Below are 113,323 nucleotides of genomic sequence, written 5' to 3' on the forward strand. Positions count from 1 at the left end.
GAACTGAGTGGAGTAGTAGATCGAGCCGAAGGTGCCGAAGAAGAAGAACAGCACTGCCATCATCGAGCCGCCGAAGGGGCGCTCGGTGAACTTGCGCACGTCCAGCATGGGGTTGGGGTGCTTCAACTCCCAGGCGACGAAGGCCAGCAGGCCTACCCCGGCGACGATGGCCGCGGTGATCGGGCCGGTGCCCCAGCCGAAGTGCGGGCCCTCGATGGTCGCGTAGACCAGGGAGCCGACCGACACGATCGACAGCAGACCGCCGACGTAGTCGATCCGGCCCATGCCCTCCGCCTTCGACGGCGGGACCAGCAGCAGCGCGCCGACGACGCCGAGGACGGCGACGGGGACGTTCATCAGGAAGGTCGAGCCCCAGGCGTGGTTCTCCAGCAGCCAGCCGGCGGCGAGCGGGCCGGCGGCGATGGCGAGGCCGGAGGTCGCGGACCAGGCGGTGATTGCCTTGGCGCGCTCGGCGCGCGGGAAGATCGCGACCAGCAGCGAGAGCGTGGCCGGCATGACGACGGCGGCACCGACGCCCATGATCGCGCGGGCTGTGATGACGAGGTTCGTCTCATCGACCAGGCCGCCCGTCACCGAACCGCCGGCGAAGATCAGCAGGCCGAGGACGAGGGCGCCGCGGCGGCTGTACTTGTCGCCGATCGCGCCGAGCACGAGCATCAGGGCGGCGTAGGGGACGGTGTAGCCGTCGATGACCCACTGCAGGTCACTGCTGGACAGCCCCAGGTCCTTGGTCATGTCGGGGGCGGCCACAACCAACGACGTGTTCGCCATGACCACGATCAGCAGGCTCAGGCACAGGACCAGCAGCGCCCACCAGCGCCGATGGTAGGGCTCCGTCATCTTCTCGACGGGCGTGTTCGGAAAGAGCGGCATTGTCAGGCTCCTCAGCAGGAGGCGAAGCGCGCGCTTCGGGGGTGCGGAATCGATAGATCGGTGCACGCGGGGCCAAGAGGGGGGCCCGGCATCAGGGGCAGCTAATTGCCCGTTGATGTGCAGACTAGTTTGTTGCCCATGGATGTGCAACTATCGAGTCGCCCTCCCCGCCTACCGGAGGTTCGACATGATCCACGCACACTTGACAGCCGCCCCGGAACGCAGCCGAACCCTGCTCACGCGCGCCCGCATCCTTGAGGCGGCCAGGCAGGAACTCGGACGCGACCCCGACAGCAGCCTCGGTGACATCGCCGAGGCGGCAGGGGTGGTGCGCCGTACGGTCTATGGCCATTTCAACGGCCGGGCCGCACTGATGGAGGGGCTGGTGGAGGAGGCCACGTGGGCCTTGCGGCAGGCGCTCGCGGTCCCGCGTGCGCCGGTGGCGGATGCCGTCACGGAGCTGGCGCGCTTCGTCCTCGCGGTGTGGCCGGTCGGAGATCGCTACCGCATCCTGCTCCGCCTCGCTCCCCAGGACCTCGGGGCCGATCGGCTCGCTGAAGTCCTGGCCCCCGCTCGGGACATGGCGGAGGCGATCATCGGCCGTGGGCAACGGCAGGGCGCCTTCCAGACCGGCATCCCCCCGGTCGTCCTGACCCGGGCGCTGGAGGGACACCTGCTAGGGCTTCTCGACTGCGTGAACAGCGGGGTCTGGAGCGACGACGGCACCGGCACCGCGACCGCCGCCCTGATCGCGATGGGCGTGGCAGGAGACAGCGCTGCGGCGTGCGTCCGCGGGCTTGTCCGGCCCGAGGGCGACGCCGCGTAGGCGCGCACTTCCCAAGCACCACTCGAAGAGGAGAACCGTGTATCAGTCCCACAGCGACGAGGAGTACGTCGGCGAGGCCTACTACGGCGACGGCTCCGTGTACGTGAGCCCTCCGACCCGGCGGCGGATGATCATCGCCGCGGCGTCCCTGGTGGCCCTGCTGGTCGGCGGAGTCGCGGTCGACCGGATCGCCGCTGTTCGCGCGGAGAGCCGTACGGCCAAGGCGTTCCAGGACGGCATGGGAACCGCCGATCGGCCGTCGGTGCACGTCAGGGGCTTTCCCGTACTGACCCAACTGGCTGCGGGCAGCCTGGACCATGTCGACCTGACCGCCCACGACATTCCGGCCGACGGCAGCACCCGGCCGCTCCCGGTGACGAAGCTGACGGTCGGGATGGACGGGCTGAAGACCTCGGGGAGCGCCGACGAGGCTCACGCGGACAGCGTCACAGCGACCGCGTTCCTGTCGTACGCGGACGTGTCGAGCGCGCTCGGCGTGCAGGTGTCACAAGGGGACGAGCCCGGCCGGGTCGACGCGACCGCGAGTCTGCCGCTCGTCGGCGACGTGACCGTGAGCGCGGCCGTCTCGGCGGCCGGCGGCAACCGCATCGCCTTCACGGACGTACGCGCGGAGCAGGGTGAACTGCTCCCGCCGCTGAAATCACTGCTCGACAAGGCTCTGGACGAGCCCATTCCGCTGCAGAACGTGCCCGAAGGGCTCCGGCTGCGGTCAGTCACCACCGGCGAGGACGGAATCGACGCCCGCTTCACAGGCCGCTCGGTCACGTTCCACCCGGACTCGTCGTCCGCGTGAGGTCAGACAGCGTCAGGCAAGGGGCGTCGGGCGACCTCGTGCGCTTCGTCCGCGGGCAGGCCCAGCATCCGCAGGACCATCTCGGCGAGGTTGACCGCGGCCTCGTCGCCGTCCACCTCGGGGCGGGCGAACCGCAGTTCCACCAGCGACAGCAGGGTGCCGCCCAGTGCGGACAGGGCGACCACGGGGTCGGCGGACGTGAAGCGGCCGGAGGCGATGCCGACCTGGAGATCACGCAGGGCGCGTCGGGCCAGTCCCTTGCCCGAGTGGATGTGCGCGAGGCCACGGCGGCGCAGGACCTGCATCAGCTCCGGGTGGGAGTCGGCCATGCGGGCACTGAGCCGAAAGCCGCCCGCGACCCGCTCCGCCGGGTCGTCGACCCCCGTCAGACGCCCGTCGAATTCCTGCCCGAACTCCTCGAGGGCGTCGACCACCGCCGTCTCGAACAACTCCGCCTTGGAGTCGAAGTGGTTGTAGAAGGAGCCGAAGCCCACGTCCGCGCGCTCGGCGATCGCCTGGATGCTCGCGCTGGTGTCGCCGCTTTCGGCGAGTATCTGCCGGGCCGCTCGCACGAGAGCTCCACGGGTCTCTGCGCGACGTCGCTCGAACCGGTTGCTGGGCGGGGCTGACGTAGACATGCGCAGAGTCTAACGGTCGCGCGATGGCGATCGCAGTGCTGATGAATTCATCATTCCCTGCGGCGAACGCCTTGACGGCGGAACTGTCACAGTTGATGATTTCCTCATTACGGCAATGTTGCTCGGAGGGCACCATGTCTGAAACACGCGTCAACGGGGACGTCGTCACGGCCCACCAGGACCTCCACAGTGAGCAGGGCGCCCTGCGCGGCGAACATCCCGGCCGCTCCCGGAACCCCGTGATCAAGGTCGCGGACCTGGCCTGGCTGGAGTTCGAGAAGCCCGACCTGGACCGGGCGGAGGTCTTCGCCCGCGACTTCGGCTTCGGCGTCGCCGCCCGCACCGCGAGCGAGCTGTGGCTACGGGGCAGCTTCTCGGGCTCGCCCTGCATGGTGATCCGGCGTGGTCGTACGTCCCGTTTCATCGGTCCGGCGTTCCGCGCCGCCGAGCGGGGTGACCTGGACCGGCTGGCCCGCGCGACGGGCAGGGACGTGCGGGACGCCGACGTTCCCGGGGGCGGCAAGGGCGTCGACCTGCTCGACCCCTCCGGCTTCCCCGTGCGGGTCGTGCACTGCGGCGAACAGCTCCCCGCCCTGCCGGAACAGCAGCCGCTGCTGCTCAACTTCGGTACGGATCACCGGCGTACCAACGCCGCCCAGCGGCCGCCGCGCGAGCCGTCCCGCATCCAGCGGCTCGGCCACGTGGTGCTGGAGACGCGGGTGTTCGGCCGGGCCCTGGACTGGTACCTGGACACCCTCGGGATGATCGTGTCCGACTTCCTGTTCCTGGACGGGCAGCGCGACCGCGGCCCGACGATGGCGTTCATCCGCTGCGACCTGGGCGGTGTGCCGGCCGACCACCACACCCTCGCGATGCATCTCGGGCCGGGCACGGGGTACGTCCACTCCGCCTACCAGGTCACCGACCTCGACTCCATAGCCGCCGGCGGCGAGTACCTCAAGGGGCGCGGATACAAGCGCAGTTGGGGCATCGGCCGGCACATCCAGGGCAGCCAGCTCTTCGACTACTGGCGCGACCCCGACCACTTCATGCTGGAGCACTTCGCCGACGGTGACCTGTTCTCCTGCGACGTCGAGCCGGGCTGGGCTCCGATGTCGACCAGCGGTCTCGCCCAGTGGGGCCCGCCCGCGACTCGTGACTTCCTCGGCGCCAGTCCCTCCCCGCAGCGGGTCCGCGATGTCATCGAGGCCCTGCGCGGCGACAACGAGATGGACCCGGCACGACTGTTCGGCCTGCTCAAGGCCGCCAACTCCTGAACCTCCGCCCGCCAATCCCCTGACAAAGGCACTGACATGAGCACCAATGTCCTGCGTACCGCCGACGGCTGGTGGGTCGTCCGCGGTGACCGGGCCGTCCCGGTCGACACCAAGGCCGTCACCACCGCCGAGCTGCTGACCGACCGTGAAGCCGTCCGTGAGGCCGCCGTCTCCGGCGAGCCGGGCACTCCGATCGCCGACCTGGTGGCGCTCTCGCCGGTCACCACGCCCTGCCGGGTGGTCGCCCAGATGGTCAACTACCGCAGCCACGCCCGCGATTCGGGCTTCACCGGCGACATCCCTCCCGCCTTCTTCCGCAAGGCGTCCGGCTCAGTCAGCGGCCCCGGCGACGCCGTCGTCCGCCCCTCCCACGTGAAGTTCCTCGACTACGAGATCGAGCTCGGCCTCGTCATGGGCGCGCCGCTGCCCGTCGGCACCGTCGTCGAGGAGCGGGACCTGCCGTCGTACGTCGCCGGACTGGTGATCACCAACGATGTCAGCGCCCGTGAGGTGCAGCTGACCAAGACGCAGTTCTACGAGAGCAAGTCGTACCCGACCTTCACGCCGACCGGTCCCTACCTGTCGTTGCTGGAGCCGGAGGACTTCGCTCATCTCCTGGACCTGCGGCTGAAGTTGAGTGTCAACGGCGAGCTGCGCCAGGACCGCACCCTGGCCGACATGATCGTCCGCCCGGCGCGGGCGCTGACCCTGCTGGCCCGCTTCCAGACCCTGGACGCCGGCGACCTGCTGCTCACCGGTACTCCCGGCGGCACGGCCCTGAAGGCCCCGCCGAAGGCCGTCGAGAAGATCGGCGCGCTGCTGCCGCCGGCTGTGAAGTGGAAGGCGTTCTTCAAGAGCCAGGCCAAGAACCCGCACTACCTGAACCCGGGCGACGTGATCACGGCGACGATCGCGACCCCCGACGGCCGCATCTGCCTCGGCGAGCAGCGCACGCCCGTCGCGGCCGCGAACTAATACCCGAGGTGAGCCGCACATGACCGTCGATGAAGCCGCACGTGTGCCCGTCGTGATCGTCGGGGCCGGACCGGTGGGCGTGACCGCCGCCCTTCTGCTGGCCCGGCGCGGAGTCCGCAGTGTCGTCCTCGAACGCCACCGGGATGTCTATCCGCTCCCGCGCGCCGTCGCCAATGACGACGAGATCCACCGGATCCTCCAGGCCGCCGGAGTCGGCGAGGAGTTCACCGCGATCTCCCGCCCGGCGAACGGACTACGGCTGCTGGATGCCCGGCACCGGGTGATGGCCGAGTTCCGGCGCTCCCCGCAAGGGCACCACGGGTATCCGCAGTCCAGCATGTTCGACCAGCCCGAGCTGGAACGCGTGCTGCGCGACGCCCTGGCCCGGCGCCCGGAGTGCGAACTGCGCGGCGGCGTGGAGGTCACCGGCGTCGGCCCGGACTCCACCGGCCCCGTACGCGTCACCTACCGCGACGACACCGGCGATCACGAGCTGTGGGCCGACGCGGTCCTCGGCTGCGACGGCGCCAACAGCCTCACCCGCGAAGCCATCGGCGGCGCCTGGGAGGACCTGCACTTCGAGGAGAAGTGGACCGTCATCGACGCCGAGACCACGGGCCCCGTCCGTTGTTGGGAGGGCGTCGACCAGGTCTGCGACCCGGACCAGCCGGGGACCTTCATGCGGGTGAACGAGACCCGCTACCGCTGGGAGTTCCGGCTCCGTGAAGGAGAAGGGCAGGAGACGGTCCGCGAACTGATCGCCCCGTGGCTGCCGCCCTCGTACGACGGGGACTTCGAGGTGGTCCGCGAGACGCAGTACACCTTCCGGGCCCGCGTCGCCGACCGCTGGCGCAGCGGACGGGTCTTTCTGCTCGGCGACGCCGCCCACCTCACCCCGCCGTTCATCGGACAGGGCCTGTGCTCGGGACTGCGAGACGCCTACAACCTCACCTGGAAACTCGCCCGCGTCCTCCAGCAGGGCAGCGACGAACGGCTGTTGGACACCTACGAGAGCGAACGCAAGCCGCACGCACGGCGTGTGGTCCGCCTCGCGGTCGCCATGGGCTGGGCCATGACCGGTGGCCAGGACGGTGCCGCCGCGCTCCGCCGCCGAGCGCTGGCCGCCGCCTGCCGCATACCCGGCCTGACCGAGCTGGCCGGCCGCGACCTCAGCCCACCCCTGACCACCGGACCGCTCGTGCGGCGCAGTGTCCGCCGAAGGCTGGCGGGCACACACTGCCCCCAACCATGGGTGAGCGTCGCCGGACGGCCCACCCGGCTCGACGAGGCGCTCGGCGACTCCTTCGCCGTACTGACCGCCACCGAGCCCGGCCCTTCCCTGACCGCGCTCGCCCACAGTCTCGGCGTTCACGCCGTCCCGGTGACAGACCTCGGCGACGACTGCACCCTCGCAGCCTGGCTGCGCGCCGGACACGCAGATGCGGTCCTGCTGCGGCCCGACCGGGTCGTCATGGACATCGTCCCGGCAGGCGGCCGCGACTTCACCTCGACCGCCGCCTGGGCCTCCCTGCTGCACACCACCCAAAGCCCTGTCCCTTCCGAACGGACGGCCCAGAAAAGCCTGTTGAGGAGTACGACGCGATGAGCACGCCCTTCTTCACACCCGATCCGGAGACTGCGGCCGCCAGTCGCATCGCGGACTTCGCCCGGCTCCAGGGCATGGACCCGGAGGACTATGCCACCCTGCATCAGTGGTCTGTCACCGACCTGGAGGGCTTCTGGGGCGCGGTGTGGGAGTACTTCGACATCAACGCCGACACCCCCTACGAGCAGGTGCTGGCCGAGGAGCGGATGCCGGGCGCCCGCTGGTTCCCCGGCGCCACCCTCAACTACGCCCACCATGCCCTGCGCAACCTGGCCGACGACGACGTGGCGATCATTGCCCTCGACGAGACCGGTGCCGGATACGAGGTGACCGGCGCCCGGTTGCGTGCCCTGGTCGCGTCGGTGGCCGCCACCCTGCGCGACCTCGGCGTCGGCAAGGGCGACCGGGTCGTCGGCTATCTGCCCAACACCCCGCACGCCATCGTCACGTTCCTCGCCGCCGCGAGCCTGGGCGCCGTGTGGTCGGTGTGCGGTCAGGACTACGCCCCCAAGGCCGCCGCCGACCGCTTCGCCCAGCTCGAACCCACCGTGCTGATCGCCGCCGACGGCTACCTGTTCAACGGCACCACCCACGACCGCCGCGAAGCCGTCCTCGAACTCGCCCACGCCCTCCCCACGTTGAAGGCGACCCTGCTGGTGGACCACGTGGGCCTGCCCTGGCCGTCGCAGGCGTACCCGTCGCTGGTGGTCCCCTGGGAGGATGCCTCCACGCGCACCGAGGAACTCGCCTGTTCACCGGTCCCGTTCGACCACCCGCTGTGGATCGTGTTCTCCTCCGGCACCACCGGCCTGCCCAAGGGCATCGTCCACGGCCACGGCGGCGTGCTCCTGGAGCATCTCAAAACCCTGGGGCTGCACTCGGACTTGAGGCCCGGCGACCGTCTCCTCTGGTACACCACCACCCACTGGATGATGTGGAACCTGGTCGTCTCCACACTGCTGACGGGTGCCACGACGTGTACGTACGACGGCAGTCCGGCCCCCTTCGCCAAACTCGACCGCCTATGGGATCTGGCCGCCCGCCACCGGGTCACCGTCTTCGGCACCAGCCCCCAATACCTGCTGGGCATGGCCAAGTTCGGCATCGACCCGTCCGCGCACGACCTGTCCTCGATCCGCGTCGTCGGCTGCACCGGCTCCGCCCTGCCCGCCTCCGCCTACCCCTGGGTCCGCGAGCACGTCGGCGAGCACGTTCTGCTGGCCTCCATCAGCGGCGGCACCGACATCGTCTCCGGCTTCGCCGGCAGCGCCCCCAACACCCCGGTCTGGGCAGGCGAGTTGTCCGCACCGCACCTGGGCGTGGCGCTCGCCGCGTACGACGCCGAGGGCTTCCCCGTCATCGATCAGGTCGGCGAGCTGGTCGTCACGCGCCCCATGCCCTCGATGCCGCTGTACTTCTGGAACGACCCCGAGGGCACCCGCTACCGCGACGCCTACTTCTCGGCGTACCCCGGGGTGTGGCGACACGGCGACTGGATCACGGTCACGGGGCACGGCTCGGTGATCATCCACGGCCGCTCCGACTCGACGCTCAACCGCAACGGTGTACGGCTCGGCAGCGCCGACATCCATGATGTCGTCGAACGTCTCCCCGAGATCGCCGAGGCCCTGGTCATCGGCGCGGAGGAGCCGGACGGCGGCTACTGGATGCCGCTGTTCGTGGTCCCGGCGGCCGGGGTGACCCTGGACGACACCCTGCGCGAGAAGATCCGCGACGCCGTCCGCACCGGCGCCTCACCCCGCCACGTCCCCGACGAGATCCTCGAAGTGCCGGGCATCCCGCACACCCGCACCGGCAAGAAGCTGGAGGTCCCGATCAAACGACTGCTCCAGGGCGCCCCGGTCGAGCAGGTCGTCAACCCCGCCACCGTGGACGGCCCCGACCTCATCGACCACTACGTCCGGCTGGGCGCCGAGCGCCGCAAGGGCAGGTCCGCCTCATGACCACCGTGCTCGCCGTCACCCTGTCCCTGGTCTTCCTCCCGCTAGGGCTGGCGAAGCTGGCCTCGGCGCCGTTCATGCGCCAGACGGCGGCCCATCTCGGCATGTCGGTACGGCTCTACCGCGTCGTCGGCGCGATGGAGGTGGCCGGGGTCGCCGGTCTGCTGACGGGGCTGACCTGGACGCCGCTGGGCGTGGCAGCCGCGACAGGCCTCGCCCTGCTGATGGCCGCCGCGGCGGTGATCCACCTGCGCCACGGCGACCCGCCGGTCCGGGCCGTCCCGGCCGCCGTACTGGCCCTGATCTCCTTGACATACGCGGCAACGGCGATGACCGCTGGCTGACGCTTCCTGTACGGCCGGGCACGGGCGGCCCCCTGTGAGGGTGGCGGCCGCCCCTTCCGGCTCCGCGCGGGCTGCCATCGCACACCGGCCTCCCCCCGTTACCTTCTAGACGGCCCCGATCTTGGGGCTCCCGGCCTTCTGGCCCGGCATGACTTTTGCCCCCTGTCGACCATGACCCGGGGGGTGGTGTCACCGGGTCGGGAGGCGCCGGTAGATCGCTAATAGGGGCAGGAGCGCCGGCCCGCCGGCAACGCTCTTCGTAACGTGGTTGCCGGATGTCGGCGCCGTGCCTTGGCCGGGAAGACAAGACCCTCCCAGGAGGAGTGAAGTGATCGACATCCGCGACGTGGCCGTCTTCCTCGGCCTCGACGTCGGCAAGGGCGAACACCACGCCACGGGTCTCATGCCGGACGGTAGGAGCGTCGTCGACAAGCCGCTGCCGAACAGCGAGCCGAAGATACGGGCCATGCTCGACAAGCTCACGGCCAAGTACGGCCGGGTCCTGGTCGTCGTGGACCAGCCCGCCTCGATCGGTGCTCTGCCACTGGCCATCGCCCGCGACGCGGGCTGCGAGGTGGCGTATCTGCCGGGCCTGACGATGCGGCGGATCGCGGACCTCTATCCCGGTGAGGGCAAGACCGACGCCCGCGACGCGGCGATCATCGCGGACGCCGCCCGCACCATGCCCCACACGCTCCGATCGATCGAGCTCACGGACGAAACCATCGCCGAACTCCACATGATCGTCGGGTTCGACGACGACCTCGCGGGCGAGGTCACCCGGGTCGCGAACCGGCTCCGCGGCCTGCTCACCCAGATCCACCCGCACCTCGAACGGGTCCTGGGGCCACGCATCCAGCACCCGGCCGTGCTCACGCTGCTGGAACAGTTCGGCTCGCCCAAGGCGATCCGCAAGGCCGGAGGACGGCGCCTGATCACGCTGCTGCGGCCGAAGGCGCCCAGGATGGCCCAGCGGCTGGTCGAGGACATCTTCACCGCACTCGACGAGCAGACCGTCGTCGTCACGGGCACCGACGCGGCCGCGGTGATCGTGCCTAAGCTCGCGAAGAACCTGGCCGGCCTGCTCGACCAGCGCAAGGAACTGGCCTCGGACATCGAGGAGTTGCTCAAATCGCACCCTCTTTCCGAGCTCCTGACGTCGATGCCGGGGATAGGCGTCAGGACCGGAGCCAGGATCCTCATCGATGTCGGTGACGGCACCGCCTTCCCGACCGCGGGCCACCTCGCCGCCTATGCCGGGCTCGCTCCGGTGACCAGGCGGTCGGGGTCCTCGATCCGTGGCGAGAGCCCGTCCCGCAGAGGCAACAAGCACCTGAAACGGGCCTTCTTCCTCGCCGCGTTCGCCTCGCTGTCCGACCCGTCCTCCCGGGCCTACTACGAGCGGAAGAAGGCCGAGGGCAAGCGGCACAAGCAGGCCCTGATGTGTCTCGCACGCCGTCGCGTCGACGTGCTCTTCGCAATGCTCCGCGACGGCACGTTCTTCGAACCTCAAGCCACCCCCCAAGCCGCCTGAAACATCACCAATCAACCGACGCGCCCCTTGACGAAAGAGATAGGGGCACCCCCCGAGACCGGGGTGGCCCGCACCGACGTCCGGGGCCTGCGAGACGCTGGGCTCGACAGGCCTCGGACGTGCTTAAAGTGTGTTGCAGAAGGCCGTGAACAGGGCATCTACGTTGTATGGCTGGGGTGTTGAGGGCCGAGCGGGTGTGGGTGGAAGCGTCCAGGGGGCTGCGGATCGATCAGTTCGGGCGGTTGCTGAGGGCGGTGCGTGCGCGTGGTGGGGATGGCTGTGGATGGGGGCGGCCGTGGCGGCTGCCGCTGGCCGAGCGGGTGCTGCTGGTGGCGGTCTACTACCGCACGAACCTGACCATGCGGCAGCTGGCCCCGCTGTTCGGCGTCTCGCCGGCCACCGTCTGCCGGGTGATCCAGCGCCTTGGCCCCCTGCTCGCGCTTGAGCCCGTCCGCGCTCCGCAGGATGCCATCGAGCGGTTGTGGATCGTGGACGGCACCCTCATTCCGGTCCGCGACGGCACGGTGGGCACGTCCTCACGTAACTACCGCTTCTCGGCGAATGTGCAGGTCATCGTGGACGCGGACACGCGCCTGGTGGTGGCTGCCGCCCGGCTGGTGCCGGGCACGACCGCGGATGCGAAAGCCTGGCGGGATTCGCGTCTGGCCGAGCAGTGCCAGGGCGTCACCGTGCTCGGCGACGGCGCCTGCATCAACATCGGCCTGATCGTCCCGCACCGCAAACGGCCCGGCCGGCCGCTGCTCAAGGGCGAGAAGGAGGACAACGCCGCGCACCGCAAGGTCCGCGCCCGCGTAGAGCACGTGATCGGCCGGATGAAGAACTACAAGATCCTTCGTGACTGCCGGCAACGCGGCGACGGCCTCCATCACGCCGTCCAGGCCGGCGCCTGCATGCACAACCTCGCCCTCGCCGCATGACCGGATGCGTCAACAGTCCAGATCAGGCTGCCTGTTCACGGCCTTCTGCAACACGCTTTGAGAGGGGAGAGCCGGCGTGACATATCCCGAACGGCGCGCGAATTCGCTCAGCCCCAGCCGTTCCCGCTTCCCGAGGGAGAAGGCGAGGGTCCGGGTGAAGAAGTCCTGCAGCATCGGGGCGGTGAAGGGCTCCCAGACGGCCACCCGGTCGGCAAGCTCGCGGGACTCACTGCGCGCGAGGCCGCGCGCGGCCAGCAGACTGCGGTGCACCATGCCGACGATGTCCGGCCGCCGCGCCGCTGTCTCCTTCCGTACCGCCCACACGGCCAGTACGAAAGGCAGCCCTGACCAGCGTCTCCACAGCTCACCCAGGTCGTACGCCCGAACGCCGGGAGAGACGGGCCGGTTCATCGTCGCCGCCAGGGCGGCGTCCCCGGTCAGAACGGCGGCATCGGCAGAATCCAGCATGACCTCAAGATCAGGCGGCCGCGTTACATACCTCGGAGTGACCCCGTAGTGCTGCTCCAACAGCAGCCGGGACATCTGTGCGGAGGTGGGACTGGTCGTGGCGAGTGCGACCGTGCGGCAATCCAACGCGCTCAGCGGCACTTTCGTGACGATCGCACAGGACTGGATCGGCCCGTCACTTCCGACGGCGATGTCGGGCAGCATCACGAGGTCATCGCTGTGCCGCAGATACTCGACCAATGAGATCGAGCTGAGGTCCAGGTCGCCGGAGAGCAACCGTCCCGTCAGCCGGTCCGGTGTGTCCTGGACAAGGTCGATGTCCAACAGGGCGGTGCTCCGCGCCAAGCCCCAGTACAGGGGGGTGCATGCCAGGAATGCACTGCGCCCGACCCGCGGTCGCCTCGTCGGTTCACGGATCTGGCTGGAGGACGTCATGCAGATCATCTTAAGTCCCGCTCCGAACGCCCGGCGGCCGTCTTCCTGCACCCCGGCTGCTAGTGCCCCGCACGTGCTGGACCGGTGTGTGGCCGAGGGCCGCAGCGCCGCGAGGGCCAGCAGCGCCGCGAGGGCCAGCAGCGCCGCGAGGGCCAGCAGCGCCGCGGGCAGGGCGACGCCCGCCGTCAGCGCGATCACAACCGTCGACTTCTTCGTTCGTGGTGGCGGTCACAAGAACGCTGGCCGACGCCGCTCTTCGCTGCGGCGTACACACCGGGTTGAGCGAAGGCATCCGTCCGACGCCCACGTGACCGCCACCACGAACAGAGGATCGTCTGCCGCTCTACGAGAAGGCATCACGTGCCCGGGTGGGCGCAGGCATGACGAACCTGCCGTTCGAACAGTCCCGGGCCTCCTTCATCCGACTCTGACTGTGTGCGGCAATCGGCCCGAGCAGCTCGGCAGCCACGGGTCCTGGGCATGCCCCGCGGGACGGCGGCGGTCGCCGGCCGTCACGCCGCGGAACGCGTGTCTAGGAACGCAGGGTCCCGGCGGTCTCGATGAACAGTTCTGCGATGGCCTTGGCTGACGGTGTCGGTGGATTGTCGCGCAGCCGGGTGAGCAGGATGCGGCGAACGGGGGCCGAGGGGCCCAGGTCGATGGTGGTGACGTCGTCCCGCAGGCTGGCCAGGGCGAACCTGGGGGCGAGCGTGATGCCCAGGCCGACCGCCGCCATGGCCTGGGCTTCCTGGTAGTCGTGTGCCCGGTAGGCGATCTTCGGCTCGAAGCCGGCGGCACGGCAGCTACGGGTGAGCAGCTCGGCGACCGGGTGATCGCCCCGGACGATCCAGTTCTCCTCGGCCAGCTCCTCAAAACCGGCGGAGTGCCGGGCGGTGAGCGGGTGGCTGGTGGCGACGACCAGGCAGGTGTGGTCGTCCAGCAGATGGGTGACATCGAGGTTGGTCTCGTCCAGGCGCCGCCACGGGTAGTCCCACAGCAAGGAAAGCTCGATCTCCCGGCTCTCGAGGAGGTCCATCAGGCCGGCGTTGCGGTCGCTGTGCACGGCCAGCTCAACCTGCGGGTACCGGGTGCGAAAGGCGCGCACGACGCGGGGCAGCAGGGATGCGGCGATGGTGGGGAAGGTACCGATGTGCAAGGTCCCGCTGTGCAGGCCCGCGATGTCATCGAGGGATCGGCGTGCGGCTCGCAACTGGCGATCGATCCGTGCGGCATGCTCGGCCAGAGTGCGGCCGGCCTCGGTGAGCGTGACGCCCCGGGGGTGCCGCGCGATCAGCGGCTGCCCGGCCTCCGCTTCCAGCCTGCTGATCTGCTGGGACACCGCCGAGGGCGTATAGCTCAGGGCGATCGAGGCCGCCGTGATGGAGCCCCGGCGAGCCACCTCGGCCAGCACCAGCATGCGGCGTACATCGAGGCTCATCGCGACCGCCTTAAGCATTTGTGAAAGCAGCTTCAATTTCTTTCGATTGTACTGATGGCGCTGCTGGCGCATCGTCGTACTGCCCGGCGGGCGGGCCGCGCAGCCGTCAACCCGCCCGCCGGGCCCTGGTGAAAGAGATTCAAGCTGCGGTCGCGTACGCACACAGTCCCTGATCCGTACGCCCCAGCCCCGAAAGGATCTCCGATCCGGGCATCTGCTGTCCGAACCCATGGGAGTACACATGACCGAGCAGTGGGACGTCGTCGTGGTCGGCGGCGGGAACGCCGGCTTCAGCGCGGCTCAGTCCGCCCGACAGCAGGGAGCACGGGTGCTGCTGCTGGAGAAGGCCCCCCGCCAGTGGGCCGGAGGCAACTCCTACTTCACTGCCGGGGCGATGCGCACCAGCCACGGCGGGCTCACCGACCTCACCTCGCTGGTCGAGCCACTTCCCGGGGACCGTGCAGGACGCGTCGACCTCGCCCCCTACACCGAGGACGACTTTCTCGCCGACCTGACCCAGGTAACCCAGGGAAGGACCGACCCCGAACTCGCCCGGATCCTGGTCGGTGAATCCCGCGAGACGATGACCTGGCTGCGCAGCCTCGGCCTGCGATTCGAGCTCATGTTCCACCGGCAGGCTTACGAGGTGGACGGGCGCTACCGGTTCTGGGGCGGACTGGCCGTCGGCGTGGTCGGCGGGGGCAAAGGAATGATCGACCAGCACCTTGCCGCCGCCGATCGCAGCGGCATCGAAGTCCGCTTCGACAGCCCCGTCACCGGCCTGGCCACCGCAGCCGACGGCTCCGTTGGCGGCGTGATGCTCGCCGACGGGCAGCGCATCGAGGCCGACGGCGTGGTACTCACCAGCGGCGGCTTCGAGGCCAACCCGCAGATGCGGGCCGGCTACCTGGGCGCGGGCTGGGACCTGGCCCTGGTGCGCGGAACCCCGTACAACACCGGCGAGGGCATCCGCATGGCCCTGGCGGCCGGCGCGCAACCCTACGGCCACTGGAGCGGCTGCCACGCGGTGGCCTGGGACAGCCAAGCCCGAGCGACCGGCGACCGGGAGCTGACCAACCAACTCACTCGCGGCGGCTACCCGTTCGGCATCGTAGTCAACGCCGAGGGCCGCCGGTTCGTCGACGAGGGAGCGGACTTCCGCAACTACACCTACGCCAAGTACGGTGCCGAGATCCTCAAGCAACCGGCAGGCGTCGCCTACCAGCTCTTCGACGCGACGTCCGCGCCGCTGCTGCGCCCCGAGGAGTACGCCTCTGCGGGCATCACCAGGGTGGAGTCCGAGACCGTGGAGGGCCTGGCCAAGGAACTCGGCATAGACGAGGGCCGGCTGGCGGAGACGGTTGAGCGGTTCAACGCCGCCGTTGTCTCCGGTCGCTTCGACCCGACGGTCAAGGACGGCTGCCGGACCGAGGGCATCACCCCTCCCAAGTCCAACTGGGCCCAGCCGCTGACCACTCCTCCGTACGTCGCCTTCCCGGTGACCTGCGGCATCACCTTCACCTTCGGCGGGCTGCGGATCGACGCCGACGCGCGCGTGCTGGACCTGAGCGGCCGCCCCGTCCCTGGTCTGTACGCGGCCGGCGAACTCGTCGGCGGGCTCTTCTGGTTCAACTACCCTGGTGGCTCCGGCCTCACCGCCGGTTCGGTGCTCGGCAGGCGCGCCGGGCGCTCAGCAGCCGCCGCCAGGCGTTGACGGCGACGCCGCAACGGGTTGAATCACACGGTGTGTGGTAGATGCCGTGACCGCCTGCTTCGTCGATGAATTCGGCCCGCGCGCCTCAGCGGTTGCTGACGCACGGCTGTGGTGATGACGCACGAAGCCTTCCGAGGGGCCTGGATTCGTCCTTGAAAGCGCCTCTGAGCTGCATGTTTCCCGGGTGGGGTCAGACTGCATACCTTCCCGATGGCGCGTCACCCGGAGTGCGTGGCGATCCATGAGTCGACCGCCAAGGCCCCTGACCTGCGGTTTGGGGAATTGTCCCTCGGTTCGACGACCTACTTCGGGAGTTGCAACGGGTGGACGTGGAGGGCATGCCTGAGCTGCGGTTTCCGGAGCTTCGGCAGCGGTCCGCGCCGGCGTCGCCGGGCCATGGCGATTTCTTGACGCACGAATGACGCATGTTCCGAGTGGACGTTAAGTCCGATTCTGGTAGGGCCTCGTCCGGGCTCGGTGGGGAAGCCTTGACGAAGGAGGCGTCCGAGGCGAGCGCGGGTGACGTTGACCGATGCCTCGTCGATGGGCATGCCGAGGAGTTCGTACAGCTCACGGACCTGGCGGCCACCCGGCAAGTCATCGCCGAACTCGCACCGTCCCAAGAAGACTCCGATCGAGCACGGCCTGCTGCCGCTCGTTGAGGCCCCTGCGCATACGGTGCTCGCGTGGTTCCCTGGGCGTGCTGCCCCGGACACAATGCCCGTCGCTTTCGCAGGAATTCCGGGTGTCACGAGAGTACCTACGTTCGGATGAGGCGTCTGTGCGGCCCATTTACAGGTAGAACAGCTCCTCCTGGTGGTTCTCGACGATGTCGCGCCGCAGGATAGAAGAGACTGAGCAGCATGAACGTCCTGGGTCGTTTGGCGAGGCTGCCGACGAAGCAGTGAACGACGTGGTCCGGTGCGAGCATCCGGGTGAACCAGCGCTCGCGCAGCTCGCTTTCAGCACGTCGACGACAAGGCCGGCGGTGGTGGTCGGCCATCGAGTAGCGATGATCCATCGGGTAGCAGACCCCTGCTCATCTCAACCGTGCTGGATTCGTGCGGGGAAGGACGAGAGCGCCCGTGCTGGGGCTTGCACTGTCCAGAGTTCCGCGGCGGCAGGAAGCGCGCCGGCGAACGGCCTCCGCACCCCTTTCGTGACCGTGAGGTCGAAGTGGATCAGTCGGCACCGGGCGTTTTCGGGTCCCCTGGCCTCATGCCTCCTCGGCGCCGCGGGCCGGCATTGAGCCGTAGTGGCTGCGCAGGCGGGCCTTGAGGATCTTGCCGGTGGCGTTGCGGGGCAGGGCGTCGACGAGGACGACCGACTTGGGGAGCTTGTACTTGGCGAGTCGGCCGGACAGGGAGTTCATGATGTCGTCGGGCGACACCTCGGCGCCCGTGCGGGGCACGACCAGCGCTCTGCCGACCTCGCCCCATCGTTCGTCAGGTACGCCGATCACCGCGCATTCGGCGACCGCGGGATGCTGGTGGAGGAGTTGCTCGACCTCGGCCGGATAGACGTTCTCCCCGCCGGAGATGTACATGTCCTTGATCCGGTCGACGATCGTGACGTACCCCTCCTCGTCGACGGTGGCCGCATCCCCGGAGCGGAACCAACTTCCTTCCACGAAGGCGTCCTTGGTCGCTTCGGGCCACTGCCAGTAGCCCTTCATCACGTTGGGGCCCTCGATGATCACCTCGCCGACCTCGCCCGGTGCGACATCGGTGAGGTCGGGCCGCACCACGCGTACGTCGGTGAAGAAGCAGGGCGTGCCGGCCGAGCCGGCCTTGCGGATGCTGTCACGCGCGCGCAGGCCCAGCGCGGCGGGGGCGGTCTCGGTCAGGCCGTATGCCTGGAGGAAGGTCAGGCCACGGTCCTGGTAGGTGTGGATGAGGGCCTTGGGGACGGGTGCCGCCGCGCACTGCAGGATCCGGATAGACGACAGGTCGGCTGTCGCCCACCGCGACGACCGGGCCATGGCCTGGTACATCGTGGGTACGCCGAACATCCTGCTCACGCGCTGCTCGGCGATGACGTCGAGCACCCGGTCCGGGTCGAAGCCGCGCATCAGCACCGACGTCCCCCCTTTGAGGAAGCCCGGCAGGAAGACGGTGTTGAGGGCGGCGGTGTGGAACATCGGTGCCACCACCAGAGCGACGTCGTCGGAGGCGATGTCCCCGTCCAGCAGCATGTTGAAGCAGTTCCAGGCGATGTTGGCGTGGGTGAGCATGACGCCCTTGGGACGGCCGCTGGTGCCGGAGGTGTACTGGATCATGCACACCTCGTCGAGGCCGACCGTCTCGTCCAGGGGGTCGTCGGGTGTGTTCGCCAGCAGCTCCTCGTACGCGCTGCCCACCTCGACGTAGTGCTTCACCTCCGCGTCGTCCCTCAACGCGTCCACGACATCGGTGAGTTCGGCGCCGTACAGCAGTACCGCCGCCCCCGCGTCCCCCAGGATGAAGGCCAACTCAGGTGCCGCGAGGCGGGTGTTGAGCGGTACGAAGACGGCGCCCAGCGCGTTCGCGGCGAACAGGGTCTCCGCCAGGGCCGGATGGTTCGCGCCCAGGTAGGCCACCCGGTCGCCGTGGCCGACCCCCAGGGCACGCAGGGCGTGAGCGAGCCGCGTCACGCGGGCGGCCAGCTCTGCGTAGGACAGGGATCCACCGTCGTGCACGACGGCGGTGGCCTCCGGTGCCATGCGGGCGCGCCGCGTGGGCCACGAGCCGAGCCCTTGATTGCGCATGGTGCGTCTTTCCTCTCTCGGATCTCTCAGAGCCAGTCGGGCCAGGTGTAGTCGGCCGAGTCGTCGTGGTCCCGGCGGGGCTGCAGCGGGGCGAGCCGCCCCCGGGAGAAGACCAGCGGCGAGACGCCGGTCTTCTCCACCCCGAGTTTCCGTACGCGGCCGAGGACGAAGTAGTGGTCGCCGAGGGGCCACACGTCGGCGATGTCGCAGTCGATCCAGGCGGCGACGCCCGCCAGGACGGGGCTGCCCGAGGGCGCGCCGCGCCACGGGTGGCGGTCGAAGACGTCGGGTGCCTTGGCGCTGACGTCCCGGCACAGGCTCTCCTGGCCGGCGGCCAGCACGTTCACGCAGAAGGCGCCGCCCGCCATGATCCTCGGCCAGGTGGTGGAGGAGCGGCCGGGGAAGAACGCGACGAGCGGGGGGTCGAGGGACACCGAGGTGAACGAGCCGATCACCATGCCGGCCGGGGTGCCGTCGGGTTCCTTCGCGGTGACCACCGTGACACCCGTCGGGTAGTGGCCGAGCACGTGCCGGAACCGGCCGGGGTCGTCCGCCGGGCCGCCGCCGGGCGTCGTCGAGGCGGACGTCGGCCGGTTCACGCCGGGTTCTCCACGCCGAGCAGAGAGCGGGCGTATCCCGTGGCCCACCAGCTGTGCTGGGCGTTGATGTGCGTCTTGTACGTGGCGACGTCGCGCAGGTACCGCTGCATGCGCTGGCCGTTCGCCAGCGCGCTGGAGCCACTGGCCGAGGCCAGCATCTCGACGGCCTGGCAGGCGAGTTGGCCGGACTGCCGGGCCGTGACGGAGAGGGCCTGGTCGTCCAGTTCGGAGAAGGGCTCGCCCCCTGCCAGGCCCCGGGCCGCGTAGGCGGTGTAGTCGTCGGCGACCGACAGGATGATCCGCTGCGAGCTGTCGGCCAGGGCCGTGGCCAGGCCGAGGTTGCGCTGGTGTTCCGGATCGTGGCTGCGCGGCTTGAAGGGCGGCAGCGGGCTGTTCTTGGTGGTGATGATCCGCTGGTACTCGTCGACCGCGGCCCAGGCGGTGCCCGCCACGACCGAACACAGCTGGATGTTGAAGAACGTCATCAGCCGGCCCGCGTACATCGGGTTGCCGTGCAGTTCCACACCCGGCCCGTCGGTGGCGTCGTTCGCCGCGGCGTGGGTCCTGGACACGTACTCGTACGGTACGAGGACGTCCTCGGCCACGACGCTGTTGGAGCCGCTGCCGCGGAAGCCCAGGATCTCGCCCCAGTTGTCGAGCATCCGCCAGCCGGAGGGCACGAGCACCAGGCCCGGCGTGGGCGTGCCGCCCTCCTCGTCGATGATGAGCACGCCACCCAGAAAGTGCGTGGAGACGTTGACTCCGGAGGAGTAGTCCCAGCGGCCGTTGACCCGGTACCCGTCGGGGGTCCTCGTCGCGGTGGCGCTCGGGGCCATCGGCAGCGGGGCCCGGAAGTCGCCGTCCGGCCCGAACACCTCGCGCTGGGTGCTCTCGGGGAAGCGGCCGGCCACCACCAGGCTGTGGGAGGCGGCCAGACACAGGTTCCAGCCGCTGGACGGGCAGCCGCGGGCCACCTCGGTGACCATCCGGGAGTAGGTCCGCAGGTCGAACTCGTAGCCGCCGAAGCGGCGTGGCTGCAGCGACCGGTAGAACCCCGCCTCCAGGAACGCCTTGTGCGTGTCCTCGGAGATACCGGTCCGCTGTTCGGTCTCGTCCTGATGATCACGCAGCCAGGACCTCATGCCGGCGGCCCGGCGCACCAGTTCCTCCGGTGTCAGGTCCGGCTCCGGCTGCGGAATCTCGATGATTTTCTCGGCTGCCTCGGTTGTCTCGGACAATTCGCACCCCATCCGCTGTTGTTCTGGGTCGGCCTGAAGGGAGTGTTGGCGGCGCGGCGAAGGACCGTCCAATGCCGGTAGCTGTGGGCTTGATGAGTGCCGTGCATCACAGCAGGTCGAAGGGGGTGGCGGGAATGCCGCACATTTCTGCCTGGTGACGTGCGGGGAAGCGCGCTGTAACCTGGCGCGGACCACGACGCCGTGGACCTCGCCTTTCTGGAGGGCTGAGTGGAACTCCGGAGCCTGCGCCATTTCTCGGCGCTCGCCGAGACCTTGAATTACCGGGTTGCCGCCCAGCGTCTGCACCTCACCCAGCCTGCGCTGACGCGATCGATCGCCGCCCTCGAGCGTGAGCTGGGCGTCCAGCTGTTCGAGCGCGACAAACGGCATGTGGCGCTCACCGCCGACGGCGCGGAACTGCTCGAACGGGCGGGCGAGGTGCTGGCCGATGCCGACCGGCTCGCCGCCGCCGCAGACGCCATCAGGGCCAGGCGACGGGACGAGGTGCGGGTCGCGCTCTACGGGGTGGCTCTCGCGGAGCTGACGCATCCGGTCATCGAGGCGTTCTGCGAGCGGTATCCCAAAGCCACGATCCAGGTGCACGAAGCGGACTTCCACCAGGGGCACGCCCCGCTGCTGGCCGACGAGTACGACGTGGCGCTGATGTGTCTGAGCGTGGACATGCCGGGCCTGACACGCGTACCGATCTTCACCGAGCCCGTTTCCCTCGCGCTGTGGAAGGGGCATCCGCTGGCCTCGGCCGCCGCGGTGGACTTGACCGAGGTCTACGACCAGCCCTGGGTCACCCCCCACCCGGGCGACGACTGGTGGGTGGGGGGACGCCACGGGGACGACGACGCCCCGACAGTCGGCTCCCACGCCCGCTCGGTCCTGGACATGTCCTCGAAGATCGCCTACCAGCACATGGTGGGACTGATGCCCTTGTCGGGCGCCCGGATGTTCCCGCCACACCCGGGAGTGGAGGCCGTCGCTCCAAAAGAGCCCCTCGGCGCGGTGGCCGCGGTCGCCTATCCGGAGACGGGCCACTCGCCCGCCGCCCCGGCGTTCGCCGAGGTCGCACGCCGGGTGGCCCGACGCGCGACCGGCGTTCCGTACGCCGAACTCGCCCGGTAGAAGCGGTCAGCCGCCGTACGGCGGCTCGCCCGCCCAGGCCGCGTGCAGGACGGCGCGCAGATCGTCGGCGGAGGCCGGGCGGGGATTCGCGTACGGCGCCCCGAGAGCGACGTCGACCGCACGGTCCACGTCGGCGGCGGTCAGGCCCAGGTCGGCGAGCGATCGCGGGATGCCCAGCCGCTCGCCCAGCTCGTGCAACTCCCGTACCGGATCCGGGACATCGAGCGCCCGGCGCAGCGCCGCCAGTGCCTCGGGAACCGCCGGCGCGTTGAACGCCAGCACATGGGGCAGGACGACGGCGTGTGTCTCGGCGTGCGGCAGGTCGAAGGTGCCGCCGAGCACATGGCAGAGCTTGTGGTGCAGCCCCATGGTGGTCGCGCCGAGACAGGCACCGCACAGCCACGCCCCGTACAGCGCGCGGCTGCGCGCGTCATGCCCCGAGGGGTCGGCGACGATCTCGGGAAGGGCCGCGGCCAGCGCCCGCACACCCTCCTGCGCCATGAGGGAGACGATCGGAGTGGAGTCCGGGGCGTACAGAGCCTCGACGGCGTGCGCGATCGCGTTCATGCCGCTCGTCGCGGACCCCACGGGCGGCATGGTGAGCGTGAGCAGCGGGTCGTACACGACGCTGCGCGGCAACACCTTCGGGTCGCGCCCGGTGCGTTTGACCGCGCCCTCGGTCAGGCCCCAGACGGGTGTCATCTCCGATCCGGCGTACGTCGTCGGGACGGCGACGATCGGCAGGCCGGTCCTGAGCGCGACGGCCTTGGCCAGGCCGGTCACGGAACCGCCGCCGACCGCCACGCAGCTGTCGGCCCGGGCTTCGCGAGCCGCCTCGACGGCCAGGTCGGCGACCTCCACCGGGACGTGCGTCACCGCCCCTGCGTGCAGCCCGGCGCAGGCGTCGCCGAGAGATGCGGCGACGGCACGGGCCGTGTCCAGGCCATGGTCGTCGCACAGCACGAGGACGCGGCGCAGGCCGAGAAGCGCGACCTCGTCGGGCACCGCGTCCGGGACGGCACCCGACCGGAAGAGGACGCGCATCGGCTGGGCCTGATAGGTGAAGTCCAGGGCGCGTTCCCTCACGCGATCACCGGTTGCAGCACGATGTCGAAGCGTGCCCGGCGGAAGGGGTTGGCCAGGCCCAACTCCGCGGCCTCCGCGGGGGAGTCCACCTCGACGAACTCCTCGACCAGGCTCTCGTTCACGGCGAAGACGGCGTCCGACTCCAGATAGTCGCTGCCCGCCACGAAGATGTGCGTCGTCACCGGGCTGTACCCCTCGGCGCCCACGATGAAGTGGACATGGGCCGGACGGTAGGGGTGACGGCCGGTCGCCTCCAGCAGCGAGCCGACCGGGCCGTCCGTCGGAATGGGATACGGGCTCGGAACGCACGAGCGGAACCAGAACCGCCCCTCCGCGTCCGCTGTGAACAGCCCGCGCCCATTGCCCGGCGGCTGCTTCTCCGGCTGCTGGACGTCGTAGAAGCCCTGGTCGTCGGCCTGCCACACGTCCAGCGTCGCACCGGGCAGCGGGGTGCCGTCGACGGAGACGACCCGTCCGCTGATCACACACGGCTCGCCGCCGCCGACCAGATCGATGTTCGCCCCGAGTTCACGGACCGGGGACTCGGTCATGTGGAAGGGGCCGAGCACCGTCGAGTCGGTCGCGGCGGCCGCCTTGTGGTCGTTGATCGTCTCGACGAGCATCGACACACCCAGGACGTCCGACAGCAGGATGAACTCCTGCCGGGTGTCGTCGCACATGTGCCCGGTTGCGGTGAGGAAGTCGATCGCCCGCTCCCACTCGGCCTGGGTCGGCTCGATGTCCCGTACGAAATCGTGCAGGTGACGCGTCAGGGAGGCCAGCACCTCGCGCAGTCGGGGATCGGAGGTGTGGGCGAAGCTTTCCAGCACCGCCGTCGTCGTCGCGGTCTCCGCGGGCTTCGCGGTCTTCGCCGTGAGGTCCATGGCCGCTCAGCCCCGCCCGAGGATCTGCCGCAGCGCGTCCCGCAGTGCGGCCGTGACGTCACCGGTGGCGTCCTGGCGGCGGAAGGCCACGTGGTTGTCCGGCCGCACCAGCAGCGCGCCCGAGTCGCCGATCTCCCGCAGCCGGGCCCAGTCCCCGTACGGGTCCTCGTGCTCCTGGCCGGGTCCGATGACCGCCGTGGCGATCTCCAGGCCGAACTCCTTGCCGAGGATGCGGGCGGCCTCCGTCCAGGGCTCGCCGCCGATGCCGGTGATCAGGGTGAACCGGCCGTTCCCGCCCAGGTCCAGGGTGGACAGATTGCGGGTGCCCGCGGAGAGCCAGGCGTGCGGGAGCTTGGCGCCGGGGCGGGTGCTCGGCTGGAAGTGCAGCTCGGGGTCGCGTGCGAAGCCGGGGTCCTCGGTGCCGTCCGGGACGATCGCGGCGGAGGCGTAGCGCTGGTTGAGGTCCACGCCGTGGGCGTTGAACTCGTATGCCTTGAAGGCGATCGCCTCCCGCAGCCGCGCCCGCTGCTCCTCGGCCTCCGTAGTGGCGTCCTTGCGGGCGGCGATGTTCCGCCACAGCTGCTCGGGGGTCTGCGGCGCCAGGCCGCCGAGCGCCTCGAAGACGGGTGCCGTCTCACCGATGGACTGGTTGGCCCGGGTGACGACCTGCTTGCCGACCGGTGCCCGCTCGTCACTGTAGGTGTCCAGCAGGGACGGGGACGCGGTGCCGTCCAGGACGAGCTTCAGCTTCCACGCCAGGTTGTAGGAGTCCTGGATGGAGGTGTTGGAGCCCAGCCCGTTGGACGGTGGGTGTCGGTGGCAGGCGTCGCCCGCGCAGAACACCCGGCCGTTGGAGTACGTCTCGGCGTACATCTCGTTGACCGTCCACGCGGAGGACGACTTGATGGTCACCGGGATCTCGTCGTCGCCGATCAGCTGGCGGACGACGGACAGGGCGTACTCCTCGGTGAGGTCCGGCGGCCCGGCGTCGACGTCGTAGCCCCACACGATCAGCCACTCGTTCCACGTCCGTACGCAGCGCACCAGGCCGGCGCCGATGCCGCCCACGGTCGCGCCGGGCGCCAGCACCCAGTAGAGGGTGGCGGGTCGGTGCGCCACGTATTTGCTGAGGTCCGCGTCGAAGACAATGTTGATGCTGCCGGCCACGCCCATCTGGCCGCCCATCGGCAGCCCGGCGTCCTCGGCCACCTTGCTGCGTCCGCCGTCCGCGCCGATCAGGTACTTGGCGCGGATGGTGTACGTGTCGCCGCGCAGCCGGTCGCGGACCGTGGCGGTCACGCCGTCGGCGTCCTGCTCGTGCGACAGGTACTCGGTGCCGAACCGCAGTTGGCTTCCGCGCGCTATGGCCGCGTTCACGAGCACCGGCTCCATGAGGTGCTGCGGCATGTCGCACATGCGGGTGGGACTCGCCAGCTCGTGCGCGGCCTGCACGAGCGGTTCGTTGCCCCAGGACCTCAGCCGGCCGAGCTCCTCGCCCGCGATGGCGGTGCAGAAGACGGTGTTGCCCATCAGGTGCTGCGGGGTGGCCTGGGCGATCACATCCTCTTCGACACCGAGGTCACGCAGCACTTCCATGGTGCGCTGGTTGGTGATGTGCGCCCGGGGCGTGTCTGCGAGGCGTGAGTAGCGGGTGACCATGACGTTCGGCACGCCATAGGTGCTCAGGGCCAGTGCGGCGCTCGCTCCCGCGGGCCCGCTTCCCACGATGAGCACATCGGTCTCGACGGTCGGCACGGTCGGCGCGGTTGTCATCGGGACGTTTCCTCCACATCGGCCAGTCGCTTGTTCAGCCAGGTCATCAGTGCCTCGGCCACGTCGTCGGAGTTCTTCTCGCCCATGGGCAGGTGACCGTTGCCCGTGAGCCCCAGGTCCGCCAGGCGCAGCAACTCGGCATCCGCACCGGCCTGGGCGAGGTAGTCGGCGACACCGTGCTGGAACGGCGCGAACGGCGAGGTGTCGGCCGCGACCACGGCGATCGGGAAGCCCTGGAGCCCTGGCAGGGATCGCACGGGGCCGGCCTGTTCGTCCTGGACGAGGCAGTCCTGCAGCCCGTCGCCTCCGGCCTCGCGCAGCCGGAGGCGCAGTTCCTCCGGGGTCCGCGCCGGCGGCTCGTAAGTGATCGGGGCCGCGGTGAGCCCCCACTCCAGCTTTCCGAGGCCGGGCAGTTCGATGAACGGCGGCCCGATCGGCTCGATGGAGACGACGGCCTTCACCAGTCCGGGCCGGGCATCGGCGACCAGCCAGCCGAACGGCGCCCCCATGGAGTGGGTGATCACCACGGCCGGTCCGATCCGGTCCAGCAACTCGGCCCCGCAGCGCCGCATCTGCTCCTCGTTCTCGGCGAAGGTGGGCAGCGTCGGGCCCTGGCTCGCCATCAACTGGTCCAGCGCGGAGTCGTCGCCGATCTCGCCGCTGCCGGGCCACTGGCTGCCAGGTCGTTCCGCCCCGTCGCAGAACAGCCAGCGGATGAACTCGTACGTCGGCGCCGCGCCCTCGATGGGCCCGAGGACATCGGGGTGGTACGGGGAGCGCCCGTGACCTGGACGGTCGACCACGTACACGGCGTAACCGGCCTGGAGGAACCGGGTGGCCCAGCCGGGGCGCCCGTCCGGCGTCGACAGGTAGTCCGTGCCCTGGCCGCCGCCCCCGTGGACCATCACCACGGGCAGCGGATGCCGGAGATCGGCCGGGATCTGGTACTGGACGTACATCGCGGCCTCGGCGGCGGTCCCGGCCTCGGTCGGCTTGCGCCCGACACCGACCCAGAACGCGCCTTGCTCGCTGATCGTCAACGGCGAGGCGGCACGGGCCGGCTCGGCGGTTCCGGGTGGTGGGGAGCTGGTCATCGGCGAACCTCCGTCACGGCGTCTGCGCCCATGCCCAGCACTATTGGTGACCGGCTCCGGGCCGGTCCAATGCCGGTTGGGGACGCCGTGATGCATGGCGCTCATCAGCGTCCCCGAGGGCGGCTGCTTCACCGGGAAGGTGCGCGTGGCGGCGAGGGTGACCAGGGCGTCGGTGTAGAGCGCGGCCTCCAGCTGCTCGACGACCGGCAGTTTGCGCTGCGGGTCGCGGTCGGAGAGGCCCGTCAGGTGGAAGCTGCCGATGCCGACCCCATCGCTTGGCGCGCACAACGTCGAAGGACGACTCCACGAACTCGGCGAGGACGGGCGGCTCACCGGGTAGTACTTGAAGCTGAGGCCCGGCAGTCAAGTGATCGGACGGCCGCGCGGGCTGTGGCCGCGGCCTGCACCCCGCGGGCCGTGAGGCCGTAGTACTCGCGGAGATGCGGCTGAAGTGGGAGGAGTTGGTGAAGCCGTGTGCGAAGGCGATCTCGGTGACGGTGCGGCCGTCGGCGCGTTGCATGTCGGTGTGGCAGTGGCCCAGGCGGAGGGTCCGGATGAGTTCGCTGATGGTTTCGCCGCGCCGGGCGTAGACGTCCCATGATCGCCAGCCTGTGGTGCTCTTCGTCGAAGGTCAGGAACGAGAGCACGTCGTTCTCGTAGACGATGTGCGCGTCGAGGACGTCGCGATATCAGTCGCGAAGTTCTTCGCGCCGCGTTGTCTGTAACACCACGTGAGCCAGGCGCGTGTTACTCATGGCAGGTTCCTTTAATCGAGCTGTACGGGCTTGAGTTGAACAGGGCGGGGCTAATCGACCAGGTCCAGTGCGGCCCCGACGATGCTTTCGGTGTCAAGGTGGTGGTACCGGTAGACCTCGTCCAAGGAGCCGGACTGCCCGAAGCGGGTGACGCCAAGTGCTGTGGTCGGGACCTGGTTGATCGTGGCGAGGAAGGCCAGCGAGTGCGGGTGACCGTCCAGGATCGTGACCAGGGGTGTCGCCCTGTCGGCGGGAAACACCTCGTCAAGGATCCAGTGGTCGGCCGGGTCCTGGCCCTGGCGGGCACGCACGGCGCGGTAGAGGAGGTCGGGGCTGGTGATGCAGATGACGTCAGCGCGGATGCCGCTCTGGTCAAGGCGGTCGGCGGCCGCGAGGGCCTCCGGCACGAGGGCGCCCATGACGGCGAGGGCCACCGCCGGGTCGTCTGTGCGCCGCAGAGCGTAGGCCCCGCCTACGACCTGCCGTCGGCGGGGCGTTGTCACGTTGTTGGCTGTGTGACTGCCTGACGGTGCGTCGGGGCAGGGTGAGCTTGGGAGCCGGGCCTGTGCTCAGGCCGCGGTGGCGAGGCCGGCGACGCCGGTGATCTGGTCCCAGATGGCGAAGCGGATGGTCATCTCGGCTCGGTAGTCGTGGGCGGGCATCAGATGGCGGCGTGGCCGGAAGTGGGGCGAGATACCGCTGAACGCGGACAGGAACCGCTGGGCCCCGCCGATGCTGTGGAAGCCCTTCATTGCGCGTTCACGCTGCCTCGTGGGCTGGTGGCTGTTCTCCGCCCGGTTGTTCAGGCCCTTGTGCGAGCGGTGTTCCACCGAGGACATGACCTCGCGGTGGGCGGCGCCGTAGGAGCGGAGCTTGTCGGTGACGATCACCCGCGGCACCGCACCCGTCCTCTTCAACAGGCGGCGGAAGAAACGCCTGGCCGCGGCCTTGTCCCGGCGGTTCTGCACCAGAATGTCCAGCACCATCCCGTCCTGGTCGACGGCCCGCCACAGGTACTTCTGCTCACCGTTGATCTTGATGAAGACCTCGTCCAGGTGCCACTTGCCCCCAGGCCGAGGCTGCCGGCGGCGCAGCGCGTTGGCGTAGGCCGGCCCGAACTTGGCGCACCAGCGGCGCACCGTCTCGTAGGAAACGGTCACGCCGCGCTCGATCATCAACTCCTCGACCTCGCGGTAGGACAGCGGGAAGCGGTGATACAGCCACACACAGCGGGAGATGACCTCGACCAGGTACCGGTGCCCCTTGTACGACAGCGACACGGACCCCACAGACAACCCCCTCCAGCACGATCAACCAGAAGATCATCCCACCGGTCAGCCAACGTGACAGTGCCGTCCAGCTCAACAGCGATCGTCGGCACCCGCAGTCCCGATCAACTCAGCTCGATCATCCGGGCCCTTATCACCGCATCACGGGGAGCCTTTCGCGCCCGCGACAATCGGCGAACGACGGCCCGTTCGTCCTCGTCACGCCCCGGTCGTGCCCACAACACCATCGTCCAGCACCCGCCCCCGAGCACCGCCAACTACCCCGCCACCAGGACATATACCCAGCGAAAGAGGAACCCAGCACTAGTCGATCCGCGCGGTGGCCGTTCCGCGCCCACGGCGTCGTCGGCGTCCTCGGTTGCGGCGACGGGTCGTGCGCAGCCGTCCTGCACGCAGCCGGGCCGCGGCCTCCGGGGCCTTCTCGGACAGTTCCACGAGAGCTGGATGCGGGGCGGGCGGGACGTAGGGTTCGGAGGCCGCGACGCGGTGGCTGTCCGCGCCGGGCCTGCCGCCGTAGCGCCCCAGGAAGCCGAACTGGGCCAGCGCGGCGAGGCCGGTGGCCGCGGTCGCGGCCCACTGCGCGGGCCCCTGGGGCAGGCGGTCGACCAGCGCCGCGCCCACGAATGCGAGCTCCCCGGTGAGAAGCAGCACCCCGGTGGCCGCCAGACAACTCCGGGTGGTGCGCGCCCGGCGGGCGCGCACCACCCCGTGGAACTCGGCGTGGGCGGCGCGGAAGACGGGGTCGTGGAAGGCGATGATGCCGAGCGTCGTGGAGGCGGAACGTCGGCGCAGTGCAGCGAGCAGGGCGTCCGGCAGGGGGTGCCCGGCGGTACGCGCTACGTCCGCGCCGGTCTCGGTCAGTGCCAGATTGCCGCGATGGTTGATGGTGACCAGGCCGTCCAGCAGGAGCTGGGCGGCGGCCGCCTGGATGTCGTCCTCGGTCAACCAGCGACCGGCGGCCGCACGGTAGGGGTCGACGGGTGCGGCAGGGAGCCGCGCGCGCAGGCAGTCGCGCACGACGGGCGCCCCGTACAGCAGGACCGTGACGGAGACGACGGCACAGGCGAGCGCGACGGGATCCACGCGCCGAGCCTAGGCCGTGTTCGCCCTGTCAGGACAGCCGCCCGCCAGGCCCACCACGACTGATCGTGTTGGCACTGACGGTCAGCAGTGCCACCCAGAGGCCACCGGGCCCGCAGACACCGCCCTGAGCACCACTCTCCCACCGCCGCTGACGCCGGTCAGCCGTATCACCGATCGGTGTCACCTCTCCACCCCGGGAGAGGCCGCTTCATCCGAGAGCAGACCGCGGACGTCGATAGCCCCCGGCCTTCGAAGGGGGAAGACCAGGGGCCACCCGCCATGCCAGGACGGCCATCGTGAACATGACCACCGCGGTTCCCAACCTCACGCCAGCGAGAACTGGGACCGCGCGACCTTCCGATGCACGCGTGTCACCTGGCCCACCACGCAGAATCCAGCGCGGTCACGCGTCGTCAACCCACCCTCAGCAAGGCGATTCAGGCCGTCTCCCAGCCCCCGAGGTTCAGTCAGATATCCGTCACAGCGGATCAAGCCCACCGCCAACATCGCCCCCGGCCCGACCGAGACGAGTGACTGTAGCCCGTCTGATCGACGGCCACCGGCAGCGCCTGACTCGATACCGTGCTCCTGGCCCGCGCCGCGTACGCGGTGTACGAATCCCTCGGACTGCAACGCGCCCGGGTACGCACCCTCGCGCTGCGCGCTGACGCCCTGCAGCCCGCGGCCAACGCCACCCGGCAGCTCACCCTCGACAACGCGGACGACAAGCCCCTCGCGATCGAAGCCGTCGCCGACCGCGCCCGCGCCCGCTTCGGTCACGGCGTGCTCTACCCGGCATCCCTCGCGACCACAGCACGCACACCCCCGAGCGTGGGCGAAGATCCGGGCATCCACGGGCCGCAGCAGACAGGAGGCGGCAGGTGACATACCGCGTCAGGGTTCAGTTCACGCATGACGGCCCGGCGGTGACCGGGGAGTGGAGCATCTCCGATCCCCCGACCAGTCACGCAAGAGCCAACGAACCAGTGGGCGGCATGGGTACGGTCAGCACCTGCGATGCCACCACGCCAATTCCGGGTCTGCCATCGGCTCGTGATGCGTTCGCCTGAGGAGCACCACGTGGACTCCGCACAAGCCGTTACGTCGGTCGCCTCTCGAGCAGCTCGTTGAGGACCGACATCTTGTCGGGCCGTGCCTCCAGCAGGATGAGGCCGAGCACGGCAACCGGGTCGAGCGCGGGATCGCTGCGGGTGACGTATGTGTGGACAGTGCGGTCGGGCCGGGACGTCTCCCTGACATCAAGGATGGTTCGTTCTTCGGATGTTACGGAGAAGTGCAGCTTTCTGCGGAATCGAGCACGGCGGATGCGGTACTCCGCTTCCCACAGCAGCACGGTGTTCCCATGACGCTCTCCCACCGGCTGTCCATGTGCCGACAGCAGGGGCTGCCCCTCATTGAAGTCGACGAGCAGACGCGGGTCGTCGCCGACTCGGTCCGTGCTGCCCAGCACATGCTGACGACCAGGGCCGGCCTGCGCCGCGAACGCTCCGACGGGTTCACCGTCCAGTTGGAAGAACGAACTGAACGTCCACATCATCGACTGGCCCGGTCGAAGCCCACCGCTCGTCGTCACCGGCGCCTCACCCAGTTCCCGAAAAAGCACATCGTCGTTTCGCACATGGTCGCTGAGCCCCCATCGGCTGCTGGGACATGACATTCACCAACGGAGACGTGAGCATTCCCGACGCGGTTCTTCATGTTGCTGCTGTGCCTCCCGCGGAGCAGGGCGGGGGTGCTGGCCGAGCAACTCGCGTCGTCTACTGCGGTGGCCCTAGACATCGTCAGCCGAGTGAACGCCAGCGTTCCTCTCAGAACAAACGGCGCGGGTCTGCGTCCATGACCTGTCCTCCGGCGCCCTCTGCGGTCACTTCAGCCAGTGCCTGCCCGACCATGCCGAGTGGAACTTGGCCGACAGCGCCAGGAATTGTCTACTCCCTTGACCTGGGTTGATCAACAACTCCTGGGTCCGAAGAGTGGGCCGTGGCGCAGGAGACACGCCTGACCTCCTGCGCAAAAAGGATCACCCTGCGGCGCTCGTGTCCGTGGTTCGCGGCTCGAACGCCCGCCCTCCCTTCAGAGGCAGGAGAAACAAGATGACATCCCGTAGTGCGATCAAGCGGGTCGGTATCGCCGATGCGCTGGGCCTGGCTTCGGTGCTGACGTGCGTCTCGCCCGCGAGCGCCGCAACCGACATCATGAAGGCCGAGCCGTTCAACGCCAACAAGCTGATGTTGTCGATCTGCAATAGCCGCACAACTACCTCGTACTGGCGGCTCAACGTCCAGACCGGTGAGCTCGTGAAGCTCACGCCGGCGCGGTGGAGCCTCCTGTTCAACGTCGGCTCCACCACGTTGAAGCAGCCCTGGGAGGCTTTCCAGGGCCACTGCTCCTACCCCCAGTCGTCCAGCTGGACCTGGAACGGCCCTGAGAAGCAGATCAGCGACACTCTGGTGAACTGCAGCTACAGAAGCACACTGAGCCTCTTCAGCCTGACCCTACAGTCAGCGCGGGTAGGCATCGCCGCCGGTGGAGGTCCGACGTTCCTGTGATCTCGGCGGCGACCGCGGGGGTGTCGGCCCGGCCGAAGTCCGGGCGCAGGTCGCAGGTGGCGTGCCGGTCGCCGGTCGGCACGACGGGCCGGGTGATGGCTGCGGTCCTCGTCTGCATCCTCTTGACGAACTCTGCTTTATGCTCGGGCGATGGCCGATGTCTCGAGGATGAAGACCTTTTTTGCCGGCTGCATGGACAACGCGGCGAAGGTCGGCTTCAGCCTTGTCGACGGTCGCGAGTTTCTCGGCTGGATCGCTGAGGTCGCGGACGATCGGGTATCGGTCGCTTGGGCACCCAGCACGATCTTCATGCAAGCCACGGGCGGCGAGAAGTGGAATCCGGACGATGAGTGGATACCGTTCAGCGCGATACTGGCCGGGACACTCGCGTGGTACGACACGTCTGCCAGGCGGTGGGTGACGTACCCGCATTGAGCTTCTTCAGCGTTGCCGCCATGTCCCTGGCCCAGACCACCGAGCACGAAGATGGGGCCTGGCGGACGCTCTTAGCCTCGATTCTTCGGTGGGGTTTGGTCGTTGAGCGGCTTGGTGGTTCGCCCGTAATGTCCCTCGCCGTGTGAGGGCGGGCCGTCGCGTGTCGCTGCGGGGTGCGCCGGGTTCCACGGGCCCGGAGGCTGCTGGCCTTCCTCCTCTCGGGAATCGTCATGGGCGCGGGCGCAATGGGCGGCATCCCTGGAGCCCTCGCCTGGCAGCCCCCTAACGACGTTGGGGTCCCGGCTGGGTGATGCTCGACGCGCTCGCCCTCAACCCTCTCGCCCAGATTCCCCTGGTCCTCGGCGGCCTCGGGCTCGGCGGGCAGATCGCCTTCGGCGCTGGCATGGTCCTCCAAACCGGCGCCGCGGTTTGCCATGGCGGGCTCCAACGCGCCGTCCGCCAGGAACTGGCACCTGACCACCTCCAAGGACGTGCCCAGGCGACCGGAGCCTGGCTCGCCTTCAGCCTTCAGCCTTCGCCCGTTCGCCGCCCTCGCCGCAGGCGGGCTGAGCACCCTGCTCGGGCTGAGGCCCCATCCTCGCGCTCGCCGCCGCGGCCCTGGTGATCCCGTTTCTCGCGCTGTGAAACTCGTCCGGCCGCGCGCTCGGTGCCGCCGTCCCGATCCCACTGACCCCGACCGAGGCGAGTGTGACATCAGGACTGTCGAGGGTCACGTATTCCCGAGGGCAAACGTCACGCACTTCCCTAGGCACCCGTCTGTCTCCTGTGGGCGGGCGGACTAACGCTGCCACCGAGGCCTGAATTGGATAGTTCATCCGAATGCGTGCTATCGTCCGAGGGTAAGTGGATGTTCTATCCGTTTTGTTGCCCGGGGTGGAGGAGCGCATGAAGAAGACAGCAGTGGTCACGGCCGGAACAGGGGGCATCGGCCTGGAGACGGTGCTGGGGCTGGCCGGCGCCGGGTTCGCGGTCACAGTGATCGGGCGCGACGCCGAACGGGGAGCCAAGGCCGTCGAGCGGATCAACGCGACAGGTCCGGTGCACCCGGCCCGCTTCCTGTCCGCGGACCTCGCCTCGCTCGACCAGGTGCGTGCGCTGGCCCGTAGGATCGCGGCCGACCACGCCGCCTCAGGGGAACCGCTGACGGTGCTGGTCAACAACGTCGGGGCGATGTTCGCCGAGCGCCAGACCCGGGGCGGTGTCGAGGCGTCGTTCGTCGTCAACCATCTCTCGCCCTACCTGCTGACCGAACTGCTGCTGCCCACGCTCACGGCCGGTGCGCCGAGCAGGATCGTGAACGTGACGTCGGGCGCGGTCGCCGTGGCCAAGCGGGCGTTCGACGCCATCGAGCCGCCGGGCGGCTACTACGGCTTCCACTGGTACGGTCGCGCCAAGCTCGCCAACCTGGCCTACACGTTGGACCTGGCAGCCCGGCTGGACGGCACCGGCGTCTCGGTGTTCGCCGCCGATCCCGGAGGGGCCGCGACCGACATGACCAACGGCACCATGACCGACCCGAAGATCGTCTCGCCCGCCCTGCGGCTGCTGTGGCCTCTGGTGCGCCGCACATTCGAACGCTCGACCTCGGGTCCGGCATCCGAGGCAGCCAGGCCCTCCATCGCGGCCGCCACCGACGAGACGCTGACGGGCCGAACCGGCCTCGTCATCGGCGCCCAGGCACGCCCGGTCGCCCCGCACCGCGCGGCGGCCGACTCCCATGTCGCCGAAGCCGTACGCCGACTCAGCGAACGGCACGCACCGCTCGCCCCCGCCTGAGCGTCGTACGCGCGGCGCGGCGGCCACCGGGCGGCGACGGAACTATCCGGATGAACCATCCAATTAGCATGGCCTCATGACGACGCCTCTACGCAAGGACGCGGCCCGCAACTGGCAGCGGATCGTCTCGGTCGCCCGCGACCTGGTCGACGAGGGCACACCGCTGCAGCTCAACGACGTCGCACGCCGGGCAGGACTCGGGGTCGGCACCGTCTACCGGCACTTCGCCACGCCCGAGGCGCTGCTGGAGACCGTCGCCGCCCCATGTCTGGAGGCCCTGGCCGCCCACGGCCAGCAGGCGCTGACCGATGCCGACCCCTGGCGCAGCCTGACGGGCTTCCTCTGCTGCACCGTCGAGGCGCAGGTCACCGACGCCGCCCTGCCCCCCGTCGCCGCCGCGGCCACGAACGCCGTGCCGCGCACCACGGAACTCAAGAAGTCACTCGCGTCGACGGGCGCCACCCTCCTTGCCCGGGCCCGCGATGCCGGAGTGGTCCGCCCCGACCTCGCCGCCGCCGACCTCGTCCCGCTCATGTGCGGCATCGCCCACGCCGTGAGCGTCCACGGCGGCACTCCCGCCGACCGGATCGACACCGCACACCGCTACCTCGCCGCCCTCCTCGAAGGCTTGCGCACGACACCACCGAGCGCGTAAGCGACCCGCCCCACGGTGTACCGGCGGTCTCCTTTCTGATCTTGGTGAGTTGCTTCTTCTTCGCGTACTCCTGCGGGCACTGTCACGTTGGCTGACCGGTGGGATGATCTTCTGGTTGATCGTGCTGGAGGGGGTTGTCTGTGGGGTCCGTGTCGCTGTCGTACAAGGGGCACCGGTACCTGGTCGAGGTCATCTCCCGCTGTGTGTGGCTGTATCACCGCTTCCCGCTGTCCTACCGCGAGGTCGAGGAGTTGATGATCGAGCGCGGCGTGACCGTTTCCTACGAGACGGTGCGCCGCTGGTGCGCCAAGTTCGGGCCGGCCTACGCCAACGCGCTGCGCCGCCGGCAGCCTCGGCCTGGGGGCAAGTGGCACCTGGACGAGGTCTTCATCAAGATCAACGGTGAGCAGAAGTACCTGTGGCGGGCCGTCGACCAGGACGGGATGGTGCTGGACATTCTGGTGCAGAACCGCCGGGACAAGGCCGCGGCCAGGCGTTTCTTCCGCCGCCTGTTGAAGAGGACGGGTGCGGTGCCGCGGGTGATCGTCACCGACAAGCTCCGCTCCTACGGCGCCGCCCACCGCGAGGTCATGTCCTCGGTGGAACACCGCTCGCACAAGGGCCTGAACAACCGGGCGGAGAACAGCCACCAGCCCACGAGGCAGCGTGAACGCGCAATGAAGGGCTTCCACAGCATCGGCGGGGCCCAGCGGTTCCTGTCCGCGTTCAGCGGTATCTCGCCCCACTTCCGGCCACGCCGCCATCTGATGCCCGCCCACGACTACCGAGCCGAGATGACCATCCGCTTCGCCATCTGGGACCAGATCACCGGCGTCGCCGGCCTCGCCACCGCGGCCTGAGCACAGGCCCGGCTCCCAAGCTCACCCTGCCCCGACGCACCGTCAGGCAGTCACACAGCCAACAACGTGACAACGCCGTCCGTACGTGTGCGGCTGAACTCCTGCGCGCATGAGGTCAAGGCCGGACACCAGATACGTCTGCCGATCGCCGGCGGCTGTCGTCCGCGGCACGTAAGCAGCGAGGGAACCGGTGAACTGTCCGGCACCGGCGGTGAGTTGCGCCGTGCACGCGCACTGCCCACCACGACAGCGGCGCGGTGTCCCGCGTGAATCCTGCCGACGCCGTCCCGGTGAGGACCGGGCGCCCGGTGGGAGACGATCCGGGAGGCGCACCTCTTCTTATCCGGGTGCGTCCTGCCCGGCGCTGAGCCCGTCCAGCAGGAGGTCCCCGAGCTCGGAGAAGGCATCCCCGGCGGTCAGGCCGGTGCTCTCCAGGAGCATCCCCGACTGGACCGCGTCGATGGTCACCGCCACGACCTGGGCGGCGAAATGCCCGTTGAGCGCGCGGAAGACGCCGGTCCGCACGCCTTCCTCGATCAGTTGGTGGACCCGGTGCGCCGCAGCGGCGGAGTTCTTGCGGTAGATCTGCGCGGTCGGTTCGTAGCCGACCATGTCGTCGTAGAAGGCGTTGGAGTGGCGGCGCATGGCCGTGCCGACGCCGGCGAGGTAGACCCGGATGCGCTGCCTGGGATCGGGCTCGGCCTGGACGGCCTGCTCGATCTCGGCTGTCGCCTCCCGGAAGAAGGCGCGGGTGACCGCCAGCACCAGCTGTTCCTTCGTGGAGGCCAGGCTGTACAGCGTCGCCTTGGAACACTCCAGCCGTTGCGCGAGCTGATCCATGGTCACCGATGTGAAGCCCTCGGCCAGGATGATCGCCTCGGCCTGACGCAGCAGTTCCTCCCGCCGGCGGGTGTCGACCACCCGCCTGCGAGTGGTGCGGCGCGGTCGTCGGTCACGCGAGTCAGTCGAGGCTGTCACCGCAGCAGTCTCCCATGAGCGTCTTCGCCGGAAGTGGCGGGTCGTCGCCCCGGCCGGAAGGCCGGGCCTTTCGAAGAGGTACCAAAGTGCCGCCCAACGTACCCTGGAGAGCGGCGTCGGCGGTCTCCTCGATGGCGTCCCGACCGCCCGCCGATCCCCGTCAGAGATCGATGCCGGCCAGCCACTCGCTCGCTGCCCGGGGGAGTCACACCGAGGAGCTTCTGGGGGGAGCGCTCGGCCGTGATCGAGTGGTCCGGCTGCGTGCTGAGTGCCATGGGTGCGAGCGGCGTGATGAAGGCGTGGGGGTCGGTCGCCTCGTAGGTCACGGTCCGTCCGGGCCGGGTGCTGAATGCCTCGGCCAGGTTCTCGCCGCTGATCGCCGGGCACTGTCCGACGGAGACCACACCGGTGACGTCGGCGCGTTCGAACAGCGCGGTGTTGGTATCGGCGATGTCGAAATGTGAGGCCCAGGAGGCGCGGAAGCCGCTGGGCAGCGCGTAGCGCAGTACGTCTTCCTCGCGGACGCCTGTGATGACGTTCGGCAGCAGCAGGTTCTCCGGGTAGAACTCGGGGCTTGATCACGGCGTGGGAGACCCCGCTGTCCGCCAGCCCGGCGGCAAGCACCGTAAACAGCGCTCTCTTCCGAGCCATCCCGACCGCTGTCGCCGTCGGTGCTGACGAGGCCGCTGCTGGTGGAGAACACCACGCTGGCTGGCCGGGCCTCGCCGACGGTGGCCACGATGTTACTGCGCGAAGACCATGCGGTCCTCCTCCGATGCCACCGGCAGGTGGACACACCCCCTCCGCGCCACGGTAGGCGTCGGCCAGGTCCACGGTGGAGGAGTGGTCGACGGCCGGCACGCGGGCATCGTCCACGGCAGTGCCCGCGTTGCGGGTAAGTGCGGTCACGGGTATGCCCGCGGCGGTAACGGCGACGACAGGGGAGCGCGAGCCCTGCGTGGGGGCCCCACGGCTTCATCCAGCTGCGTGACGCCCTGCCCGGCATAGCCCGCATTCCCTGACCAGCCGGCTGCGCCAGTTCGAGAGGCACGGCATCGTTGTCCGCATCTCCTACGCGGAGATCCCGCCACGGGTCGAGTACCGGCTCACTCCGCTCGGCGAAGGACTGCGCGAGGTCCTCGACGAGATGGCCGCCTGGGCCGTGGCGGTTCCGGACGGCGAGCCCACGGTCACCGCGTGCCGTCGAAGCGGCCCGCTACCGGATCGAGGACCCGATGGAGATGCCGCCATCCACGTCGAGGACGATGCCGGTGATGTAGCCGGCGGCTTCGCTGGCGAGGAATGCTGCGGCTTCGGCGATGTCCTCGGGCCTGCCGGTGTGGCGCATGGGGATCTTGTTGGTGAGTTTGTCGCGTGCGGGACCGTTCATGGAGGCGAGCATGGGGGTTTCGATGAGGCCGGGGGCGATGGCGTTGGCGGTGATGCCGTGGCGGGCGCCTTCGAGTGCGAGGGTGCGGGTCATGCCGACGATGCCGGCCTTGGCGGCCACGTAGTTGGTCTGGCCGAAGTTCCCGCGCCATGACATGGAGGAGAAGCTGACGATGCGTCCGTAGCCCTGGCGTTTCATGGGTCCGAACGCGGCGCGGGCGCAGTGGAAGCCGCCGGTGAGGCTGACGTCGATGACGGCGTGCCAGTCGTCGTCGGTGATGTCCTCGACGCGGTTGTCGCGGATGATGCCGGCGTTGTTGACCAGCACGTCGAGGCGGCCCAGAGCGTCGGTGACACCGTCGATCCAGGCGTTGACCTGGGCCGAGTCCGTCACGTCGACCACGTCGGTGCGGTGTTTCGTGTCGTGGGCGTCGGTGAGGGTTCCGGCGGCGTGGGTGAGGGCCTGTTCGTTGACGTCGGCGAGCGCGACGGTGGCGCCCTCGGCGGCGAACCGGGTCGCCATGGCGAGGCCGAGACCCTGCGCGGCCCCAGTAATGGCGACGACCCGTCCGTGGTAGCGCTTCACTGGTTGCCCGCTTTCGTGGGGGAGGGAGCGAGGAAAGCACGCAGCGCGTCGGCCACCGCGCTCGCCGACCAGTTGTCGGCGAAGACGGCCAGCTCCTCGGGCAGGGCCTGCTCGGGGGCCATGCCGCCGATCCGGTGCAGCAGCGTCTTGAGCCGTTGCTGAGCGGGGTTGTGACGGTCGGCCAACTGCTCGCAGATGCGGGTGGCGGTGACGTCGAGATCGGCCTCGGGCACGATCGCGCGGATCCAGCCGGTGTATGCGAAGGCGGTCGCGGGCAGCAGTTCGCCGGTGAGCAGGAGCCAGCGGGACAGGCCCCGTCCGACCGCACCGGGAAGCCGGACGCTGGACCCGCCGGCCGGTACCAGGCGCCGCTGGAGGTGGCCGTCGCCGATGAGCGTGGTGTCGGCGGCGACGACGACATCGCAGGCCAGCGCGAGTTCGAGACCCCCGGCGACGGCGTGACCGTGCAGCACGGCCACCCATGGCTTGGGGCTGGCGGCGATACGGCTGAAGCAGGCCGACACGTCGGTCAGGAAGTCCACCGGGTTGTCGCCCCGCTCGTGCAGCTCCAGAAACTGGTGGAAGTCACCGCCGGCGCAGAAGCTCGGCCCGTTGCCTGCCACGGCGACGACCGCTGTGCCGGGGTCGGCCTCGGCGCTGGTGATCTGCTTGTCGAGGGCTTCGATGAGGGTGATGTCGAGGGCGTTGCGTCGCTCGGGGCGGTTGAGCAACAGCCACCGGACGGGGCCGCGTTGCTCGACGAGCAGAGGTTCGGTGTCGGTCAACGTGGCTCCGGGGTGGCGAGTTCGGTGCGTCGGCGTTTGCGCAGCAGGTAGCGCTGGGTCTTGCCGCTGGGGGTTTTGGGCAGGGCGTCGATGAAGTGGATGGTGCGCGGGTAGGCGTGGGCGGCGTAGCGGGTCTTGACCAACTGCTGGAGTTCGGCGGCCAGTTCCGGCGAGCCGTCGGTGCCGTCGCGGAGGACGACGTACGCCTCGATGACCTCACCGCGCACCTCGTCGGGTGCGCCGATGACACTGCACTCGGCGACGGCGGGATGCTGGACGAGCACGCTCTCGATCTCGAACGGCCCGATCCGGTAACCGGCCATGATGATGACGTCGTCGTCGCGGGAGGAGAAGAAGAAATCGCCATCGGCGTCGACCAGTCCGGCGTCACCGGTGAGGTACCAGCGGCCGTCGGGCGTGAACTTGGAAGCGCTCTGCCCGGGGATCTGGTAGTCGCGGAAGGTCATCAGCGGGCTTTCGGCGACGTCGATCGCGACCCGGCCGAGCACGTCCGGACCGGCGGGCTCGTCCTTGTCGTCGGCCAGGACGGTGAGGCTCCAGCCGGGCACCGGCCGGCCCATCGATCCCGGCTTGAGGGGACGGGCGAGTTCGGGATGGTGGTGGTTGGCCAGGGGCATGCCGACCTCTGTCTGGCCGAAGTGGTCGTGCACGGCCAGGCCGAGCGCGGCGCCGGCCCACTCGTTGACCTCGGGGGTCAATGGCTCCCCCGCACTGGACGCCCGCTCCAGACGCAGCCTCCGCGGCACCGGCACCGACGAGGAGCGCAGTCCCCGGTAGACGGTGGGGGCGGCGGTGAAGTCGGTGACCTGGTGGTCGGCGAGGGTGCGCCAGGTCGTCTCGGCGGAGAACCCGCCGGACAGCAGCAGGCTGGGGATGCCGGCGGCCAGCGGCGCGACGATGGCGGAGTACAGTCCGTAGGCCCAGCCGGGGTCGGCGGCGCACCAGTAGGTGCTGTCGTGGGTGACGCCCAGGCCGTACTCCAGGTAGACCTGCCATCCGGCGACGTAGGAGACGGGGTGGATGACGCCCTTGGGCTTGCCGGTGGTGCCGGAGGTGAACATGTGCACCAGCGGTCCGTCCCCGCTCGTAGTGACGGACGGCACCGGCTCGGGTGACGCGGCCGCGACGAGGTCGGACAGCGACGTGTCGCCGTGCCGCGCGCCGTTTCCGGTGACGAGGACGCGGCGCCGAGGATCGTCGTTCATGTCGGGGCCCGGGTCCAGTTTGTGGCGCTGGTCCGGGTCGACGACCACGACGTGCGCCCCTGAGCCCTCCAGGCGCAGAGCGATGGCCTGGGGCGCGAACGCGGTGAACAGCGGGACGTAGACCGCGCCGAGCCGCCAGATCGCCAGGATGACGGTGACCAGGTCGCTGCTCTTGCCCATCAGGGTCGCCACCCTGTCGCCCGGACCGACGCCGAGTCCCTGGAGCGCCCGCGCACAGCGGTGGGAGTCCGCGGCGAGTTCTCCGTAGGTCAGCGTCGCGGCCTTGCCGTCGCCGTCGACGACGCTGAACGCGACGCACTCGGCGGGATGCCGGTCACACAGCAGCCAGGCCACATTCAGGGACGGAGCCGTGAAGGTCGCGGTGAGTTCGGCGACCCGGTCGGCGGCGCTCACGACTGGTCCTTGCGGTCGATGATCGGCAGCACGAGACGGCTGGGGTGGTTCGGCCCGTGGTGGATGTGGTTGATCGCGGGGATCATCTGCTCCTCGCTCTCAAGGGCGATGACGCCGCCGGTGTTGGTGTTGCGGTCGTAGCGGGGGAAGTTGCTGCTGGAGACGTCCACGCGGATGCGGTGACCGGGGAGGAACACATTGGAGGTGGCGGTCATGTCGATGGTGATCTCGTAGACCGTGCCGGGCTCCATCAGTTCCTCCGTGGCGAGGCCGCCCCGGTAGCGGGCGCGCAGGATCCCGTCGCACAGGTTGATCGCCTTGCCGTCGGGGAAGACGTCGACGAGCTTGGCGGTGAAGTCGGTGTCCACCGCCGAGGAAGAGACGAACAGGGTCAGGCTGACGGGACCGGTGACCTCCACGGCCTCCTCGAGTACGGGCGTGGCGAAGCACAGGACGTCCTCGCGGGCGGCGACGGTCCGCTGGTCGACCGGGCCGCAGAGTTCCAGCGTCACCGGCATGGACGCCCCGCCGGCCGTGGGAACCGGGCGGCGCGGGTCGTAGAGGTAGGTGTCGTGCCCGGCGCCGGTAGGCGGCTCGGTCGTCAACACGCCGTCACCGTCCGCGGTGTTGGCATGGCCGGCGCTGGTGAGGTGGAAGTCGGTCCACCGCGTGTCGGGCAGCGGCCACTCCTGCTCGTCGCGCCACTGGTCGATGCCCATGACAAAGATCTTCACGGGCGCCACGTCGTCGAGAGCGGTGGTGTCGCCGCGCAGCCAGCGGTCGAAGAACTTCACATGCAGGCCGGTCAGGCCCAGCATCTGGCCACTGGCCAGCGGGCCGAAGGAGCGGTCGGGATAGACGCCACTGGTGGACATGTGATCCCACGGACCGATGATCAGCCGCTGCCCCTCACGTGCCTGCGCACTGCCCGCCCTCTGGCGGGCAGTGGTGTAGGTACGCACGGACTGCCCGATGTAGAGGTCGTACCAGCCACCGATGTTCAGCGCCGGGACGGTGACGTTCTTGAGCTCGGGCGTGAGCTCCATGGCGTCCCAGTACCCGTCGTGAGAGGGGTGCGCCATCCAGTCGTCCCACCACTTCCCGTACGCCTTCAGGACGGGCACCTCCGCCGTCGGCAGCACATCGTTCAGCGACTCCGGGAACAGGAAAGCCTGACCGAGCTCCTGCAGCTGGGACAAGGTGTCCTCACCGGCCGCCAGGGGCCGCTGGGCGTCAGCGGTGTACATCATGGCGTTCCACACCGTGACCAGGCTCAGCGACAGCGCACCGCCCGGGCCGTACCAGGGCGCCTCGTAATTGTCGATCGAGGTGAGGGCCGGAGCGATCGCCTTGAGGCCCGGGGCGCCGGTCACGGCGGTCTCCCACTGGACCATCCCCAGGTAGGACGGCCCGTACATGCCCACCGCGCCGTCCGACCACGGCTGCTCGGTGATCCAGGCGACGGTGTCCTCACCGTCGGCCCGGTCGGCCATATGCGGAACGAACTCGCCCTCCGAGCGGTGGGTGCCCCGGCAGTCCTGCACCACCACCGCGTAACCGGCCTCCACCAATGCCAGAAGGTCGGGGTTGGTCGACCCGTTGATGGTCATCACGTCCTTGCCGTAGGGCATGCGCACGAGCAGCGTCGGCGCCGTCCCCTCGGCCGGATGCCACACGTTGGCGGCCAGGGCCACGCCGTCACGCATCGGAACTCGGACATCTATCTCGTACAGGTGCTGCATCGGTGCTCCTCGTTGAGCCTCAGCGGCATTGCCAGGATGTGGGTACGTTAAGAGGTACGAAAGTACCTTGTCAATTACCGAACGAAGGGCTGACATCCCGCTGCACCGTGCTGGAAGACCACAAGGCCCTCCCCTCCGCCGACTACGTGGAGATCGACGGCGCACCCCATGGCTGCTGTGGATCCATGCCGCCGAGGTGAACAAGGCGCCGCTTGAGTTCCTGGCCAAGTAGGGTCCCGGCCCAGAGTCCAGGGGGAGGGGCACCCGAAAGAAGTCCGCGATGTCGGCTGCGCGATCGCTGGGGTGGAAGGGCGCGCGCCCGGCCAGGAGGTGGCAGACCGGATTCCGGGAAGCAACAGCCAACGGCCCTTGTCGAAGCGGACGTTGGCGGGCCGAGCGAGCCGACGCGGTACCCGTACAAGCCGCGCGCGACCAGTCGTAGCGGCTCTGCTCGACCAGCTTGCCCGGGACAGCCGTACCCCTCATTGCCCACGCGCTGTGGTGGTGACCGGTCGGCACGGTCCTGACCCTGATGTTCAACAGGGCTGGTGATGGCGGCCGCGGTGATCTACACCGGGTGGGAGGTGGAACCTGCTCGAGGCCGGGGGCCCCAAGGAGGACGGCGCTCTACGCGAAGCGACCCGCCTGGTCACTTGGTAGGCAGTGCCGTGAACGCCGCCAGGGTGTGGGTGACGAAACCGCGCAGTCGGCGGTCCATGCCGAAGTTCGGGTCGTTCATCATGCTCAGCAGCTATATCCAGGGGGCGATGTCCCCCCGGTACCCGCTTGTTCTGCGCTTCCAGTCGGCGGGCGCAGGGGCGGCCCCTGCCCACGGTCCTGAGCTGGGTGAGTGAGCTGACCCCGGCGGCGCCCGCCGCAGCCGTGTGCGCGGTGTGCAGTTGGTCGTCGGTCTGCTCCGCGAGGAGGCCCGGCAGCTGGACGCTAGGCCAGGCCGGTCAGGTTCGCGCGTACGGTCAGTGGGTTGGTGAAGGACAGCACGCCGTCGGGCGCCGGCCGGTGAGTGGTGCCGGCAGGCTTTTTCCGCGTCGCCCGCGAGGGCGGCGTTGAGAGGGCGGACCGCGGCCGAGGTCCAGGAGCCGTGGAAGGTACGCCGTCATGAACTCACCGAGCAGGGGTGGGAGTTACTCGCTCCGCTCATACCGCGGGCCTCGGCTGGTCGCCCACGGGTGGAGCAGCGCCTGGTGATCAACGGCATGGTCTACAAGATCCGAACCGGGATCTCCTGGCGTGACCTGCCGGAACGCTGCGACCCGTGGCCGACGGTCTGCACCTGCTTCCGCCGCTGCACCTCGACGGCATCTTCACCGGGCGGCCCTGCGGCAGATGCAGACCCGGGCTGATACAGCCGGAGACATCGACTGGTTGGTCCAGATCGACTCCACCATCGTCCGCGCCCATCAGCACGCCGCCGCCACCGGCCGAAAAGGGGGACCCGCCGGCAGGACGAACCGGCTGATCACGCCCTCGGCCGATGCCGAGGCGGACTGGCTACCAAGACTCGCCTCGACTGCGACGGCCGAGGACTGCCGCTGGCCGTCCTGTGCACGGCCGACCAGCGCCACGACGCGATCTACGCACGCACGCTTCTCAAGCGCATCCGATGCGGGTTTTAAGGCTTGAGCACCGCCAGTACATCGTCGAGCGAGACGTTGGCGGGGTCACTCATATCGGAACCATCGAACGTCTGCCAGATATAGGACGCCGTCCCGTCCTCCCGCAGCGGATGCAAATCGGCCAAGTCCGGATCATCCCGGAAGCTGTTGAACGCCTCTTCGGACTCCCATTCAACGAGAAACAGAACCTGCCGTGGCGCGAGGTCACCGGCTACGCTACCTCGGAAACGGCCAAACGCCACGATTCGACCACCATACTGCGGGGCCACTTCGGGAAGGCGGCTGAAATACGCAAGGTACTTCTCCACGTCAACCACGTCAAACATATTCAGGGCGTAAAACTTCTTCTTCTGCGAATTTGCACTCACTGCCAATACCCTCTTCGGTGTCGGGAAACTGGTGTTTGCTGCTCCAGGCGGGCGTGGGGCGCCAGCAGCAGGACGCCGGCATTGTTGACGTCGGTCGCGATTTGCGCCGCCTCAGAGACTGACTGTGAAGAACGCGCTTCCAGTGCTCGGGACGGCGGCCGCAGCATCAGCTCCCAGGAGTAGGCCACCGGCCTCGCCGGACCTCGCCCGTCCCGGGCGACCGGCCGCCCCGGGCAGCTCGCCGTAGCCGCCGTCGGCCAGGCCGTCGAGATCATGCACGAGCCTGCCGAGGCCGCCCCCGGGCGCGGCGGGGTCGGCGCCGTGCCGGCGCATCGGCGCGTCGGCACCCATCATGAGGGTCAACGGCGCGGCGATGCCGAGCTCGATCGCGCCGCCGCGCGTCCACAGTCCGTCATAGGCGCGCAGCACTGTGCGTCACGCATCGTGGCGGGTGCGTCGAACTCGGTCTCGATCTCCGTCATGTGCTGCTTCTTTGCCTGCCACGACGCCTTCGCGAGACATGGTTGATCGGGTCTTCACCCACGCGACACCTCCGAAAGGGGGTGACCACGGCGGTCTCGGGACGCTTACGCCACCGTGTTCAGCAAGTCGGCCAGTACGTCGGGCCGTTCCAGGGCGATGAAGTGGCCGGCCTTCGGCACCTGTGTGAAGTCGGCGGCGGGCAGCAGCTTCTTGTTGGCCTCGCGGTCCGAGGGGCGGGACCAGTCGTTCTCCCCGTAGACGAGGTGGACGGGGGCCTTGACCTCGGGGTAGTGCGAGCGGGCGGCGATGAGGCTGGGCAGGTTCTGGTACACGCCCCGGGCGACGGTCGGGTAGCCGGGGCGCCGGCCCACCTGGAGCAGCTCGTCCACGTAGTCCTCGCGCAGTGCGCTCCTGTCGCCCAGGCCGCCCTGAAGGATCTTGCGGAGGGCGGGCTTGGGCTCCACCCCGGCGATCACCGGGCCCACACCCGGGGCGAGGACACCGCCGACCACCACGCGGGCGAGGAGGCTGGAGCGGGCGATCCCGCCGCGGAAGTCGTAGGTGTTGACCGCGACGACGCGCCGGACCCGCTCCGGCAGATCGGCGGCGGCGGTCAGGGCGAGCACCGCCCCCATGGACTCCCCGACCAACGTCACGTCGTAGAGGTCGAGTTCGGTGAGGAGCCGCTCGACGCCCGTGCGCATGGCCGGCTCGTCGTAGGAGGCGCCGGGCACGATCTCGGAGTAGCCCATCCCCGGCAGATCGAGGGCGTACACGGTGTACCGGTCCGCGATCAACGGGATCAGGAGCCGGAAGTGCTCGGCCTGGGTGCGCACGGTGTGCAGCAGGACCAGAGGCGCACCGCTGCCCGCCTTGAGGTAGCGCAGTCTTCCCTCGCTGCCGTGGTGTCCTGCGCGCGGCGCGATGGTGTGACTGGTGGTCCCCGCGATGTGAATCGTGGGACGTGATTCCTGACTGGCCATCTCTCTGTGTCTCCCTGTTCTACTTGGCCAGTTGGGGGTACAGGCCGGCCAGGTCGCCGGCGAGGCCCGCTTTGACCTGGCGCGTGGTGTCGTCGGCGAGCACCTCGTACGCGCCCGTCTCGACCCCGTCGAGGGCGAGGGCGGCGACGTCACGAGGGTTCGACTTGGGTGCGTCGACGTCCGCCGCCAGGTCCGTGTCGACGTAGCCGACGTGCAGTCCGGTGACGGCGATGCCGCGCGGCTGCAGCTCCAGGCGCAGGGAATTGGACTGCGACCACAGGGCGGCCTTGGACGCGCTGTAGGAGCCGCCGAGCGCCAGCCAGGAGAGTACGGAGTGCACGTTGAGGATGTGGCCGCCGCCGTTGCGCTCGATCACCGGCACGAAGGCCCGGGTGAGGAGCAGCGGGCCGTAGAAGTTGGTCTCGAACTCCCTGCGGACGTCGTCGACCGGGGAGTCGAGGAAGGACGCGCCTACCGCCGCACCCGCGTTGTTGATCAGCACGGTGACATCCTGCGCCTGCGCCACGGCCGCCGCCACGGAGGCCGGGTCGGTGACCTCCAGCGCCACCGGCACTGCGTCGGGGTGCGTCACGCTGCGCGGGTCACGGGCCGTGGCGTACACCTTGGCGGCGCCGCGCGCGTACAGCTCTTCCACCAGTGCCTTGCCGATGCCCCGGCTGCCGCCGGTGACGAAGACGTTGGCGCCCTTCAAAGTAGTCATGACTGCCTCCACAAGAATCAGAAACCGATCGGTTTCCACCACAGTAAACCGATCGGTTTCCGGGCGCAAGCTCATCGACGGAGTCAGTCGCGTGGGGTCGCGGCCTCAGGGCGTCGTTCCGCCCCAGGGTGGTGAGCTCTCCACCCGTGTGTCCGGCCTGGTGGATGTCGGCGTCGGTCGGGCTGAGTTGGAGTTTGAGGCCGAGTTTCCCGACGGTGTCGAAGAGCCACTCCGGAACGGCGTCTGGGGTGAGGTGGAGCAGAGCGGGAGGCAGGGGGGCGCCCTCGGCGCTGGAGGGGGCGCTGTGTGTGCGGGCGGGGGAGTGGTCGGAGGGGTGGGTCCCCGGAGCGGTTGGCGGTGGAAGTCTCCGGTGGGGTGTCCGCGTGTCACCGGCGCCTCGCTCGCGGGGGTCGGTCGGCGCCAACGGGACCGACTTGTCGGCGGGTTCAGCGGTCGTCGCGTTGGTCGATCCCTGGTCGCGCGTTGAGGCGGCATCGGCGGCCTGTGTGGGTGTCGGCATTGTCGGGTCGGTCACAGGTCGGGGACCACCTCTCCACTTGCGCCATGGAAACCGATCTGTTTTTCTAAGTGGAAACAGATCGGTTTCCTACCAGTGTTCGGCCTATGACCAGCGACAAAGGGAAAAGATGACTGCCACCTTCGACCGTGGGGCGCCCGCCTCGGGGAAAACGGACTCGGGCTGGCGCGGCTCACATGCCGTGCGCTGGTGGGTGCTTGTCGTGCTGGGCACGGCGCAGCTCATGGTCACGCTCGACGCGACCGTCGTGAACATCGCGCTGCCCGCGGCGCAACATGACCTCGGTTTCAGCGACGGCAGCCGGCAGTGGATCATCACCGGCTACGCCCTGGCGTTCGGCAGCCTGCTGCTGCTCGGTGGCCGGCTCGGTGACCTGTTCGGCCGACGTACGACCTTTGTGACCGGGCTGATCGGTTTCGCGGGCGCATCGGTCCTCGGGGGTGCGGCCACCAGCTTCGATGTCCTCGTCACGGCACGTGTGGCCCAAGGGCTCTTCGCCGCGCTGCTCGCGCCTGCGGCACTCTCACTGCTCAGTGTGACCTTCACCGACCCGACCGAGAGGCCGAAGGCGTTCGGCATCTTCAGTGCGCTGGCCGGTGCGGGCGGCGCGATCGGGCTGCTGCTCGGCGGCATGCTCACCGAATGGGCGTCGTGGCGCTGGGTGATGTACGTGAACGTCGTCTTCGCGGCCGTAGCGCTGGTCGGTGCGGTGCTGCTGCTGGCCAAGCCTGCGGTCACTCAGCGGCCCAAACTCGACATTCCCGGCACCGTCGTGGTGAGCGCGGCGCTGTTCGCCATCGTCTACGGGTTCGCGCACGTCGAGTCCACCAGTTGGACCGATCCGGTCACCCTCGGCTCCATGGTCGTCGGCGTGGTGCTGCTCGCGGTGTTCGTCTGGCTGGAGGCGAGGGTCGCGCATCCGCTGCTGCCGCTGCGACTGGTGCTGGACCGGACCCGCGGTGGTTCGTTCCTGGCGGTTTTCGTCATCGGTATGGGGATGTTTTCGATCTTCCTGTTCCTGACCTACTACCTGGAGGCCAGCATCGGCTACTCGCCGATCAAGACCGGTCTGGCGTTCCTGCCGATGGTCGCCGGCATCGTTGCCGCGTCGACCATGGCGCCTTCGCTGCTGCTGCCCAGGGTCGGCCCGAAGATCGTGGTCAGCGCCGGCTTCCTGGTCGCCGCATCCGGTATGGCCCTGCTGACCCAGCTCAGGCTGGACAGCACCTACGCCGCCCACATCATGCCCGGTCTGATCCTGCTGGGGCTCGGTCTCGGTGGAGTGATGACCACCGCGTTCCAGGGCGCGACCGCCGGCATTCATCACGAGGATTCGGGCGTCGCCTCGGCGCTGATCAACACCGGCCAGCAGGTGGGCGGCTCGATCAGCACGGCGCTGCTGACCACCGTTGCCTCATCGGCCGCGACCGACTACCTGTCCTCGCGCAAGCCCGGCGCGCTGACCGTGGCGCAGGCCGGAGTCGAGGGCTACACGGCCACCTTGGCGTGGGGTGCCGGGTTCTTCGTGGTCGGTGCTGTGCTCGCAGCGTTCCTGATACCGAACGCGGCTCTGGCGCCGTCGGAGGGCGAGCCGGTGATCGCCCACTGAGTCTGAATCCACCGCGGATGCGCGGTGGACCGCAACGAGCGGACAGGGAGAAATGCCCTGCCGCCCGCGTTGACTGGTGTTCTCGAGGTGCAGGTCGGCGAAGGAAGGCAGGGCTTCTCCGGGATCGCGCGTACTTCCACGGGCGCGATCCGTCCTCAGTGAACTGACCATCGCTGGTACCGGGCATCCGCAGTGTGGTCTGAATTTCCGAGGCTCGCGGGTGTGCTGGTCAAGGCGGCCGCGGTCGGCCTCGCTGGGGGCGCACCAGGAGCGTGGGCGGCGTCGAAGAGCACTCCCCGGCAAACGCCGTAAACCGATCGGTTTTCAGTTGGCCGGATTCGAGCTAACCTCGCAATATGACCACCGAGGCGAAGTCAAGTCCCCGAGAGCGGCTGCTGGAGGCGGCGGCCATGCTCACCTACCGAGACGGTGTCGGCATCGGCGTCGACGCGCTGTGCAAGGCGGCCGGGGTGTCGAAGCGTTCCATGTACCAGCTTTTCGAGAGCAAGGACGAACTGCTGGCGGCAAGCCTGGAGCAACGCGCCTCCGCCTATGTGGCGACGCTCCTGCCTCCGGCCGACGACAACCGTTCACCCCGCCGGCGGATCCTGCACGTCTTCGACCAGTTGGCAGCACATGCGGCTGCGCCCGACTTCATGGGCTGCCGGTACCTGGTTGTGCAGATCGAGCTCAAGGACCAGGGTCACCCTGCGAGTCGGGTGGCCCGCCAGGTCAAGGAGAACCTGACAGGCTTCTTCCGTGCCGAGGCCGAACGGGGAGGCGCGCGCGACCCGGAGCTGCTGGCCCGACAGCTGATCCTGGTCTTCGACGGCGCCAGCGCCCGCGCGGGAATCAAAGCCGACACGCCGGCAGGGCTGGTCGCTCCCACGGTGATCACCCTGCTCGATGCGGCCGGCATGCGCTGACGCATCACGTCGGCGAGAGGTCTCGGTGAGCGATGCGCTCCACGGGTGACCGCCGGCCTCCGGCGACCTGGGCGCATCCCATGGCGGCGCGCCCTTGCCTCCCGACGCTCGGAGGGACCCGGCCGTAAGGGCGTTGATGGGCGTGCGGTGAGCCATCAAGGCCGTGGTTTCGTCGACATCGTGCCCGGCCGCAGGGGCAAGGTCTCCCGGGCGTCCAGCCGACCCGGAAGGGTTTGTGGGGCTGGGCACCGATCGCCAGGCGATCGGTTGTCGACGTCCGTGTGGAAGTGGGCCGACATGTCGAAGAAGAGGCCCGCCGCTTGGTCTTGCGCACGGAAACCGATCGGTTTACAGTAGTGAAACTGATCGGTTTCTCGCTGTGAAGACGAGCCTGACCGCTGGGCTCACAAGGAGGTTCGGATGACTGCCGGGCGCGACGCCGAGGGACAGTCTGTGGATCTCAGACTTCCGGCCAAACTGGCTGCGCACCCGTCGGTGAAGGCCGTCCTCGCTCGGCGTGCGGCCGGTGAGGCCGCGAGCCCACCGCCGGTGATCGACGCGGCCTGGCTGCGCGAGCTGTGCCTGGCGGCCGGCGCGGACGACGCGGCCGCGGTAAGCCTGGACCACCCCGATCTGGCCGGCGAGCGCGAGTACGCGCAGTCGGCGCTGCCCGGCACCCGCACCCTGATCGCGATGGCGGTCCGGATGAACCGCGACAACTGCCGCTCCCCGGCTCGCAGCGTGGCCAACCAGGAGTTCCACCAGACCGACGAGCAGGCCAACCATGCCGCCCGCAGCGTCACCCAGGCGCTCCAGGACGCCGGATACCGTGCGCTCAATCCGTCCGTCGGCTTCCCTCAGGAGATGGACCGCTTCCCCAGGGAGCGGATCTGGGTGGTGGCGCACAAGACGGTCGCGGTGGCCGCCGGGCTCGGCGTGATGGGTCTGCACCGCAACGTCATCCACCCGAAGTTCGGCAGCTTCGTCCTGCTGGTCACCGTGCTGGTGAACGCGGAGGTGAGCGAGTACGGGCAGGCGCTGGACTACAACCCTTGTATCGACTGCAAGTTGTGCGTCGCGGCCTGCCCGGTCGGCGCCATCGCCAAGGACGGCGCCTTCGACGCCCTGGCCTGCACCACGCACAACTACCGCGAGTTCATGAGCGGGTTCACCGACTGGGCGCAGACCGTGGCCGACAGCGAGGACGCCGCCGACTACCGTTCCCGGGTCACCGATTCCGAGAGCGCCTCCATGTGGCAGAGCCTGTCCTCGCCCCCCGGCTACAAGTCCGGCTACTGCCTCGCGGTCTGCCCCGCCGGCGAGGACGTCCTCGGCCCGTACCTGGACGACCGCAAATCGTTCATGGACACCGTGCTGCGCCCGCTCCAGGAGAAGAAGGAAACGCTCTACGTCCTGCCGGGCTCCCACGCGCAGGAGTACGCCCAGCGCCGTTTCCCCCACAAGCCCGTCAAGGAAGTCACCGGCGGCTGGCAGCCTCCGGCTAAGCGTTCGGCATCCCCCGAGCGAGAGCAACGGACGTAATGATCGGCATTCACCCCTTCCGCGTCCTGCGCGCCAACCCCGTGTGGATCGCCAACGGCGTCATCAAGGGCGTACTCGCGCTCCTGTTCGCCGCTTTCTACGTCGGCACCACATGGGACCACTGCGCCTGCACCGCCCGCTGATCCGGGCGACCCGGGTGCAGACCCTCGCCATCAGCAGCACCCTCATGGCCGGGCTGTCCCTGCTGATGGGCGCCCTGGTCATGGTCGGGACGGTCTGCATCATGGGTATGGACGCCTCTCACCTGCCGTTGCTGTGGCTGTACTCGGTGTGCGCCGTCGCGGTCTCCGGGATCGGGGCGCTCGCCCTTCTCGCGGTCTTCGGTACGCCCGGCATGCTGGTCGTCGCGCTGGTCTTCATCGGGATGGCGGTGCCGATGGCCGGGGCCGCCACCCCCATCCAGGCGCTGCCCGGCTTCTACCGCTTCTTCGCGGAGTTCGAGCCTCTGCGGCAGATCACCGGTGGCATCCGCTCGATCCTTTACTACGACGCCCAGGGCGACGCGGGACTGACCCGGGGCTGGGTCATGATGGCAGCCGGCCTCGTGGCGGCAGCGCTGTTCGGCTTCGGCGTACTGGGGTGGTACGACCGCAAGGGGCTGCACCGTATCCCGGTGGACACGACGCCCGAGAAGGCGGCGGCTCCGGCGTAGCGCAGGCCACCCTCCGCATCCCCCAGGGCGGGCCATCACTCGGAGTGGCCCCGGTGTGTCGCCCTGCCGGGGACGACAGGCACGCACACCGCAAGGGCTCGGCGACGGTCTTTCCCCCAGGCTGTCGCCGAGCTTCCGCGAGGACACCACCCCGGAAACCGATCGGTTTTCATTTGCTTCTCTCTGGGTTAACCTCGCGGTATGACCACCGAAGTGAAACAAAGCCCCAGGGAGCGGCTGCTGGAGGCGGCGGCCACCCTCACCTACCGAGACGGCGTCAACATCGGCGTCGAGGCGCTGTGCAAGGCGGCGGGAGTATCGAAGCGCTCCATGTACCAGCTGTTCCAGAGCAAGGACGAACTGCTCGCGGCGAGTCTGGAGCGGCGCACGTCCGCCTACGTGGCAACACTCCTGCCCGCGGCGGACGACGACCGTTCCTCCAGGGAGCGGATCCTGCACGTCTTCGAGCAGGTGGAATCACAGTCGCGCGCGCCCGAGTTCTACGGCTGCCCCTTCCTTGCCGCACAGATCGAGCTCAAGGACCAGAGCCACCCCGCGAGCCGGGTCGCCCATGGGGTCAAGGACAACCTGACAGGCTTCTTCCGTGCCGAGGCCGAGCAGGGCGAGGCGAGCGATCCCGGTCTGCTGGCCCGGCAGCTCAGCCTGGTCTTCGACGGTGCCAGCGCCCGCGCGGGCATCGGCGCGGACACCCTGACGGGGCTCATCGCGCCCACGGTGATCACCCTGCTCGACGCGGCGGGCGTGCGCTGACGGATGGCGGCACGATGCAGGGACGGCTGAGGCAAGTTCCGCGAAAGATCACATGGCGCCGCTGCCCTCCAAAAAAGAAGCCGACGTGTTCGTTCATTGGGTGAGCGGATGCCTAGCTTTGTGTAGATGTGAGTCAGGTGGTATTGCACCGTCTTGACCGAGATATACAGCTCAAGTGCGATCTGCTTGTTACTTGTTCCCGAAGCCACCTGTTGCGCGACCGCCTGTTTGCGTAAGGAGGGACAGTCTGGCGGTGGTTCGGCTGGTGGGCAGGCCGCCCGCCTTGAGTTCCCGGTCGCACCGTTCGACATAGGTGCGGGCACCGAGCGCCATGTACGCGTCCCGCGCGTTGTGGAGGACCGCGTCGGCCTCCCGTGGCTTTCCCGCGCGGCGGAGGGACTGGCCGTAGGCGAAGTTGACGCGGGCGTGGTCGTAGGGGAGTGGAAGGCGTTCGAGGTGGGCAAGGGCTTGCTCGAACTCCTTGCGTGCGGTGTCGACGTCGCCTGAGCGGCGGTGAGTCGGCGGCGGGCCAGGCCGAGCCGTGCCTGGGCGGAGTGGCGCCCGCGCAGCGCCGCGCGCGACTCGTGCGGGGTGCGGAAGGCGTCGGCCTCGTCCAGTCGACCGGTCATCACGAGGGCGTTGGCGTAGATGTCCGGCCAGGGCCAGAAACCCGGTTCCTCGATGCCCTCCCGCGCCGGCAGGTGGACCACGGGGGCGAGGGCTTCCAGGACGCGCTCGTAGTCGCCGCGCGCCTCGGCGACCTGGGCGCGGGCCAGACAGGAGGGGACCAGCATGACCTCGTAGTGGTGGGAGGACGCGGCCGCCTCGCCGAGATGGTGCTCGGCGGCCTCCCAGTTCCCGCGCAGCGCGTTGAGCTGCGCCCCGGTCCAGTGCACCAGCGGGCGGACGAACTCGATCTGGGAATCGGCGAGGCGTATCGCGGCTCGCTGCATCGTTTCCAGGGCCTCGGGCCAGTCGCCGAGCGTGAACTGGGTCCGCGCCAGCCACCCCTGCGCCCATAGCGAGATGCGCGTGGAGCCCATCCGGTAGCCGGTGGGAACGACCGCTTCGAGTCTGCTGCGGGCGGACTCCGGGGCGTCCAGGGTCAGGTCCACCCAACCGCGGCCGAGCTGGAATCGCTGCGGCTGGGCGGCGTCGGGCAGCTTCGCTGAGGACGTCTCGTAGGCGGCGATCGCCTCCTCGGCGCGGCCGAGCGCGGCGAGGCCGATGCCGAGTACCGCTTCCGACTCGATGGCGGACGGATCGGTTGGTCCGGCCAGTTCGACGGCACGCCGGGCCCAGGCGACCAGGTCCTGCGCGTCCCAGCGGCCAAGAGCGTGGAGTACGCACCGTTGACAGATCCGGGCCATCGGATCGGGGTGCTGCTGCGGATCGCAACGGTCCCATGCCTGGGTGAGGAATCGCTCGGCCTCCGAGGGGCGACCGCGCATGATGGCGAGGTAGCCGAGGACCGCGTCACGCAGGATGCCGGGCGCGAAACTCTCCAACTCGGCGGCTTGGGGCACGTCTCCGGCGCCGATCATGGCGTCCACCGCACGTAGCAACCGGCTCTCCCGTGCACTGCGATCAGCGCTCAGCCGGCTGGCGCGAACCAGGGTGTCGGCCACGGCGGACCACTCAGGGCTCGCCGCCCGGCCGCCGCGGCGACCGGTCCGTACGGGCTCGCCCGCGCCCGGCCGGCCCTGCACCGGACGGTGACCCAACAGAACTGACGAGCAGTCAGTTCGCCTGGGAGCGGCGGGACTCAGAGCCAGCCGCGGCGAGCGGCCTGCCAGGCGAGCTGCATCCGCGTGTCGGCGCCGGCGAGCGTCATCATGTGCTGGATGTGGCGCTGCACGGTGCGCCTGCTCAGCCCCATCTGACTCGCGATGGCCTTGTCGGCGACACCCGCCACGAGCAGCGAGAGCAGCCGGCGGTCGGTCTCGGTCAGCGGGTCGGCGTCGACGACCCCGTCGCTGCCCTCCACCTCGCCGGAGGCGCTGACGTTCAGCGGGACCGCGGTCTCCCAGTAGCGCTCGAAGAGCGAGATGAGCGCCTCCAGCAGGCTGCTGCCCCGCACCAGCGCGGCCGTCGCCACATGGGGACTGCCCTGGGGCCCGCCGGGGACCAGCGGGCAGATGGCGATGGCGCGGTCGGCCACGGCCAGGCGCAGCGGCAGGTGCGGGACCGACCGGGCCACCTCACCGGCGCGCACACCTTCCACGACGTTGTCGACGGCGCCCTCGTCGTCGAAGAAGGCCTGCTCGTACAGGACGCGGTAGCGCACCCCGCGGGCGAGGGCGTCGTACTCGGCGCGGTTGCTGCCCGAGGGCATCGCCACGTACTGCGCCTTGCAGAACCAGAGCATCTCGTGGCGCGCGTTGTCCTGCATCTGCCGCAGGTGCTGGCGCAGCGCCTCCGCTCCGGTGATGACCTCGATGAGCTGGCCGGGGTCGTGCCTGCGGCGCGTGCTGCGGTAGCTGTCGAGCAGGTCGGTGACGGCGGTACGGGCCTTGTCGAGCGCGTCGGCGTTGCGCTGCAACCGCGGCAGCAGCGCCACGTCGGGCGGTACGGCGGCGTAGTGCAGCGGATCGCGGTCGGTGGGGCTGGCGAGACCCTTGCCGCGCAGGGCCGCGAGGACGGCCTCGGCGGAGTCGCGCGGGAGCCCGGTCCGGTCGGCGACCTCCTGGGCCGACGCGGTCGCGGTCCCGACCAGGAGCCGGTAGACCGTCTCCTCGATCGCCGTGAGACCTGCCGCCTCCAGCATGCCGTGCCCCTCCCTCGCCGCGGCCGGCCCCGAGAAGCGGAACGGCCCGTTGAAGTTTGCACCGCGAGCCACCACCGGGCAAGCAAACGGCGGGTGCCGGGGCTTCCGCCCGGGCACCCGCCGCCGTTCAGCCGCTCAGCAGGGCAGGCGTCACCGCCCCGAGGAGGGGCCGTGGTGCAGGTAGGCGCGGTCGACGGTCTGCCGCACGCTGTTGCCCGCGGCGTCCACCGCGGTCACCCGCAGGCTGACGTACGCGTCCCCGCGCACGCCCGACGGCCGTTCGACCGCGGCGGTGAACCGCGTGCCGCCGTGCCGCCCGGTGCGGGCGGTGTGCGCGGTGTGCCAGGTACGGCCGTCGTCGTACGACGCCTCGACCTTGAGCGTGACCCCGCGCGGGGGGGCCAGGCCGTCCGGCATCCGTACGTTCAGACCCAGCGTGTGCGACCGGCCCGGACCCACCGCGTTGCGGAGGTCCACCGGCGCGCTGTAGTCGACCTGGAGCAGCGGCAACAGCGTGGCCGTCGCCGCGGTGTCCGAGGTGAACGTCCAGGACGTCCGGGTACCGGTGCCGAACTGCCAGTCGGCGGAGGTACGGGCGGTGGTGAGGTCCAGCCGGTAGCCGGCCTTGCCCGCGGGCACCTCGAATCCGCCCCAGGCCCCGGTGCCGGACTGCGCCACGAGCCGGCCGTTGCGGTACACCTCGGCGTGGGCCACGTCGCTCGGGTCGCCCACCGCGGACACCGCGGCACCGGTGCCCACACCGCCACCCAGCGAGCTCGCCTCCGCGAACGACCAGTGGCCGGACTGGGAGTCGGTGAACTCCGGGATGTGCAGGGACAAGGTGTCGCCGTTGCGCACCGAGCCGGGCCAGCCCGTCACACCGTGCGGGATCGACGGGCGCACCGGCCCCGCGAACCACTTCTCCGCGGCGTGCTGTCCGGGCCGGTAGGTGCGGGCGGCGTCCTGCATGCCGACGCCCAGCTCGAGGTCGCGGTCCATGACGGTGTCGTGGTGCACGGTGTGGCTCCACAACGTGTCACCGGCCGTCACGTACTCGGTGCGCTGCTGTCCCACCGGCACGTCACGGGTGTACTGGTTCCAGGCGAACTCCTGGTAGGGGCGCCAGCCGAAACGCTGCTCGCTCCCCCAGGCCGAGGCGCCGGTGCGGGTGTAGGAGGCCTTCACCACCGCGCTGTTGCGTTCGCTGACCGTGTACACCAGCTTCTCGGGAACACGCTGCTGGGACACCTGCATGACGTCGTACAGGTAGGGGCTCTTCACCGTGCCGGAGAAGTCCACCGTGGTGGTGCGCTCACCGGCACGCTTCAGCAGGTCGGTGCCCTCCGTCGCGCCGGCGCGCATGATCGGCAGCGCGAGGCGGTCGCCCTCCGGCTGCCAGCGCGTCCAGGGGAAGAAGCCCTCGGGCATGACGAGCATCAGCGCCTTGGCCCCGGCGTCCGCGGCGGCCTTCGCCAGCTCGGCGTCGTTGCCGAAGTCGTAGCGGACGACAGCGAGCTTCCCGCGCACATGGGCGGCCTTGAGGTCCGCGGCGGTGCCCGCTCCGGCGTCCACCGCGGTCAGCCGGACGCCCTTGTCGTCGAAGACCGGAGAGGTCGGCAGGTAGTACGGGACGAAGGGCGCCGAGGTGCCGGACACCTTCGCCCGCAACTGCGGGGCCACCATCTGCCAGCGCGAGGCGAACTCGAAAGTGCCGTCGGTGACCTGCGCGGTCGGGCTGACGTAGATGCGCTTGGCGACGTCGAAGAACATCACGCCCTGGATCAGGCCGTGTCCCTCGATGCGCCGGTACGTCTGGTAGCTGAGGATCCCCCGCTGCTCGGCGGGCTCGGGCGTGCGGATCTGCACCTGGGTGACCTTGGAGGCGTCCAGCGTCACCGTGGTGTCCTTGGCGACCTTCACCTGCGGGTTGATCACCTCGACCAGTTCCTGGCCGTCCGAGGCGTTGTCCAGAGTGCTGAAGTCGACCTGGTAGGTGCCCTCCTCGACGACGGCGACCGCCGGGTCGGCGCTGGTGTACGAGACGAAGCCGTCCTGGCCCCAGATCGTCGGCAGCCAGCCCGGCAGCACCTTGCCCGCGCGGTCGCGGGCGATCACGGTGAGCCGGTGCAGCGGCGCGTGCACGACCAGGGAGAGCGTGGTGTGGGCGAGGACGCTGCCGTCCGCGCCGGTCGCGGTGGCGTAGCCGTAGTAGGCGCCGCGCTTGGCGTCCTTCGGGTCGGTGCTCAGCGGCACGTCGGCGGAGGCACCGGGGGCGAGGTGGACGGTGCTCGCGCCGGGCGCGACGACACCGGCCGTCAGGGCCACGCCGTCGGAGTTGGCCAGGGCCACGCTCAGCTTCAGGTCCACTGCCTTGTCACCGGTGTTGGTGTAGTGCAGGGCCGCCGACTGCTGCTTGTCGCCGCCCACCTGGACGGCGGGCAGCAGCACGCTGCCGGTGGCCGTGACCGCGCCCATGGCCGCGGCCACGTCGATCCGGCCGCCGCCCTGCTCGGTCACCTTCGTGCCCGGCACGGTGTGCGCGGTGCTGATCAGCGCGTCCTTCAACTGCTGGCCGGTCCAGCCGGGGTGCTGCTGCGCGATCAGCGCGACGGCACCCGCCACGTGCGGGGTCGCCATCGAGGTGCCGGACGCCGCCGTGTAGTTCGCGTCGACCGGGTCGCCCATGGTGGTGCCGGACGCGCGCGCGGCGACGATGCCGACGCCGGGGGCGGTCACGTCGGGCTTGACGGCCTTGTCGCCGAGGCGCGGACCGCGGCTGGAGAAGGAGGCGAGGGAGTCGTCGCGGTCCACGGCGCCCACCGTCAGCGCGGCGTCGGCCGCACCGGGCGAACCGATCGTGGAGTCCCCGCTCTGGCCCGCGTTGCCCGCCGCGACGACGAAGAGGGTGTCGCCAGAGGCGGACAGCGTGTTGAGGGCCTGGCTCATCGGATCGGTGCCGTCGGTCGGCTCGTCGGAGCCGAGGCTCATGTTGACGACCTTGGCGTGCTCGGCGGCCGCCCACTCCATGCCGTCGATGACCTGCGACTCCGAACCGTAGCCGTCGTCGCCGAGCACCTTGCCGATCAGCAGCTCCGCCTTCGGCGCCACACCCTTGCGGGAACCGGAGGACGCAGCGCCCGTACCGCCGACGATCGACGCCACGTGCGTGCCGTGCCCGAAGTGGTCCATGGTGTTCCCGCTGCCCGAGAAGTCCTTCGACTCCGCGATCCGGCCCACCAGATCGGGGTGGGCGGCGTCCACGCCGGTGTCCAGCACGGCCACCTTCACGCCCTGGCCCTCGTACCCGGCCTTCCACGCCGCCGGCGCGTTGATCTGCGCGGTGCTGCGGTCCAGCACCGGCGCGACCCGGCCGTCCAGCCACACCCGCGGGGTCGCGGCGGCGCGGGCGGTGCCCTCGGCGTCGCCCGGGTTCAAGGCCTTCCAGAAGGCGCCCAGGTCGTCGTCCGCGACGCGCAGCGACCGCGCGCCGATACTCGCGAGGGTCCGCACCGGGGTCGATGCCTCGTTGAACGCGGCGACCCGGTCCGCGACGGCGGCCGCGGCCTTCTCGCTCTTCGCGGTCGTCCGGGCCACACCGCCGCGCGGGGAGGCGGAGACGATCAGCGGCAGCGCGGAGGTGCCGGCCTCGTCGTAGCCCTGGGCGATCAGGGTGGAGACGTCGAACAGACGCCGGTCCAGCGTCCCGGCGGAGACCAGGTCCGCGGCGTCCGACGGCAGCACCGTCAGGTCGCCGCCGTCCTCCTGGTACGTGCGGAAGACGATGCCCTCACGGCCGGGTCCCGGCTCGACCGAGGCGGCGCGGCGGCCGTCGGCTCCCGGCGTCACCGTCACGCGGTCGCCGGTCACCAGGCGTACGGTCACGGGCGGCGCGCCCTGGCCGTCGGCGGGTCGCGCCGCGGTGTCCTGGGGCGTCCGGGCGGAGGCGGCCGGTACGCCTCCGGCGGCCAGCAGCAACCCTGTCGATATCGCCGCCGTCAGGCGGATCCATGCCATCAGCCAAGCACCTCTCGTACAGCTGGGAGTCACGCGCTGTCCGACAGAATCTGCTGTGGCGGTGAGCATGTCACTGGCCTCTGGTGTCACACCTGCGACATGTCCCAACGGCGCCACGGGGTGCGGCCGTGGCCCCCGTCAGGGGCTGTCGTTTGGATCAGGCCGGCCTGACTCACGGTGCCTTGCCGGCTGACCCGAGCGGGGCGTGGTGCGTGCAGCTGCAAGGCGGAGGAGGGAGTCGACGCGGTGGGGGCACGTCCCGGCCGAAGGCTGGGGGACGTCGGCGACCGACGACAACGCCGCTGGGGGTCCGGCACGCACAGAACACGGGACCAGTAGTGGGCGTGGCAGCTCTCGCCCTGCCGGTACCTCGGCCGCCGGGCCCGCCGGGATCGACGTAGCATCAAGCCGGTACCCCGTCGGTCGGGCTCGGGTTCGCCCGGTCTTGCAGCACACAGGAGTGGCAAACCCCATGGACGCACCCGCGGACAGCCCATGGTCCGGAGCCGGTCTGGACCCGCTGACCGGTCACGTTCTGGAGCACCTGGTGACCGTGCCCTCGGCTGACGCGGACGAAGTCGCGGCAGCGGTCGGAGTGTCCACGGCGGAGGCGGCGCGGGCTCTGCGCGACCTCGCCGACGCCTCGCTCGCCCTGCGCACCGACGCTGCCGCGCCACGCTGGGCGGCCGGCCCTCCACGCACCTCCCTGAGCGCCCTGCTGGCCCGTCGGCGGGCTGAACTGGCGCGCACCGAAGGGCTCGTGGAGCGTTTGCACGAGATGTACGAGACGGTGTCCGGACCGCGCTCGGCCCACCTGGTGGAGCTGTTGGAGCGCGAGGACGAGGTATCGGCGCGCTACGCCCAGCTGCTCAAGGGATGTGCGACCGAAGTGCTGCACCTGGCGAAACCGCCCTACGTCACCAGTTTCGGGGCGGCCGCGGAGGCATCAGGGGTGGCGGACGGGGTGCGGATGCGTTCCGTGTACGAGACCGAAGGCTTCTCCGACGAGGTGTCCCTGGCCACGGCGGTGCGCGGCACCGGGCAGGGCGGGGAACTTCGGCTGGCGCCACGGCTGCCGGTGAAACTCGTGGTGTTCGACCGCACCGCGGCCCTGCTGCCGGTGCGGGGGGACCGTCCGTCCGCCGGCTCACTGGTGGTTCACTCGCCCGCGCTCGTCGAGGCGCTGGCGGACTTGTTCGAGAGTGTGTGGCGAGATGCCGAACCCATGTCCCTCTCCAGCCGGACCGATGCGCTGCCGCCGGCCTGCGGCCACCACGGCACGCCGCTGACGGACACCGGGGCGACGGGGTCACCCGACCCGCGTACCCGGGAGATCCTGCACCTGATGGCCGCGGGCATGAAGGACGACACGATCGCCCGCGTACTCAAGGTGAGCCGCCGCACCGTTCAGAAACATGTCAGCGACGCGGGCACACGGCTCGGCGCCCGCACCCGCTTCCAGATCGCCTTGCTGGCGGCCGAACGGGGGTGGCTGGGGGAGAGCCAGGGCTTGGGCGATGCCGTGGTCGGTCGGTGATACGCAGGAGTGCGGCGATCCAGGGGTTCTAGTCAGGAAAGCGCGGGCCCGCAAGGTGGTTGCCGGGTGTCCCGGCGGAAGGCTTCGCACAGTCTGCCGCGGGGGCGGTTACGCGGCCCGGCATGACCGCGCACGGTGCCGTACCCGTGGATACGGCACCGTGATCGAGGCCTACGTGGTGGGCTTCAACGCGAAGTCCCTCTGGGTGACCCGGTCCCGGTGCACCACGGTCCGGCGGGTGAGGGGCCGGTGGCCGTCCGCGGTGGCCTGGAGGGTGTGTACGCCGGCGGCGCGCGAGAACAGGGTGTAGAGACCGTCGCCCACGGCCGGGTCCTCCGGCGTGGCCACGGTGAGTACGGCGCTGTCCGGCGCCGAGGTGTCGGCGACCTTCGCGCCGATGATCGCCGTACCGGTGCGGGCGTCCTGGACGGTTCCCACCGTCAGCCCGCCCGGCACCGGCTCCAGCGTCCGGCTCTGCACGCTCACGTCGTCGACTTCCCAGAAGTAGGCCCAGTTCGCGACGAAGTGGAAGCGCAGCCGCACCGACGACTGCCCGGCGTACTGCCGCAGCGGGACACTCACCGTGAGGTGGTCGGCTTCGCCGTTCGCCTTGGGACCGGCCCACACGTTCTGCCAGGTGGCGCCGTCGTCGGTGCTGGCGTCCACGGTCATGTGCTGCTGGCTGAGGTTGGTGATGTAGTGCGTCTTGAAGGTGAGACTGGCCGACTGCGCCGTCGACAGGTCGTAGGCGGGGCTGACCAGCGAGGTGTCCTGATGCGGTCCGAAGGGCGCGTTGTCGCTCTCGACGGTCGCGAAGGAGCCGCTGCCGCCGGTGGCGTTGCCGCGCTGGGTGGGGTCGTCGAACTGCCAGCCGTTGTCGCTGTCCGCCGCGCTCGCCACCGTCCAGCCCTGTGGTGCCGCGGTGGATGTGTCGAATCCCTCGGAGTGCTCGGTGGTGTTGAGGGCGTAGCCGACGGCGGTGGCCGCGTCCGGGTCGGCGACCAGGGCGCTGTCGGCGGTCACGGCCTTTCTGCCCACCGTCACCTCGCGGGTGACCGCCTCGTAACCGGGCAGGGCCGCGGTGACGTCCAGGGTGTAACCGGCCTGCTCCGGAAGGGAGATGTCGTACCGGCCGCTGACCGGGTCGGTCCACACCGGCGCCTCCGGCGAACCCTCGACGGCGATCCGGGCGTACAGCGGCCAGCCGTGCCCCGAGCCGTCCCGGATCGTGCCGCGCACATGGGTGCGGGGCAGGGCCCTGAGACCGAAGTCGCGTGTCACGGTCTGGCCGTCCGCGATCTCCAGGGAGAGCGGTGCCGTGGACGCGTAGCCGAAGGCCGTGACGGTGAGCCCGTCGACCTCACCTGCGGGCAGGTTCAGGGTGTACGTGCCGTCGGCGCTCGTGGTGGCCACGTCGAGGCCGGAGGCCACGGTGGCGTCGGCGACGGGTTTGCCGGTCCTCGTGTCGGTCACCTTGCCGGTCAGGGTCCCGCTCGGGCCGCTGCGGAAGGCCGCGAGTCCGGCCGGGGTGCCCAGGCCGGTGGGGCCGTCGTAGCCGGTGGCCGCGGTGCACAGGTAGGCGGCGGCGCAGGCGCCGTTGGATCCGGAGGTGATGTCGTTCAGTCCGGTGCCGCCGGCCGTGTACGGATACGCGTTGGGGTAGGTGCCCGGGCGCGGTGAGCCGGCCAGCGCGTAGACGCCGGCGATCACCGGGGCGGCCGCGCTGGTGCCGCCGTAGGTCTGCCAGCCGGTGCCGTGGCTGCCGAACGTCGAATAGACAGCAACGTTGTCAGCTACCGCGGAGACGTCTGCGACACTGCGTCCCTGGCATCCGGTGTCCTGCTGGAAGGAGGGCTTGGACTGGTACGACGCGCAGCCCGAGCCGGGCCCGTAGGAGCCGCGCTTCCACACGGTCTCGTCCCACCCGCGGGCAGTGTCCGGGTCGGCGACCAGATCGGTGCCGCCGACCGCCGTCACCGTGGGAAGGGTGGCCGGGAAGGCGACGCCGTAGCCGTTGTCCCCGCTCGCCGCGACGACCGCGACGCCGGGATGGTCGTAGGAGGCGCCGTACGTCGGGACGTCGGAGGCGTAGTCGCCGGTGCGGCCGTAGGAGTTGGACACGTACTTGGCGCCCAGCTCGACCGCCTTGTCGACCCCGGCCGCGAGCCGGTCGAGTCCGTCGTTGTCGGTCTCCACGAGCAGGATGTGCGCCTGCGGGGCGACCGCGGAGACCATGTCGAGATCGAGGGCGATCTCACCGGCCCAGCCGTCGTTGGACAGCGGGTAGTCGGTGCCGCCGCGCTGGTCCACCTTGCTGAAGCAGCCGTTGGCCGTGGTGCACGGCGGCAGTCCGTACTGGGCGCGGTAGACCGCCAGGTCCGCTTCGGCGTCGGGGTTGTCGTAGGCGTCCACGATGGCGATGGTCTGCCCCGCGCCGCCGTCGGCCGGGAGGCTGTAGGCGCTCTGCAGGTCCTGCGGTCCGAGCCCCGGCGGCGTCTGAGCCGCGGCCAGCCGGAGCAATGGGGACTCGCTCGTGGAGCGCATGGCGAAGCACGACGCGTGTCCCTTGGCGGGCGTGCCGCACACGGGAGTCAGGTCGGTGGCCGCGCCGGCTTCGGTGTCCGGAGAGGTGTCGAAGCGGGCCGGAGGGGCGGCGGCACCTGAGGGCGTGGCCGGCATGGCATGCGCGGGCGCCTCGATGCAGAGCAGAGCAAGGGCGGCGAGCCCCAGGGCGGTTACACCCGAACGGAGCCGCGGGGCCACGGATATTCGCTCTCTTCGGAACGCGGATTGCTTCACTTCGTACCCATCGTGACGGGCCCCTCGGAATCGGGCCGGGAACAGGGGAAACCTGCGTGCAGGAAGACGTCCCGACAATTAGCCGGTTAGGCATGACGGGATGTCAATAGGCCCTTCGTTACACGTTCATTTCCCGGAGACTGCCGACTTCCGCTGAGGGTTCTCACTTGTGCAGAATCACGAAGTGGCATGGCAAGTCCCGTGCCGAGCAGTCGAGTTCGTAGTCACAATGGACGGGCCCGCCGAGATCTCCGCCTGATTACTGCAGGCTCCGCACCTTTTTCCTCTCGCAATAGCCGCACAATGAGGTGACTCGGCCATGATGGCCGTGTTCTGAAGACGGTCCCCTAAATGATTTTCCAGTGGGTACGGGCAGGCTCCGCTGCCGTACGAAGGTGTCCGGTGTGGGCGACGTCGTGCAGTCGCGCGATGCCGGGTGTGGCGTGGTGGAGGCGGGCGCCCTCGACGCCCGCTCCGCGCACCCGCTCCTGCCGGCCCCCGTGGCCCGCCCTGGCCACCGCATCGGATGCGGCACCGCCTACGGCCGGCCCATGGAAACGGTTGACCTCCTCATGACGACGGCGGCCGTGAACCCCGCCCAGCATGCGAAGGAGATCTGCGAAAACGGCGTAACACTTCGGGCCGTCGGCCGGTTTATCTGTTCCGCAACCGCAACCGCAACCGCAACCGCAACCGCAACCGCAACCGCAACCGCAACGCAACCGCAACCGCAACCGCAACCGCAACCGCAACCGCAACCGCAACGCAACCGCAACCGCAACCGCAACCGCAACCGCAACCGCAACCGCAACCGCAACCGCCTCGTGTCGCAGGTTGGCGGCGCCTGACCGCCTGTGACCGACGCGCGGCTGTGTGGCCGGACACGCCTGCCCGGACCGGGTGCGCGGCCTACCGTCCGTCCGCGGCCGACCAGGCATCAAAGGCTGCGTCGGGTCCCCTCGAATCGGTGCCTGAGGCCTGTCGGGCGGTGTAGAGGCGCGCATCGGTACCGAGGGCCGCGACCACGGCACGCCCGTTCGCGTCCCGGGCCACTGCCGGTGCCGCCGTGTGCTGCACCTTCCCCGTCTGCCAGCTCCCCGGCCCGCCGTCGGCCATGGCGACACGCACCATGCCTTCGTCGTCGCGCCCGGCGAGCACCGTCCGCCGCCCCTGGGGGCCGACAGCCGCGGCGCTCACCCGACCGTACCCGCCGATCGGCTCGGCCTTCCCGATGACCTGCCAACCGCCCCTCTGCCGCTCCCAGTCGGCGAGCAGCACTTGCGCGGTGCGCGGCAACCGGTAGGCGATCCGTATGCCCCCGTCCGCCAGCGGCACCACGCTGACAGGCCCGGCGGGCTGCGGCAAACCGGGCGCCGGGACCGGCCGTGGGAGTTCCCCGGGCTCCGTGGACACCCAGTGCAGTACGGACTTGGCGTTGGGAGCGACGAGGTGGATCAGCCCGGCGGAGTCCATACAGGCGTCCAGTCCGTCCACCACCTGCGGGTACTTCCCAGGCAGGCACTCCACCCGCCGCCAGTCCGTCCACTTCCCGCCGCGGACGCTGCTGCGGTGGCTCACACCGCCATCCCAGTTGCGTACGAAGACGTGCGCCACTCCGTCCTTCCCGGCGACCGCGGCCGGGTAGCCCATCTCCAGCGACTTGACCGGGGCGGAGTCCGGCGCGCCCAGCGACTCCCACGCGCCGAAGACGGGCACACCCTTGTCGCCGGTACCGCGCTGGATCGCAGCCATCAGCTCGCGACGATGGGCACGCTTGCCGCTTGGCAGTACGGTACGGGCAGCGAAAAGCTGAATCCTTCCGTCGTTGTGGCGCAAGGCGAAGAGCTGACCTTCGAGCATTTCCCCTGCCAGGTCATGGGGGCCGCCGAATGCGCCGCTGCCCGGAGCGGTCTCTACCCAGCAGCGCGCCGTGCCGTCCAGGACCGCGAAGGCTGCCAACCGGTTGTCCTTGAGGGGCAGCAGCCAGGAGTTGGAGCCGGGGGTGCGCAGGTAGGTGGAGCGGGTCCAGTTCTTGGAGAAGCCGGTGAGGGCTGTGCCGCCGAGTTTGCGGTCACCGCAGCCGGCCTCGTCGCCGCAGTCCTTGTGGTCCGCCCAACCGTAGACCGACAGTAGATCGCCTTTGCGCTTGGCGGTCTTGAGGTCGATGTTGTGGGGCAGGGCAGCATTCTCGTAGCCGAGGTAGCTCTCGACGGCCACGGGACGGCTGTGTTCGCGCCCCCAGTACTGGGCCAGCGCCGCCTGGGCAAAGTGGGCGGAGGCAGTGTGGTCCTGGTGGTCGTGGTAGTGAAAGCCGCGCAGCCGCGGGTCGCGGGAGTGCAGCGGCGGCTTGTGAGCCATGTGGACGGCGTTGGGGTCCAGGGTGCGTACGACGGTGGGCCGGACCCGTTCCATGATCGCTGTCAGTGAGTCGATGAGCTGGTCCCGGGTGTATTCGTAGCGCTCTTGCACGGGAGTACGGGTCGGCGGGAGAGTGACGAGGGTGTCAGCCACGCCTAGCCACAGACCCCGCAGACTGTCCTTCTTGGGCACGAACAGGGAGCGAGCCTCGACCAGTTCCAGAAACACCAACTGGTTTTCCGGCGCCGCGCGCAGCGTCTGCACCTCCACCTGGAAGCCGGGAATGAGCGATACCGCCTCCACGTCCCACCGGCTTTCGGCGTCGCCCGTGGCCATGAGGGCATGGGCCCGACGCACGCCGTTCATCCGGGCCCGCACGTACTTCTTGCGGTCGTAAGGGACCGTGCCGGCGGCGGGGTCATGCGCACGGACGTTGTGGCCGTCGGACTCGCCGCCGGTCAGGCAGACGGTGACCGAGGGCGCCCCGCTGCGTATGGACTGTTCCAGGTCCGGATTCATGAAGTACAGGTTGTCGTCCGGGTGCGCCATGATGTGAAGGAACGCCTGCTTCGCCGCGGCCGCAGCGGCCTGCTTCACCGACACCGGAGCAGCCGACGTATTCGACGCGCCACCGTCCGTTGCCGGCCAGGTGTACAGTCCGACTCCTGCCCCCAGGGTGACGGCACCCGCACCGGCCGCCTTGAGCAGTTGCCGCCTGTCCATATGGGTGAGCGAACGCACGGCCACTCCTCGAAGGCGTCCGGCTCCGCCTCAGATATGACAAACACTCACACCGGGATGAGCCACCCCACTAGATGTGCGAATCCCGAGCCTGGTTCCCCTTCTTCATCACGCGCCCGCCATAATTGCCAGGTGTCAGCCCCCTCCGTGACGTCGAGGGTGATGGAGTCCTCGTCCTGGGTGACGGCGCCGACCCGGTGTCCGGGCCGTCGGCCCACGCCAAGGTCGCGGGCACGCTCCTCAAGGACCCCGACGATACGGTGCTGCGGTGCTGCCAGACCGAAGACCGGACTGCTGTCGAGGAGGCCGAGGTTGCGGCCCATGAAACGGCGAACACATGAAGCAGGCGGAATTCGGCTGCGGGGGCTCCGGGCTGCCGCTCAGCGGCTCGTACATGCCGCGATGGTCGGCTAAGGACTGGTAACAAAGTGAGTTTGTAGCCGTCGAGGAGGGGACAGCGAGGAGGACGAGACGGTCGCCGAACGCATCAAGAAAGCCATGGCCGTTCGATGGCCGCGGGCGGACCAGGTCTTCCTCGACATCACAGAGGCACCACCGCGCCCGGGGCGGTGAGTGCCCGGAGCCAGGAGTGATCGGCCTTGCAGGCCATTCGCCGACGGCACGGTCTTCCTCACACACACCGGATACGGCCGGCTGCGTGGCTACGCCGTCGGGCGGCAGGTCCTACCTCTCTGTACCGTTCATCGGCGGCCTCGCGGTCAAGGACACCCGAGTGCAGCATGCGCCCGCCGCAAGGCCGAGTCGATCCTTCCGGACAGCGTGCGGGCTCCGTCATGACCCGGAGTTTCCGGATCGCACCCATCGACCGGGCGGGGCTCAGGCGTCGGTTCGGGCCTGCTCGACCATGCCCTGGCGTTCGACCTCGTCCCTGACCAGCATCGACAGCAGAGAGGCCACGGTGAGCCCGGCCTCGGCCGGATGGCGCAGGACCTTGCTCGGGTCGATCCGGTAGTGGTTGGTGCGGCCGCTGCGGGTGTGGGAGAGATAGCCGTCCTGTTCGAGGTCCGCGATGATCTTCTGGACGGCGCGTTCGGTGAGCCGGCAGCGGGCCGCGATGTCCCGGATCCGCGCGCTGTGGTTGTCGGCGATGCTCGCCAGGACGCGCGCGTGATTGGTGACGAACGTCCATCCCGTATGCGGCTCGGGCACTCCATCGACTCCCAGCATGACCAAATCCTACGGCTGTTTGTTCACGCAGACAAAAACAGGAAATTCTATTCACGTATGCCTTGACGCATTAGGCGGGACGTAAGAGGCTGGTGAAGGAGACGTGGAGGAGGCGATGATGACCGAACCGTCCTACGACGCTCCGGGTGCGGGTGAAGGCGCGGTCGTACGCGCTGCGTCGCTCCCGCCGGCCGCCGTCCTGCTGGTGCGGGCGGGACCGGACGACGCCCGGGTGTCGGTCACGCTGAGCGGGGAGCTCTGTCTCGACGACAGCCAGAAACTGCGACACTCCTTGACCCACGCCCTCACCAGGTCGGCCGAGGGAATCGACCTGGACCTGGGGGGCACGACGTTCGCGGACTGCTCCGCGCTCAACGTCCTGCTGGCCGTTCGCCGCCAGGCGGTGCAGGACGGCAAGACGGTCACCGTCACCACCGCAAGCCCGGTCGTCGAACGCCTGCTGACCGTCACGGACACCTACGACCTCTTCCTGCCTGAACACGATGACGACGGGCTGCTGCAGGTCGAGCTCGTACAGCTGCGGCGTGCGATGCGGACCAGGCCGGACATAGACCTCGCCCGCGGCATACTCATGGCGTCCTTCGGCCTGAACCCCGACGAGGCATGGGAGGCGCTGGTCACGGCCTCCCAGAACACCAACACCAAGCTGCACCGTCTGGCCCGGGACGTGGTCGCCACCGTGGTGCAGGGGGCGTCGCTGCCCGGTCAGGTCCAGCGGCAGCTCACCATGGCCGTCGCCCGGGCCCGGAACACCGACGGTGACCCGATGAGGCGGCCGCCGCGACAGACGGTGTGCTCGGGGCGGGAGCGTGCATAGGCGCCACCTCGGCCCTCGCCCCTGACGATCCTCTACGGGGCCGCTGGTGTGCGCGGCGGCATCGGCACCCGCGTCCGCTACGGCGGCGACGCAGGTCCGCACAGCCGCGCCTGCGAGGCGACGGGCCCGCGCCCGGTACGTTTCGGATCTGCGAACGAAACGCCTCGGCGCAGTCACGGCACTTCATCTTCTCTCTGTGTGTTTGCCTGTTTGCCGGGTTGCCCAGCCAGACAGGCACAAACGTTGCCCGCCCGAGCGCCGTGCTGCCGCCCGCTGCCAGCTCCATCAGCCGCGCTTCCTCAGCGACCGAGGGCGTTCTCCAACTGCTTCTTGGTCATCGAGGAGCGACCGTGGATGTTGCGCTTCTTGGCCTCCTCGTACAGCTGGTCCTTGGTCGGTCCTTCCGCACCGCTGTGTGAGCGCTGCCCGCCGCGCTGGTAGGCGGACTTGGGGTCGCGGACAGAGGCTCGACTGGCGGTCTGCGACTCGCCCGACCTCGCGCGCTCCTTGTTGACCGTCCGTGCGGCGATCTCCTTGGCCCGCTCGGCGGACTCGCCCCGGTCCTGGGCGCTCTTCCTGATGTGTTCGTACTGTCGTTCCCGCTTGGAACTCGACCCGGCAGGCATGTCGTTCCTCCTCGCTGTTCTCACACCGGAACCGGCCGGCGACTCAGGGGTGATCGGGCCGCTGGACCGGAGGTACTCCGCCGCCTTCTCCGCCGCCCTTGTTCCCCTTGTCCGTGCCGTGGGCGTGCCGGTCACTTCTGTCCCCGGTCTGGCCTGTCCTGCGCTCACCGCCGTGTTGCGGTGTGGCACCGCCCCTGTGGCTGCGCCGCTGCTCGGGCTGCTGTGGACGCGGCATCCTCGGACACCTCCCTCGTGCCGGGGTTCGGTCAGGATGACGAGTTCCCCGGAGCAACCGTCCGCCCCGTCCACCTCAGCGATTGGTGCCGGGGTACGGGCCGGGATCAGCACTCCCGCCGTGCCTGCCGTCCGTACCGTGGGCTCATCCGGTGCGGTAGGGCCGGGCACGCTCGGCGTCGAGGCTCAGTCCGAGGCCCGGTGCGCCGTCCCGGCCCGGGGCGATGCCGCCGGCGGCCGGATCAAGCGTGCCCTCGAAGAGAAGGCGCTCGATGCGGACGTGGTCGTGAAACCACTCCAGGTGCCGCAGGATCGGTACGGAGGCCGCCGCGTGCGCGTGGGCGTGCGGGGCGCAGTGGCCGGAGATCTCCAGCCCGTGGCTCAGGGCGAGCGCGGCGACGCGCAGCCAGACGGTGATCCCGCCGCAGCGGGTGACGTCCGCCTGGAGACAGTCGACGGCTCCGGCGGCCAGCATCCGCCGGAAGTACGGCAGCGCGTAGCCGTACTCGCCGGCCGTGACGTCGGCCATGACCCGGCCGCGGACGAACGCGAGGTCCTCCAGGTGGTCGGAGGAGACCGGCTCCTCGAACCACGTGACGCCCTGGCCGTCCAGCCCGGCCGCCACCCTTACCGCCTGCTTCGCGCCGTAACCCCCGTTGGCGTCCACGTACAGCTCGGCCGTGTCACCGATGCTCTCGCGCGCCCGCGCGACCCGCCACAGGTCCCGGGCCTCGCACCGTCCCCAGGACTCCCCGATCTTGATCTTGACGCGGGGAATGCCGTCCTCGGCCACCCAGCCGCGCAGCTGCCGGTCCTGACGCTGCTCGTCGTACGTCGTGAACCCGCCGCTCCCGTACACGGGCACCTCGTCGCGGGCCGCGCCCAGGAGGCCGACGAGCGGCAGACCCAGCAGCCGCGCCTTGGCGTCCCACAGTGCGATGTCCACGGCCGAGATCGCCTGGGCCGCGACCCCTGGCAGTCCGGCGTTGCGCACAGCGCGCTGCATGGCTTCGTTGGCGCGCGGCACGTCTTGGGCGGACAGCCCGATGACGACCCCGGCAAGCAGGTCGTCGACGACACGTGCGGACGCCGCCGGGGCGTACGTGTAGCCGAGCCCCGTGACCTCACCGCAGTGCACGGTGACCAGAATGAGCGTGGTGCTGTCCCAGGCCAGGGTGCCGTCCGCCTCGGGGGCGTCCGTCGGGACGGTGTAGACCGCGCTGTCCACCCGTTCGACGGCCGGCAGGTCGCTCACCGTCGCCCCGCGTCATGCCGGTGTGGCAGGAACTCCTGCATCTTGGCCTTGAAGCCCTGCCGGACCATCGCGACCCGGTCGCTGTCGCCCTTGAGGACGGCTGCCGCGGCGGCTTCGATCTGGTCGAGGGTGGCGTGCGGCGGGATCGGTGGTACGGCGGGGTCGGTCAGGAAGTCGAGCACGCACGGGCGGTCGGCGGCAAGCGCGGCCGCCCAGGCGTCGGTCACCCCGTCCGGCTTCTCGATCCGTATCCCGTCCAGGCCGAGGGTGCGGGCGAAGTCTGCGTACCGGACGTCCGGGATGGACTGCGAGGGCAGGAACTGCGGGGCGCCCTCCATCGCACGCATCTCCCAGGTCACCTGGTTCAGGTCGTGGTTGTTGAAGACAGCGACGATCAGCCGCGGATCCTCCCAGTCCTGCCAGTACTTGGCGACGGTGATCAGTTCGGCCATGCCGTTCATCTGCATCGCACCGTCGCCGACCAGGGCGATCGCCGGCCGGTCGCCGTGCGCGAACTTGGCGCCGATGGCGTACGGCACGCCTGGCCCCATCGTGGCCAGCGTCCCGGACAGCGAACCCCGCATCCCCTCGCGCAGCTTCAGGTGCCGCGCGTACCAGTTGGCGGACGAGCCCGAGTCGGAGGACAGGATCACGTCGTCCGGGAGCAGCCCGCCCAGTGTGTGGGCGACCAGCTCCGGATTGATGGGATCGGCCTCGACGGCGGCCCGCCGCTCCATGACCTCCCACCAACGCGTGACATCGGCCTCGATCTTCTTCCGCCAGGAGGGTTCCTCCCGCTGCTCCAGCAGCGGCAGCAGCCGGCGGAGCGTCCGGGCCGCGTCGCCGACGAGGTTGACCTCGAACGGGTAGCGCAGCCCGACCATGTGCGGGTCGATGTCGATCTGCACGGCCCGCGCGTTGCCGAACGCCGGCAGGAACTGTGTATAGGGGAAGGACGACCCGATCACGAGCAGGGTGTCGCAGTCGCGCATCATCTCGTACGACGGCCGGGTGCCGAGGAGCCCGATGGCGCCCGTGACGTACGGCAGGTCGTCGTCGAGGGCGTCCTTGCCCAGCAGCGCCTTCGCGACTCCGGCGCCGAGCCGGTCGGCGACCTCCTTGACCTCCGCCTGGGCACCGCGCGCACCCTGGCCGATCAACATGGCTGTTTTTCCACCGGAATTGAGCACATCGGCGGCCCGCTGCAGATCGCCGTCGTCCGGAACCGGCGCGTAGTGCGGCATGCCAAGACTGGACGGCACCATCTTGAAGGCGTGCTCGGGCGGCGAGTAGTCCAGCTCCTGGACGTCGGCCGGGATGATGAGGGCGGTCACCGAGCGCCGGGCCATGGCGGTGCGCATCGCCCGGTCGAGCACGTTCGGGAGCTGTTCGGGAACGGTCACCATCTCGCAGAAGTCCGAGGCGACGTCCTTGTACAGGGACAGCAGGTCCACCTCCTGCTGGTAGGAACCGCCCATGGCGCTGCGGTTGGTCTGCCCGACGATCGCGACCACGGGAACATGGTCGAGTTTGGCGTCGTACAGGCCGTTGAGGAGATGGATGGCGCCGGGCCCGGAGGTGGCCGCGCAGACGCCGACCCTCCCGGAGAACTTGGCGTAGCCGACGGCCTCGAAGGCGGACATCTCCTCGTGGCGGGACTGGATGAACCTGGGCTTGTTCTCCGCTCGTCCCCAGGCCGCGAGCAGCCCGTTGATGCCGTCACCGGGGTAGGCGAAGACATGCTCCACGTCCCACTCGCGCAGCCGCTGGAGGAGGTGGTCGGAGACTTTCGTGGACATGTTCGGAACCTTTCCTCAAGTGATGTGCGGCTTACGGGTGGCGCAGTTGTCGTACGGCTCCCAGCACGGCCGTGGCGGTGAGCGTCCCGGCGACGGCGGTGGCCGCCCACCGGGCCGTTTCCGAGGGATCGGCGGGCCGTCGGGCGAGCCGTTCGGGCCGGTCGCTCGGCAGGGGGCCGTCGAGTGCCAGGGCCAGCGCCTCCGCCAGATGCAGGGCCCGGCGTCCGGTGCCGCCCTGCTCGATCTGAGTGCGGCAGCTGAAGCCGTCGGCCAGGATCAGGCTGTCGGGGGCGGCCGCTCGTACGGCGGGCAGCACTCCCAACTCGCCGACGGCCATGGAGACTTCGTGATGTCCGCGCTCGAAGCCGAAGTTCCCGGCGAGACCGCAGCAGCCCTCGTCGAGGATGTCCGCGTCGAGACGGGCGCTGTGCATGAGTTCGCGGTCGGCGTCGAACTTCATGATCGCGTGCTGGTGGCAGTGGGTCTGCACGGTCGCCTGCCGGGCGAGGAAGGGCGGCCGCCAGCCCTCCGGTGCGTGGTGGACGAGCTGCTCGGCGAAGGTGCGGGTCTGTTCCGCCAGCCGCCGCACATCCTGGTCCTCGGGGAGGAGTTCGGGGGCGTCTGAGCGGAAGACGGCGGTGCAGGACGGCTCCAGGCCGATGACCGGGGTGCCCGCGTCGAGATAGGGTCGAAGAGTCCCGAGCGTGCGGCGCAACACCCTTTTGGCCGTGTTTAGTTGACCGGTCGATATCCATGTCAGGCCGCAACACAGGGGTGCCTCGGGGACGGCGACCCGGAAGCCGGCGTCCTCCAGGACCCGTAGCGCCGACATCGCGACCGACGGGTGGAAGTGGTTGCTGAAGGTGTCCGGCCAGAGGAGAACGGTCGCGGGGTCCGCCGGGTCCGGCTGTTCGACGCCGAGGGCGCGCCACCACTGTACGAAGGACCGCTCGGCGAACACCGGGGGCCGGAGTGCCCCGTCCACTCCGGCGAGTGCCTTCCCGATCCGGCCCAGCACCGGTGCGTGCAGCGCGGTGTTCGCCAAACCCGGTGAATGCGAAGCGAGTTGGGCCCAGACGGGCAGCCAGCCCATCGAGTAGTGGGCAGCGGGGCGCGGCCGGCCCGCGTAGTGGTGGGCGAGGAACTCTGCCTTGTACGTGGCCATGTCCACGCCCGTCGGACAGTCCGACTTGCAGCCCTTGCAGGCCAGGCAGAGGTCCAGGGCGTCGCGGACCTCGGTCGAGCGCCAGCCGTCCTTGACCGCCGAGTCGGGGTGACCGTCGAGCATCTCGAACAGCAGCCGGGCCCTCCCGCGGGTCGAGTGCTCCTCCTCCCGGGTGGCCCGGTACGAGGGACACATCACGTCGCCTTGCAGGCCCCGGCAGTTGCCGATGCCGACACAGCGCAGCACCGCCCGGGTGAAGGAGTGGCCGTCGTCCGGGTAGCCGAAATGGGTGTCGTGCGTGTGCGGCCGCCAGGAGGCCCCGAGCCGCAACTGCCCGTCCACCGGCTGCGGGTCGACGACCTTGCCCGGGTTCATCCGGTCGCCCGGATCGAAGAGGGCCTTGAACTCGCCGAAGGCACCGACCAGCCGCTCCCCGAACATCCGCGTCAGCAGTTCGCCCCGGGCCTGCCCGTCCCCGTGCTCGCCGGACAGCGAGCCGCCGTAGGAGGTCACGAGGTCGGCGGCCCGCTCCAGGAATCGGCGGAAGTCGGCCACGTCCTCCGCGGTCTTCAGCCCGAACGGGATCCGGGTGTGCACGCATCCCTGCCCGAAGTGGCCGTACAGGGACGGATGGTCGTAGTCGAAGTCCTGGAACAGCGCTTTGAGATCCCGCAGATACTCGCCCAGGCTCTCGGGCGGCACGGCCGAGTCCTCCCAGCCCTCCCAGGTCTCCCGGTCGTCCGGCGGCCGCGCGGTCACCCCGAGCCCGGCCTCCCGCGCCCTGAGCATCTTCTGCTCACGCTGCGGGTCGTCGGAGAAGGCGACCGAGGCGTCCTTCTCGGACCGGCCGACCGCTTTCAGCAGGGCGTGGGCCTGCTCGTCGACTTCGTCCTGGCTGTCCCCGGTGAACTGCACCAGCAGCCAGCTGTCCGCCTCGGGAAGCGCACGCAGCGAGTCGAGATAGGCGTGCTCCTCGCGCATCAGCTGGGCCATCCGCCCGTCCAGGGCCTCCAGCTGACCGGGGGAGCAGTGCTCCAGCAGATGGGGGACGTCGTCGGCGGCCCGGCAGATGTCGTCGTACCCCAGCACCAGCAGCGACTCGCACGGCGGCACGGGCACCAGATCGAGCTCGGCGTTCAGGACGGTCACCAGGGTGCCCTCGCTGCCCACCAGCGCCTTGGCCACGTCCAGGCCGTTCTCGGGCAGCAGCGAGTCGAGGTTGTAGCCGGAGACCCGGCGCGGAATCTTCGGAAAGCCGCGCCGGATGTCCGCGAGATAGTCGGCGACCAGGCGGTCGAGACCGTCGTACAGCTCGGCCCGCCGACCGCCCCCGGCGGCGATCCGTGCCCTCTCGGCCCGAGAGGTGGGCCCCACCCACATCCGCAGCCCGTCGTACGTCAGCACGTCGAGCCGACGCACGTTGTCGACGGTCTTCCCGTACGCCTGCGCCGACGACCCGCACGAGTTGTTGCCGATCATGCCGCCCAGCGCACAGTGGCTGTGTGTCGACGGCTTCGGGCCGAACATGAGGTGGTGGTCCGCGAGCCGCCGGTTGAGTTCGTCCAGGACGATGCCGGGTTCCACCACACAGGTGCGGGCCTCGGGGTCGACGGTGACCAGGGCGTTGCAGTGCTTGCTCCAGTCGATCACCACGGCCGCGTTCGTCGTCTGCCCGGCGAGGCTCGTGCCGCCGCCGCGCGACAGCACCGGGACGTCGAAGCGGGCGCACAGCTCCACCGCGTGCGCCCCGGCATCGACGGTCCGGGGGACGACCACGCCGAGTGGGACCTGCCGGTAGTTCGACCCGTCCGTGGAGTAGGCGCCCCGGCTGCCGGGATCGAAGCGGATCTCGGCGTCCGTCTCGGTGCGCAGAGCCGTGACCAGGCCGTCGAGGGGCCCTCCGGGAACGCGTGTGCTCATGGCCGACCTCCGGGCTGGTGTGCGGTTCCGTCCGGTACGGGCCACCGGGTACCCGGCGCCGGTGTGGGCTACCAGTAGTGGCGTCGGCCGGCGACGGCGTGGCCGAGCGAGCCGAGGAGGAACAGGACCAGCCCGATCACGAGCAGGACGATCCCGATCGTCCACAGGAGGCCGATGTGGAAGACGAATCCGAGAACGAGGAGGATGATGCCGAGGGCGATCATCGCCTTCTCCTCTCTGTCTGGCCGAGGTGCCGGCCGCTGGTGGTGGGATGACGCCGGCCCGCTGGGTTTCCCTGCTGTCGCCGGGCGGGCTTTTCAGGTGGTCAGCAGGCGGTTGAAGAACGAGCGGTAGTGGCGCAGGGCCGTACGCAGGGCTTCGGTGTCGGCGTCCCCGCCTCGGGTCCACTGGTCTTCGAGCTCCTTCTTGTGCTCGTCGAACGTCGAGGCAAGCGTCTGCATGACGTTGGCGACCAGGCTGTCCGCGTCCTGCACTGCGTTGCGAGGGTCGTCGACGAACGCGGTCTGGATCTTCTCCCAGCGTTTGCGCAAGTCCTCCTCGTCCTGGGGCGTCAGCAGCTGCGGCATCTCGTCCGCGCCCCCGGCCCGTGCCGCCGTCACCGGGGTGACCGCGTCATCCGTCTCCGGCCCGATGCCGTTCACGTCGGCTCGTTCGTCGCCCTCGCCGGGGTACACCGGCGGCGAGGTGCTGTCCGGTGCCGTGCCGGTCGCGCGTGGCCGCGCGAGGTCCTCGGTGGACAGCCCGGTGTCGGTCGTGTGCGGTGTGTCGTTGCGTTCCATGTCGTCTCCGCCGGATTGCGCCCGCTCGGGTGTCAGGCCGTGGCATGGCGGCTCTGACCGCCGTCGAAGAGAAGTCCGTCGAACATCGCGCGGTAGTGCACCATGGCGCTGCGCAGCTGTTCGGTGGTGGCCTTGTGGCCTGTGCTCAACAGGTCGATCTCGTGTGCGGTCCGGTAGTGCTCAAGGGTGCGGCCGTGTTCCACGGAGAGATCCTTGAGCTGCTGGTCGTAGCTTCCGGTGGGATAACCGCGCGCCTCCATCAGCGACGTCACCAGCCGGTCCGCGTCGTGCACGGCGTCCTCGGGCCGGTCGACGAACTCATGCTGCGCGTCGTCCCAGTCCCGGCTGTAGCGCTCCCGGACATGGTCGGGCAGCGGCTTGATGTCGAGCTTGTCGTGTCGCTTCTCGCGCGTGCTGAGCTCGCGCTCCGCGGCCAGTCGGCTGTCCGCGCCGTCGACCGTCCGTTCGTACTCCGGGCCGAACCTCTCGCGCAGAGCCCTGCGCCGCTGGAAGAGGACCAGAGCCACGGCGATCAGTGCGACGACCACCACGATGGGAATGACGATCGCCAGAAGCGTACCGGTAGACATCGGACCGACCTCCTTTCCGATCTCTTGATGTCGTTCCGGGTACCCCTTCTGCTTCGAATATTCCAAGGCGACGAAAGAGTCTGAGCGAGCAGAGGCCCACGGGCATCCGGGATCCGTTGTACAGAGGACGTTTGGCGCGGCTGCTCGGGGTCACGCGTCTGGTGGGTCCCGCGAGACCACCGAAACAGAAGCCGACCTTTCTGCGCTCTTTTCCACGATCGTCTCGCGCAACGACTGCGAGGCCCGGCGAAAGGAGAAGTTTCATGACGGAGATCCACCACACCACCACGACCGACTCGGGCGCTCCGGTGGAGAGCGACGAACACTCACTGACCGTGGGACCCGGGGGGCCGATCCTCCTGCAGGACGCCTATCTGATCGAGCAGATGGCGCAGTTCAACCGAGAACGCATTCCCGAGCGCCAGCCGCATGCGAAGGGGAGCGGCGCCTTCGGTCACTTCGAGGTGACCCACGACGTCAGCGCCTACACCAAGGCCGCCCTCTTCCAGCCGGGCACCCGCACCGACCTGGTGGTCCGCTTCTCGACCGTGGCCGGCGAACGCGGCAGCCCGGACACCTGGCGCGACCCGCGTGGTTTCGCGGTGAAGTTCTACACCAGCGAGGGCAACTACGACATGGTCGGCAACAACACGCCGGTGTTCTTCGTCAAGGACCCGATGAAGTTCCAGCACTTCATCCGCTCCCAGAAGCGCCGCGCGGACAACAACCTGCGCGACCACGACATGCAGTGGGACTTCTGGACGCTCTCTCCGGAGTCCGCGCACCAGGTCACCTGGCTGATGGGCGACCGCGGCATCCCGCGCAGCTGGCGTCACATGAACGGCTACACCTCCCACACCTACATGTGGATCAACGCCTCCGGCGAGCGGTTCTGGGTGAAGTACCACTTCAAGACCGACCAGGGCATCGAGTGCTTCACCCAGCACGAGGGCGACCAGATGGCCGCCGTCGACACGGATTACCACATGCGGGATCTCTTCGAGCACATCCGTGACGGTGATTTCCCCAGCTGGACGCTGTATGTGCAGCTGATGCCGTACGAGGAGGCGGCGGGCTACCGGTTCAACCCGTTCGACCTGACCAAGGTGTGGCCGCACGGCGACTACCCGCTCCTCCCGGTCGGCCGGATGACGCTCGACCGCAACCCGACCGACAACCACGCCGAGATCGAGCAGGCGGCCTTCCAGCCGAACAACCTGGTCCCGGGTATCGGGCCGAGCCCGGACCGGATGCTGCTCGCCCGTCTCTTCTCGTACGCGGACGCGCATCGCCACCGCATCGGCGCCAACTACCAGCAGCTCCCCGTGAACGCCCCGATCACCGAAGTCTGTTCGTACTCCAAGGACGGGGCGATGGCCTACCGGAAGACATCCGATCCGGTCTACGCCCCGAACTCCAAGGGCGGCCCGGCGGCCGACGCCGCCCGTTACTCCCCGCCGAGCTGGGAGGCCGACGGCGAGATCGTCCGCGCGGCCTACGTCAGCCACCCCGAGGACGACGACTGGGGGCAGCCCGGCACGCTGGTGCGTGAGGTCATGGACGACGCGGCCCGTGACCGACTGGTCGACAACGTCGTGGGGCACCTCCTCGACGGGGTGAGCGAGCCCGTCCTGGAACGCGCCTTCACGTACTGGTCGAACATCGACGAAACCATCGGCAAACGCATCGCCGACGGCGTACGAGCGAAGCTCCATGAAAAGTAGGAGAATCTCATGAAGGTCCCCGGCGACAACGAAACACCTCCACCCGATGAGAAGACCCGGCAACGGTCCGCAGAGCAGCGGAATGTCACCGCACCCACACCGCGGGATGTCCGGGAAAAGGCCGAGAACAAGGACGAACCCGAATTCCCGGCCGGAGACAACAGCTGACCGCCGGTCGGGAATTCCGGGAGACGGGAAAGCCGCCGTGCGCCGGCGGCTTTTCCTGTGGCCGCATTTTCCTATGGCCGCAGCATGCGGTGCCGTGCGGCTGCGGCGGCCGCCGCCACCGTGAGTCCGGCGACGGCGAGTGCGTTGTGATGGCGGGAGGTCCATGGCTGTGGCGCACGCGATGCCGCGCGTTCGTCGAAACGGCCGTGCGCGCCGAAGTCCTCTCCGTCGGAACCGTCGAGCGGCTGCCAGAGGTTGCCGCGGTCACCCGGCGGCTTCGTCTCGTCGGTCATCTGGGAGTCGTAGCCGGTCCGGGCCAGGTAGCGGTCGAGGAGGCCGGGCATCACGGCGTTGGCAAGCAGCGTGCCCATGGTGCTCGCGCCGACCCAGTACTCACGCCGGCGCGGGTGATCGGCGGCGTACACGACCGCACGGGCGGCCAGTTCGGGCTGGTAGATCGGCGGAACCGGCTGCGGCCTACGTGGCATCCGGGCCAACGACCAGTCGAACTGCGGGGTGTTGAGAGCCGGCAGTTGGACCATGGTGACCGACGCTCCGCTGCCGTGGTGCAGGAGCTCACAGCGCACTGCCTCGTTCCAGCCCTGGATCGCGTGCTTGGCGCCGCAGTAGGCGGACTGCAAGGGGATGCCACGGTAGGCGAGTGCCGAGCCGACCTGTACGACGACGCCGCGGTCGCGCGGCAGCATCCGGCGCAGCGCGGCCCGTGTGCCGTAGACGTAACCGAGGTAGCAGACCTCGGTGACCCGGCGGAACTCGTCCGGCTCGATGTCTGTGAATTCCGCGAATACCGTGGTGAAGGCGTCGTTGACCCAGACGTCGATCGGGCCGAGTTCCCGTTCGACCTGCGCCGCCGCGTCCTCCACCGCGCGGGCGTCGGCCACGTCCGCCTCCAGCGGGAGCGCCGTACCGCCGGCCCGGCGTACCTCGTCCGCCGCCGCGTCCAGCCCCTTTCGGCCGCGTGCCACGAGTGCCACGCGGTCGCCCCGTGCGGCGAAGGCCCGAGCGGTGGCCCGCCCCACGCCTCCACTGGCTCCGGTGACCACGACGACCCGCGGGCCGTGCGACGTACGACCGGACCGTTGGAACATGGCTGCTGCCTCCGTTTCTCGCCGGTGTCACCGGTACGACGACCGGTGCGACTCCTTGCGGCGACGCGAGCAGTCACCTTGGAGTCCTGCCGGGCCTCGGCCTCGCGTTCGCCATCGTCGGGTGATCCGGCGGCCTGCACTGCCGAGGTGTACTTGCGGAGTAGCCCTCGGGCGCGTCGGGAAACCTTTCGCGGTGTTCTACGGACCGCATGCCACGCGGGCACGGTGACGGCGCGCTACACGGTCATGGCGACCAGCAGCACCGCCACCCCGACGGCGAGCCAGGCGACGTAGTCACCGAGGTGCCCCGAGTGCAGCCGCCGTAGCGGCACGATCACCCGCCGTCCCACACCCTCGCAGACCGCTGTGACCGGCCCCACCAGCGGTGACCGCAGAACGGGGCCCCATACCGCGACTGCGGCGAAGAGCACCGCCATGACGGTCGAGACGAGCCCGAGGAGCACGCCCTCGGTGTTCCAGCCGACGTCGGGCACCGGCGCGGACGGCCCCACGTGATGGCCGAATGCGGCGGCGGTGTAGGCGGTGCGGTCGGTGAACTGCCTGGCCGCGTGGGCGAGGGCGACACCGGGGCCGGGGAGCAGCCCGACGGCGAGAGCTGGGGCCAGCAGGACGGCGGGCACGGCCAGCATCGGGACGGGAATCCGGCGCCGCGGATCGCGGATCTCCGGTTCCTCGCCCCCGCCGGTGGTCTCCGGCCCGGCGTATCGCTCCCGCGGCCGGGGCCCGGCACCGGCGAAGATCCGGACGCCCGCGCGCAGCACGGCCCCGCCCGTGAGGGCCGACACGAACACGAACACCGCGGGCAGCCAAGGGAGTCGCTCCTGGCCGGAGTGTTCGACGACGGCCTTGCCCAGGCCCGTACCGAACGGCGGCAGACCGGCGAGCGCGAGACCGCCGACGGTGAACAGCGCCCCGACGAAGGGAAGTTCGCGGCCGCGCCGGTACAGCCCGTGCTCGTCGACGGAGCCGAACCGGTCCAGCAGCACGCCTGTCGTGGCGAACAGGGCCGCCTTCACCCCGGCGTGGGCGGCGACGTACAGGGCCACCCCAGCCGTGCCTGCGGGGGTGAGCAGTGCAACCCCGGCGAGGAAGAGGCCGACATGGCCGATGGTGGAGAAGGCGAGCAGGCGCTTGAGGTGCCGCTGCTGCCAGCACATCACGGCACCCACCAGGGCCGTCAGCACCCCGGCGGTGACGAACGTGGCGCGCAGATGGGGCTCTGCGATGCCGTGGGGTCCGGAGAACACGACCCAGTAGACGCGCGCGACGCCGTAGACGCCGAATTCCACCATGACCCCGGAGAGCAGCATGCACACCGGGGTCGGCGCGACGGAATGGGCATCGGGCAGCCAGAAGTGCAGCGGCACCACCGCCGCCTTGACCAGCAGGCCGGTGACGATCAGCACGAAGGCGACGGAGAGCAGGGCGTCGGGGCGGTGCCTCGTCAGCTGCACGCCGATCTGCGCGAAACCGAGCTCACCGGTGCGGGCGTACACCAGGCCGATGCCGAGCAACGAGCAGTACGCGCCGAGGGAGTTGACGACGCCGAAGACCAGGGCTCCCTGTACCGGCCGTGGATCCTCGATGCGATAGCCGGTGAGTGCGTAGGCGACCGCGCCCATCAGCTCGAAGAAGACGAACGTGTCGAACAGGTCGCCGGTCAGCGCGAACCCGACCATGCCCGCCTCGAAGAGAAGGAGGAGAGCGGGGAAGGTGCCCGCGTGCGCCACGGGCGGCTCGTCGAAGTAGCGCCAGGAGTAGACGACGACCGCGAGGACGAGCGCGCTGGTCAGCAGTGCGAGGCCGATACCGATCCGGTCGCCGACGAGCACGATGCCGACGCTCTCGCCATGCACCGGTGTCCAGCCGCCCAGCCACGACACACTGTGCCCGTCGCCGGTGCGCAGCCACAGCAGGACGAGGCCGGCGACCTCCAGCGCCGCCCAAACGGTGACCAGTGCGTCGATGGCCGGGCGCGGCAGCCGGCGTCCGGTGATCACGAGGACGACGGCGCCCAGCAGCGGGACGGCGACGGCGAGCGGCAGCAGATCGGCGGTGCGCACCATGCCCGGCCCGTCAGCCCCTCAGCCCGGTCAGCGCGTCCGGGTCGACCGTGCCGTGGCGCTTGCGGATCTGGATGGCCAGTGCCAGCAGCAGCGCCGTGACCGTGGCGCCCACGACGACGTCGGTGAGCGCGAGCGCCTGCACGACCGGGTCGACGGTGCGCGTGCGCAGGGGAGTGTCGGTGAAGTACGGCGCGATGCCGCCGCGCCGGTAGCCGACGGTGAGCAGCAGCACGTACGTCGACGACTGCGCCACGGCGAGACAGCCGACGGCGTGGACGATGTCCCGGCTGGTGACCATGCCGTACACACCGGCGAGGAAGATCCAGCCGGCGGTCAGGAAGGGCAGGACGGTCATGTACGTTCTCCCGAGCCGGAGTCCGTCTCCGACCTGACCTCTACGGCCTGGTCCAGGAAGGAGGCGAGCAGGACGATGATGCCGGAGCCGACCTCGATGCCGACCGCTGCGTTCAGCAGCGGCACCAGGCCGCCGGACGAGATCTCCCCGAAGGTGCCGAGCGGCAGCACGTTCTGGAGAAAGGCGGCGCCGGCGATCAGCCCCGCGAAACCCAGCGCCACGAACGCGCCCGCGCCGCAGGCGTCGGCCACGTCGAGCACGCCCAGCGGACGGATCCGTTTCAGTACGAGGTAGTCGGCGGCCACGTACACCATGTGCAGCCCGGTGGCCAGGATGACGCCGCCCTGGAAGCCGCCGCCCGGCGACAACTGGCCGTGCGCCACGATGTACACACCGGTCAGCAGCGTGAGCGGCACCATCACCAGGCCCAGCAGTCGGGTGCTGGGCAGGACCCGGCCCGCGCGCGGCCGGCCGACGCGCTCGTCGCGGGCATGGCGCAGCAGCGCAGTGGTCCCGAGCACCGAGGCGAACAGGATCGACTCCTCTCCGAGGGTGTCCAGGGCGCGCTGGTCGAAGTTGATCGACGAGACCACGTTGGCGGTGCGCTGCCGCAGGGACGCGGCCACCGCGCGGCTGCCGTAGGGGTGCACCGTCGTCCCGAAGTGCGGCAGTCCGGTGCAGGCGAGCGTGTACACCACGGCGAAGACGACGGCCGCGGCCCAGAACAGCCGGATGCGCGCGCTACGACTCATCGGTGCCCTCGGGCCCGCGCTTGTCCCGGTCGTGGTGCGACGCCGTGGCGCGGCGCACCTTCCGGACCGTCAGCAGGATCAGCAGCGGGGTGACCGCCGTACCGACGGCCAGTTGGGACAGCGCCACGTCCGGCGCCTGGAGCAGCGTGAACAGGACGGTGAGACACAGACCGAGAACGGCCAGCAGCACGGCCTGCCGCACCGGGTCGCGGGCGAGCGCCGCGGCGGTGGCACTCGCCGCCACCAGCACCAGTGCGACGGCGATCAGATACTCCTGCGCGGTCGCTGTGTTCATTGCGGGGAGTCCTCTCGCAGCAGACGTTCGTGCTGGGCCGTCGCCCTGCCGATCGCCATGGCGGTGACCGCCCCGCCGAACGCGACGATCACAGCGATGACCAGCAGCTTGAGGGCGGTGCGCCCCGGGCCGGTCTCGACCGCCATCGCGAGGGCGACGAGCGGCCCGCCGACGGTGGAGGCGGGGGTGAGGGCGTGCAGCCGCTGGAACGGCCCGGGCAGCACCACCAGGCCCACGGCCGAGAGCAGCAGTACACCAGTGCCGACGGCGAGCAGGACGAGCGCGCAGACATGACGAGCTGTCATCTCAGATATCCCCATGATTCTCTCGTGCCCCGGGAGTGTCGATCGACCGGCCACCGAGGAAACGGGCGAAGACCAGGGTCCCGGCGGGCCCCAGGACCGCCAGGACCAGGCCGAGATCGGTGAAGGAACCGCGGGCGAACCCCTGTGCCGTCAGCAGCAGGACGGCGGTGACGACGGTGGTCGCCAGGCTGAGCCCCGCCAGCCGCTCGACTGCCGTTCCCCTGCCGGCGGCCCACACGCACGGCGGCACACCCAGCGTCAACAGAATCGCCGTCGCGAGCAACCAGGCGTTCACCGGCGCGTACCTTCGGTGAGTACACCCTCCAGGCGCGTACGGTCATCGGTGAGGAAGTGGGCGACGACTGTCTGAGACTCCTGCGCCGCCTCTCGCGTTCCGTGTACGTCGACGACGTACGCGCCGGGAGTGGAGGACAGCAGGGCGCAGGCCCACGCCGCACCAGTACCGGGGGCCAGCGTCATCGACTTCAGGCTCCCCTCGGGCAAACGACCGCCGAGCGCACGCGCGGTGATCCACCACAGCCTGATCAGGTCGGCGAGAACCGCACCGGGCCAGGCGAGTACGGCCGCACCCCATCGCCGGGTGCCGCCGAGCCGGGCACCCGACGCCGTGTGGACGGCCCGCGCGGCGACCGCCGCGATCAACGCTCCTGCAGCGACCATGGCGAGTTCCAGGGCGGAGACAGTGCTGATGAACAGGATGTTGAGGACCGCCAGTACCACCCACCAGGCCAGCACCTCACCGAACGCAGTCAGCGCCATGCGCATCGCCCCTCCTCACCCCCGTGCGTCGTCGTCGCGGACCAGCAACGTGTACCGCGTACCGCCAACGCCATGCCCCACGCACGCCGGAGAACGCGACCCGTCAGGCCGAGCGTCACCGCGATGGCGCATCCTGCGCGGACGTGCGGACACGGCACACCATCGGGTGTCAACCGGATCGGTGGCGAAAGGGCGGCACATTTCTCCCACCTGTTCGTCCCGACTGACAGCCGCTATGCCGATTTACTGCCCAAGAGGGGGTACCCGGGATGGGTGCACTATTTCCCACGGCGGGAGGAGAGCGAACAGCGATTACCGGAGAGTGAAAGGCCAAGGGAAAGACGCCAGACGCGGCGGGCACGGCCACTACTGGGCGAATTCGCCCTTCGGGACCCGCTCCCTCGCGCCGTGACCCCCCGGACTTGGCGATAGGTGACTGACCTGCCGGTTCGTCGCCCTTCAGGACATCGCTGTGGGTCTTGGTCTCGGGAGGCGAGGAGATCATGGTGATACAGCATCCCGCCGAGAAGGGCAAAGGGAGATTCGAGCGCTTCGCCGAATCTGCCTCGAACATGACCAGCTCTCCGGTGTTCTACGGGTTCTGCCTACTGCTCGTCGCCTTTTTCATAGCCACGCACGTTGCGGGTCTGTCGGTTTCGCAGCAGATGCTGGCCAGTGATTTGATGACTTCCGTCACCTTGTTGCTGCTCGCGTTGTTGAAGAACTCGGAGCGACGGGCCGAGCGCGCTGTCCAACGAAAGCTTGATGCGATCGCCGCAGCGCTCCTGGAACAGGACGAGGGCGAGGCGCGCGAAGCTCAGGAGGATCTTCGGAGCGCCATCAGGATGGAGGAAGACCTCTGAGCCCCGGGCGTCTCCTGGACCAGGTGCTGGCCGAGTGGATGTGGGGCAGGGAACACGGCAGCTCGGCGCCACCATGTGCCGTTCGCCTTGGTTGACGTCTTCGTGGACGCGCCACTGGCCGGCAACCCGTTGGCCGTCATCGACGTGAGCCATCTCGACGACGATTCGCCCGTCGCATGGATGCAGAAGGTGGCGCGCGAGTTCAACCAGGCCGAAAGCACCGTCGTACGCCCGAAAGCCACTACGGGCAAGGATGTCGCGGCCCGACTGCGTTCCTTCACTGCAGGCGGAACCGAAGTCTTCGGAGCCGGCCACAACGCCTTGGGAGCATGGTGGTGGCTCTTCGAGACCGGCCGCGTGACGCGGCCGGACGATGGCGGCCGTGTCGCGCAGCAGATCGGCGACCGGGAATCGGACGTCCTTGTGCTTGGGGACACGCTCGGAATACCTGCGCCCTGAGGACGTCGACCTCTCCCTCCCCCGCGGAGCGTCGACACCGGTGTCAGTCATCGCCTCGTCGCGCTTCCGACGCCGCAGCGCTCATCCGTTGTGCGCCCGAGAAGGCCGCGTTGGTTCGAGTAGCACGCGAGTGCCACGCGCAGGGTCTCTACGCAGTGGTCATCGGCGACGAACGCTCCGTAACCAACGTGTCGGCACGACTCTGCAACCCCGGCTCCGGACCCGACGAGGACCCAGCTACCGGAAGCGCCGCAGGCCCATTGTGCGCCTGCCTGGACCACCTCGGCCTCCTCGGTGACTCAAAGCGGTTGACCATCGCACAAGGCGAGTTCATGGCCCGGCCCAGCGTCATCGACATCCATCTCGACCACAGTTCCCGGCCAGTGGTCACAGGCCGCTGCGCCACCTCTGCCGATGGTCAGTTGAGGGCGAGTTCGATGTGGTGAGGCGATCCGGTTTCCCACCGGCGGCCCGGAAGCATGACGAACACCGTCCTCGGCGTGCTGGTCGGCGGTGCGCTCCTGGGCTTCATCGGCGCTCGTGTCGCCAGGTGGGGCACCACGACCGCGGCCGAAGGCGGGAAAGCGGGGATGGCGCGTCCTCAGTAGCCGCCGAGGAGAGTGCGCATCCGGAGCAGGGCCTCCGGGCCGGCGCTGCTGTGCCAGCGGGACGGGTCGGCGGGGCGGCGGCCCCAGAGCAGCAGGACGCGTACGGCCGCGTCGCTCTCGATCGTCGCGGGACCCTCGGGGGCCGCGAGCCGGATGCCCCCTCCTTCGGCGTCGGCGGTGACCACGACGTCGTCCATGCCGGGGGTGCGTTGCCTGCCCTCGATCCGGCCTTCGGGGCCCAGGCCGAGGCCGACGCGCCCCTTCTCCAGGAGCGGGCGGCCGACCTGCACCACGCTGTGCTCCGTCATCCACGGCTCGGTGAGCGACTGCATCGCCGTGCGGTTGTCGCCGGTCAGGTCCCAGCCGTGCAGGATCAGCTCCTCCCGCATGTGTTCCGCGAAGAAGGGGACCTTCACCAGCCGCCCGGTCCACATCATCTCCGTGTCCGGGGACAGGTCCTGGGCGGCTGCCGCGGCCACCTCCGTCAGCTTCTCGCAGCGGCTCAGGAAGGCCGCCCACAACTCGGTGTCGGACAGCCGCCGGTACGGCTCCTCGCGATCGAAACCACGCGTCTCCACCGGCGCGCCGTCGAGGAACGCCTGGAGCACCCGGGCCAGTTCCTCGGCGTTGCCCGTCTGGTGGACGAGGACGTCCCGTACCGTCCATGCCTCGCACCAGGTGCCGTCATCGGGGCGCCGCGCCTGTACGGCGTGAACGAAGGGCGCCAGTTCGGGCAGGGTCTCCTCGACCCGGGAGGGAATCATGCGCCATGGGTAGCCTGCCGAGGTGCCGGCCAACCGGCGCCCGCGCCTGCGGGCCCCGAGAGCCTGGCCGCCAACGGTCGGCCTACGCTCTTCGCCGCGCGCTCCCGTCAGCTGTCGGCGCGCGCCGTGACGTCGTCCGCGACCCGTTTGTCGAGCGCGGATCGTACCAATCCAGCGGCGAGCGCCGGGTATTCATTCTTTTTGACCAGGCGGGCGATGGCGCTCGGGGACGTCGGTAGACCGAGCCGGGCCGCTCCCTGGAGGGCCTTGGAGTCGAAGTAAGGTGAGGCCTCAGGCCAAACACCCTGGGCTTCCCGCAGGAAGATGTCCGCCCCGGCGGGCCCGATGCCGGGGAGTTCGCGCAGCAGGCGCTTGCATTCGTCGACGTCGCCGCAGGCGGCGTCTCGGAGCTTGCGCAGGTCGCCGCCGTAGCGCTCCAGCAGCTGGTCGGCGGCCTCGCCGAGCTGGGTGGCGGTGCGCTCGTCGTACCGGCGGTAGTGGCCCTTGCCGAGGGCGTCCACACGCTGCTGCCAGGTGGCTTTGCTCATGCGCTTCGGGTTGCGCATCCCGTCGTCGAAGAGGGCGCGCGCGGCGTCCGTCGCCACGGACGCCCTGATCCGTGCGCTGAGCAGGTGGGCGAGCACCAGCAGTTGGTAGAGCGGCTGTGGCGTGTCGCGCAGTTTCACGCCGGCTTCTCGCGCGTAGGTCTGCCCGTGGCCGGTGAGCAGGGCGTCGGCCCTGGCCCGTTCCGTCGCGGTCGGCATGATTGCATCACTTCTTTCACCCGCTGCGGTCGTCCTCCACGAGTGCGTCGAGCCGCCGCCTGGCCGTAATGAGGGAACGGCGGCACCGGCCCAGGCCCTTCCAGGGATCGCCGACCTCCGCCAGGCGGTTCGGGAGAGTGCGCAGGGTCCAGTGCCGGGGGCCGAGTTCGGGGTCGTCGAGTTCGTTCCAGGTCAGCGGCGCCGCGACCGGCGCGTGCGGCCGGGCCCGCACGGCATAGGGGGCGACGGAGGTCTGGGCATAGGCGTTGCGCTGGACATCCAGGTAGAGACGGTCGCCTCGGTCGGCCTTGCGCGCGGCGGTGGTCAGCCGGTCCGGGTGGCGGGCGGCGAGCAGATCGGCGACGCGGCGGGCGAAGGCGCGTGCGGTGTCGAAGTCGGTGCGGCGGTTCATGAGTACTACCAGGTGCAGTCCGCGTGAGCCGGTGGTCATCACAGCCGGGCGTAGTCCCAGCCCGGTGAGCAGATCGCCGAGTTCGCGCGCAGCCCATCGGACGGTCTCGAAGGCGTCCGCGGTCGGCGGGTCGAGGTCGAATACCAGCCGGTCGGGCTGGTCGAGGCGGTCGGTGCGGCTGAGCCACGGGTGCGGCGTCAGGCACGCTTGGTTGGCCAGGTACGCGAGCGTGGCGGCATCGTCGCAGACGGCCATGTCGACCGTGCCGCTTTGTTCGGGCACCTGGCGGTGGTGGATCCAGCCGGGGAAGTAGTCCGGGAGGTCCTTGTGGAAGAAGGGCCGGCCGCCGTAGCCGTCGGGATACCGCTCCATGACCAAGGGACGGTCATGCAAGAAGGGCAGCATGACGCGTGCGACAGCTCGGTAGTAGTCGACGAGTTCGGCCTTGGTGATCCCCTCGTCAGGGAACAGCTCCTTGTCAGGGTTGGTCAGGGGCACCCGGCGCCTTCCGACCCGCACAGTCCCTTTCGTTGTCGCGTTCATCCACACCTCCTGGCACAACGGGTGGCCGCAGGAGAACGAGCCGCTGCCCCCGGTCCTTTCAGCGCACTTGAAAGGCAGAGGCGGAAACCGCCGGACCGGTCACTGTGCCCCCCCGCCGGGTGCCCGTCCGGCCATCGGGAAAACGACGACTGCCCTGTGCGTTTCCGGAGGCCGTGCTGCACCACGCCGGCGAGACGATCGCCGACCTCCCCGGGCCGCAACCTTTGGGGCAGGAGGTCGTCGCTCGGTGTGCGGGCGACTTGGTCTGGGCTGACGCTGATCCGAGCCCGATCCGTCCCGGTGGACACACAGAGGGTGTAGGCCAGATCCTGTAGGCGGGTGCAGGCGGGGCGTGAGCTTCGGCCGCGAGAGGCGTTACGTGTTCCTTCAACTCCGTGTATTGCGCACCCAGTGTCATATCCCTGTGCTGCATGACAGTACCGACGAAATTTACGCCACGGCAGCGAAGTGTGCCGGACGGCCGGAACGGCGAACCCGCCGCAAGAGACGTGCAGGACGCGAACTCTGGTCGGACACTGGAGGTCAGAGCGGCGGCTGACGGCGTACGGAACCAGGGCGCATGGCCATGATCCACGGCACGACACATTCCTCCGGTGCGACGGACTCCGTCTCCACGCGCTCCGTGTTCGGCGCGCCGTGCTGGGTGAGTCTGAGCAGCCGCGACCTCGACGCGACCCAGGACTTCTATGGGGCCGTGCTGGGCTGGCGGTGGCGCACCGCCCGACTCGGCGACCGCTTCCGGACCGCGCTGGCGGATGAGACACCCATTGCGGGGATCGCTGAGATGGCCACCGTGTGGCACATGGCCGTGGCCTGGACGCCGTACTTCGCCGTGGCGGACGCGGACGAGGCGGTCGGCCGCGTCCGGGAGCGTGGTGGAACCGTGGCCGTGGGGCCGATCTCTTTCCCTCCCGGAAGGGCGGCGCTGCTCGCGGACCGCGACGGTGCCCGCTTCGGGGTGTGGCAGGGGCAACTCGTCACCGAGTGGGAGGCATGGCGGCAGGCGGCGCCGACGTTCATCACCCTGCACACCCGGGACGCCTTCGACGCAGCCATCTTCTACGGCGAGGTCCTGGACTGGGCCTCGGACCTGCCCGGCTGTTGCGAGGTCGAGTACGCGGCAGGCGAAGTGCTGCTGCGTAGCCGGGGCCACGTCGTGGCCCGCATCGAGTCGGGCTCGGTGGAGGCACCACCCGATCCTTCTGTCCGGCCGCACTGGCAGGTCACCTTCGCCGTGGCCGACGTGGAACCGTGTGTCCAGGCGGCGGGGAAGTACGGCGGCAGTGTCCTGTACGAAGGCGAGCACGAGGCCGTGCTGCGCGATCCCGACGGCGCCCAGTTCACGGTGACCTCGCGTTGATCAGGATCTCCGGACTCGACCAGAGGTACACCTCCCCGGTGGTCTGCCTGTGGACGGACTGGAGATCGTCGGGAGTAACCGCGTGATCCCGGTCGTATCGTCTGCGGCTTGAGGCGGTGGTGTCAGCCGGCTTCGCCGCGCGGCGTGGCTCCGGTGGGGGCGGGAACGGTCGCACTCTGCTGGGTACGGCGGAAGTCGCCGGGAGTGGTGCCGGTGTGGCGGGTGAAGAACTTGCCGAAGTTGGTGGGTTCGGAGAAGCCCAGCCGGCGGGCGATGACGGCGACGGGTTCGTCGGTGTGGGCGAGAAGCCGCTGGGCCTGCAAGGCGACGCGGGCGTCGATGACGTGCTTGACGGGGCGCCCGGTGGCGGCCTGGCAGGCGCGGCTGAGGGTCTTGACGGTGTAGCCCAGGCGGTCGGCGTAGTCCTCGGCGCGTCGGGTCTTGGCGTAGGAGCGTTCCAGTTCGGCGTGGAAGCGGGCGTAGGTGTCGCCGCCGGCGTGCGGATCGGCGTGCGTGCCGGGGCGGGGGAGACGGTTGACGTGCAGCAGCAGCGCGGCCAGCAGCAGGCGCAGGATCTCGTGCGACGCACCGCCAGGGCGGTCGTACTCGGCGTGGAGCCGGGCGAGGAGGGCGGAGGCGGCGGCGTAGTCGGTACTGGTGTGCAGCTGCCAGCAGCTGGGTGCGGACCAGTCGTCGGAGAGGCGGGTGACGGCGGAGGTCGTTTCGGGGAAGGCGGGCGTGAACAGCAGGTGGGCGCCGTTCATCCGGCCGGGCGGGCCGAAGCGTTGCACCTGGCCGGGGCGGACCCACAGCAGTGTGCCGGGGCGGCACGGGTAGGTGACGAAGTCGATGGTGTGCTCTCCGCTGCCCTGCGTGACCAGGGTGAGGGAGTGGAAGTCGGCACGGTGCACTCCCTGGAGGCTGCCGTCCGTGACCCGGCGGTGCAGCGAGGCCAGATCGGTGACCTCGATGCCCGGGACCAGGGCGTGCGGCGGGTTGAACCCGAACCCGGGGATGGCGGCCGCACCGGTGTTGTTGTCCGCGTTTGACCATGCCATGTCTCCACCGTACCTCGCTGGCCTGCTGTTTTTCCCGAACAGTGGACGACGAGGCAGAACAGGGGTCGCATCCCATCAGCAGGAGGCATCATGAACGGCACGGTCACCGTCATCGACAAGGGCGCGGTGCGCATCCACAGCTACATGGCACCCGACGACAGCCTGAACGTCACCACCCACCTGATCGAGACCCCGGCGCGCATCGTGGCCGTGGACGCCCAGTACGCCCTGGCCTGCGCGGATGAGGTCGTGGCCTACGCGCAGGGCCTGGGCAAGCCGCTGGACCGGCTGATCATCACCCACGCCCACCCCGACCACTTCCACGGCGCCGCCCGCTTCGGCACCCTCGTGCACGCGCTTGCTGCGGTGCGCGACCAGATCGCCGCCCAGGGTGACGCCCAGGACCCCACCGGCGCAGTCATCCCGCTCGCCGATGTCACGCCGACGGTGGAGATCACGCCGGGGACGGAGGTCATCGACGGCATCCCGTTCGTCTGGGAGGCCCACCAAGGCGGCGAGGCCGCCGACGAGCTGGTGATCAAGCTCCCGGAGCAGGGCGTCCTGGTCGCGCAGGACCTCGTCTACCACGCCACGCACCTGTTCCTCGGCAACAACGACATCGCCGGCTGGACCAAGGCCGTCGCCGCGCTGGCCGCCGACACCGGCTACGACACCGTCCTCGCCGGGCACGGCCTGCCCGCCGGCCCCGAGGTCTTCGACCAGCTGCGCCACTACCTCGCCGACGCCGACGAGCTGCTCGGCGACGACGGCGAGGCGTACAAGCAGGCCATCACCGCGCGCTATCCCGCCTTCGGCGCCCCGTTCCTGATCGACATCGGCAACCAGTACCTCTTCGGCACCCAGAACGCCGAGAGCGCCTGACGCCCCCATCCCGTCCCGCACCAGCTACCGAAAGAGATCACAGCATGAGCAGGATCGTCGTGTTCGGCGCCGCCGGAAAGGCCGGCTCCCGCATCGTCGCCGAGGCCGCATCCCGCGGCCACCAGGTCACCGCCGTCGCCCGCACCCTCGATGCGCCGGTCACGTATCCGGACGGGGTCTACGTGGTGGCCGGGGACGTCACCGATCCGGAGACGGTCGCCGTCCTCGCCAAGGATGCCGACGTCCTGGTGCTGACCGTCGGCGGCCCGGACGCCGCCCTCTACACCGACGCCGTCGCAGCGGCAGCAGCGGCCGTCCGCGCCGCAGGCCCGGCCGGCCCGCGCATCATCCACATGGGCGGCGGCGCCGGCCTCCTCGACGAGCAGGGCGAGCGCTTCTTCGACACCCCGGGATTTCCGGAGGAGTTCAAGCCCTACGCCATCGGGCAGATCCGCGCGCTCGACGCCTACCTCGCCCTGGACGACAGCGTGACCTGGACCTATCTGTCCCCTCCTCCGGTCCACTTCGCCCCTGGCGAGCGCACCGGCCGCTACCGCTCCGGCCTGGACCACCCCGTCATCGGCGACGACGGCCAGGCCCGCATCTCCTACGAGGACTACGCCGCCGCCCTCGTGGACGAGATCGAAACTCCGCGCCACCTCAACCGACGCTTCACCGTCGGCTACTGACCCTCGTCCCGGACTGTTCCGGTGATGCTGGGGTGTTCGTGACAGAGACCGAGACCGCGGGCGGCCACCAGTACGGGCCCGGCTGGGAACAGCGTGGCCGACAGGCGCTCACCGATGCCGCGCGGTCGACCGGCGCTGCGTCCGCCGATCCCCCGGTCCCCGCGGTCTCGGAATCCACCGCCCCCGTCCCGCGGCGAGCGGCCTGATGGGTCGCCGGATCCGGGCCGGCGATGTTTGTACGGGGCACAGGCGTGCGGGTACGTCCAGCCACGGCAGCGCCTCCCAGGGCAGTGCCCCGATCAGGTCGGCCGCGTCCGCCCCGAGCATCTCTGCGGCCTCAGGCGTGACGAACGTGAACCGGCCGGTCACATCCAGCGCGCAGGCCCCGCCGGGAAGCCGGTCGATGAACGCGGCCAGCTCGTCCGTCCCGGCGGGCGGCACCCGCGCGCACGAAGGATGCAGCAGGATGCGCGGCTGGGAGGGCGGGCGTACGCGCTCCCTGCCCGCCCGCGCCAGCAGCTCGCCCAGTCGGCGGCAGCCCGCGTCGACGGCGGCGCGCTCGCCGGCACTGAGGCGCGGCGCGTGTCCACCCGGCCAGAGCAGCACCAGACCGCCGACGGGCACGCCATTTCCGGTCAGCGGCCGGGTTCCCCGAAGCAACCGGTCCACCCGTCCAGGGGGTCGGCACTGCCTGGGGCGACTGCGTGTGTGACCTCGGCGGGCAGGGAACCCGGCGGTCATGAACGCCGAGGAAGCGCTCCGGGGGTCGTACTGGACCGAGACCGCACCGGGTGAGCCCGCTGCCCCTCCGTCCTGGGATCTCACCGTCGAGGTCGCGGTGACCGGTGGCGGTGTCGTAGGGCTCAGCACCGCCTGGGAGCCGGCCCGGCGCGGCCACGAGGTGGCCGTACTGGAGGCAGACCGGATCGCCGCTGGAGTCACCGGCCACACGACGGCCAAACTGACCGCGCTGCACACCCTGATCTACGATCACCTGCGCCGCACCCGAGGCCGCGAGGGTGTACGGCTGTACGCCGACTCGCAGCCGGCGGCGATCCGCCGTGCCGCCGAGATCGCCGCCGACCTGGGCATCGAGTGTGAGTGGGAGGAGGCGGCGGCCTGCACCTACGCTGAAGGTGCCGGGCACGCCGCCCAGCTCCGGGCGGAAGCCGAGGCGGCGCGCGAGGCGGCCCTGCCGGAGTTCGTCACCGACACCGAGCTGACCTACCCGGTGGCCGGTGCGGTCCGGGTGACCGACGAGGCGCAGTTCCATCCGGTGAAGTACCTGCGCGCCCTCACCGACGAACTGCGCCTGCGCGGCGGCACCGTGTACGAGGGGACGCGCGTCACCGGTCTCACCGAAGGCGAATCCTGTGTCCTGAGGACCGACGTCCGCGTGGTGGTGCGGGCGCCCGAGGTCGTGGTCGCCACGCACTACCCGGCGGCCCGCAGCCGCTTCCCGGGCCTGACCCTCGCCCACCGCTGGGCCACTCAGGACCACGACTCCACCGACTCAGTACCCCTCGTCGGACCGCTCCACCCCGGCAGCCCGGCACACCTACGTGGCCACCGGCTTCGGCGGCTGGGGACTCAGCGGCGGCATCATGGCCGGTCTGCTGATCACCGGTCTCGTCGAGGGCCAGGAGGTGGCATGGGCGGGCCTGTACGACCGCGTCGACTGGGTTCCGTGGTCCGCGAAGGCGTGTCCTTCCTCAAGCATCAGGCCCACGTGGCCAAGCACTTCGTCGGGGACCGGCTCCCGCCCGTCACCGCACCCGCCCCGGAGGACCTCGCCCCCCGGAGACGGAGCGGTCCCGCGCGTGGGCGGGCACCAGTGCGCTGTCCACCGGGACGACAGCGGTCAGCTCCACGCCGTCTCGGCCCGCTGCACCCACCTCGGCTGCCTCGTCGCCTTCAACCACGCGGAGCAGGCATGGGAGTGCCCGTGCCACGGCTCCCGCTTCGCCCCCCGACGGTCGCATCCTCCAGGGTCCCGCAGTGCGGCCGCTGGAGAAACGAGAGGTCTGAGTGTCATGGAACAGGCAGCCCTGTTCGACGTGGACGGAACCCTCGTCGACACCAATCATCTGCACGTGGTCACCTGGTGGGAGGCGTTCCGCCGGGCCGGGCACCGGGTACCGACGCACGCCATCCACCGTGCGGTCGGGCTCGGTTCCGAGGATCTCGTCGCCCATCTGCTCGGCGAGGGCGAAGAATCAGCCCTGGCTCCCGGCGAGGCGGAGGACCTCAGCACCGCGCACAAGATCCTCTATGCGCAGTACTTCGAGCGGCTGACCGCGCTCCCGGACGCGGGCCGTCTGTTGCGAAGGCTGGCCGACGACGCCTGGACGGTCGTCCTCGCCACCTCGGCGAGCGACGACGAACTCTCCGCGCTGCGGCGGGCGATCGATGCGGACGACGCCATCAAGGCGACGGCGAGCGCAGACGACGTCTCCGAGGGCAAACCGGCTCCCGAGCCCGTCGAACGGGCGCTGGAACTGGCCGGCGTACCGGCGGAGCGTGCCGTCTTCGTGGGCGACACGGTGTGGGACATGCGGGCGGGCACCCGTGCGGGCGTGCGGTGCGTGGCGCTGCTGTGCGGCGGCATTCCCCGTGTGGACCTGCAGGAGGCCGGTGCCGACGCCGTCTTCGCCGACCCGGCCCAGCTGCTCGCCGAGCTGGCGCGCAGTCCGTTCGCCTGATGCCGTTGTCACGTCAGCCGCGCCGGGGAACCCGTGTGGCGCCGCCGGTTCATGGCAGGCCCATCCCCGTCCGCTGCGCGAACAGGTCGTACGCCACGAGGTCCTCGCCGGTCCGCCGGCGGAAGAGCCGTGGCTGGCGGGCGATGTGGTGTTCGGGATCCGTGCTACCGGACGCCTGGAGGAGCGATTGGCCGACCGGCTCCTGCAGCTTGGCGAGATGGCCGATCCGCGCTGCGTACAGGCCGCATTACACCGGCTGCCCTGGGTACGCACAGGGCATGAGACTGAGCGTGGTGGACGCGGGCTCGAACACGGTCAGGCTCGTTGTGACGGATGCGACGGACGGTGTACCGCTGCCGGTGCACACCGCGAAGTGGAAGCTTCGCCTGTCCGAACAAGTGGCGCCGGACGGACACTTCGGCGAGCGGGCCACGGAGGAACTGGTCGCAGCCCTCCGCAGAGCCGCCGAGATCGCCGCCCGCTGGGGTGCCCCGGAGCCGCTGGCGTTCGCCACCGCCGTCGTACGCAGCGCCCCCGACCGCGCAGCCGTGCTGCGAGCCGTGGCCGAGGAGACGGGGATACGCCTGCGCGTACTGCCCGGCGAGGTGGAGGCCGAGCTCACCTTCCTCGGTGTACGGCGCTGGATGGGCTGGCGGGCCGGACCGCTGGCCGTCTTCGACATCGGAGGCGGCTCCCTCGAAGTGGCCTTCGGGCGGGGCCGGATGCCGGAGTTCGCCGTCTCCCTGCCGCTCGGTGCGAACCGGCTGACCAACGAGTTCCTCGGCGACGGCGACGTTCCGTCCGAGAAGGAACTGCTGGCCCTGCGCCGCACCGTGCGCCACCAACTGCGCGACGCCTCCGCCCGGATCCGCTGGGAGCATCCGCACACCGCCGTCGCCACCTCACGCACCTTCCAGCAGCTGGCCCGGCTGTGCGGCGCCGCGCCCGGACGGGACGGCCCGTTCGCCGAACGAACCCTGTGCCGGGGCGAACTGCGCCGCGCGATCGCCCGGCTGGCGGCCCTGCCGATGACCGAGCGGGCCGGGTTGCCGGGTATTTCGGCGCCCCGGGCCCGGCAGAGCCTCGCGGGAGCGATCGTCGGGCACACCGTGATGAAACTGAGCGGCGTGAAGACCTTACTGATCTGCCCCTGGGCCCTGCGCGAGGGCATCCTGCTGCGCTACTTGGAGGACGGCGCCGACTGGTGGGCCGACGTGGGGCTCGGCCCCGGCACCGAGCAGCGGCCACTCGGCGGACTCGACGGAACGGCCGTCAGCCGCCTGCCACCGCGTCCTGCACCACCTGCTCTCGGATGCTGAGGGGCACTGACTGGCCGGGTCACCGGGCATCCCGGAACTCGGCTTCCTTCGCGAGGTCGATCCGGGCGCCCATGTTCCGCTCCATCATTTCCAGTGCGGCAACCGCCAGACGGGGATGGACCGAGGCGACGGCGTCCCTCGGCACCATGACCTCCAGATGAGCTGCATCCCGTTTCGTGGAGTCCCTGATGCCAGGGTTACGATCCTGGCGAAGGAGATCCACCAACACCATGGCAGCACCACGTAAATACCCGGACGAGCTCCGCGAGCGCGCGGTCCGCGAGGTCCGGGCCACCGGCCGGCCCGTAGCGCATGTCGCGAAGGATCTTGGCATCCATCCCGAGGCCCTGCGCGGCTGGGTCCGCCAGGCCGAGGCCGACCGCGGCGAGCGGGACGACCGGTTGACCACCGGCGAGCGCGACGAGCTCAAGCAACTCCGCAAGGAAGTAGCGGAGTTGAGGCGGGCCAACGAGATCCTCAAAGCGGCCAGCGTGTTTTTTGCCCAGGAGATCGACCGTCCCCGGACGAGGCCGGGCAAGTGATCGACCACCTGCGCGAGAAGGGCCTCGGGGTCGATCTCCCCCAGAGGGGGCACCCCCAGTCTGCCGGGTGCTGGAGTTGTCGCCGTCCACTTATTTCGCCCGCAAACACCGGCCGAAGTCGGCCCGCCGGCTCCGCGACGAACAGCTGATGCCGCTGATCGAGGAGATCCACGCGGAGTCCGGGGCCACCTATGGGGCCCGGCGGGTCACCCGCGCCCTGCGGCGCAAGGGCATCGACGTGGCCCGCTGCACCATCGAGCGGCTGATGCGCGAGCTGGGCATCGAGGGCGTCATCCGCGGACAGCGGCGCCGCACCACGGTGCCCGAGCCGTCGGCGCCCCGCCCGCCGGACCTGGTCGACCGAAATTTCACGGCCTCCCGTCCCGACCAGCTCTGGGTGGCGGACATGACGTATGTCCGTACCTGGTCGGGCTGGGTGTATGTGGCGTTCGTCCTGGACGTGTACTCGCGGATGATCGTCGGCTGGCAGGTCGCGAACCACATGCGGACCGAACTCCCGCTGGACGCCCTGGAGATGGCCTTGTGGAGACGGAGGATCAAGACGGACTCCGGCCTCATTCACCACAGCGACAGGGGTTCGCCCAATATGTGTCGATTCGCTATACCGACCGGCTCGCCGACATCGGCGCCTCCGCGTCGGTCGGTTCCGTCGCGGACAGCTATGACAACGCGATGGCCGAGGCGTTGAACGGCACCTTCAAGGCCGAGCTGATCGAGATGCAGGGGCCCTGGACCGGCTCCGACCAGGACGAGCGGGCGATCTTCCAGTGGGTCACCTGGTACAACGAAGAACGCCTGCACTCCGCCCTCGACTACGTACCGCCCGCCGAGTACGAACGCGACTTCTGGCGAAGCCAGGAGCAAGCCCAGCAGTCCGCCTGAAACAAGATCACCGGACTCTACGAAACTCGGGGCGGCTCAATCCATCCTGGAGACCGTCATTCGCCTCCTATGCAATAAAGGCCCTCAAAGCAGGGTGGGGGCGAGAGCCGCATATAGGGCTTGACCTGCATAAACACCCTCTCAGAGGGCGTTTAGTGATGATTGGTAAGGATGTGTCCACTTTAAGGTCTACGGCTTTCGTGAGGCTTTGACCTGTAGGAGCGCATTCGCGCGCTCCGAGGTGGCGATCGGACCGCCCGTTTGGTTCGCACGTGCCGCTCAAGTTCCGTCTGGTTTAGCAATGGGATGGAAGACCCCTACCAGTAGAGATCTTCCAGGTATTTCATGCCATGACATTGGCAATAAAGTCAGGCAAAGTGCTGCAAAACGGTCGGTGCGAATCAACATCAAACGCCCACTCAAGGTTCCCGGCAGAGTCCTTCAGTGAAGATCTGACTGGACCTCGGTCAGTCGATGCCTTCGACGATGCGGAAGTCGCGTTCGACGCCGTCGGAGAGGGCGACCAGCGCCTCCTGGTAGGCCGCGCTCTCGCGCGTCGCGACGGCCTGCTCGAAGCTGTCGAACTCGATCAGGACGGTGCGCTCGGCGATTCCGGCGTCATGCGCCACTACCCGACCGCCACGGACGAGGACCCGGCCGCCCCCGGCCTCGACGGTCAGGCGGGCCAGCTTGTTGTAAGCAGCCAGCTTCTCAGGATCTGAAATGGTGCGGTAGACGCTGACCCAGTAGCCCTTGGGCATGGAACCTCCAGTGTTGGGATGAGTGCATCTGACTTACGCGTTGGTCCCGGACTCGCGTCGGCGGCCGTCCTCGTTGGTCTGCTGACCACCCCGAGTCGCCTTCGTGTCAGCCGAGCCGGGGAAGGCGGACGACGCGCGCGATTTCTGCGGCGCCGCCCAGGCGGATCAGGGTGCCGGACGCGCTGCGTTGTGCGTTGGCGATGATCGTGGACGGATGGCCGAGGTGATCGCCCATGTCGACCGCGATGCCGGTGACGCCCTGATCCGCGAGATACGCGGCCAGACATGCGGTGCTGTTGGCGTTGGCGACATCCTCGGGGACGCCGATCGACGGGGCGAACATCCGGGCCGCCGCCCGACCGTCCGCATCGGGGATCGAGTAGGCGTAGCAGCCCAGCAGTCCGTAGCGGTCACAGGCATGGCGCAGTGCCGTGACGTCCGGACGGAGTTCGGCCAGCACGGTGCGTGATCGCACGGGTAACAGCAGCCGTGGCCGGCCGGGTGAGGCCACGCAGGCGCCGTCGGGAAGGGATTCGCTCATCAGGCCGAGGGCGGTCGCGATCGCCCGGAGTTCGGGTTCCCCGGCGTCCCGCGGGCTGATCGGGCCCGGGTCGAAAGTGGCCGTCAGGTCGTCGTGTTCTCGCTTCGCCCAGCCTTCGAATGCGCGACTTGTGGTATGCAGCGCGGCCCGGTAATCGGCGTCGCCGCCGTAGCGCACAGCGAGCAGCGCCAGTGCGGCGACTGTGCCGTGACCGCAGGCGGGCAACTCGCCTTCGCCGGTGAAGAACCGGAGCCGATACGACGGTCGAGCCTGATCCTCGCCGTCCACCGCAGCGATGAAGACCGCGTGCGAGGTGCCTGTCGCAGCAGGGATGCGCCGTCGCTCGGCATCGGTGAAGGGCGCATCGTCGAGAACGGCGGTCGGACTGCCGCCCTGGCCCTGCCGCCGGCACGCGTCGACGATCGTCACCTCGGGCATGGCGCCGCGTCCATCGTGATCAGCATCGTCAGGTCGAGCGCGGGCGCGCTGTGCGTCAGGGCGCCGATCGAGATGAGGTCGATGCCGGCATCGGCAATGGCGCGAACCCGGTCCAGGGTGACGTTGCCGGAGGCCTCCAGGAGGATCTCCGAACCGCTGGAACGGCTGGCCCTCATTCGCATCACTTCTTCGATGTCGGTCACCTCCATGTTGTCGAGCATGAGCCAGCCGGCTCCCGCTTCCATGGCTTCGCGGGCCTGCGCGACGGTCTGCACTTCGACGTCGATCGGCACGCTCGTCCCGGAATCGGCCATTCCCTTCCGGACCGCACTGATCGCCGCGGTCACCCCGCCCGCCGCGGTGATGTGGTTCTCCTTCAGCAGGACCATCGCCGCCAGGGTGAGCCGGTGGTTGCTGCCGCCGCCCGCGGTGACGGCGTACTTGTCCAGCGCCCGCAGCCCCGGGGCGGTCTTGCGGGTGTCCAGGATCCGCGCCGGGGTTCCGGCCACGGCTTGGACGAAGCCGTCAGTGACAGTGGCGATGCCGCACAGGCGCTGCAGGAAGTTCAGCACCGTGCGCTCGGCGGTGATCAGGCTGCGAGCCGATCCGGTCAGCCGCACCAGAACGTCCCCGGCCTGCACCCGCTCGCCGTCAGCGACCAGAGTCTCGACCTCGACCTCCGGGGCGGTCTGGGCGAAAACTTCGTGGACCAGGGGGATTCCGGCGGCGACACCGGGCTGGCGGGTGCTGATTTCGGCGGTGGCGATCAGATCGGCCGGGACGCTCCACAAGGTGGTGATGTCGGCGGCGGCCCTGTCCTCCGTCAAGGCGGCGGCCACACTGGCCCGCGCTGACGACGCGGGGAAATCGGCGATCTTCATAGGTGGTTACTCAGCTCTCAGAGATTGATCATCGGACCGACGAGGGCGTGGACGGCTTCCCCGAGCGTCGGGTGTGCATGGATGTTCCTGGCGATCTCGTGCGCTTTGAGATCCCACATCCGTGCCGGCGTCGTACTTGGCCTCGACGACCGCAGTGCGCAGCCCCAGCTGCGTCGCCCGGATGGCCCCGGTTAGCCGCCAGGTCCGGCACCGAGGACGACGACGTCATAGTGGGTAGCGGCGGCAACGAACCCGACGCCAGCGTGGGAAGAGGGATCGTCCATGACGTGTTGCTGTTGCTCCGTTCAACAGGACCGGATCGAATCTTCGGCCCCAGTAGAACCCCCGCGATCCGGTCCACGCCAATAGCCGCACGAGGCCACCCCATAGGCTCGGACCTATCGCGAGAGCAAGGAGCGGACATGCACGACCACCAAGGCGTCGAACTTCGTCATCTCCGCTACTTCGTCGCCGTCGCCGAGGAGGGCACGATGACGGAGGCCGCACGGGTGCTGCGGATCGCGCAGCCCAGCCTGAGCCAGCAGATCAGCGCCCTGGAACGCCGAGTCGGGGCCAAGCTGTTCCACCGCAGGCCCAAGGGGATGGAGCTGACCGAGGGCGGCCGGATCCTGTACGCGAGCGCCAGTCGTACCCTGGCCGAGATCGAGTCGTCGCTGGTGCAGGCGCGCGACGCGCGCTGTCCGGTGCACGTAGGGGTCTGCGGCACCGTTCCGGAGCACCTGCTGGCGCGGGTCGAGCGGGTCCTGGCCGAAGACGGATACCTGGACGTCGAGTTCGCCGAGGCCGACTCCCCGCAGCAGCTCGACCTGTTGCGGACCGGCACCCTGGCCTTCGGGGTGATGCGCGTCTTCCACGACATCGACGACCTGGCCACGCTGACCCTGGCCGACGAGCCGCTTGGCGTCCTGCTGCGCCCCGACCACCCTCTGGCCGACCACGCGGCCCTGTCCTGGTCCGACCTCGCGGGCCAGGAACTGCTGTGGTTCCCGGCCGAGCGCAACCCGTACTTCGTCGAAGGCGTCCTGGCCCACCTCGCCGGCCACGGCTGGTCACCACGGCTACGTACCGTCGACGCGCACAGTCGGGCCCTGTACCGCCACCACCTGCGCAACAGCCAGAACCTGATCACCCTGCGAGCCCGGACCGCCGTCACGGCGGATGGCGGGATGGCATGGCGACCGTTCGTGTCCGACCCGCCGCGCGAACGCTTCGTCCTGGTCACTCTCGGCGACAGCCCTTGGGCGGGGTTGTTGGCTCGCTTGGGCGGCCGGTCATCCGATGACGGCGTCATCGGTGGACCCGGTCAGCGCGCGGCGAGCTTCCCGAGCGCCGCCTCGTCGGCTCTGCCGGGCTCGGCCTGATAGGCCGTCATCCGCTGGCCGTCGTCGCCGAATCGCATGACCTCGATGACCAGCGTCAGGTCGCCGACCTCGGGGCGCCGGAAGTGCTTGGGTTCGCCGCGCCGCACCCGTGCCTCGTGGCGGTCCCGCATCGCGCCGCACTTCGGGCACTCGCGGCGGAACTCTGCGACCAGTGCCCAAAGTTCAGGCGCATCGGGATCCTCGGCGGCAAGGGCGCGCATGCTCGCCACCGAACTGCGTCCCACAGATCCCAGTCGGCGAACAGGCCGCCCGCGCCCGCAGCGGGGCGTCGGCCGCGGCGAGCACCGCCATGATCTGCTGGTAGGCCGGATGGTCCGGCAGCTTGGCCTCCGGCGGTGGGGGTGGCGGCGGGTCGAGCAGGTCCAGCAGCGTCTTGCGGGTGATCCGGAGCTCCTCGGCCTCCCGGCCGTACCCCTCCAGCAGCGCGGTCAGCTCCGCGATCTTCTCGCGGGCCTGTTCGGCCTGCCCGGCGACCTCCCGCTCGCGCTCCTCCAGCCGGGCAAGCACCGTGCCCAGGGGCAGCTCCCCGCCGGTCACGCGTACCGCCAGGTGGGGGTGGAGGTGCCGGCCAGCATCTGCGACATCCGGTCACTGATGGCCCAGTACACCCGGGAGACGGACGAGGAGGGCTGGTGCTCGTAGTCGCGCGCCAGCCTCCGGAACAACATCAAGATCCCGTTCACCTGCTCCACGACCCACCGCTTGGGCTGCGAAACGAACCCCGCTTCGCCGGGGTTGCGCAGGACGACTTCGACCTCGATGCCCACCTTTGCCCCGTGCTTGACGACCGCGGCCTTGAACCCTTGGTCCACCATCGCCTTCTTCACCGCCCCTGGACCGGTGGCCTCCACCACGCCGTCCAGCAGCGCGATGCCGGCGGTATTGTCGTGGGCGGAGGCGGCCAGCACCACCACCGCGATCACCGGCCCCAGCACGTCAACGGCCAGCCCTCGCTTGCGGCCTGGCACTTTCCTGTGCGCATCCCGCCCGGTCGTTGCGGCGGGGACGCCGGCCGCCGCGTGCAGGCTCTGGGTGTCGAGGACCACCAGGCTCGGGTCGGATAATCGGCCCCCCTCTCCCGCACCTGCCAGCGAAGCAGGTCGTGGATGGTCTGGTCGGTGCCGTCGTTGCGCCAGGTGTAGAAGTAGTACTTCAGCGCCGGGCCGAGGGGAAGCCGTGCGGCAGCAGGGCCCACTGGCAGCCGGTGCGGCCCTGGTAGAGCAGGGCGTTGACGATCTCCCGCATCGGATACCGGCCCTGATGGCCGCTGCCCGAGGGGGGCCGGGCCTTCCAGGAGTCGATGACCGGTTCGATCAACGCCCAGCGTTCGTCGGACAAGTCGGTGCCGTAGGGCTGGCGGTCGCTCACAGGGGCCACTTCAGCGACACACGTTCCGGTGGCGACTAATACGGCATCACGTCACATACCGCCCTCTAAGTTCGGTGAGGTGAAAGGAACACCCCCGCACCGGCAACTCCACGCTCGGAGCACCCCCGCATCGGCGGGAAGGACTTGGCGGGGACGACGCATCGGCGGGAAGGACGAACACCCAGGACGTGGGCAATCTTCATCAGCGGGAACACACCCGCGGACGCGGGGGCGAACTGATCGTGAAGACGTCCTCGGATCAGGATCTGCTGTGCTCCCCGCCGACGCGGGGGCGAACCGCAGCTGGTGAAGAGGGGCTACGGCCGCCACTGGCTAGCTCCAGGACGCTCGTGGGAGCTGAGGAGGATTCGTAACCCGTATCCGACATCTGACTGCCGGACGGGCCAGCGTCGGATCCGTACAGGTGCCCCAGGTGATGGTGGCGGCGGGGGTGGGGTCCGCGGCGGCCGAGGGTACCGGCGCCGAGGTCAGCAGCAGGCAGGTCCCTGCGGTGACATCGGCCAGCAATCGTCTCACCTGGCAATCTCCTTACCGTCGGGGGCGGGTGACTCTGGCAGGAGGGGGCTACGGTCCCGAGGCCTTGACCGTGCCTTCAAGGAGGAGCGTCCGAACGGGCAGGGATGCACGTGCGGGACTGCACGTGTGGGGCGGTCCGCTGTCGCGCTGCCCCGCAACCCGCCCGGGCCGCTCGTGGGGCTGCCGACCGGGATCGGTCAAGCGCGGGGCGGATGCTGGTAAAGGCGCGGGCATGTGTCGGTCTTGTCGGTCCCTTGCCCGGCCCGTGGTGGCCATGTGGTCATGTGGTGTTCATGTGGCAGCAGTTGGGCTGGGCCAGGGTGCGGTCGTTGTCAGCACAGCTGCTCGTCGGGAGGGCGTCATGACCGCACAATCAGAGTCGACAGAGGACAGATCCGCGCAGGCATCGGAGGGGCTCAGCCGCCGTCACGCGCTGGGCCTGCTCGGCACCGCGGGGGCGGGCGCCGCTGCCACCGGGTTGATCGGGGCGGGTGCGGCGCAGGCCGCGCCGCTCGACGCTCCGGCCTTCCACCTCACCGCGGACGCCACCGGCGCTCCCCCCGTCCAGGGCCTGCACCTGACCTTCGGGGCGGACCCGCGTACCCAGATGACGGTCTCGTGGATCACCGACCAGCCGGTGTCCCAGCCGGTCGTGCACTACGGCACCCTGGAGCACGGCTTCGGCTCCCGCGCCGCCGCCCGCACCGTCACCTACGTCGACGGCACCTCGAACCGCACCGTCTACGTCCACCACGCCCTGCTCAACCGGCTCACCCCGGACACGGACTACCTCTACCTCGCCACCCACGAGGGCGCGACCCCCGACAGCGGTACGTTCCGCACCGCCCCGCACGGCCGCCGGCCGGTCACCTTCACCAGCTTCGGCGACCAGTCCGCCCCGCAGGTGACCTGGGCAGCCGACGGCACGGTCGCCCTGGACGCCAACTCCACCCCCGCGACGAAGGACATCGTCACCGGCATCGAGCAGGTCGCCCCGCTGTTCCACCTCCTCAACGGCGACCTCTGCTACGCCAACCTCGACGTCGACCGGGTGCGGACCTGGAACAACTTCTTCACCAACAACACCCGTTCGGCGCGCTTCCGCCCCTGGATGCCGGCGGCCGGCAACCACGAGATCGAGAAGGCCAACGGCCCGCTCGGCCTCGGCGCCTACCAGACCTACTTCTCCCTGCCCTCCACCGAGACCGACGCCGAACTCGCGGGCCTGTACTACGCGTTCACGGCCGGCTCGGTGCGGGTGATCGTGCTGCAGAACGACGACAACTGCCTCCAGGACGGCGGTGACGTCTACATCAGCGGTTACTCCGGCGGCCGCCAACTCTCCTTCCTGGAGAAGGAACTGAAGGCGGCGCGCTCCTCGCGTGACGTCGACTGGGTGGTCGTGGCCATGCACCAGGTCATGATCAGCTCCTCGGACGCCAACGGCGCGGACCTTGGCCTGCGCGAGAAGTACGGCCCGCTGTTCGACCGCTATGGCGTCGACCTGGTGCTGTGCGGCCACGAGCACAACTACGAGCGTTCGCTGGCCGTGCGCGGCGTGGTGACCGGCAGCGAGACGCTGACGCCCAACCCGGTCTCCCCGGCCACCGACGACATCGACGCGAACCTCGGCACCGTGCACATGATCCTCGGTGGCGGCGGCGTCTCGGGAACCACGAACCAGAAGTTCTTCACCGACGGTACGGCCAAGGTCATCACCGCCGTGTCGGCGACCGCCGGCTCCAACGGCAAGCGCACCTCCACCTATGTGAAGGAGCAGGCGGTGTGGGTGGGTGTCCGGGACGTCGAACACCCCTACGGCTTTGCCGCCTTCACCGTCGACCCCGGCCGGCACGCCGGTGACACCACGCGGATGCATGTGACGTACTACAACGTGAACAAGCCGCACGGCGAACTGTCGGTCTTCGAGAAGTTCACCCTGCACCGCAAGCGCTCGGACGGCTACGCCGGCTGATACCGCTCGCTCAGCCGAAGCCGCGGGCCGCGCGGGCAGCCGCCCGGCCCGCGGCTTCCCGCCGGATCATCGACAGAGCGACCACCGTGCCGACGACCAGCGAGCGCCGCCCGCCCCTTGGCGGGGGCGGACATGGTGGTCTCGGCACCCGACGACCGCGACCTTCCGGCCCTGGACGACGGACAGATCCGCATCGCCGTCGTAGAACATTTCCGCCACAACAGGCGCACCTTTCCTGGTGGTCTCGGGCGTGGTGACCGTGCCGGTCGGCAGGTGCAGGCCCGCCGACCGGACACCCGCGTCAGCCGATGCTCAGGTCGTCGACGTAGCCGCGATAGCCGCCCGTGGCGTCCGGATGGTCGTAGCCGAGCAGGATCTTGCTGATCGTCTGCCCTGCCTTGAGCGCGCCGAGGTTCACGGTCACGTGATTCCATGTGTCGAGCGTGAGGTGACCGCACTGGTCGGCCGGATGCAGACCGGACCCGGCGTCCCGCAGGTTGCTGCCGTCGGTGAAGATCAGGTCGACGGCGACGCAGGTGCTGTCGTTCGAGCCCGCGCTCACCCACGGGGTGGTGGCGTTGGACTGCGGGAGGATCCGGTAGCTCAGCGTGGTTTCGCCGCGGACGGTGAGCGGTGCCCCGTTGAAGCCGTAGACCTGCATGTACGCGTGGTCGTACGACCCTCCGTTGGCATAGCCCGAGTACATCAGCGCGGCGTCGCCGGTGTGGGCCTGTTCGCCGGTGCGCACGGCCGCCTGGGGGCCCGAGAGCCCGCAGCACAGGCCGGTGATGCCGTAGTTGCCGTCTCCGTGGGTGTCGACGTTGTCGACGGCGTCGGTCCAGGTCGGCTGGGGCTGGCCGGTCTCGAAGCCCGTGGTGAGCGAACTGGTCGTGGCGGACTTGGCGGGCTGGGCCAGCTCACGCTGGACGGTGGCCAGGCAGGTGTCGGCCGGGGCGAGGTCGATTGTCTCGCCGACGGAGGTGTTCAGCTTGATCGTGGTGCCCGAGAGGGTCCCCTTGTGGACGCCGTCGGCGTAGTACTCCATGGTCTTGCCGGGCCAGGGGTTGGTGAAGGTGAGCTTCCCGCCGGACTGGCTGGTGATCCGGAGGTATTCGACCGCGTTGTCCCGGATGCTGCTGGAGACCAGGAAGTTGCCATAGGCGAGCAGGCCGCCGAACTTGGCGTTCGAGTCGGTGGGCCAGTTCGGGAAGACCTTGATGTCCTTCTGGAACGTCTGAGGCTCGGGGCCACGGGCCGTCGCCGCGCCTCTTGCGTCGACGGCCAGGGTGCCGAAAGCTCCGGCGATGACGTTATTCGACATGGGCTGTGAAGGGATGGCGACGGCTCGGAATGCGCCCGTCCGGGTGGGCTTCTGGGCGGCTCCCCGGGCCGGCCTGGGGAGGGCATCCCGGGCCGGTCTCGGCGCGGTGGTCCCTCGGATCTTGGCGACGACTCTCGGCGGTCACGGCTCTCAGAGGGCAGGGCAGAGGGCACGGACCCGGCCGGGCGGGCGGCGCCCCTCGTTCCGGCGTGCACCACTGGCCGAAAGCCGATGAAGTTCCGCCAGGTTGGACCGGATTGCATCGAAGCGTGCACTGGAAATACTTAGCTAAGCAACTATATGCTCCCCAATGGGGGCGGTTGGCGAACGCAGCCGGACGTCGCCACGCGAACCGTGTTGCCGCCGTGGCTGATCGGCTTCGTGGTTACACAACATGTCAAGCGAGTCGCTGTTCCGCCGGTTGACTGCCGTCCGGCGCGGACGTGGGTGGCAGTTTCCGGTGGTGCCGCAGTGATGTTGAGATCAACCACTCCTGGAAGGAAGTGCCGTGGCACCGGTGCTGGTCGGACTCGAAGGTCTGCTGGCGGGGGAGCGCATCCCGGTCCTGGACACCCGCGTCACCTTCGGACGTAACTCGGAGAACACGGTCGTCATCTCGAGCCTGAGCGTCTCCCGCTTCCATGCGGAGATCGTCTTCGACGAGGACGAGGGTTACGTACTGCGTGACTTGGACAGCAGCAACGGCACCCTGGTCAACGGCGAGGAGGTGACGTCCCGCCTGCTGCAGCCCGGTGACGAGATCTCCTTGGGCGACCAGGAGTTCCGATTCGAAGTGGCAGACGCCATGGAGACGCTGATGGCGCTCTCCCTGCCCCGGTCCGTGACACACGGTCCGGAGGAGCAGGGGCCCGTCCTGCGGGTCACCGTGGCCGGCGGAGGTCCCGTCGGGCTGTCACTCGCGCTGCTGCTGGAGCACTTCCTCGGATCCCAGGTGAAGATCACCGTCTACGACGGCAGGTGGCGCAAGGAGGGCCGCACCGTCGTCTGGAAGAGCCAGGACGAGGGCAACGTACGGCGCCAGCAGGTGGTGACCGTACAGAGCCGCCAGTATCTGGCGTGGCCGGAAGAGGTGCAGAACCGCCTCTTCGACCCGGAGCACTACACGGAGATGTGGCCCTCGGGCCCGGACTCCGTCGGCGACCACAGCCCGCGCAACATGCGCATCGCCTACATCGAGGACCGGCTGCTGGAGCTGGCGAACGAGAAGCGGGACCGGATACGCCTCATTCCCGCCCGCTTCGACGCGGCGGAGGAGCAGGAGGCGCTCGCCACCCAGCACGTCCTCGCGATCTGTGACGGCGGCCGGTCACGTACCCGGGAGCACTTCGCCGCCCGGTTCGGCAAGGCCGACGAGTCGATCTACTCCCTCGACGGCCGCCACCTGCAGGACGTCGTGCTCGGCCTGCGTGTCAAGTCGGGCCTGCCCGACCCGATGGCGGTGCTGATGACGGTCGCGCAGAACCGCTTCCTGCTCAACTCGCTCCGCGGCGAGGGCTTCTTGAACATGCGGCTGACCGACGCCGAGGCTGCGGAGGTCATCGGCCTCGACCCGGTCCGGCGCGTCTTCGAGGAGTGCATCGCCTCCCGGCCGTGCCTGATGAACCGCGACGAGTACGGCGACTTCCAGTGCTCGACGCACGGCACGCTGTTCCTGCCCGCCCTGGTCAAGGGCTCCCCGCTGTGGCGCCGGGTCCGTGAGGGCCTGCTGCTGTTCGGCGTCGAGTCCGACGACCTGTCGGCGGTGACGAGCTTCCGCCTGGACATGGTGCAACGGCCCCGCTTCTCGGCCGAGTTGCTGCCCCCCACCGCCAACTCGCCGGGCACCTACGGCTTCCTGCTCGGCGATGCCGCCAACGCCATCCACTTCTGGCCTGGCCGCGGCCTCAACAGCGGCCTCGCCTCGGCGATTTCCCTGGCCCGCTCCCTCAACGGGGCATGGAACGGCAGGTCGTTCAGGGACGCGGACTTCCTCCGCCACGAGGCGGCGATGTCGATGCTGCAGTACCGGCACAAGAGCCGGGCGTGGAAGGCGATGGTCACCACGGACGACCGTGGCGTCACCTGGGCGATCAAGGACATCATCGGCCACGGCATCGACGGGATCCCCGAAGAACCCGACCGCGAGGCGGACACCAAGACGCTGCTGGAACGGATGCAGGCCATCCGCTCCCGCCTCGCCTCCCGCCTGCCAGGAATGCCGGACGACGAGGCGATCCTGGACCGTCTGAGCACACTCCAGCCCGCCACCTTGCGCATGCTCGTCCTCAGCGGCGCGTGGGACACGCTGACGATGGGCGGCGAGGAGGTCGACATCGACATCTTCTACGGCCAGGACTCGTCCGCGGCCGCCGCGGCGGTGGAGGCGCTGGAGCCGGCCGCCCCGGCCTAGGGAGTGACGTCCGGATCTGCTCGGCGACGCGGGGCTTGGTGCGCGAAGCGGGCCGCCCGTTGACGTCGGGCGGCTCCGAACCGGCGCCCTGAACCGTCCCCACTGCTGCGGATCTCGACTGCGCCGGTGCCCGCGAACCCGAGCCCATCGCTCGTCGTCCCTCGACGGTCCCGGCGGGTCGTCGGTCCGGGTCAGGGCGGCTTCACCATGGGAGGTTCCCGGACCGGTCGATGAACTGCCCCGTCGGCCCGTCCGGGCCGATCGTCGCGAGGGCCACGATGGACTCGGCGCCCTCGGCGACGCTGTGTCCGAGGCCGCCGGTGAAGTCGGTCGCGGTCTGCCCGGGGTCGGCGGCGTTGACCCTCACGTCCTTCAGTTCCTTGGCGTACTGGGTCGTGAGCATCGTGACCGCGGCCTTCGACGCGGAGTAGAGGGGCAGGGCGTACTGCGACTCGATCCGTGCCGGGTCCTGGGTCATGCCGAAGGAACCCATCCCGCTGGACACGTTGACGATGACGGGGTTCGACGACTTGCGCAGCAGCGGGAGGAACGCGTGGGTGACGCGCACGATCCCGACGACGTTGACGTCGAGCACGGCGCTCATGTCGGCCGCGGTGTACTCCTCGGCTGGGCCGACCCGGCCGAGGACGCCGGCGTTGTTGACGAGGACGTCGATCGTTCCCTCGTGCGCGGCGACGTCGGCGGCCGCGGCCTCGACCGAGGCGTCGTCGGTCACGTCGATCCGGACGAACCGGGCGCCTAGCGACGCGGCCGCAGCGCGGCCGCGTTGGGGGTCGCGGGCACCGATGAGGACGGTGTGCCCCGTCTCGACGAGGCGACGAGCGGTTTCAAGACCGAGGGACTTGTTGGCCCCGGTGATGAACGTGGTGGTCATGTCGACTCCTTCTGACTCCGAACAGCATCGTCGTGCGCTGCTCACGGACTCGATGCTGGGTCCTCGGGAGTGTCGGCGGGAGCTACGGGACTTCCTGGTACAGCGCGTACCACGCAGCAGCCGGGCCCAACGCGCGAGACGGAACTCGGGTCTTCATCCCTGAGGAGACATCCTCTGAACACCGACGGCGGTAAGGAGTTCGAGTTTGCTGCGGGCGTCGGTGTCCGGCTGCGGTGTGTACACCACAAGACGGAGGCTCGTGTCCTGGGTGGTGAGGACGTCGGAGTTCAAGGCGATGTCTCCGACCTCCGGGTGTTCGACAAGTTTGTGCGAGCTCTCGTGGCCACCCACCGATCGGCGGCTCCACAACCGGCGGAACCGTGGGTTGCCGTTCAACCTCGAAATCAGCGTCGCGACATCGGGATCGTCGGGGTACCGGCTCGTCGTCGCGCGCAGGTCGGCGATGAGGGACTCCTCGAACGCCGCCCGCTCGGCTGCGGTCTGCCGGACCCGGGGCAGCTCACCCAGGAACTGCCAGAGCAGGACGTTCCGGTCTGCCGCGCGGTGGACCGTGGGATCGCCGAACGTGGCCGTGAACAGCGGATTCCAGTACAGCAACTGCCAAGTGGCGTCGTAGATCGACAGTGGGTTGCCGGCGAGCTGGTCCACGATCCGGTACAGGCTTTCCGGGATCATTCGCGGAACCCGGCTCGGGTCCGCGGCGTGACCGGCCATGCGGAGGAGGTGAGCGTGCTCGTCGCCGGACAGGCGCAGGGCGCGAGCCAGAGCGGAACACACCTGCGCCGACGGCGTTGCCACCCGTCCCTGCTCGAGTCGGACCACGTACTCGACCGAGATGCCGGCCAGTGTCGCCAGCTCCGCGCGTCGCAGACCGGGAACCCGACGGGGTGAGCCCTGCGCGAACCCCACCGTCGCGGGGTCCAGCCGGTCCCGCCACGCCCGCAGCGCGGCACCGAGTTGATCCATGCACACCAGTTTCCCGCACCCATCACACCGCCGGGTGGTACGCCCAGGCCCACGAAGTCCCGAAGACGTGGAAGACAAGCCAGCCGCCGGGGGTGGTGTCCGGTTTCTCGTGGAGCGAGGTGAAGCCGATGCCGCGCCCGCGCAGCTCGGCGACCATGTTGATGGGGTCCTGGAGGCTGCGGCCGCAGCGGTCGAGTGAGGGGACCACAAGCGTGTCGCCCGCGTCGAGCTGCCGCACCAGTTTCTGCCCGCTGCTGCTGCCCTCGTTGATCGTGCCGCGGCGGTCTCCGCTGCGGCACGATCAAGGGCCGGCGGGGCCTGGTGTCAGCGGCTGAAGACGCGTTCAGCCTTGTCGCGGTGGATGGTGTGCAATTCCCAGTAGACCGGGGAGATCTCCTCGGGCTGGGCTGTCGGGAAGCCGGGGACGACCGACATGCCGATGGACACGTCGATGCCGACGTGGGCGGCCTGGACCCCGCTGTC

Annotated in this window: 99 protein-coding genes and 9 pseudogenes (2 of these 108 cut by a window edge); 44 read left to right on the forward strand and 64 right to left on the reverse strand. The window is 69.7% G+C overall.

Going from position 1 to position 113,323, the window contains the following annotated elements; genetic code table 11:
* A protein-coding gene (locus EDD90_RS50680; protein ID WP_123979999.1) for an MFS transporter crosses the window boundary here: on the reverse strand, positions 1–894 show its 5' portion. Its footprint begins 720 nt before the window's first position; 894 of the gene's 1,614 nt are visible here — the first part of the coding sequence; its start codon is at positions 892–894; the stop codon falls past the left edge of the window.
* Positions 895–1,081: 187 nt separating this feature from the next.
* Here EDD90_RS50680 and EDD90_RS50685 point away from each other — a divergent pair, with 187 nt between their 5' ends.
* Entirely contained in the window at positions 1,082–1,720 is a 639-nt protein-coding gene (locus tag EDD90_RS50685; RefSeq protein WP_123980001.1) for a TetR/AcrR family transcriptional regulator, read from the forward strand.
* A gap of 37 nt (positions 1,721–1,757) precedes the next feature.
* Positions 1,758–2,534, forward strand: coding sequence for a DUF2993 domain-containing protein (locus tag EDD90_RS50690; protein ID WP_260328594.1), 777 nt, complete (start codon positions 1,758–1,760; stop codon positions 2,532–2,534).
* A 2-nt stretch (positions 2,535–2,536) separates the two neighbouring features.
* Here the strand turns inward: EDD90_RS50690 and EDD90_RS50695 are convergent, their stop codons facing one another.
* Positions 2,537–3,172, reverse strand: a complete 636-nt coding sequence (locus tag EDD90_RS50695) for a TetR/AcrR family transcriptional regulator (protein ID WP_185149517.1) — start codon at positions 3,170–3,172, stop codon at positions 2,537–2,539.
* A gap of 134 nt (positions 3,173–3,306) precedes the next feature.
* Between EDD90_RS50695 and EDD90_RS50700 the strand changes: the two genes are divergently transcribed.
* The 7 genes from EDD90_RS50700 to EDD90_RS50730 all read left to right on the forward strand — a co-directional run bounded on the left by EDD90_RS50700 (position 3,307) and on the right by EDD90_RS50730 (position 11,807).
* A complete protein-coding gene (locus EDD90_RS50700) occupies positions 3,307–4,449 on the forward strand; it encodes a VOC family protein (RefSeq protein WP_123980003.1) in 1,143 nt (380 codons plus the stop codon).
* 36 nt (positions 4,450–4,485) lie between these two features.
* The gene (locus EDD90_RS50705) at positions 4,486–5,424 is read left to right on the forward strand and encodes a fumarylacetoacetate hydrolase family protein (protein WP_123980005.1); all 939 of its coding nucleotides are present in this window, start codon (positions 4,486–4,488) and stop codon (positions 5,422–5,424) included.
* Positions 5,425–5,443: 19 nt separating this feature from the next.
* A complete protein-coding gene (locus tag EDD90_RS50710; RefSeq protein WP_123980007.1) occupies positions 5,444–7,030 on the forward strand; it encodes a bifunctional 3-(3-hydroxy-phenyl)propionate/3-hydroxycinnamic acid hydroxylase in 1,587 nt (528 codons plus the stop codon).
* On the forward strand, positions 7,027–8,994 hold the full coding sequence (locus EDD90_RS50715) for an acetoacetate--CoA ligase (RefSeq protein WP_123980009.1): 1,968 nt from the start codon (positions 7,027–7,029) through the stop codon (positions 8,992–8,994). Before EDD90_RS50710 ends, EDD90_RS50715 begins: the two co-directional genes overlap by 4 nt.
* Complete coding sequence (locus tag EDD90_RS50720) at positions 8,991–9,335, forward strand: DoxX family protein (protein WP_123980010.1); 345 nt, start codon at positions 8,991–8,993, stop codon at positions 9,333–9,335. The genes EDD90_RS50715 and EDD90_RS50720 overlap by 4 nt, the downstream gene beginning before the upstream one ends.
* 328 nt (positions 9,336–9,663) lie before the next feature.
* Complete coding sequence (locus EDD90_RS50725) at positions 9,664–10,869, forward strand: IS110 family transposase (RefSeq protein ID WP_123971457.1); 1,206 nt, start codon at positions 9,664–9,666, stop codon at positions 10,867–10,869.
* 167 nt (positions 10,870–11,036) lie between these two features.
* Positions 11,037–11,807 (forward strand): transposase family protein, encoded by a 771-nt coding sequence (locus EDD90_RS50730; RefSeq protein ID WP_123980012.1) that lies wholly within the window; start codon positions 11,037–11,039, stop codon positions 11,805–11,807.
* A gap of 9 nt (positions 11,808–11,816) precedes the next feature.
* On the opposite strand, the gene EDD90_RS50735 is transcribed toward EDD90_RS50730, so the two are convergent.
* Positions 11,817–12,908 carry a menaquinone biosynthetic enzyme MqnA/MqnD family protein gene (locus EDD90_RS50735; RefSeq protein ID WP_260328595.1) on the reverse strand — a complete coding sequence of 364 codons (1,092 nt, stop codon included), beginning with the start codon at positions 12,906–12,908 and terminating at the stop codon, positions 11,817–11,819.
* A gap of 334 nt (positions 12,909–13,242) precedes the next feature.
* The gene (locus tag EDD90_RS50745) at positions 13,243–14,148 is read right to left on the reverse strand and encodes a LysR family transcriptional regulator (RefSeq protein WP_123980018.1); all 906 of its coding nucleotides are present in this window, start codon (positions 14,146–14,148) and stop codon (positions 13,243–13,245) included.
* A gap of 241 nt (positions 14,149–14,389) precedes the next feature.
* Between EDD90_RS50745 and tcuA the strand changes: the two genes are divergently transcribed.
* Entirely contained in the window at positions 14,390–15,862 is a 1,473-nt protein-coding gene (gene tcuA, locus EDD90_RS50750) for an FAD-dependent tricarballylate dehydrogenase TcuA (RefSeq protein WP_123980020.1), read from the forward strand.
* Positions 15,863–17,078: 1,216 nt separating this feature from the next.
* Here the strand turns inward: tcuA and EDD90_RS50760 are convergent.
* Genes EDD90_RS50760 through EDD90_RS50770 form a run of 3 tightly spaced genes read right to left on the reverse strand, consistent with a single transcriptional unit; the run spans position 17,079 to position 20,445 of the window.
* On the reverse strand, positions 17,079–18,608 hold the full coding sequence (locus tag EDD90_RS50760; RefSeq protein ID WP_123980024.1) for a long-chain fatty acid--CoA ligase: 1,530 nt from the start codon (positions 18,606–18,608) through the stop codon (positions 17,079–17,081).
* A gap of 26 nt (positions 18,609–18,634) precedes the next feature.
* Entirely contained in the window at positions 18,635–19,207 is a 573-nt protein-coding gene (locus EDD90_RS50765; protein WP_123980026.1) for a flavin reductase family protein, read from the reverse strand.
* Entirely contained in the window at positions 19,204–20,445 is a 1,242-nt protein-coding gene (locus tag EDD90_RS50770) for an acyl-CoA dehydrogenase family protein (protein ID WP_185149518.1), read from the reverse strand. Before EDD90_RS50770 ends, EDD90_RS50765 begins: the two co-directional genes overlap by 4 nt.
* Positions 20,446–20,673: 228 nt before the next feature.
* Between EDD90_RS50770 and EDD90_RS50775 the strand changes: the two genes are divergently transcribed.
* Positions 20,674–21,579 carry a LysR family transcriptional regulator gene (locus EDD90_RS50775; RefSeq protein WP_123980030.1) on the forward strand — a complete coding sequence of 302 codons (906 nt, stop codon included), beginning with the start codon at positions 20,674–20,676 and terminating at the stop codon, positions 21,577–21,579.
* Between the two features lie 6 nt (positions 21,580–21,585).
* Here the strand turns inward: EDD90_RS50775 and EDD90_RS50780 are convergent, their stop codons facing one another.
* From EDD90_RS50780 to EDD90_RS50820, 8 genes and pseudogenes are all read right to left on the reverse strand, one after another.
* Positions 21,586–22,623 (reverse strand): maleylacetate reductase, encoded by a 1,038-nt coding sequence (locus EDD90_RS50780; RefSeq protein WP_185149683.1) that lies wholly within the window; start codon positions 22,621–22,623, stop codon positions 21,586–21,588.
* A gap of 38 nt (positions 22,624–22,661) precedes the next feature.
* Positions 22,662–23,549 (reverse strand): intradiol ring-cleavage dioxygenase, encoded by an 888-nt coding sequence (locus tag EDD90_RS50785; RefSeq protein WP_123980034.1) that lies wholly within the window; start codon positions 23,547–23,549, stop codon positions 22,662–22,664.
* 6 nt (positions 23,550–23,555) lie between these two features.
* Positions 23,556–25,322: an FAD-dependent monooxygenase gene (locus EDD90_RS50790; protein ID WP_123980036.1), complete on the reverse strand. Its 1,767-nt coding sequence runs from the start codon at positions 25,320–25,322 to the stop codon at positions 23,556–23,558.
* Entirely contained in the window at positions 25,319–26,704 is a 1,386-nt protein-coding gene (locus tag EDD90_RS50795; protein WP_123980038.1) for an alpha/beta hydrolase, read from the reverse strand. Before EDD90_RS50795 ends, EDD90_RS50790 begins: the two co-directional genes overlap by 4 nt.
* 130 nt (positions 26,705–26,834) lie before the next feature.
* Positions 26,835–26,987 (reverse strand): annotated as a pseudogene (locus EDD90_RS59275) (helix-turn-helix domain-containing protein); the annotation flags it as partial.
* A gap of 234 nt (positions 26,988–27,221) precedes the next feature.
* Positions 27,222–27,674, reverse strand: coding sequence for a transketolase-like TK C-terminal-containing protein (locus EDD90_RS50805; RefSeq protein WP_221305162.1), 453 nt, complete (start codon positions 27,672–27,674; stop codon positions 27,222–27,224).
* A 66-nt stretch (positions 27,675–27,740) separates the two neighbouring features.
* Positions 27,741–28,460, reverse strand: a complete 720-nt coding sequence (locus EDD90_RS50810; protein WP_123980040.1) for an IS6 family transposase — start codon at positions 28,458–28,460, stop codon at positions 27,741–27,743.
* Between the two features lie 303 nt (positions 28,461–28,763).
* A complete protein-coding gene (locus tag EDD90_RS50820) occupies positions 28,764–29,543 on the reverse strand; it encodes a hypothetical protein (protein WP_123980042.1) in 780 nt (259 codons plus the stop codon).
* Between the two features lie 582 nt (positions 29,544–30,125).
* Between EDD90_RS50820 and EDD90_RS50825 the strand changes: the two genes are divergently transcribed.
* Positions 30,126–30,428: a hypothetical protein gene (locus EDD90_RS50825; protein ID WP_311737261.1), complete on the forward strand. Its 303-nt coding sequence runs from the start codon at positions 30,126–30,128 to the stop codon at positions 30,426–30,428.
* A gap of 214 nt (positions 30,429–30,642) precedes the next feature.
* On the opposite strand, the gene EDD90_RS50830 is transcribed toward EDD90_RS50825, so the two are convergent.
* Complete coding sequence (locus EDD90_RS50830) at positions 30,643–31,182, reverse strand: hypothetical protein (RefSeq protein WP_123980044.1); 540 nt, start codon at positions 31,180–31,182, stop codon at positions 30,643–30,645.
* Positions 31,183–31,657: 475 nt separating this feature from the next.
* On the opposite strand from EDD90_RS50830, the gene EDD90_RS50835 reads away from it, so the two are divergent.
* The 5 genes from EDD90_RS50835 (at position 31,658) to EDD90_RS50855 (ending at position 35,860) form a co-directional block, all read left to right on the forward strand.
* On the forward strand, positions 31,658–32,113 hold the full coding sequence (locus tag EDD90_RS50835) for a hypothetical protein (RefSeq protein WP_123980046.1): 456 nt from the start codon (positions 31,658–31,660) through the stop codon (positions 32,111–32,113).
* Positions 32,114–32,263: 150 nt separating this feature from the next.
* Positions 32,264–32,548: a hypothetical protein gene (locus EDD90_RS50840; protein WP_123980048.1), complete on the forward strand. Its 285-nt coding sequence runs from the start codon at positions 32,264–32,266 to the stop codon at positions 32,546–32,548.
* A gap of 906 nt (positions 32,549–33,454) precedes the next feature.
* The gene (locus EDD90_RS50845; RefSeq protein ID WP_123980050.1) at positions 33,455–34,345 is read left to right on the forward strand and encodes an SDR family NAD(P)-dependent oxidoreductase; all 891 of its coding nucleotides are present in this window, start codon (positions 33,455–33,457) and stop codon (positions 34,343–34,345) included.
* A gap of 76 nt (positions 34,346–34,421) precedes the next feature.
* Positions 34,422–35,000, forward strand: a complete 579-nt coding sequence (locus EDD90_RS50850) for a TetR/AcrR family transcriptional regulator (RefSeq protein WP_123980052.1) — start codon at positions 34,422–34,424, stop codon at positions 34,998–35,000.
* Positions 35,001–35,140: 140 nt separating this feature from the next.
* Positions 35,141–35,860, forward strand: a complete 720-nt coding sequence (locus tag EDD90_RS50855) for an IS6 family transposase (RefSeq protein ID WP_123980040.1) — start codon at positions 35,141–35,143, stop codon at positions 35,858–35,860.
* 339 nt (positions 35,861–36,199) lie between these two features.
* Here EDD90_RS50855 and EDD90_RS50865 read toward each other — a convergent pair whose 3' ends face one another.
* The 5 genes from EDD90_RS50865 to EDD90_RS50895 all read right to left on the reverse strand — a co-directional run bounded on the left by EDD90_RS50865 (position 36,200) and on the right by EDD90_RS50895 (position 42,980).
* On the reverse strand, positions 36,200–36,838 hold the full coding sequence (locus EDD90_RS50865) for a TetR/AcrR family transcriptional regulator (RefSeq protein WP_123980056.1): 639 nt from the start codon (positions 36,836–36,838) through the stop codon (positions 36,200–36,202).
* Positions 36,839–38,054: 1,216 nt separating this feature from the next.
* Complete coding sequence (locus EDD90_RS50880) at positions 38,055–38,813, reverse strand: SDR family NAD(P)-dependent oxidoreductase (RefSeq protein WP_123980058.1); 759 nt, start codon at positions 38,811–38,813, stop codon at positions 38,055–38,057.
* Positions 38,810–39,598 (reverse strand): enoyl-CoA hydratase/isomerase family protein, encoded by a 789-nt coding sequence (locus EDD90_RS50885; RefSeq protein WP_123980060.1) that lies wholly within the window; start codon positions 39,596–39,598, stop codon positions 38,810–38,812. Before EDD90_RS50885 ends, EDD90_RS50880 begins: the two co-directional genes overlap by 4 nt.
* On the reverse strand, positions 39,595–41,238 hold the full coding sequence (locus EDD90_RS50890) for an AMP-binding protein (RefSeq protein WP_123980061.1): 1,644 nt from the start codon (positions 41,236–41,238) through the stop codon (positions 39,595–39,597). The genes EDD90_RS50885 and EDD90_RS50890 overlap by 4 nt, the downstream gene beginning before the upstream one ends.
* Entirely contained in the window at positions 41,235–42,980 is a 1,746-nt protein-coding gene (locus tag EDD90_RS50895; protein ID WP_185149519.1) for a CocE/NonD family hydrolase, read from the reverse strand. Before EDD90_RS50895 ends, EDD90_RS50890 begins: the two co-directional genes overlap by 4 nt.
* A gap of 74 nt (positions 42,981–43,054) precedes the next feature.
* On the opposite strand from EDD90_RS50895, the pseudogene EDD90_RS58750 reads away from it, so the two are divergent.
* Positions 43,055–43,212 (forward strand): annotated as a pseudogene (locus tag EDD90_RS58750) (alpha/beta hydrolase); the annotation flags it as partial.
* A gap of 832 nt (positions 43,213–44,044) precedes the next feature.
* On the forward strand, positions 44,045–44,341 hold the full coding sequence (locus EDD90_RS59280; RefSeq protein ID WP_123980063.1) for a transposase: 297 nt from the start codon (positions 44,045–44,047) through the stop codon (positions 44,339–44,341).
* 269 nt (positions 44,342–44,610) lie between these two features.
* Here the strand turns inward: EDD90_RS59280 and EDD90_RS50910 are convergent, their stop codons facing one another.
* The 4 genes from EDD90_RS50910 to EDD90_RS50925 all read right to left on the reverse strand — a co-directional run bounded on the left by EDD90_RS50910 (position 44,611) and on the right by EDD90_RS50925 (position 47,169).
* Positions 44,611–44,982, reverse strand: a complete 372-nt coding sequence (locus tag EDD90_RS50910; RefSeq protein ID WP_221305163.1) for a DUF1330 domain-containing protein — start codon at positions 44,980–44,982, stop codon at positions 44,611–44,613.
* A 111-nt stretch (positions 44,983–45,093) separates the two neighbouring features.
* Positions 45,094–45,411, reverse strand: coding sequence for a hypothetical protein (locus EDD90_RS58125; protein ID WP_260328597.1), 318 nt, complete (start codon positions 45,409–45,411; stop codon positions 45,094–45,096).
* A gap of 158 nt (positions 45,412–45,569) precedes the next feature.
* Positions 45,570–46,448 carry an alpha/beta fold hydrolase gene (locus EDD90_RS50920; RefSeq protein WP_123980065.1) on the reverse strand — a complete coding sequence of 293 codons (879 nt, stop codon included), beginning with the start codon at positions 46,446–46,448 and terminating at the stop codon, positions 45,570–45,572.
* Positions 46,449–46,467: 19 nt separating this feature from the next.
* Entirely contained in the window at positions 46,468–47,169 is a 702-nt protein-coding gene (locus EDD90_RS50925; RefSeq protein WP_123980067.1) for an SDR family oxidoreductase, read from the reverse strand.
* Between the two features lie 647 nt (positions 47,170–47,816).
* Here EDD90_RS50925 and EDD90_RS50930 point away from each other — a divergent pair.
* The 6 genes and pseudogenes from EDD90_RS50930 to EDD90_RS50950 all read left to right on the forward strand — a co-directional run bounded on the left by EDD90_RS50930 (position 47,817) and on the right by EDD90_RS50950 (position 53,228).
* Entirely contained in the window at positions 47,817–49,316 is a 1,500-nt protein-coding gene (locus EDD90_RS50930; RefSeq protein WP_123982494.1) for an MFS transporter, read from the forward strand.
* A 356-nt stretch (positions 49,317–49,672) separates the two neighbouring features.
* On the forward strand, positions 49,673–50,242 hold the full coding sequence (locus EDD90_RS50935) for a TetR/AcrR family transcriptional regulator (protein WP_123980069.1): 570 nt from the start codon (positions 49,673–49,675) through the stop codon (positions 50,240–50,242).
* Between the two features lie 420 nt (positions 50,243–50,662).
* A complete protein-coding gene (locus EDD90_RS50940; RefSeq protein WP_185149520.1) occupies positions 50,663–51,784 on the forward strand; it encodes a 4Fe-4S binding protein in 1,122 nt (373 codons plus the stop codon).
* Complete coding sequence (locus EDD90_RS56080; RefSeq protein WP_185149521.1) at positions 51,784–51,927, forward strand: hypothetical protein; 144 nt, start codon at positions 51,784–51,786, stop codon at positions 51,925–51,927. Before EDD90_RS50940 ends, EDD90_RS56080 begins: the two co-directional genes overlap by 1 nt.
* A pseudogene (locus EDD90_RS50945) lies at positions 51,897–52,457 on the forward strand (DUF3533 domain-containing protein); the annotation flags it as partial. The gene EDD90_RS56080 and the pseudogene EDD90_RS50945, both read left to right, overlap by 31 nt.
* 201 nt (positions 52,458–52,658) lie before the next feature.
* The gene (locus tag EDD90_RS50950) at positions 52,659–53,228 is read left to right on the forward strand and encodes a TetR/AcrR family transcriptional regulator (protein ID WP_123980071.1); all 570 of its coding nucleotides are present in this window, start codon (positions 52,659–52,661) and stop codon (positions 53,226–53,228) included.
* Between the two features lie 158 nt (positions 53,229–53,386).
* Here the strand turns inward: EDD90_RS50950 and EDD90_RS58755 are convergent.
* The 3 genes and pseudogenes from EDD90_RS58755 to EDD90_RS50965 all read right to left on the reverse strand — a co-directional run.
* Positions 53,387–54,772: pseudogene (locus tag EDD90_RS58755) on the reverse strand (LuxR family transcriptional regulator); the annotation flags it as partial.
* 221 nt (positions 54,773–54,993) lie between these two features.
* Positions 54,994–55,995, reverse strand: a complete 1,002-nt coding sequence (locus EDD90_RS50960; protein WP_123980073.1) for a LuxR family transcriptional regulator — start codon at positions 55,993–55,995, stop codon at positions 54,994–54,996.
* 150 nt (positions 55,996–56,145) lie between these two features.
* Positions 56,146–60,009, reverse strand: coding sequence for a S8 family peptidase (locus EDD90_RS50965; protein ID WP_123980075.1), 3,864 nt, complete (start codon positions 60,007–60,009; stop codon positions 56,146–56,148).
* 472 nt (positions 60,010–60,481) lie between these two features.
* Between EDD90_RS50965 and EDD90_RS50970 the strand changes: the two genes are divergently transcribed.
* On the forward strand, positions 60,482–61,546 hold the full coding sequence (locus EDD90_RS50970) for a helix-turn-helix transcriptional regulator (RefSeq protein WP_123980077.1): 1,065 nt from the start codon (positions 60,482–60,484) through the stop codon (positions 61,544–61,546).
* Between the two features lie 171 nt (positions 61,547–61,717).
* On the opposite strand, the gene EDD90_RS50975 is transcribed toward EDD90_RS50970, so the two are convergent.
* Entirely contained in the window at positions 61,718–64,309 is a 2,592-nt protein-coding gene (locus EDD90_RS50975) for a carboxypeptidase regulatory-like domain-containing protein (protein WP_260328598.1), read from the reverse strand.
* Between the two features lie 440 nt (positions 64,310–64,749).
* Here EDD90_RS50975 and EDD90_RS56085 point away from each other — a divergent pair, with 440 nt between their 5' ends.
* Positions 64,750–65,193 (forward strand): hypothetical protein, encoded by a 444-nt coding sequence (locus tag EDD90_RS56085; protein WP_185149522.1) that lies wholly within the window; start codon positions 64,750–64,752, stop codon positions 65,191–65,193.
* A 61-nt stretch (positions 65,194–65,254) separates the two neighbouring features.
* Here the strand turns inward: EDD90_RS56085 and EDD90_RS50980 are convergent, their stop codons facing one another.
* Together EDD90_RS50980 and EDD90_RS50985 are read right to left on the reverse strand one after the other, a co-directional pair.
* Complete coding sequence (locus EDD90_RS50980) at positions 65,255–67,444, reverse strand: PIG-L family deacetylase (RefSeq protein WP_260328599.1); 2,190 nt, start codon at positions 67,442–67,444, stop codon at positions 65,255–65,257.
* 837 nt (positions 67,445–68,281) lie between these two features.
* The gene (locus tag EDD90_RS50985) at positions 68,282–68,632 is read right to left on the reverse strand and encodes a helix-turn-helix domain-containing protein (protein ID WP_123980078.1); all 351 of its coding nucleotides are present in this window, start codon (positions 68,630–68,632) and stop codon (positions 68,282–68,284) included.
* Positions 68,633–68,750: 118 nt separating this feature from the next.
* Between EDD90_RS50985 and EDD90_RS50990 the strand changes: the two genes are divergently transcribed.
* Positions 68,751–69,470, forward strand: a complete 720-nt coding sequence (locus tag EDD90_RS50990; RefSeq protein WP_123980080.1) for an ANTAR domain-containing protein — start codon at positions 68,751–68,753, stop codon at positions 69,468–69,470.
* Positions 69,471–69,769: 299 nt separating this feature from the next.
* On the opposite strand, the gene EDD90_RS50995 is transcribed toward EDD90_RS50990, so the two are convergent.
* The 7 genes from EDD90_RS50995 to EDD90_RS51025 form a co-directional block, all read right to left on the reverse strand.
* Entirely contained in the window at positions 69,770–70,096 is a 327-nt protein-coding gene (locus tag EDD90_RS50995; RefSeq protein ID WP_123980082.1) for a plasmid stabilization protein, read from the reverse strand.
* 379 nt (positions 70,097–70,475) lie between these two features.
* The gene (locus EDD90_RS51005) at positions 70,476–71,585 is read right to left on the reverse strand and encodes an enolase C-terminal domain-like protein (RefSeq protein ID WP_185149523.1); all 1,110 of its coding nucleotides are present in this window, start codon (positions 71,583–71,585) and stop codon (positions 70,476–70,478) included.
* Positions 71,582–73,384 (reverse strand): thiamine pyrophosphate-requiring protein, encoded by a 1,803-nt coding sequence (locus EDD90_RS51010; protein ID WP_123980086.1) that lies wholly within the window; start codon positions 73,382–73,384, stop codon positions 71,582–71,584. Before EDD90_RS51010 ends, EDD90_RS51005 begins: the two co-directional genes overlap by 4 nt.
* A gap of 31 nt (positions 73,385–73,415) precedes the next feature.
* Complete coding sequence (locus EDD90_RS51015; protein WP_123980088.1) at positions 73,416–76,469, reverse strand: FAD-binding and (Fe-S)-binding domain-containing protein; 3,054 nt, start codon at positions 76,467–76,469, stop codon at positions 73,416–73,418.
* Positions 76,470–76,537: 68 nt separating this feature from the next.
* Positions 76,538–76,693 carry a DUF6131 family protein gene (locus EDD90_RS56090; RefSeq protein ID WP_185149524.1) on the reverse strand — a complete coding sequence of 52 codons (156 nt, stop codon included), beginning with the start codon at positions 76,691–76,693 and terminating at the stop codon, positions 76,538–76,540.
* A 93-nt stretch (positions 76,694–76,786) separates the two neighbouring features.
* Positions 76,787–77,269 (reverse strand): hypothetical protein, encoded by a 483-nt coding sequence (locus EDD90_RS51020; protein ID WP_123980090.1) that lies wholly within the window; start codon positions 77,267–77,269, stop codon positions 76,787–76,789.
* A gap of 32 nt (positions 77,270–77,301) precedes the next feature.
* Positions 77,302–77,859 (reverse strand): hypothetical protein, encoded by a 558-nt coding sequence (locus tag EDD90_RS51025; RefSeq protein WP_123980092.1) that lies wholly within the window; start codon positions 77,857–77,859, stop codon positions 77,302–77,304.
* A gap of 263 nt (positions 77,860–78,122) precedes the next feature.
* On the opposite strand from EDD90_RS51025, the gene EDD90_RS51030 reads away from it, so the two are divergent.
* Together EDD90_RS51030 and EDD90_RS56095 are read left to right on the forward strand one after the other, a co-directional pair.
* Positions 78,123–79,583 carry a catalase gene (locus EDD90_RS51030; RefSeq protein WP_123980094.1) on the forward strand — a complete coding sequence of 487 codons (1,461 nt, stop codon included), beginning with the start codon at positions 78,123–78,125 and terminating at the stop codon, positions 79,581–79,583.
* A 9-nt stretch (positions 79,584–79,592) separates the two neighbouring features.
* The gene (locus EDD90_RS56095; protein ID WP_185149525.1) at positions 79,593–79,751 is read left to right on the forward strand and encodes a hypothetical protein; all 159 of its coding nucleotides are present in this window, start codon (positions 79,593–79,595) and stop codon (positions 79,749–79,751) included.
* A gap of 71 nt (positions 79,752–79,822) precedes the next feature.
* Here EDD90_RS56095 and EDD90_RS51035 read toward each other — a convergent pair whose 3' ends face one another.
* The 8 genes from EDD90_RS51035 to EDD90_RS51070 all read right to left on the reverse strand — a co-directional run bounded on the left by EDD90_RS51035 (position 79,823) and on the right by EDD90_RS51070 (position 85,434).
* Positions 79,823–80,860 carry an SDR family oxidoreductase gene (locus EDD90_RS51035; protein WP_123980096.1) on the reverse strand — a complete coding sequence of 346 codons (1,038 nt, stop codon included), beginning with the start codon at positions 80,858–80,860 and terminating at the stop codon, positions 79,823–79,825.
* 236 nt (positions 80,861–81,096) lie between these two features.
* Positions 81,097–82,947, reverse strand: a complete 1,851-nt coding sequence (locus EDD90_RS51040; protein ID WP_123980098.1) for a complex I subunit 5 family protein — start codon at positions 82,945–82,947, stop codon at positions 81,097–81,099.
* 10 nt (positions 82,948–82,957) lie between these two features.
* Entirely contained in the window at positions 82,958–83,302 is a 345-nt protein-coding gene (locus tag EDD90_RS51045) for a sodium:proton antiporter (protein WP_123980100.1), read from the reverse strand.
* Positions 83,299–84,054, reverse strand: coding sequence for an MnhB domain-containing protein (locus tag EDD90_RS51050; RefSeq protein WP_123980102.1), 756 nt, complete (start codon positions 84,052–84,054; stop codon positions 83,299–83,301). The genes EDD90_RS51045 and EDD90_RS51050 overlap by 4 nt, the downstream gene beginning before the upstream one ends.
* Positions 84,044–84,349: a DUF4040 domain-containing protein gene (locus EDD90_RS51055; RefSeq protein WP_123980104.1), complete on the reverse strand. Its 306-nt coding sequence runs from the start codon at positions 84,347–84,349 to the stop codon at positions 84,044–84,046. The genes EDD90_RS51050 and EDD90_RS51055 overlap by 11 nt, the downstream gene beginning before the upstream one ends.
* On the reverse strand, positions 84,346–84,654 hold the full coding sequence (locus EDD90_RS51060) for a monovalent cation/H(+) antiporter subunit G (RefSeq protein ID WP_185149526.1): 309 nt from the start codon (positions 84,652–84,654) through the stop codon (positions 84,346–84,348). The genes EDD90_RS51055 and EDD90_RS51060 overlap by 4 nt, the downstream gene beginning before the upstream one ends.
* Position 84,655: 1 nt before the next feature.
* Positions 84,656–84,949 carry an MrpF/PhaF family protein gene (locus EDD90_RS51065; protein ID WP_123980108.1) on the reverse strand — a complete coding sequence of 98 codons (294 nt, stop codon included), beginning with the start codon at positions 84,947–84,949 and terminating at the stop codon, positions 84,656–84,658.
* The gene (locus EDD90_RS51070; protein WP_185149527.1) at positions 84,946–85,434 is read right to left on the reverse strand and encodes a hypothetical protein; all 489 of its coding nucleotides are present in this window, start codon (positions 85,432–85,434) and stop codon (positions 84,946–84,948) included. Before EDD90_RS51070 ends, EDD90_RS51065 begins: the two co-directional genes overlap by 4 nt.
* Before the next feature lie 503 nt (positions 85,435–85,937).
* On the opposite strand from EDD90_RS51070, the gene EDD90_RS51075 reads away from it, so the two are divergent.
* The 4 genes from EDD90_RS51075 to EDD90_RS58140 all read left to right on the forward strand — a co-directional run bounded on the left by EDD90_RS51075 (position 85,938) and on the right by EDD90_RS58140 (position 87,364).
* A complete protein-coding gene (locus EDD90_RS51075) occupies positions 85,938–86,297 on the forward strand; it encodes a low affinity iron permease family protein (protein ID WP_123980112.1) in 360 nt (119 codons plus the stop codon).
* An 87-nt stretch (positions 86,298–86,384) separates the two neighbouring features.
* Complete coding sequence (locus EDD90_RS58135; RefSeq protein WP_260328600.1) at positions 86,385–86,756, forward strand: PhzF family phenazine biosynthesis protein; 372 nt, start codon at positions 86,385–86,387, stop codon at positions 86,754–86,756.
* Complete coding sequence (locus EDD90_RS59285) at positions 86,753–87,202, forward strand: PhzF family phenazine biosynthesis protein (protein WP_398928809.1); 450 nt, start codon at positions 86,753–86,755, stop codon at positions 87,200–87,202. The genes EDD90_RS58135 and EDD90_RS59285 overlap by 4 nt, the downstream gene beginning before the upstream one ends.
* 33 nt (positions 87,203–87,235) lie before the next feature.
* Positions 87,236–87,364, forward strand: a complete 129-nt coding sequence (locus EDD90_RS58140) for a hypothetical protein (protein WP_260328601.1) — start codon at positions 87,236–87,238, stop codon at positions 87,362–87,364.
* Here EDD90_RS58140 and EDD90_RS51085 read toward each other — a convergent pair.
* The 4 genes from EDD90_RS51085 to EDD90_RS59290 form a co-directional block, all read right to left on the reverse strand.
* Positions 87,358–88,128: a maleylpyruvate isomerase N-terminal domain-containing protein gene (locus EDD90_RS51085; RefSeq protein ID WP_221305165.1), complete on the reverse strand. Its 771-nt coding sequence runs from the start codon at positions 88,126–88,128 to the stop codon at positions 87,358–87,360. The two genes, EDD90_RS58140 and EDD90_RS51085, sit on opposite strands and share 7 nt — an antisense overlap.
* 107 nt (positions 88,129–88,235) lie before the next feature.
* Positions 88,236–88,892 (reverse strand): endonuclease, encoded by a 657-nt coding sequence (locus tag EDD90_RS51090; protein WP_123980114.1) that lies wholly within the window; start codon positions 88,890–88,892, stop codon positions 88,236–88,238.
* Positions 88,893–88,908: 16 nt separating this feature from the next.
* Positions 88,909–89,847: a non-homologous end-joining DNA ligase gene (gene ligD, locus EDD90_RS51095; protein WP_123980116.1), complete on the reverse strand. Its 939-nt coding sequence runs from the start codon at positions 89,845–89,847 to the stop codon at positions 88,909–88,911.
* Positions 89,844–90,452, reverse strand: coding sequence for a DUF5133 domain-containing protein (locus EDD90_RS59290; protein ID WP_123980118.1), 609 nt, complete (start codon positions 90,450–90,452; stop codon positions 89,844–89,846). Before EDD90_RS59290 ends, ligD begins: the two co-directional genes overlap by 4 nt.
* Here EDD90_RS59290 and EDD90_RS51105 point away from each other — a divergent pair.
* Complete coding sequence (locus EDD90_RS51105) at positions 90,434–91,228, forward strand: VOC family protein (RefSeq protein WP_185149684.1); 795 nt, start codon at positions 90,434–90,436, stop codon at positions 91,226–91,228. The genes EDD90_RS59290 and EDD90_RS51105 overlap by 19 nt on opposite strands.
* 122 nt (positions 91,229–91,350) lie before the next feature.
* On the opposite strand, the gene EDD90_RS51110 is transcribed toward EDD90_RS51105, so the two are convergent.
* The gene (locus EDD90_RS51110; RefSeq protein ID WP_123980122.1) at positions 91,351–92,286 is read right to left on the reverse strand and encodes an AraC family transcriptional regulator; all 936 of its coding nucleotides are present in this window, start codon (positions 92,284–92,286) and stop codon (positions 91,351–91,353) included.
* A gap of 90 nt (positions 92,287–92,376) precedes the next feature.
* Between EDD90_RS51110 and EDD90_RS51115 the strand changes: the two genes are divergently transcribed.
* Positions 92,377–93,168 (forward strand): MBL fold metallo-hydrolase, encoded by a 792-nt coding sequence (locus tag EDD90_RS51115; RefSeq protein ID WP_123980124.1) that lies wholly within the window; start codon positions 92,377–92,379, stop codon positions 93,166–93,168.
* A gap of 44 nt (positions 93,169–93,212) precedes the next feature.
* Positions 93,213–93,857, forward strand: a complete 645-nt coding sequence (locus EDD90_RS51120) for an NAD(P)-dependent oxidoreductase (RefSeq protein ID WP_123980126.1) — start codon at positions 93,213–93,215, stop codon at positions 93,855–93,857.
* 108 nt (positions 93,858–93,965) lie between these two features.
* Here the strand turns inward: EDD90_RS51120 and EDD90_RS51125 are convergent, their stop codons facing one another.
* A complete protein-coding gene (locus tag EDD90_RS51125) occupies positions 93,966–94,481 on the reverse strand; it encodes a PAS domain-containing protein (RefSeq protein ID WP_260328602.1) in 516 nt (171 codons plus the stop codon).
* 115 nt (positions 94,482–94,596) lie between these two features.
* Between EDD90_RS51125 and EDD90_RS51130 the strand changes: the two are divergent.
* The 3 genes and pseudogenes from EDD90_RS51130 to EDD90_RS51145 all read left to right on the forward strand — a co-directional run bounded on the left by EDD90_RS51130 (position 94,597) and on the right by EDD90_RS51145 (position 97,878).
* Positions 94,597–95,885 (forward strand): annotated as a pseudogene (locus tag EDD90_RS51130) (FAD-dependent oxidoreductase).
* Between the two features lie 5 nt (positions 95,886–95,890).
* Positions 95,891–96,559, forward strand: coding sequence for an HAD family hydrolase (locus tag EDD90_RS51135; protein WP_123980130.1), 669 nt, complete (start codon positions 95,891–95,893; stop codon positions 96,557–96,559).
* Between the two features lie 278 nt (positions 96,560–96,837).
* Positions 96,838–97,878 carry a Ppx/GppA family phosphatase gene (locus EDD90_RS51145; protein ID WP_123980132.1) on the forward strand — a complete coding sequence of 347 codons (1,041 nt, stop codon included), beginning with the start codon at positions 96,838–96,840 and terminating at the stop codon, positions 97,876–97,878.
* A 19-nt stretch (positions 97,879–97,897) separates the two neighbouring features.
* Here the strand turns inward: EDD90_RS51145 and EDD90_RS51150 are convergent.
* A pseudogene (locus tag EDD90_RS51150) lies at positions 97,898–98,038 on the reverse strand (cysteine hydrolase); the annotation flags it as partial.
* A 70-nt stretch (positions 98,039–98,108) separates the two neighbouring features.
* Here EDD90_RS51150 and EDD90_RS51155 point away from each other — a divergent pair.
* Positions 98,109–99,323, forward strand: a pseudogene (locus EDD90_RS51155) (IS3 family transposase).
* Positions 99,324–99,790: 467 nt separating this feature from the next.
* Here EDD90_RS51155 and EDD90_RS51165 read toward each other — a convergent pair.
* The 3 genes from EDD90_RS51165 to nadC form a co-directional block, all read right to left on the reverse strand.
* Positions 99,791–100,084, reverse strand: coding sequence for a DUF1330 domain-containing protein (locus tag EDD90_RS51165; RefSeq protein ID WP_123980136.1), 294 nt, complete (start codon positions 100,082–100,084; stop codon positions 99,791–99,793).
* Between the two features lie 106 nt (positions 100,085–100,190).
* The gene (locus tag EDD90_RS51170) at positions 100,191–101,063 is read right to left on the reverse strand and encodes a PhzF family phenazine biosynthesis protein (protein WP_123980138.1); all 873 of its coding nucleotides are present in this window, start codon (positions 101,061–101,063) and stop codon (positions 100,191–100,193) included.
* A complete protein-coding gene (gene nadC / locus EDD90_RS51175) occupies positions 101,051–101,944 on the reverse strand; it encodes a carboxylating nicotinate-nucleotide diphosphorylase (RefSeq protein ID WP_185149528.1) in 894 nt (297 codons plus the stop codon). The genes EDD90_RS51170 and nadC overlap by 13 nt, the downstream gene beginning before the upstream one ends.
* 422 nt (positions 101,945–102,366) lie before the next feature.
* Between nadC and EDD90_RS51185 the strand changes: the two genes are divergently transcribed.
* On the forward strand, positions 102,367–103,326 hold the full coding sequence (locus EDD90_RS51185) for a LysR family transcriptional regulator (protein WP_123980140.1): 960 nt from the start codon (positions 102,367–102,369) through the stop codon (positions 103,324–103,326).
* Here EDD90_RS51185 and EDD90_RS51190 read toward each other — a convergent pair.
* The 3 genes and pseudogenes from EDD90_RS51190 to EDD90_RS51200 all read right to left on the reverse strand — a co-directional run bounded on the left by EDD90_RS51190 (position 103,269) and on the right by EDD90_RS51200 (position 104,715).
* A complete protein-coding gene (locus tag EDD90_RS51190) occupies positions 103,269–103,547 on the reverse strand; it encodes a hypothetical protein (RefSeq protein ID WP_123980142.1) in 279 nt (92 codons plus the stop codon). The two genes, EDD90_RS51185 and EDD90_RS51190, sit on opposite strands and share 58 nt — an antisense overlap.
* Positions 103,510–103,884 (reverse strand): hypothetical protein, encoded by a 375-nt coding sequence (locus tag EDD90_RS51195; RefSeq protein WP_260328603.1) that lies wholly within the window; start codon positions 103,882–103,884, stop codon positions 103,510–103,512. The genes EDD90_RS51190 and EDD90_RS51195 overlap by 38 nt, the downstream gene beginning before the upstream one ends.
* Positions 103,881–104,715 (reverse strand): annotated as a pseudogene (locus tag EDD90_RS51200) (IS5 family transposase). Before EDD90_RS51200 ends, EDD90_RS51195 begins: the two are co-directional and overlap by 4 nt.
* 898 nt (positions 104,716–105,613) lie before the next feature.
* Between EDD90_RS51200 and EDD90_RS51205 the strand changes: the two are divergent.
* Complete coding sequence (locus EDD90_RS51205; RefSeq protein WP_123980144.1) at positions 105,614–107,227, forward strand: metallophosphoesterase family protein; 1,614 nt, start codon at positions 105,614–105,616, stop codon at positions 107,225–107,227.
* A 301-nt stretch (positions 107,228–107,528) separates the two neighbouring features.
* Here the strand turns inward: EDD90_RS51205 and EDD90_RS51210 are convergent, their stop codons facing one another.
* On the reverse strand, positions 107,529–108,548 hold the full coding sequence (locus tag EDD90_RS51210) for a hypothetical protein (protein ID WP_185149529.1): 1,020 nt from the start codon (positions 108,546–108,548) through the stop codon (positions 107,529–107,531).
* 508 nt (positions 108,549–109,056) lie between these two features.
* Between EDD90_RS51210 and EDD90_RS51215 the strand changes: the two genes are divergently transcribed.
* The gene (locus EDD90_RS51215) at positions 109,057–110,958 is read left to right on the forward strand and encodes an FHA domain-containing protein (RefSeq protein WP_260328604.1); all 1,902 of its coding nucleotides are present in this window, start codon (positions 109,057–109,059) and stop codon (positions 110,956–110,958) included.
* Between the two features lie 202 nt (positions 110,959–111,160).
* On the opposite strand, the gene EDD90_RS51220 is transcribed toward EDD90_RS51215, so the two are convergent.
* The 4 genes and pseudogenes from EDD90_RS51220 to EDD90_RS51235 form a co-directional block, all read right to left on the reverse strand.
* Positions 111,161–111,853: an SDR family NAD(P)-dependent oxidoreductase gene (locus EDD90_RS51220; protein ID WP_123980146.1), complete on the reverse strand. Its 693-nt coding sequence runs from the start codon at positions 111,851–111,853 to the stop codon at positions 111,161–111,163.
* A gap of 153 nt (positions 111,854–112,006) precedes the next feature.
* On the reverse strand, positions 112,007–112,840 hold the full coding sequence (locus EDD90_RS51225; protein WP_123980148.1) for a helix-turn-helix transcriptional regulator: 834 nt from the start codon (positions 112,838–112,840) through the stop codon (positions 112,007–112,009).
* 61 nt (positions 112,841–112,901) lie between these two features.
* A pseudogene (locus EDD90_RS51230) lies at positions 112,902–113,078 on the reverse strand (recombinase family protein); the annotation flags it as partial.
* Positions 113,079–113,164: 86 nt separating this feature from the next.
* A protein-coding gene (locus tag EDD90_RS51235) for an SDR family oxidoreductase (protein WP_123980152.1) crosses the window boundary here: on the reverse strand, positions 113,165–113,323 show its 3' end. The gene runs 519 nt beyond the window's last position; only the last 159 of its 678 coding nucleotides appear in the window; its start codon lies beyond the right edge, outside the window; it ends in the stop codon at positions 113,165–113,167.

This window comes from Streptomyces sp. Ag109_O5-1 (assembly GCF_003814875.1).
Lineage (GTDB): Bacteria > Actinomycetota > Actinomycetes > Streptomycetales > Streptomycetaceae > Streptomyces > Streptomyces sasae.

Coding starts and splice junctions, on each gene's coding strand:
- EDD90_RS50685 (WP_123980001.1), top strand. CDS start 1,082: ATGATCCACGCACACTTGACAGCCGCCCCGGAACGCAGCCGAACCCTG.
- EDD90_RS50695 (WP_185149517.1), bottom strand. CDS start 3,172: ATGTCTACGTCAGCCCCGCCCAGCAACCGGTTCGAGCGACGTCGCGCA.
- EDD90_RS50700 (WP_123980003.1), top strand. CDS start 3,307: ATGTCTGAAACACGCGTCAACGGGGACGTCGTCACGGCCCACCAGGAC.
- EDD90_RS50705 (WP_123980005.1), top strand. CDS start 4,486: ATGAGCACCAATGTCCTGCGTACCGCCGACGGCTGGTGGGTCGTCCGC.
- EDD90_RS50710 (WP_123980007.1), top strand. CDS start 5,444: ATGACCGTCGATGAAGCCGCACGTGTGCCCGTCGTGATCGTCGGGGCC.
- EDD90_RS50715 (WP_123980009.1), top strand. CDS start 7,027: ATGAGCACGCCCTTCTTCACACCCGATCCGGAGACTGCGGCCGCCAGT.
- EDD90_RS50720 (WP_123980010.1), top strand. CDS start 8,991: ATGACCACCGTGCTCGCCGTCACCCTGTCCCTGGTCTTCCTCCCGCTA.
- EDD90_RS50730 (WP_123980012.1), top strand. CDS start 11,037: ATGGCTGGGGTGTTGAGGGCCGAGCGGGTGTGGGTGGAAGCGTCCAGG.
- EDD90_RS50745 (WP_123980018.1), bottom strand. CDS start 14,148: ATGAGCCTCGATGTACGCCGCATGCTGGTGCTGGCCGAGGTGGCTCGC.
- tcuA (WP_123980020.1), top strand. CDS start 14,390: ATGACCGAGCAGTGGGACGTCGTCGTGGTCGGCGGCGGGAACGCCGGC.
- EDD90_RS50760 (WP_123980024.1), bottom strand. CDS start 18,608: ATGCGCAATCAAGGGCTCGGCTCGTGGCCCACGCGGCGCGCCCGCATG.
- EDD90_RS50780 (WP_185149683.1), bottom strand. CDS start 22,623: ATGCGCGTCCTCTTCCGGTCGGGTGCCGTCCCGGACGCGGTGCCCGAC.
- EDD90_RS50785 (WP_123980034.1), bottom strand. CDS start 23,549: ATGGACCTCACGGCGAAGACCGCGAAGCCCGCGGAGACCGCGACGACG.
- EDD90_RS50790 (WP_123980036.1), bottom strand. CDS start 25,322: ATGACAACCGCGCCGACCGTGCCGACCGTCGAGACCGATGTGCTCATC.
- EDD90_RS50835 (WP_123980046.1), top strand. CDS start 31,658: ATGACATCCCGTAGTGCGATCAAGCGGGTCGGTATCGCCGATGCGCTG.
- EDD90_RS50840 (WP_123980048.1), top strand. CDS start 32,264: ATGGCCGATGTCTCGAGGATGAAGACCTTTTTTGCCGGCTGCATGGAC.
- EDD90_RS50845 (WP_123980050.1), top strand. CDS start 33,455: ATGAAGAAGACAGCAGTGGTCACGGCCGGAACAGGGGGCATCGGCCTG.
- EDD90_RS50850 (WP_123980052.1), top strand. CDS start 34,422: ATGACGACGCCTCTACGCAAGGACGCGGCCCGCAACTGGCAGCGGATC.
- EDD90_RS50895 (WP_185149519.1), bottom strand. CDS start 42,980: ATGCAGCACCTGTACGAGATAGATGTCCGAGTTCCGATGCGTGACGGC.
- EDD90_RS50920 (WP_123980065.1), bottom strand. CDS start 46,448: ATGGCCAGTCAGGAATCACGTCCCACGATTCACATCGCGGGGACCACC.
- EDD90_RS50925 (WP_123980067.1), bottom strand. CDS start 47,169: ATGACTACTTTGAAGGGCGCCAACGTCTTCGTCACCGGCGGCAGCCGG.
- EDD90_RS50930 (WP_123982494.1), top strand. CDS start 47,817: ATGACTGCCACCTTCGACCGTGGGGCGCCCGCCTCGGGGAAAACGGAC.
- EDD90_RS50935 (WP_123980069.1), top strand. CDS start 49,673: ATGACCACCGAGGCGAAGTCAAGTCCCCGAGAGCGGCTGCTGGAGGCG.
- EDD90_RS50940 (WP_185149520.1), top strand. CDS start 50,663: ATGACTGCCGGGCGCGACGCCGAGGGACAGTCTGTGGATCTCAGACTT.
- EDD90_RS56080 (WP_185149521.1), top strand. CDS start 51,784: ATGATCGGCATTCACCCCTTCCGCGTCCTGCGCGCCAACCCCGTGTGG.
- EDD90_RS50950 (WP_123980071.1), top strand. CDS start 52,659: ATGACCACCGAAGTGAAACAAAGCCCCAGGGAGCGGCTGCTGGAGGCG.
- EDD90_RS50960 (WP_123980073.1), bottom strand. CDS start 55,995: ATGCTGGAGGCGGCAGGTCTCACGGCGATCGAGGAGACGGTCTACCGG.
- EDD90_RS50965 (WP_123980075.1), bottom strand. CDS start 60,009: ATGGCATGGATCCGCCTGACGGCGGCGATATCGACAGGGTTGCTGCTG.
- EDD90_RS50970 (WP_123980077.1), top strand. CDS start 60,482: ATGGACGCACCCGCGGACAGCCCATGGTCCGGAGCCGGTCTGGACCCG.
- EDD90_RS50985 (WP_123980078.1), bottom strand. CDS start 68,632: ATGCTGGGAGTCGATGGAGTGCCCGAGCCGCATACGGGATGGACGTTC.
- EDD90_RS50990 (WP_123980080.1), top strand. CDS start 68,751: ATGACCGAACCGTCCTACGACGCTCCGGGTGCGGGTGAAGGCGCGGTC.
- EDD90_RS50995 (WP_123980082.1), bottom strand. CDS start 70,096: ATGCCTGCCGGGTCGAGTTCCAAGCGGGAACGACAGTACGAACACATC.
- EDD90_RS51010 (WP_123980086.1), bottom strand. CDS start 73,384: ATGTCCACGAAAGTCTCCGACCACCTCCTCCAGCGGCTGCGCGAGTGG.
- EDD90_RS51015 (WP_123980088.1), bottom strand. CDS start 76,469: ATGAGCACACGCGTTCCCGGAGGGCCCCTCGACGGCCTGGTCACGGCT.
- EDD90_RS56090 (WP_185149524.1), bottom strand. CDS start 76,693: ATGATCGCCCTCGGCATCATCCTCCTCGTTCTCGGATTCGTCTTCCAC.
- EDD90_RS51020 (WP_123980090.1), bottom strand. CDS start 77,269: ATGGAACGCAACGACACACCGCACACGACCGACACCGGGCTGTCCACC.
- EDD90_RS51025 (WP_123980092.1), bottom strand. CDS start 77,859: ATGTCTACCGGTACGCTTCTGGCGATCGTCATTCCCATCGTGGTGGTC.
- EDD90_RS51030 (WP_123980094.1), top strand. CDS start 78,123: ATGACGGAGATCCACCACACCACCACGACCGACTCGGGCGCTCCGGTG.
- EDD90_RS56095 (WP_185149525.1), top strand. CDS start 79,593: ATGAAGGTCCCCGGCGACAACGAAACACCTCCACCCGATGAGAAGACC.
- EDD90_RS51035 (WP_123980096.1), bottom strand. CDS start 80,860: ATGTTCCAACGGTCCGGTCGTACGTCGCACGGCCCGCGGGTCGTCGTG.
- EDD90_RS51040 (WP_123980098.1), bottom strand. CDS start 82,947: ATGGTGCGCACCGCCGATCTGCTGCCGCTCGCCGTCGCCGTCCCGCTG.
- EDD90_RS51045 (WP_123980100.1), bottom strand. CDS start 83,302: ATGACCGTCCTGCCCTTCCTGACCGCCGGCTGGATCTTCCTCGCCGGT.
- EDD90_RS51050 (WP_123980102.1), bottom strand. CDS start 84,054: ATGAGTCGTAGCGCGCGCATCCGGCTGTTCTGGGCCGCGGCCGTCGTC.
- EDD90_RS51055 (WP_123980104.1), bottom strand. CDS start 84,349: ATGAACACAGCGACCGCGCAGGAGTATCTGATCGCCGTCGCACTGGTG.
- EDD90_RS51060 (WP_185149526.1), bottom strand. CDS start 84,654: ATGACAGCTCGTCATGTCTGCGCGCTCGTCCTGCTCGCCGTCGGCACT.
- EDD90_RS51070 (WP_185149527.1), bottom strand. CDS start 85,434: ATGGCGCTGACTGCGTTCGGTGAGGTGCTGGCCTGGTGGGTGGTACTG.
- EDD90_RS51075 (WP_123980112.1), top strand. CDS start 85,938: ATGGTGATACAGCATCCCGCCGAGAAGGGCAAAGGGAGATTCGAGCGC.
- EDD90_RS58140 (WP_260328601.1), top strand. CDS start 87,236: ATGACGAACACCGTCCTCGGCGTGCTGGTCGGCGGTGCGCTCCTGGGC.
- EDD90_RS51085 (WP_221305165.1), bottom strand. CDS start 88,128: ATGATTCCCTCCCGGGTCGAGGAGACCCTGCCCGAACTGGCGCCCTTC.
- EDD90_RS51090 (WP_123980114.1), bottom strand. CDS start 88,892: ATGCCGACCGCGACGGAACGGGCCAGGGCCGACGCCCTGCTCACCGGC.
- ligD (WP_123980116.1), bottom strand. CDS start 89,847: ATGAACGCGACAACGAAAGGGACTGTGCGGGTCGGAAGGCGCCGGGTG.
- EDD90_RS51105 (WP_185149684.1), top strand. CDS start 90,434: ATGATCCACGGCACGACACATTCCTCCGGTGCGACGGACTCCGTCTCC.
- EDD90_RS51110 (WP_123980122.1), bottom strand. CDS start 92,286: ATGGCATGGTCAAACGCGGACAACAACACCGGTGCGGCCGCCATCCCC.
- EDD90_RS51115 (WP_123980124.1), top strand. CDS start 92,377: ATGAACGGCACGGTCACCGTCATCGACAAGGGCGCGGTGCGCATCCAC.
- EDD90_RS51120 (WP_123980126.1), top strand. CDS start 93,213: ATGAGCAGGATCGTCGTGTTCGGCGCCGCCGGAAAGGCCGGCTCCCGC.
- EDD90_RS51135 (WP_123980130.1), top strand. CDS start 95,891: ATGGAACAGGCAGCCCTGTTCGACGTGGACGGAACCCTCGTCGACACC.
- EDD90_RS51145 (WP_123980132.1), top strand. CDS start 96,838: ATGAGACTGAGCGTGGTGGACGCGGGCTCGAACACGGTCAGGCTCGTT.
- EDD90_RS51165 (WP_123980136.1), bottom strand. CDS start 100,084: ATGCCCAAGGGCTACTGGGTCAGCGTCTACCGCACCATTTCAGATCCT.
- EDD90_RS51170 (WP_123980138.1), bottom strand. CDS start 101,063: ATGCCCGAGGTGACGATCGTCGACGCGTGCCGGCGGCAGGGCCAGGGC.
- nadC (WP_185149528.1), bottom strand. CDS start 101,944: ATGAAGATCGCCGATTTCCCCGCGTCGTCAGCGCGGGCCAGTGTGGCC.
- EDD90_RS51185 (WP_123980140.1), top strand. CDS start 102,367: ATGCACGACCACCAAGGCGTCGAACTTCGTCATCTCCGCTACTTCGTC.
- EDD90_RS51190 (WP_123980142.1), bottom strand. CDS start 103,547: ATGCGCGCCCTTGCCGCCGAGGATCCCGATGCGCCTGAACTTTGGGCA.
- EDD90_RS51205 (WP_123980144.1), top strand. CDS start 105,614: ATGACCGCACAATCAGAGTCGACAGAGGACAGATCCGCGCAGGCATCG.
- EDD90_RS51210 (WP_185149529.1), bottom strand. CDS start 108,548: ATGTCGAATAACGTCATCGCCGGAGCTTTCGGCACCCTGGCCGTCGAC.
- EDD90_RS51220 (WP_123980146.1), bottom strand. CDS start 111,853: ATGACCACCACGTTCATCACCGGGGCCAACAAGTCCCTCGGTCTTGAA.
- EDD90_RS51225 (WP_123980148.1), bottom strand. CDS start 112,840: ATGGATCAACTCGGTGCCGCGCTGCGGGCGTGGCGGGACCGGCTGGAC.